General features: G+C 40.2%; 107 protein-coding genes, 6 tRNA genes, 1 other RNA gene, 1 pseudogene and 1 riboswitch (2 of these 116 cut by a window edge). Of the genes and pseudogenes, 57 read left to right on the plus strand and 58 right to left on the minus strand.

Going from position 1 to position 115343, the window contains the following annotated elements; all coding sequences use genetic code 11:
• Positions 1–85, minus strand: the 5' end (the start) of a protein-coding gene (gene mtgA, locus E0D95_RS06865; protein WP_130803189.1) for a monofunctional biosynthetic peptidoglycan transglycosylase. It extends 590 nt beyond the left edge of the window; only the first 85 of its 675 coding nucleotides appear in the window; the start codon lies at positions 83–85; the stop codon falls past the left edge of the window.
• An 80-nt stretch (positions 86–165) separates the two neighbouring features.
• Here mtgA and E0D95_RS06870 point away from each other — a divergent pair, with 80 nt between their 5' ends.
• Positions 166–978, plus strand: a complete 813-nt coding sequence (locus E0D95_RS06870; RefSeq protein ID WP_130803190.1) for a rhomboid family intramembrane serine protease — start codon at positions 166–168, stop codon at positions 976–978.
• 31 nt (positions 979–1009) lie between these two features.
• Here the strand turns inward: E0D95_RS06870 and E0D95_RS06875 are convergent, their stop codons facing one another.
• Positions 1010–3475: an ABC transporter permease gene (locus tag E0D95_RS06875; RefSeq protein WP_130803191.1), complete on the minus strand. Its 2466-nt coding sequence runs from the start codon at positions 3473–3475 to the stop codon at positions 1010–1012.
• The gene (locus tag E0D95_RS06880) at positions 3472–4194 is read right to left on the minus strand and encodes an ABC transporter ATP-binding protein (protein WP_130803192.1); all 723 of its coding nucleotides are present in this window, start codon (positions 4192–4194) and stop codon (positions 3472–3474) included. The genes E0D95_RS06875 and E0D95_RS06880 overlap by 4 nt, the downstream gene beginning before the upstream one ends.
• Before the next feature lie 105 nt (positions 4195–4299).
• Here E0D95_RS06880 and E0D95_RS06885 point away from each other — a divergent pair, with 105 nt between their 5' ends.
• Positions 4300–4875, plus strand: coding sequence for an arylesterase (locus E0D95_RS06885; RefSeq protein ID WP_431830757.1), 576 nt, complete (start codon positions 4300–4302; stop codon positions 4873–4875).
• 38 nt (positions 4876–4913) lie between these two features.
• Here E0D95_RS06885 and E0D95_RS06890 read toward each other — a convergent pair whose 3' ends face one another.
• On the minus strand, positions 4914–5528 hold the full coding sequence (locus tag E0D95_RS06890) for a carbonic anhydrase (protein ID WP_130803194.1): 615 nt from the start codon (positions 5526–5528) through the stop codon (positions 4914–4916).
• 370 nt (positions 5529–5898) lie between these two features.
• On the opposite strand from E0D95_RS06890, the gene E0D95_RS06895 reads away from it, so the two are divergent.
• Positions 5899–6885, plus strand: a complete 987-nt coding sequence (locus tag E0D95_RS06895; RefSeq protein ID WP_431830744.1) for an alpha/beta fold hydrolase — start codon at positions 5899–5901, stop codon at positions 6883–6885.
• A gap of 27 nt (positions 6886–6912) precedes the next feature.
• Positions 6913–7908, plus strand: coding sequence for a hypothetical protein (locus E0D95_RS06900; protein ID WP_130803196.1), 996 nt, complete (start codon positions 6913–6915; stop codon positions 7906–7908).
• Between the two features lie 54 nt (positions 7909–7962).
• Here the strand turns inward: E0D95_RS06900 and E0D95_RS06905 are convergent, their stop codons facing one another.
• From E0D95_RS06905 to nfuA, 3 genes are all read right to left on the minus strand, one after another.
• Positions 7963–10032 (minus strand): TonB-dependent receptor domain-containing protein, encoded by a 2070-nt coding sequence (locus tag E0D95_RS06905; protein ID WP_130803197.1) that lies wholly within the window; start codon positions 10030–10032, stop codon positions 7963–7965.
• A gap of 189 nt (positions 10033–10221) precedes the next feature.
• A complete protein-coding gene (locus E0D95_RS06910; RefSeq protein ID WP_130803198.1) occupies positions 10222–12366 on the minus strand; it encodes a TonB-dependent receptor domain-containing protein in 2145 nt (714 codons plus the stop codon).
• 177 nt (positions 12367–12543) lie between these two features.
• Complete coding sequence (nfuA, locus tag E0D95_RS06915) at positions 12544–13182, minus strand: Fe-S biogenesis protein NfuA (protein WP_130803199.1); 639 nt, start codon at positions 13180–13182, stop codon at positions 12544–12546.
• A gap of 160 nt (positions 13183–13342) precedes the next feature.
• Between nfuA and E0D95_RS06920 the strand changes: the two genes are divergently transcribed.
• The 3 genes from E0D95_RS06920 (at position 13343) to E0D95_RS06930 (ending at position 16312) form a co-directional block, all read left to right on the plus strand.
• The gene (locus E0D95_RS06920) at positions 13343–13960 is read left to right on the plus strand and encodes a rhomboid family intramembrane serine protease (RefSeq protein WP_130803200.1); all 618 of its coding nucleotides are present in this window, start codon (positions 13343–13345) and stop codon (positions 13958–13960) included.
• Positions 13961–14265: 305 nt separating this feature from the next.
• Positions 14266–15798, plus strand: a complete 1533-nt coding sequence (locus tag E0D95_RS06925) for a hypothetical protein (RefSeq protein ID WP_130803201.1) — start codon at positions 14266–14268, stop codon at positions 15796–15798.
• A gap of 145 nt (positions 15799–15943) precedes the next feature.
• A complete protein-coding gene (locus E0D95_RS06930) occupies positions 15944–16312 on the plus strand; it encodes a DUF1090 family protein (protein ID WP_130803202.1) in 369 nt (122 codons plus the stop codon).
• Positions 16313–16399: 87 nt separating this feature from the next.
• Here E0D95_RS06930 and E0D95_RS06935 read toward each other — a convergent pair whose 3' ends face one another.
• Positions 16400–18031 carry an inorganic phosphate transporter gene (locus tag E0D95_RS06935; RefSeq protein WP_130803203.1) on the minus strand — a complete coding sequence of 544 codons (1632 nt, stop codon included), beginning with the start codon at positions 18029–18031 and terminating at the stop codon, positions 16400–16402.
• 434 nt (positions 18032–18465) lie between these two features.
• On the opposite strand from E0D95_RS06935, the gene metH reads away from it, so the two are divergent.
• A complete protein-coding gene (metH, locus tag E0D95_RS06940; protein ID WP_130803204.1) occupies positions 18466–22152 on the plus strand; it encodes a methionine synthase in 3687 nt (1228 codons plus the stop codon).
• A gap of 99 nt (positions 22153–22251) precedes the next feature.
• Here the strand turns inward: metH and E0D95_RS06945 are convergent, their stop codons facing one another.
• The 5 genes and pseudogenes from E0D95_RS06945 to E0D95_RS15675 form a co-directional block, all read right to left on the minus strand.
• A complete protein-coding gene (locus E0D95_RS06945; RefSeq protein ID WP_130803205.1) occupies positions 22252–24387 on the minus strand; it encodes a YecA family protein in 2136 nt (711 codons plus the stop codon).
• A gap of 133 nt (positions 24388–24520) precedes the next feature.
• A pseudogene (locus tag E0D95_RS06950) lies at positions 24521–24765 on the minus strand (endonuclease domain-containing protein); the annotation flags it as partial.
• A 98-nt stretch (positions 24766–24863) separates the two neighbouring features.
• The gene (locus E0D95_RS06955; protein WP_130803206.1) at positions 24864–25157 is read right to left on the minus strand and encodes a cold shock domain-containing protein; all 294 of its coding nucleotides are present in this window, start codon (positions 25155–25157) and stop codon (positions 24864–24866) included.
• A gap of 421 nt (positions 25158–25578) precedes the next feature.
• Positions 25579–25689: a hypothetical protein gene (locus E0D95_RS15830; RefSeq protein ID WP_228258838.1), complete on the minus strand. Its 111-nt coding sequence runs from the start codon at positions 25687–25689 to the stop codon at positions 25579–25581.
• A 29-nt stretch (positions 25690–25718) separates the two neighbouring features.
• Positions 25719–25877 (minus strand): hypothetical protein, encoded by a 159-nt coding sequence (locus tag E0D95_RS15675; protein ID WP_165443236.1) that lies wholly within the window; start codon positions 25875–25877, stop codon positions 25719–25721.
• 262 nt (positions 25878–26139) lie between these two features.
• On the opposite strand from E0D95_RS15675, the gene E0D95_RS06960 reads away from it, so the two are divergent.
• On the plus strand, positions 26140–27555 hold the full coding sequence (locus tag E0D95_RS06960) for an aminotransferase-like domain-containing protein (protein ID WP_130803207.1): 1416 nt from the start codon (positions 26140–26142) through the stop codon (positions 27553–27555).
• 34 nt (positions 27556–27589) lie between these two features.
• Here E0D95_RS06960 and E0D95_RS06965 read toward each other — a convergent pair whose 3' ends face one another.
• From E0D95_RS06965 to E0D95_RS06975, 3 genes are all read right to left on the minus strand, one after another.
• Positions 27590–29134 (minus strand): DHA2 family efflux MFS transporter permease subunit, encoded by a 1545-nt coding sequence (locus E0D95_RS06965; RefSeq protein WP_130803208.1) that lies wholly within the window; start codon positions 29132–29134, stop codon positions 27590–27592.
• Between the two features lie 3 nt (positions 29135–29137).
• Complete coding sequence (locus tag E0D95_RS06970) at positions 29138–30292, minus strand: HlyD family secretion protein (protein ID WP_130803209.1); 1155 nt, start codon at positions 30290–30292, stop codon at positions 29138–29140.
• A gap of 275 nt (positions 30293–30567) precedes the next feature.
• On the minus strand, positions 30568–31065 hold the full coding sequence (locus E0D95_RS06975; protein WP_130803210.1) for a thioesterase family protein: 498 nt from the start codon (positions 31063–31065) through the stop codon (positions 30568–30570).
• Positions 31066–31175: 110 nt separating this feature from the next.
• On the opposite strand from E0D95_RS06975, the gene hemB reads away from it, so the two are divergent.
• Entirely contained in the window at positions 31176–32189 is a 1014-nt protein-coding gene (gene hemB / locus E0D95_RS06980; RefSeq protein WP_130803211.1) for a porphobilinogen synthase, read from the plus strand.
• 26 nt (positions 32190–32215) lie between these two features.
• Positions 32216–33352 (plus strand): glycine oxidase ThiO, encoded by a 1137-nt coding sequence (thiO, locus tag E0D95_RS06985; RefSeq protein ID WP_130803212.1) that lies wholly within the window; start codon positions 32216–32218, stop codon positions 33350–33352.
• Between the two features lie 31 nt (positions 33353–33383).
• On the opposite strand, the gene E0D95_RS06990 is transcribed toward thiO, so the two are convergent.
• A complete protein-coding gene (locus tag E0D95_RS06990) occupies positions 33384–33827 on the minus strand; it encodes an ABZJ_00895 family protein (protein ID WP_130803213.1) in 444 nt (147 codons plus the stop codon).
• Positions 33828–34186: 359 nt separating this feature from the next.
• Here E0D95_RS06990 and E0D95_RS07000 point away from each other — a divergent pair, with 359 nt between their 5' ends.
• On the plus strand, positions 34187–34762 hold the full coding sequence (locus tag E0D95_RS07000; RefSeq protein ID WP_130803214.1) for a hypothetical protein: 576 nt from the start codon (positions 34187–34189) through the stop codon (positions 34760–34762).
• A gap of 61 nt (positions 34763–34823) precedes the next feature.
• On the opposite strand, the gene E0D95_RS07005 is transcribed toward E0D95_RS07000, so the two are convergent.
• Positions 34824–35297, minus strand: a complete 474-nt coding sequence (locus E0D95_RS07005) for an OsmC family protein (RefSeq protein WP_130803215.1) — start codon at positions 35295–35297, stop codon at positions 34824–34826.
• A 124-nt stretch (positions 35298–35421) separates the two neighbouring features.
• Between E0D95_RS07005 and E0D95_RS07010 the strand changes: the two genes are divergently transcribed.
• The 3 genes from E0D95_RS07010 (at position 35422) to E0D95_RS07020 (ending at position 41292) form a co-directional block, all read left to right on the plus strand.
• Complete coding sequence (locus tag E0D95_RS07010) at positions 35422–36675, plus strand: exonuclease SbcCD subunit D (protein ID WP_130803216.1); 1254 nt, start codon at positions 35422–35424, stop codon at positions 36673–36675.
• 9 nt (positions 36676–36684) lie between these two features.
• Positions 36685–40281: an AAA family ATPase gene (locus E0D95_RS07015; protein WP_130803217.1), complete on the plus strand. Its 3597-nt coding sequence runs from the start codon at positions 36685–36687 to the stop codon at positions 40279–40281.
• Positions 40282–40485: 204 nt separating this feature from the next.
• On the plus strand, positions 40486–41292 hold the full coding sequence (locus tag E0D95_RS07020) for a transglutaminase-like domain-containing protein (RefSeq protein ID WP_130803218.1): 807 nt from the start codon (positions 40486–40488) through the stop codon (positions 41290–41292).
• Between the two features lie 100 nt (positions 41293–41392).
• On the opposite strand, the gene E0D95_RS07025 is transcribed toward E0D95_RS07020, so the two are convergent.
• Both E0D95_RS07025 and E0D95_RS07030 read right to left on the minus strand, forming a co-directional pair.
• Positions 41393–42238, minus strand: coding sequence for an undecaprenyl-diphosphate phosphatase (locus tag E0D95_RS07025; protein ID WP_130803219.1), 846 nt, complete (start codon positions 42236–42238; stop codon positions 41393–41395).
• A gap of 151 nt (positions 42239–42389) precedes the next feature.
• Positions 42390–43076 (minus strand): YggS family pyridoxal phosphate-dependent enzyme, encoded by a 687-nt coding sequence (locus E0D95_RS07030; RefSeq protein WP_130803220.1) that lies wholly within the window; start codon positions 43074–43076, stop codon positions 42390–42392.
• Between the two features lie 123 nt (positions 43077–43199).
• On the opposite strand from E0D95_RS07030, the gene E0D95_RS07035 reads away from it, so the two are divergent.
• Both E0D95_RS07035 and E0D95_RS07040 read left to right on the plus strand, forming a co-directional pair.
• Entirely contained in the window at positions 43200–44237 is a 1038-nt protein-coding gene (locus E0D95_RS07035; protein ID WP_130803221.1) for a type IV pilus twitching motility protein PilT, read from the plus strand.
• A gap of 27 nt (positions 44238–44264) precedes the next feature.
• Complete coding sequence (locus tag E0D95_RS07040; protein WP_130803222.1) at positions 44265–45383, plus strand: PilT/PilU family type 4a pilus ATPase; 1119 nt, start codon at positions 44265–44267, stop codon at positions 45381–45383.
• A gap of 219 nt (positions 45384–45602) precedes the next feature.
• On the opposite strand, the gene E0D95_RS07045 is transcribed toward E0D95_RS07040, so the two are convergent.
• Positions 45603–46826 carry an MFS transporter gene (locus E0D95_RS07045; protein WP_130803223.1) on the minus strand — a complete coding sequence of 408 codons (1224 nt, stop codon included), beginning with the start codon at positions 46824–46826 and terminating at the stop codon, positions 45603–45605.
• Positions 46827–46929: 103 nt separating this feature from the next.
• Here E0D95_RS07045 and E0D95_RS07050 point away from each other — a divergent pair, with 103 nt between their 5' ends.
• Entirely contained in the window at positions 46930–47691 is a 762-nt protein-coding gene (locus E0D95_RS07050) for an AraC family transcriptional regulator (protein ID WP_130803224.1), read from the plus strand.
• A 1-nt stretch (position 47692) separates the two neighbouring features.
• Here E0D95_RS07050 and E0D95_RS07055 read toward each other — a convergent pair whose 3' ends face one another.
• The 3 genes from E0D95_RS07055 to E0D95_RS07065 all read right to left on the minus strand — a co-directional run bounded on the left by E0D95_RS07055 (position 47693) and on the right by E0D95_RS07065 (position 50569).
• Positions 47693–48964, minus strand: a complete 1272-nt coding sequence (locus E0D95_RS07055) for a glutaminase (RefSeq protein ID WP_130803225.1) — start codon at positions 48962–48964, stop codon at positions 47693–47695.
• Between the two features lie 159 nt (positions 48965–49123).
• Complete coding sequence (gene def / locus E0D95_RS07060) at positions 49124–49606, minus strand: peptide deformylase (protein WP_130803226.1); 483 nt, start codon at positions 49604–49606, stop codon at positions 49124–49126.
• 114 nt (positions 49607–49720) lie between these two features.
• The gene (locus tag E0D95_RS07065; protein ID WP_130804853.1) at positions 49721–50569 is read right to left on the minus strand and encodes a Cof-type HAD-IIB family hydrolase; all 849 of its coding nucleotides are present in this window, start codon (positions 50567–50569) and stop codon (positions 49721–49723) included.
• Between the two features lie 234 nt (positions 50570–50803).
• Between E0D95_RS07065 and E0D95_RS15835 the strand changes: the two genes are divergently transcribed.
• The gene (locus E0D95_RS15835; protein WP_130803227.1) at positions 50804–51007 is read left to right on the plus strand and encodes an amino acid transport protein; all 204 of its coding nucleotides are present in this window, start codon (positions 50804–50806) and stop codon (positions 51005–51007) included.
• A 189-nt stretch (positions 51008–51196) separates the two neighbouring features.
• Positions 51197–52480, plus strand: coding sequence for an MFS transporter (locus E0D95_RS07075; RefSeq protein ID WP_130803228.1), 1284 nt, complete (start codon positions 51197–51199; stop codon positions 52478–52480).
• A 146-nt stretch (positions 52481–52626) separates the two neighbouring features.
• On the opposite strand, the gene E0D95_RS07080 is transcribed toward E0D95_RS07075, so the two are convergent.
• From E0D95_RS07080 to E0D95_RS07130, 10 genes are all read right to left on the minus strand, one after another.
• Entirely contained in the window at positions 52627–53226 is a 600-nt protein-coding gene (locus tag E0D95_RS07080; protein WP_130803229.1) for an alpha/beta hydrolase, read from the minus strand.
• Positions 53227–53284: 58 nt separating this feature from the next.
• Positions 53285–53569: a hypothetical protein gene (locus tag E0D95_RS07085; RefSeq protein WP_130803230.1), complete on the minus strand. Its 285-nt coding sequence runs from the start codon at positions 53567–53569 to the stop codon at positions 53285–53287.
• Positions 53566–54144: a nicotinamide riboside transporter PnuC gene (pnuC, locus tag E0D95_RS07090; protein WP_130803231.1), complete on the minus strand. Its 579-nt coding sequence runs from the start codon at positions 54142–54144 to the stop codon at positions 53566–53568. Before pnuC ends, E0D95_RS07085 begins: the two co-directional genes overlap by 4 nt.
• Before the next feature lie 117 nt (positions 54145–54261).
• Positions 54262–55395 (minus strand): acyltransferase family protein, encoded by a 1134-nt coding sequence (locus E0D95_RS07095; protein ID WP_130803232.1) that lies wholly within the window; start codon positions 55393–55395, stop codon positions 54262–54264.
• A 226-nt stretch (positions 55396–55621) separates the two neighbouring features.
• Entirely contained in the window at positions 55622–56035 is a 414-nt protein-coding gene (gene pgaD, locus E0D95_RS07100; RefSeq protein WP_130803233.1) for a poly-beta-1,6-N-acetyl-D-glucosamine biosynthesis protein PgaD, read from the minus strand.
• Between the two features lie 27 nt (positions 56036–56062).
• The gene (pgaC, locus tag E0D95_RS07105) at positions 56063–57325 is read right to left on the minus strand and encodes a poly-beta-1,6-N-acetyl-D-glucosamine synthase (protein WP_130803234.1); all 1263 of its coding nucleotides are present in this window, start codon (positions 57323–57325) and stop codon (positions 56063–56065) included.
• A gap of 12 nt (positions 57326–57337) precedes the next feature.
• The gene (gene pgaB, locus E0D95_RS07110; RefSeq protein WP_130803235.1) at positions 57338–59413 is read right to left on the minus strand and encodes a poly-beta-1,6-N-acetyl-D-glucosamine N-deacetylase PgaB; all 2076 of its coding nucleotides are present in this window, start codon (positions 59411–59413) and stop codon (positions 57338–57340) included.
• 394 nt (positions 59414–59807) lie between these two features.
• Positions 59808–60200, minus strand: a complete 393-nt coding sequence (locus E0D95_RS07120; protein WP_130804854.1) for a hypothetical protein — start codon at positions 60198–60200, stop codon at positions 59808–59810.
• Between the two features lie 390 nt (positions 60201–60590).
• Positions 60591–60932: an FKBP-type peptidyl-prolyl cis-trans isomerase gene (locus E0D95_RS07125; protein WP_130803236.1), complete on the minus strand. Its 342-nt coding sequence runs from the start codon at positions 60930–60932 to the stop codon at positions 60591–60593.
• Positions 60933–60967: 35 nt separating this feature from the next.
• On the minus strand, positions 60968–61501 hold the full coding sequence (locus E0D95_RS07130) for a YaeQ family protein (protein WP_130803237.1): 534 nt from the start codon (positions 61499–61501) through the stop codon (positions 60968–60970).
• A 209-nt stretch (positions 61502–61710) separates the two neighbouring features.
• Between E0D95_RS07130 and dctA the strand changes: the two genes are divergently transcribed.
• A complete protein-coding gene (dctA, locus tag E0D95_RS07135) occupies positions 61711–62970 on the plus strand; it encodes a C4-dicarboxylate transporter DctA (protein ID WP_130803238.1) in 1260 nt (419 codons plus the stop codon).
• A gap of 63 nt (positions 62971–63033) precedes the next feature.
• Here dctA and E0D95_RS07140 read toward each other — a convergent pair whose 3' ends face one another.
• A complete protein-coding gene (locus E0D95_RS07140; protein ID WP_130803239.1) occupies positions 63034–64032 on the minus strand; it encodes a CobW family GTP-binding protein in 999 nt (332 codons plus the stop codon).
• 501 nt (positions 64033–64533) lie between these two features.
• Here E0D95_RS07140 and E0D95_RS07145 point away from each other — a divergent pair.
• Complete coding sequence (locus E0D95_RS07145; protein WP_130803240.1) at positions 64534–64767, plus strand: hypothetical protein; 234 nt, start codon at positions 64534–64536, stop codon at positions 64765–64767.
• 173 nt (positions 64768–64940) lie between these two features.
• Here E0D95_RS07145 and E0D95_RS07150 read toward each other — a convergent pair whose 3' ends face one another.
• The gene (locus E0D95_RS07150) at positions 64941–65405 is read right to left on the minus strand and encodes a type IV secretion protein Rhs (protein WP_130803241.1); all 465 of its coding nucleotides are present in this window, start codon (positions 65403–65405) and stop codon (positions 64941–64943) included.
• A 266-nt stretch (positions 65406–65671) separates the two neighbouring features.
• Between E0D95_RS07150 and E0D95_RS07155 the strand changes: the two genes are divergently transcribed.
• The gene (locus E0D95_RS07155; protein WP_130803242.1) at positions 65672–67300 is read left to right on the plus strand and encodes an NAD+ synthase; all 1629 of its coding nucleotides are present in this window, start codon (positions 65672–65674) and stop codon (positions 67298–67300) included.
• A 7-nt stretch (positions 67301–67307) separates the two neighbouring features.
• Positions 67308–68363 carry a hypothetical protein gene (locus E0D95_RS07160; RefSeq protein ID WP_431830758.1) on the plus strand — a complete coding sequence of 352 codons (1056 nt, stop codon included), beginning with the start codon at positions 67308–67310 and terminating at the stop codon, positions 68361–68363.
• A 45-nt stretch (positions 68364–68408) separates the two neighbouring features.
• On the opposite strand, the gene E0D95_RS07165 is transcribed toward E0D95_RS07160, so the two are convergent.
• From E0D95_RS07165 to coaD, 6 genes are all read right to left on the minus strand, one after another.
• Positions 68409–69593 carry a porin gene (locus E0D95_RS07165; protein ID WP_130803244.1) on the minus strand — a complete coding sequence of 395 codons (1185 nt, stop codon included), beginning with the start codon at positions 69591–69593 and terminating at the stop codon, positions 68409–68411.
• Positions 69594–69744: 151 nt separating this feature from the next.
• Positions 69745–69821, minus strand: a tRNA-Met gene (locus E0D95_RS07170).
• Between the two features lie 228 nt (positions 69822–70049).
• Positions 70050–70126: transfer RNA gene (locus tag E0D95_RS07175), tRNA-Met, on the minus strand.
• Between the two features lie 62 nt (positions 70127–70188).
• An RNA gene (gene rnpB, locus E0D95_RS07180) (RNase P RNA component class A) lies at positions 70189–70544 on the minus strand.
• A 27-nt stretch (positions 70545–70571) separates the two neighbouring features.
• Entirely contained in the window at positions 70572–70835 is a 264-nt protein-coding gene (locus tag E0D95_RS07185; RefSeq protein WP_130803245.1) for a YfhL family 4Fe-4S dicluster ferredoxin, read from the minus strand.
• Position 70836: 1 nt separating this feature from the next.
• Positions 70837–71328 (minus strand): pantetheine-phosphate adenylyltransferase, encoded by a 492-nt coding sequence (gene coaD, locus E0D95_RS07190; protein ID WP_130803246.1) that lies wholly within the window; start codon positions 71326–71328, stop codon positions 70837–70839.
• Positions 71329–71486: 158 nt separating this feature from the next.
• Between coaD and smpB the strand changes: the two genes are divergently transcribed.
• Positions 71487–71963 carry an SsrA-binding protein SmpB gene (smpB, locus tag E0D95_RS07195; RefSeq protein WP_130803247.1) on the plus strand — a complete coding sequence of 159 codons (477 nt, stop codon included), beginning with the start codon at positions 71487–71489 and terminating at the stop codon, positions 71961–71963.
• A 48-nt stretch (positions 71964–72011) separates the two neighbouring features.
• Here smpB and E0D95_RS07200 read toward each other — a convergent pair whose 3' ends face one another.
• From E0D95_RS07200 to rluD, 3 genes are read right to left on the minus strand one after another with little or no spacing between them, the layout of a single operon-like run.
• On the minus strand, positions 72012–72563 hold the full coding sequence (locus E0D95_RS07200) for a flavodoxin family protein (protein WP_130803248.1): 552 nt from the start codon (positions 72561–72563) through the stop codon (positions 72012–72014).
• 40 nt (positions 72564–72603) lie between these two features.
• Positions 72604–73344, minus strand: a complete 741-nt coding sequence (gene pgeF / locus E0D95_RS07205) for a peptidoglycan editing factor PgeF (protein ID WP_130803249.1) — start codon at positions 73342–73344, stop codon at positions 72604–72606.
• 15 nt (positions 73345–73359) lie between these two features.
• On the minus strand, positions 73360–74412 hold the full coding sequence (gene rluD, locus E0D95_RS07210) for a 23S rRNA pseudouridine(1911/1915/1917) synthase RluD (protein ID WP_130803250.1): 1053 nt from the start codon (positions 74410–74412) through the stop codon (positions 73360–73362).
• A gap of 72 nt (positions 74413–74484) precedes the next feature.
• Here rluD and E0D95_RS07215 point away from each other — a divergent pair, with 72 nt between their 5' ends.
• Entirely contained in the window at positions 74485–75546 is a 1062-nt protein-coding gene (locus E0D95_RS07215) for an outer membrane protein assembly factor BamD (protein ID WP_130803251.1), read from the plus strand.
• Positions 75547–75699: 153 nt separating this feature from the next.
• Entirely contained in the window at positions 75700–77592 is a 1893-nt protein-coding gene (locus tag E0D95_RS07220) for a DNA primase (RefSeq protein WP_130803252.1), read from the plus strand.
• 5 nt (positions 77593–77597) lie between these two features.
• Here E0D95_RS07220 and hemA read toward each other — a convergent pair whose 3' ends face one another.
• Positions 77598–78881 carry a glutamyl-tRNA reductase gene (hemA, locus tag E0D95_RS07225; protein ID WP_130803253.1) on the minus strand — a complete coding sequence of 428 codons (1284 nt, stop codon included), beginning with the start codon at positions 78879–78881 and terminating at the stop codon, positions 77598–77600.
• 99 nt (positions 78882–78980) lie between these two features.
• Here hemA and E0D95_RS07230 point away from each other — a divergent pair, with 99 nt between their 5' ends.
• From E0D95_RS07230 to ribB, 12 genes are all read left to right on the plus strand, one after another.
• Complete coding sequence (locus E0D95_RS07230) at positions 78981–80684, plus strand: tetratricopeptide repeat protein (protein ID WP_130804855.1); 1704 nt, start codon at positions 78981–78983, stop codon at positions 80682–80684.
• A gap of 3 nt (positions 80685–80687) precedes the next feature.
• Complete coding sequence (gene lolB / locus E0D95_RS07235) at positions 80688–81266, plus strand: lipoprotein insertase outer membrane protein LolB (protein ID WP_130803254.1); 579 nt, start codon at positions 80688–80690, stop codon at positions 81264–81266.
• A 14-nt stretch (positions 81267–81280) separates the two neighbouring features.
• The gene (ispE, locus tag E0D95_RS07240; protein WP_130803255.1) at positions 81281–82108 is read left to right on the plus strand and encodes a 4-(cytidine 5'-diphospho)-2-C-methyl-D-erythritol kinase; all 828 of its coding nucleotides are present in this window, start codon (positions 81281–81283) and stop codon (positions 82106–82108) included.
• A 4-nt stretch (positions 82109–82112) separates the two neighbouring features.
• Positions 82113–82187, plus strand: a tRNA-Gln gene (locus E0D95_RS07245).
• 23 nt (positions 82188–82210) lie between these two features.
• Positions 82211–82285: transfer RNA gene (locus E0D95_RS07250), tRNA-Gln, on the plus strand.
• Between the two features lie 16 nt (positions 82286–82301).
• Positions 82302–82376: transfer RNA gene (locus tag E0D95_RS07255), tRNA-Gln, on the plus strand.
• A gap of 92 nt (positions 82377–82468) precedes the next feature.
• Positions 82469–82543, plus strand: a tRNA-Gln gene (locus E0D95_RS07260).
• 156 nt (positions 82544–82699) lie between these two features.
• Positions 82700–83653, plus strand: a complete 954-nt coding sequence (locus E0D95_RS07265) for a ribose-phosphate pyrophosphokinase (protein ID WP_130803256.1) — start codon at positions 82700–82702, stop codon at positions 83651–83653.
• Positions 83654–83752: 99 nt separating this feature from the next.
• On the plus strand, positions 83753–84049 hold the full coding sequence (gene rplY, locus E0D95_RS07270) for a 50S ribosomal protein L25 (RefSeq protein WP_130803257.1): 297 nt from the start codon (positions 83753–83755) through the stop codon (positions 84047–84049).
• 20 nt (positions 84050–84069) lie between these two features.
• Positions 84070–84651 (plus strand): aminoacyl-tRNA hydrolase, encoded by a 582-nt coding sequence (pth, locus tag E0D95_RS07275; protein ID WP_130803258.1) that lies wholly within the window; start codon positions 84070–84072, stop codon positions 84649–84651.
• Positions 84652–84787: 136 nt separating this feature from the next.
• Entirely contained in the window at positions 84788–85168 is a 381-nt protein-coding gene (gene panD / locus E0D95_RS07280) for an aspartate 1-decarboxylase (RefSeq protein WP_130803259.1), read from the plus strand.
• A 127-nt stretch (positions 85169–85295) separates the two neighbouring features.
• A riboswitch (FMN riboswitch) is annotated at positions 85296–85437 on the plus strand.
• A 92-nt stretch (positions 85438–85529) separates the two neighbouring features.
• The gene (gene ribB / locus E0D95_RS07285; RefSeq protein WP_130803260.1) at positions 85530–86189 is read left to right on the plus strand and encodes a 3,4-dihydroxy-2-butanone-4-phosphate synthase; all 660 of its coding nucleotides are present in this window, start codon (positions 85530–85532) and stop codon (positions 86187–86189) included.
• 58 nt (positions 86190–86247) lie between these two features.
• Here ribB and E0D95_RS07290 read toward each other — a convergent pair whose 3' ends face one another.
• Positions 86248–86778, minus strand: a complete 531-nt coding sequence (locus E0D95_RS07290; RefSeq protein ID WP_130803261.1) for an HPP family protein — start codon at positions 86776–86778, stop codon at positions 86248–86250.
• 89 nt (positions 86779–86867) lie between these two features.
• On the opposite strand from E0D95_RS07290, the gene E0D95_RS07295 reads away from it, so the two are divergent.
• Positions 86868–87413 carry a TetR/AcrR family transcriptional regulator gene (locus E0D95_RS07295; RefSeq protein ID WP_130803262.1) on the plus strand — a complete coding sequence of 182 codons (546 nt, stop codon included), beginning with the start codon at positions 86868–86870 and terminating at the stop codon, positions 87411–87413.
• An 11-nt stretch (positions 87414–87424) separates the two neighbouring features.
• Here E0D95_RS07295 and E0D95_RS07300 read toward each other — a convergent pair whose 3' ends face one another.
• Complete coding sequence (locus E0D95_RS07300; protein WP_130803263.1) at positions 87425–87910, minus strand: DUF1289 domain-containing protein; 486 nt, start codon at positions 87908–87910, stop codon at positions 87425–87427.
• Positions 87911–88222: 312 nt separating this feature from the next.
• On the opposite strand from E0D95_RS07300, the gene E0D95_RS07305 reads away from it, so the two are divergent.
• The 3 genes from E0D95_RS07305 (at position 88223) to tmpT (ending at position 90680) form a co-directional block, all read left to right on the plus strand.
• Complete coding sequence (locus tag E0D95_RS07305) at positions 88223–89155, plus strand: oxygen-dependent tRNA uridine(34) hydroxylase TrhO (protein ID WP_130803264.1); 933 nt, start codon at positions 88223–88225, stop codon at positions 89153–89155.
• A 210-nt stretch (positions 89156–89365) separates the two neighbouring features.
• On the plus strand, positions 89366–89971 hold the full coding sequence (locus E0D95_RS07310) for a DedA family protein (RefSeq protein WP_130803265.1): 606 nt from the start codon (positions 89366–89368) through the stop codon (positions 89969–89971).
• A gap of 46 nt (positions 89972–90017) precedes the next feature.
• Complete coding sequence (gene tmpT, locus E0D95_RS07315) at positions 90018–90680, plus strand: thiopurine S-methyltransferase (protein WP_130803266.1); 663 nt, start codon at positions 90018–90020, stop codon at positions 90678–90680.
• Between the two features lie 144 nt (positions 90681–90824).
• On the opposite strand, the gene E0D95_RS07320 is transcribed toward tmpT, so the two are convergent.
• Together E0D95_RS07320 and E0D95_RS07325 are read right to left on the minus strand one after the other, a co-directional pair.
• A complete protein-coding gene (locus E0D95_RS07320; RefSeq protein ID WP_130803267.1) occupies positions 90825–91349 on the minus strand; it encodes a YecA/YgfB family protein in 525 nt (174 codons plus the stop codon).
• A gap of 68 nt (positions 91350–91417) precedes the next feature.
• Positions 91418–91627: a PA3496 family putative envelope integrity protein gene (locus E0D95_RS07325; RefSeq protein ID WP_130803268.1), complete on the minus strand. Its 210-nt coding sequence runs from the start codon at positions 91625–91627 to the stop codon at positions 91418–91420.
• A 365-nt stretch (positions 91628–91992) separates the two neighbouring features.
• Between E0D95_RS07325 and rpoD the strand changes: the two genes are divergently transcribed.
• The 6 genes from rpoD to E0D95_RS07355 all read left to right on the plus strand — a co-directional run bounded on the left by rpoD (position 91993) and on the right by E0D95_RS07355 (position 98476).
• The gene (gene rpoD / locus E0D95_RS07330) at positions 91993–93879 is read left to right on the plus strand and encodes an RNA polymerase sigma factor RpoD (protein WP_130803269.1); all 1887 of its coding nucleotides are present in this window, start codon (positions 91993–91995) and stop codon (positions 93877–93879) included.
• Between the two features lie 106 nt (positions 93880–93985).
• On the plus strand, positions 93986–94273 hold the full coding sequence (locus tag E0D95_RS07335) for a YbeD family protein (RefSeq protein ID WP_130803270.1): 288 nt from the start codon (positions 93986–93988) through the stop codon (positions 94271–94273).
• Between the two features lie 80 nt (positions 94274–94353).
• Entirely contained in the window at positions 94354–95013 is a 660-nt protein-coding gene (gene lipB, locus E0D95_RS07340) for a lipoyl(octanoyl) transferase LipB (protein ID WP_130803271.1), read from the plus strand.
• A gap of 77 nt (positions 95014–95090) precedes the next feature.
• Complete coding sequence (locus E0D95_RS07345; RefSeq protein WP_130803272.1) at positions 95091–95624, plus strand: hypothetical protein; 534 nt, start codon at positions 95091–95093, stop codon at positions 95622–95624.
• A 1-nt stretch (position 95625) separates the two neighbouring features.
• Positions 95626–96810, plus strand: coding sequence for an iron-containing alcohol dehydrogenase (locus E0D95_RS07350; RefSeq protein ID WP_130803273.1), 1185 nt, complete (start codon positions 95626–95628; stop codon positions 96808–96810).
• Positions 96811–97078: 268 nt separating this feature from the next.
• On the plus strand, positions 97079–98476 hold the full coding sequence (locus tag E0D95_RS07355) for an APC family permease (RefSeq protein WP_130803274.1): 1398 nt from the start codon (positions 97079–97081) through the stop codon (positions 98474–98476).
• A 64-nt stretch (positions 98477–98540) separates the two neighbouring features.
• Here the strand turns inward: E0D95_RS07355 and E0D95_RS07360 are convergent, their stop codons facing one another.
• Positions 98541–99101 (minus strand): flavodoxin family protein, encoded by a 561-nt coding sequence (locus E0D95_RS07360; RefSeq protein ID WP_130803275.1) that lies wholly within the window; start codon positions 99099–99101, stop codon positions 98541–98543.
• A 131-nt stretch (positions 99102–99232) separates the two neighbouring features.
• On the opposite strand from E0D95_RS07360, the gene E0D95_RS07365 reads away from it, so the two are divergent.
• Together E0D95_RS07365 and E0D95_RS07370 are read left to right on the plus strand one after the other, a co-directional pair.
• Positions 99233–99613 (plus strand): winged helix-turn-helix transcriptional regulator, encoded by a 381-nt coding sequence (locus E0D95_RS07365; RefSeq protein WP_130803276.1) that lies wholly within the window; start codon positions 99233–99235, stop codon positions 99611–99613.
• 18 nt (positions 99614–99631) lie between these two features.
• Positions 99632–100015, plus strand: a complete 384-nt coding sequence (locus E0D95_RS07370) for a VOC family protein (protein WP_130803277.1) — start codon at positions 99632–99634, stop codon at positions 100013–100015.
• Between the two features lie 20 nt (positions 100016–100035).
• Here E0D95_RS07370 and E0D95_RS07375 read toward each other — a convergent pair whose 3' ends face one another.
• The 5 genes from E0D95_RS07375 to lolA all read right to left on the minus strand — a co-directional run bounded on the left by E0D95_RS07375 (position 100036) and on the right by lolA (position 105144).
• Complete coding sequence (locus tag E0D95_RS07375) at positions 100036–100518, minus strand: tRNA (cytidine(34)-2'-O)-methyltransferase (protein ID WP_130803278.1); 483 nt, start codon at positions 100516–100518, stop codon at positions 100036–100038.
• A gap of 132 nt (positions 100519–100650) precedes the next feature.
• Positions 100651–102033, minus strand: a complete 1383-nt coding sequence (gene cysG, locus E0D95_RS07380; protein ID WP_130803279.1) for a siroheme synthase CysG — start codon at positions 102031–102033, stop codon at positions 100651–100653.
• Between the two features lie 69 nt (positions 102034–102102).
• Complete coding sequence (serS, locus tag E0D95_RS07385; RefSeq protein ID WP_130803280.1) at positions 102103–103374, minus strand: serine--tRNA ligase; 1272 nt, start codon at positions 103372–103374, stop codon at positions 102103–102105.
• Positions 103375–103504: 130 nt separating this feature from the next.
• Entirely contained in the window at positions 103505–104287 is a 783-nt protein-coding gene (locus E0D95_RS07390) for an RsiV family protein (protein WP_130803281.1), read from the minus strand.
• Between the two features lie 161 nt (positions 104288–104448).
• Entirely contained in the window at positions 104449–105144 is a 696-nt protein-coding gene (gene lolA / locus E0D95_RS07395) for an outer membrane lipoprotein periplasmic chaperone LolA (RefSeq protein WP_130803282.1), read from the minus strand.
• A 292-nt stretch (positions 105145–105436) separates the two neighbouring features.
• Between lolA and E0D95_RS07400 the strand changes: the two genes are divergently transcribed.
• Positions 105437–106321 (plus strand): pirin family protein, encoded by an 885-nt coding sequence (locus E0D95_RS07400; RefSeq protein ID WP_130803283.1) that lies wholly within the window; start codon positions 105437–105439, stop codon positions 106319–106321.
• A 64-nt stretch (positions 106322–106385) separates the two neighbouring features.
• Here E0D95_RS07400 and rpmA read toward each other — a convergent pair whose 3' ends face one another.
• A complete protein-coding gene (gene rpmA / locus E0D95_RS07405) occupies positions 106386–106643 on the minus strand; it encodes a 50S ribosomal protein L27 (protein WP_004929519.1) in 258 nt (85 codons plus the stop codon).
• Positions 106644–106661: 18 nt separating this feature from the next.
• Complete coding sequence (rplU, locus tag E0D95_RS07410; protein ID WP_004674966.1) at positions 106662–106973, minus strand: 50S ribosomal protein L21; 312 nt, start codon at positions 106971–106973, stop codon at positions 106662–106664.
• Between the two features lie 441 nt (positions 106974–107414).
• Between rplU and sdsA the strand changes: the two genes are divergently transcribed.
• The 5 genes from sdsA to adeJ form a co-directional block, all read left to right on the plus strand.
• Positions 107415–108392, plus strand: a complete 978-nt coding sequence (gene sdsA / locus E0D95_RS07415) for an All-trans-nonaprenyl-diphosphate synthase (RefSeq protein ID WP_130803284.1) — start codon at positions 107415–107417, stop codon at positions 108390–108392.
• Positions 108393–108417: 25 nt separating this feature from the next.
• Positions 108418–110469, plus strand: a complete 2052-nt coding sequence (locus E0D95_RS07420) for a site-specific recombinase (RefSeq protein WP_130803285.1) — start codon at positions 108418–108420, stop codon at positions 110467–110469.
• Positions 110470–110658: 189 nt separating this feature from the next.
• The gene (locus tag E0D95_RS07425; protein ID WP_130804856.1) at positions 110659–111297 is read left to right on the plus strand and encodes a phosphatase PAP2 family protein; all 639 of its coding nucleotides are present in this window, start codon (positions 110659–110661) and stop codon (positions 111295–111297) included.
• A complete protein-coding gene (locus tag E0D95_RS07430) occupies positions 111294–112556 on the plus strand; it encodes an AdeA/AdeI family multidrug efflux RND transporter periplasmic adaptor subunit (protein ID WP_130803286.1) in 1263 nt (420 codons plus the stop codon). The genes E0D95_RS07425 and E0D95_RS07430 overlap by 4 nt, the downstream gene beginning before the upstream one ends.
• A gap of 12 nt (positions 112557–112568) precedes the next feature.
• Positions 112569–115343, plus strand: partial view of a multidrug efflux RND transporter permease subunit AdeJ gene (gene adeJ, locus E0D95_RS07435; RefSeq protein ID WP_130803287.1) — the 5' portion only. 405 nt of this gene lie beyond the right edge of the window; only the first 2775 of its 3180 coding nucleotides appear in the window; its start codon is at positions 112569–112571; its stop codon lies off the right edge, out of view.

Below are 115343 nucleotides of genomic sequence, written 5' to 3' on the forward strand. Positions count from 1 at the left end.
AAGCCAGACTACAAAAAATCCATAATTGCACCAGAAGAATAAAACTGACAAGAATTAAAACAGCCCGAACAATAAATTTCTTCATGCCAGTAGGGTTCTCCAGAAATCAGCATATTTCATGTTAAGCTTAGGACACGCATTATTGATATATAACAAAAGCATATCATGTCTGAATATAGTCCTCCGCAAATAAATCGTAAACTTGAAGTTAATCGCTGGTGGGTCACGGCGGTTTTGATTGCCATCAATGTCGGGTTATATTGCTGGCAAGTGCTTTCGGGGGTCGATGCCACCCGTTCGACGACCGCCGATGCAATACATTGGGGCGCAGATTTTTCGCCTCTCACTTTTTTAGAACAACCCGAGCGCTTATTTACCAGTATGTTCTTTCATTTTGGACTGGTACATCTGATGCTCAATATGTGGGCACTGTATATTTTTGGCAGCGTTGCCGAACAAATGCTGGGACGTTTTTATTTTATTGGCTTGTACCTATTGGCAGGTCTGATGGGAAGTTTGCTCAGTAGTTATATCACTATTCGTGATAGCTATGCCTTGCTGCAAAACTTCGACGTATCGTTGATGCCACACGTTGGGGCAGGTGCATCTGGAGCGGTAATGGGACTGGGAGCTGCTTTAACCCTACTCGCCTTATGCCCGTCATTGCCTCATCAACGTTTTATACTAGATAAAAAATCTCTCGTCATGGTCATGGCCATTAACCTTGCTTTTGGTTTTATTGCCACAGGGATTAATAATGCCGCGCATATCGGTGGCATGATGATGGGAGCCTTACTGGCACTGATCTGGTATATCAGTCAAAAAATGAATATGGCGACTATAGGTGCAATCATTGGACTGATGATTGGTACGACTCTTTGTTTTGGCTTTTACCAATATTGTGTCAGTTTAATTCCCCCGATTGAACCACTTTGGCAGGAAATTTTGGCACAAATGAAAAGCCAGCTTGGGATTTAGCTGGCTAAGGTCATTGAAATGCATGTAAGCACTATGATTGATTGATTTCACGTAAACTTTGTAAGGGCGGTATATCAGTCAAATAACTGAGTCGATAGCGTCCAATTAACGCGCAAATCAGCATCATGATCAGCGGTAAAATCAACCAGATTTCAGGGTGCCATTGCAATGCAATATTCATTTTATAACTCGCAATCGCACTTATGATTTCGGCAAAGACACAAGACACGATGCCAGACAGCAAACCAATCAAACCCACTTCAAGGGTTAACATTTGCTTCAACTTTACTTTAGATAAACCGAAAGAGCGCATCAATGCGACTTCACGTTTACGTTCATCCATCAGCAGATTTAAGCAGGCGATCAATACCAATACACCTGAAACACCGACCAGTATGGCCAGCAAGCTAATAATTTGCACCAATACTTTTACCAGTCTTTTGATCTCATTTAGAATTAAACTGACATCAATAAACACGGTATTGGAGAACTGCTGAATCATGGCAACCAGTTGGGTTTTGTCCTGAGCTGGAACATAGAAACTACCCAAATAGCTTCCTGCATTTTCATCCATAGTATGCGGTGAAAAAATAAAGAAGAAATTGGGGCTAAAACTCTCCCACTCTACACTTCTTAAATTCACCACCCGTGCCGAAAGTAAACCTTCAGGTAATTGGAAGGTCAGTTTATCACCCACTTGAATATTCAGTTCTTGTGCAAGTTTTGATTCAACCGAAACCTGATTGACCTGATTAAATAACGGCTGTCCTTGGGTAATAACATTATCTGTAGGCAAACTTTCCGCTTGGGTCAAATTAAGTTCCCGCCGTAATGAATTATTTTGTTGAACTAATTCAACAGCAAAAGGTTGATCATTTTTAGCAACCAAGCGTCCGCGAATATTAGGATAGAGCGGCGTACTGTTCCAACCCTGTTGTTTAAGTTGTCGCTGAAACTCTGGCATTTCAAACGGAGGTAAACCATAAACAAACTGATTCGGCGTTCCTTCAGGTAATTGTTGTTGCCAGCGTTCCAGCAAATCGGTTCGAAGCACTGCGAGTACAGCAATCAAACTCAGTCCCAATGCCAAAGCCGTAATTTGCAATGCGGTATGCGCTGGCGCCCGAACATAAGCCGAGAAGCGATTTTTCAGTTTTTTAAAGAATGTGAGCAAACTCCAAACCACACCATATAAAACAGCACTAAACAGAATAATGGCTGCCAACATGAGGCCACTGAGCTGAACATTTTCACTGAGCACCATACTAAAAATGCCCAAACTGATCACACCCGACAAAAACATCAGGGCAAATGATTGTTTGGAACGCATTTCTTGACGAATGACTCGAACAGGTGGTGTATTCAATAGTGTCCATATACTCGGCAGAATAAACCCACTCATCACCACCAAGCTGGTAAAAATTGCAATCGGTAATGGACCCATTAAAAACGCTGAAACTGAAAATTCTAGTTCAAGCTGGGGCATCAGTTGCAACATTAACTCCAATAAACCAAAACCCAGAATGACGCCCAAGATTGAACCCATCACGATTGAAATCAGACTCACCACGCCCAACAAACCTAAATAAGCCCAGATAATTTGAAACTTACTGGCACCTAGACATCGAATCAGCGCGATATGATCCTGATTTTGTTGCACATAACGCTGACTGGTTAAGGCAATCGCAATGCCACACAATAATATTGTTAAGATATTGGCTAACTGTAAAAAAGTATCCAGATTTTCAATCGGTTTCATTAACCGTGTATTGCCCTGAGCAGCATTGCGTAATCTCAAACTAGACTCTGGATCAGCTTGTGATTCATCTTTCACATGATGTTGTCGTTTAAAGCTTTGCTCATAGTGCTGGATCTGCTCAGGTGATCCTGCCATCAGTAACCGATATTCGATACGACTACCCACTTGAATTGCATTGGTTTGAGCAACGTCAGACTGGCGAATCATCACTGTTGGAGAAAAGCCAGAAAAACCCAGTTCCTGATTCGAATCATGTGCAATCACACCTGCGACTTTAAACGCTCCATCTGCAATGAAAACCTGATCACCTAATTTGACCTGTAATAAATCCATCGCGCGGCGGCTTAACCAAATTTCTTTCGCATTCAAATGACTGGCAACAGGTTCAATCTCTAACTTGCCACGCAAAGGAAAATTTGCATCAATCGCTTTAACATTGACCATGACAAATTGATCTTGTGTACGTGCCATTGAACTAAACACGGTCACTTGGGATTGTTGAAACCGTTGCTGAGTAGCTTGTTGTTTCCACTTTGCAGCAATGGGCTCATTGTCCGACAAGACCAAATCAGCAGCAAGCATTTCTGCGGCTTGCAAGTTCACGGCATTTTGAATTTGATCATTACTAAATTTCAGTGCCGTCGTGGCACTAATTGCCAGTGATAAAGCAATTATTAATAAATATAAACCACCTGTACGAAAACTTTGCAAAAATAAAGGCTTAAACAAGGTACTCATGTTTTCGCCTCCACTTGAGTCTCCACCTGACCCGATGAAACTTCCGAGAGTTCTCCATCCACCAACAGAAAATGACGCTGACATTTTTCCGCCAGTTTTGGATCATGGGTCACTAAAATCAATGTGGTGCCTAACTCACGATTCAATTCAAACAGTAAAGTTTCAATTTCATCTGCGGTTTGTCCATCCAAATTGCCAGTTGGTTCATCGGCAAAAATAATTTTGGGCGAAGCAATTAAAGCACGTGCAATGGCGACACGTTGCTGCTCACCACCCGATAACACTTTGGGGGTTTGCTCTGCCTGACGTTGTAAACCTACTCTTTTGAGCCAATACAATGCCTGTTGCTCTGCTTGTTTATAATCAAAATTTTTCTGTAAGCGGAGTGGCAACATCACATTCTCTAAGGCACTCAAATGTGGTAACAGTTGAAAAGATTGAAATACAAAGCCGATATTTTCCAGACGAACTTGAGCCCGCGCCTCTTCATTCAATTGATGTGCAGCTTGCCCACAAATCCAGACCTCTCCCGAACTCGGTTGATCCAGCGTCGCCAATATACCTAAAAGTGTGGATTTACCCGAACCAGAACGTCCTGTAATTGCCACTTGCTCACCTGCAAAAATATCGAGCTGAATATGATTAAGAATCGTTAAAGCTTTGTTATTTAATTGAATCGTTTGTGTGAGTTGCTGTGCAGAAATGATAGCTTGTGGCATGATGGCAAAGATCCTGTCTGATTCAATTATTGAGCAATTTTTAATATGCAAATTTTAAGTCGGTTGTTCAAATCAAAAACTGTAAAAAATTCAGTGCTCAGTGTGATGGCATGTTTGCCCTTGACTGTTTCAGCAAAAACTATTTTGGTGGTCGGAGATAGTTTAAGCGCGGGCTATGGTATAAACCCTGAACAAGGCTGGGTACAGTTATTACAAAAACGCCTTGACCAACAGTATCCGAAACAACACAAAGTGGTCAATGCAAGTGTCAGTGGTGAAACTACCAGTGGTGCTTTGGCCCGACTGCCGAAGTTGCTACAAAGTTATAAACCTGAGATTGTGGTGATTGAACTGGGTGGTAATGATGCTTTACGGGGTCAACCACCGCAAATGATTCAAAAAAATCTGGCGCAATTGGTACAGCAAAGCCAAAAAAGCAAAGCCAAAGTTTTATTATTTGGGATGAAAATTCCGCCTAACTACGGCACTGCCTATAGTCAGGCTTTTGAAAATAATTATAAAGTCGTGAGTCAGCAATACAAAGTCAAATTATTACCGTTCTTTATGCAAGGTATCGCTGGGCATAAAAATCTGATGCAAAATGATCAGATTCATCCCAATGCCAAAGCACAATCTATCTTGTTAGAAAACGCTTATCCTTATATTAAAGGCGCGTTATAAGGCGCCTTTAATCCAATTGAAATGCATGTGATTGCAACTTAGAAGTCGTAAAAGCTGACTTCACCTGTTTCTAAAGAATACTCTGCTCCCACCACAATCATTTTACCTTTGGCAATCAGGCTTTCTAATACAGCAGAACCGTGACGTAACTGATTCACTGAAGCAAAGACATTGGAACGAACAGCATGCATACATAATTTTGCATGATCATGTTTTAAATCGGTTTGTAGCAAAATTTCTACCGAAGGACGTACCCGATTCACGATCGACATTAAGTTCGCTGAAGGTGGATGATCTGGATTCATTAACGTATCGACGGTTGCTTGAATCGCGCCGCAGTGACTATGTCCGAGCACCACCACGACCGCACAATCATAGCGTTCAGCAGCGAATTCAACACTGCCCACTTGTGAAGGTGCGACAATATTTCCTGCAACGCGAATGACAAATAAATCACCTAAGCCCTGATCAAATACTTGCTCGGCAGGTACACGTGAATCTGAACACCCCAAAACAATTGCAAAAGGATTTTGGTCTTTCGCCATTTCAGCCCGTTCCTGATGAGAAAGCAACTTTCGATCTGCTGTTTCACCTTTTACAAATCTCTGATTTCCTGCTTTTAAACGGTCAAGTGCTTCTTGGGCGGTTAGCATGTGTTTTGCCATCAAATAAAAGTTCAAAATAGTTTAATAAGCTCATGCCTGAAAGTCACTGACAAAAACTAAACTCTCACAATGTTTCTTACTTTTGCATTATTTTTAAACAATTTAGAGTAATGAGTTGTTGTTTATAAATTTATTTACATTTTATTCTCATCATAATACGACCTAATTAACGTTTTTTGGGTCTGAGCCAATGATCAAATTGACTATAATTCTGCTATATTTTTTCAAGCAGCAAATGACGAATATTTTGTCTTTATTTCATAATACAGAGACTTAAAATGACGTCAGCAACTTTCAAGGATGAAGTTTAATGACTTTCCTCTGCCCTTACCTACGCTCTTTCACTATATTGATTGGCATGATTGCATTATATGTAGTGAGTATGGGAGGAAGCATTCAAAACGCCCAAGCCTCAGATGATGTATTTAATTTACAGCATTTACTACAACAAGAACGTGCATGGGCGGGACTAAAAACCAAAACCTTGAAAGTCGGTGACATTACGTGGACTTATAGCGAAGGTGGGCAAGCCAACAAACCGACTATTTTATTGATCCATGGCTTGGCAGGCAGTAGAGATAACTGGAATCAAATTGCCAGTGCGTTAACTGCAGACTACCATGTGATTATCCCTGATTTGCCGATGGCGGGTGATACCGTTGTCCCAAAAGATTTTGATTTATCCGTTCCAAATGTCACTGAAAAACTCCGACGTTTTACCGAAGCTGCACATTTATCTGATCAGATTAATATTGTCGGTCATTCAGTCGGTGGTGCGATTGCCATGTTGTATGCATCGCAATATGCTTTTGATACACAAAGTTTGTTTTTAATCAGTAGTGCGGGTGTTTACCATTCAGCGAATACCGTATATTTAAAAGATCCCAATTATCTTAAGCAACTGATTGTGTCAAAAAAAGGCGATTTGAATTATGTGCTTAATCAAGTCATGTATCGCCAGCCCTTTTTATCCAGTGACTTTAAAAATGCGCAAGAACAAATTTTGATGAGTCATGCTCAGGAAACCAGTAAAATTGTGGATCAGTTGGCTGCGTTAAAACGATTATATACACCTGATACATTTTCAATTTTAACTCGTTCAATTGAAGCTCCCACGCTGATTTTATGGGGTGCACAAGATAAAATTATTAATGTTGAAGCTGCATTTGAACTCAAAAAAACGATCAAACATGCCGAAGCTCCTATAATTTTAAATCGTGTCGGGCACATGCCTTTACTTGAAGCAGATCAATTGGTCATTCAGGCTTATTTACCCTTTTTAGAAAAAACCCGACATCAAAAAAATCCATTGACTGATCCACTTGTGTCTTTAGGCACACGTTAAAAGTCACATATTCAATTTAGGCACATTATGACCCAGTCTATTATCGAGCAACTCATTGAAGCGCATCTTGATTTTTTAGATCAGACTTTCTCAGCGAGTGACACTATTCAAGTTGAATTTTCAGAGTTTTATCATTGGTTTAGAAAACAGCAATTAAAAGATCTGTGGTCATATGAGCAAGTGTATAACCTGATTCAAACCCAGATTTTAGATACTGCCGCGAGTCCGTTCTTAATCGAACAAATTGCTGAACATATCCGTTTTGCTCTCATTCACCCTAATAACGACAGCACTACGATTGAAGAGATTATTCCAGTCAGCACCATTGATCATATTGCACAATACATTGCCAGTAAAAGTGAACATCGTCATGCCTTAATTAAGCGTATTACTAATAATCCGGCATTTTCTACGATGGTGACTCAACTTATCCAGCATTCGATTCAGGATTATATGGATAACTCTCTGATGAATAAAAAAGTGCCGGGCGTTGGACGTTTTATGAAAATGGGAAAATCGGTACTGGAGTCTGTGACCGATTCAAATCTGGACGATACCATCGCGAATTATCTTCAAAAGAATATTATTAAACTCAGTCAATTGAGCGAAACAGTGCTTAATCAACATTTTAATGATGAAAAACTGTATCAATTTCAAGCCAGCTTATGGCATAAAATTAAAAAACTGCCTGTCAGTGCAGTACGTCATTATGTTGAAGTCAACGATTTACCCAAAACAGTTGGGTTAGGTCATGAGATTTGGGAACATATCCGCCAGACCGATTATTTAAAACAACAAGTTCATGATGGTGTTTACGCATGGTATGCACGTAATCAGGAACGTTCTTTTGATTTATTACTTCGTGATTTAAATATTAATGAAGAGTTAATTCAGAATGAGTTGAATGATTTGTTAACACCGATTATTCAGCATATAGTGCATTCAGGTCAGTTACGTCAACGTGCGCGTTATTATTTAGAAAAATTCTATTATTCTGAGCGGGTTAAAAATATTTTGAACTAATTGAAAAAGCCGCTAATGCGGCTTTTTCTTATATGCTTAAAATTTCTTTTGTAGTTAGAAATTCGCTACAAAACTGATGCCATAACGTCGACCATCAAGTAATTGATCACCATCCGCGTTTTCTGCTTTTTCATTCAGTAAGTTATAAACGCCAAATTTACCTTTTAAATTTTGTGTAAATTGATAGTTAAAACCTACATCTAAAAACTCATAACCGGGATTCGGATTAGACATGGAAGTACGGCTTAAATATGCAGAAGTTTCACTACGATAATGTAAACGTGACCAAATATTTAAAGCATCGTTAATATCATAGTCAACCGTTATATTAAACATGTGTTCAGGCATTTCATTTAAAGGGCGACCTTTAAATTCTCCCGATTTAATCTCTGTATCCGTAAACGTATAGTTTGCACTTACAGTCATATATTCATTTATATCTGACTCGACTGTGGCTTCAATCCCTTTAAGTTCTGCTTTGTCAACGTTAATACGGTCACTAATAAAATAGAACGGTGTTGGACCTTCAGCACATTTCCATGCTGAAACATTATTACGATTGGTTGTAGAGCCATCTGTATCTGTTTCACAGGTACGAACTTCTGTAATCTTGTCTTTAAATTGTGTGATATATCCTGTCAAAGAAGCACGAAGATAATCATTTTTCCAATTGATCCCTAATTCAGAAGAAATACTGCTTTCTGGATCAAGCTCTGGATTGGCACGAATAATACCACGCCCGGTAGGCGTTGGAGAGCCGCTACCACCTGTTACACTGTAAAATCCATCAGTAGCTGAACGAATATCAGGTTGCTTATAACCTGTTGAAACACCGCCTTTTACGTTTAGATTATCATTAAAACTATATACACCATACAAACGTGGTGAGACATTCCCTTTGTAGTTTTCATCATAATCATAACGTAGCCCACCAGTCAGATTAAAACGATCAGTCATACTCCATGTGTCTTCAAGAAATACAGCAGCAGACCAACGTGTTAATTCACTAAAAGTCGGAATATTTGGATTTCGATTCGTGGCTTTGTCGTTCAATGACTCATCTTTATAGTAAGCACCAAATGATAAAATATGATTCGCCAGACTCCAATTCCATTGGTTATTGAATGTCCAAGTTTCCAGCTCAATTCCTTTGGTGTCTAATGTGGTATTTTCACGGTCTGGATTTCTGGAGTTTTCATATTGTAAATAGGTACTACTGTCTAAGTTGTCCGTATAACGACCTGTGTGGGTAATCGAATAAACATCACGGTAGTTACGTGAATATGAATCTGCTGCATTTGCAACAGGCTCTACCGTTTTTCCAACTGTGGATTCACTTTCTTGTTTAACGAAATTTGCATCCACAGCAAGGTCATGATCATCATTAATTAAATAGGTCAACCGGGTATTTAAACTTTCACGTTTATTACTACGAAAACCACCAACATATTGATCTTCATCACGATCTTGTTTATTCACATTTAACTGTAAACCAAGTTTATTTGGAATAAGTGGTCCAGCTATATAAATTGAACCATTTTTAATATCGCCTGCATCACCTTGATCCTGAATGACAGTACCTAATTCAACTGTACCCGTCCATTCATCACTGACTTTTTTGGTAATAATATTGATTACACCACCCATTGCATCTGTACCATAAAGAGTAGATGCTGGACCACGAATAATTTCAATGCGTTCAATCGCTGCAATTGGCGGCAGAATATTTTTTTCAAAACCATTATCGTCGCCATTTGGGTTTACATCTTTAGAATATTGACGTTTGCCATTCACAAGAAACAATGTGTAATTTGAAGACATACCCCGAATACTGACAGTTTGTGCAGAACCCGAGCCAGAAATGACTACCCCAGGGGTATTTCTCAGAACGTCTGTAATGTCGTTATATTCACGCTTATTCAGTTCTTCACGACTAATCACGGTCATGGATGCAGGGGCTTTCGATACGTCCTGCTCATAGCCTGTCGCGGTTACCACGATTGTTTCAAGTTTGGTTGCTTCAGTTGAAGCTGTAGTTGTAGAAACTGTTTGATCTGTTTCAGTATTCGCTACAGTCCCCATGCTTGCCAAAATAGATGCTGCTAAAAGTGAACGCCGAATCATTCCCCACCCCTTATATGATTTCTTAAAAACTTAAAATAAGCTTAAAACTTGCAGGCATTCTATCAGCTAATCAGTAAATTTCAATATAAATGAGAACTATTATTATTAATTTTTTAATTAAGAAATGCATTATTTAGATTTATTAACAAAAAAAGACGCATTGAGCGTCTTTTAAATGTTTATTTTATTCTAAAATCGATATGTCATGCCCACAAATGCAGATTGTCCTTCCAGATAATAATTGGATGTACTGCGTGCAAGCTTTTTATTTAAGAGGTTATTGATTCCTGCACGAATAGTAATGTCATCATTGACATCATAATTTGTTGCCAGTCCAAACACAGTATGTGCTTTTTGCAATGTAGTGTCTTGAGTTACATTGGTAGTATATTGCTTACCCACATACTCTGCCAATAAATTTACAGACCAAGCATCATTTACCAGATAATCCAAAGAAGATGTTGCGGTTAATTCAGGTGTATTAATTAAAGCTGCACCTGTATCCAAATTTTTTGCTTCAAAAAAGTAAGTTGCACTATTGGTCCATTTCAGTTGATCTGTTACAGGAATGGCTGCACTAAACTCTAAACCTTCAGTTCTGGCTTTTTGAACATTTTGTAATTGTGTCCACCAAACATTATTAAATCGACCTAAAGCCGCATATTCAATTTTATTTTCAAAATCAGTATAGAAGTAGGTTAAATTGATATCTGTACCAAAGCCAGTATAGTTCACCCCAATTTCATAATTTGTACTTTCTTCAGGTTTTAAATCAGCATTACCCGCCATATAACAACCACCAGAAACATAGCCCATTGAAGTTAAAGAAGTACAACCATTGCCACCTGAACGGGTTGCAGCACCTGCGGTACTTTCTTTAATGGTGGGTGCTCTAAATCCACTAGCGACTCCACCTTTAATGGTCCAGTCTTCAGTCGGTAAATACACCAAATAAGCACGTGGACTATTATGATCACCAAATTTCTCATCATGATCATAACGATTACCTAAGGTTAACTTAAATTTTTCATTCAAATCTAAAGTATCTTCTATAAAAATAGCCCATGTTTTGCCTTCAAGTTTAGAAGTACCTGCATAATCAGCACCATCATAACTTGGCACCACATTTCCATTTGCATCTTTAATAGGTGTTCCAATCGTATCTGTATTATTAAGTTCTGAACGACGCCATTGTCCTCCCACTGTCAACTTATTAGGTACAACCAACTGAAAAGGAATATTGACCTGACCTTCAGCAATCGTCTCATTGGATTTGGCGGTTAAACCATCTCCAGATTGATCATAATCATTATAATAAGCAGAAAGCTTTGAGGTAATATCGTTTACCCATTTGCCATCCCATGAAGCAACATAACCTTGTTTTTCTAATTTACTTGCACCCCAACTCTGCTCAGTATTTTGCCCCGTAACAGCCTCAGTCGCGCCATTTAATGTTGTTACACCTTCTGCTTTTAAATTTTTCTCTACGCCATAGGTTGCTTCAAGAGAAAGATCATGTTGATCATTAATTCTAATATTAAGTTGTGAGCCAAAGTTATTATTTATATAACCCGTTGAACCTTCTGTATTATTTAAATTGGCATCACCGCCTCGAGGTGGAGTGATGATCGTATAACCTTTGTCTGATTCACGGCGAATCTGACTGGCATTTAAACGTAATCCTACATGATCTGCCAATGGCCCACTAACGACTGCTCCAGTTTGAAAGGTACGGCCTTTATCTCCAGATGTAGTCGGTTGTGTATAGTTATAAGTTGTACTTCCCGTCCAGTGATCCTGAATCTTTTTGGTAATAATGTTAATAACACCGCCCATCGCATCTGAACCGTAAAGCGATGACATTGGACCACGAACCACTTCAATTCGCTCAATCATATCAGGGGTGATCCAGTTTAAATCTTGTCGTCCTAAGTCTGGTCGATAATTCGTATCACGTGATGAACCAATACGTTTTCCATCAATCAGGATAAGGGTGTAGTTATCTGGCAAACCACGTAATTTTATTTTTGAACCATCCCCATTTGTGCTTAATCCTCCTGTAACACCGGGTACGCGCTTGAGTACATCCGCTAAAGTTGAAACAGGACGTTTTTCAATATCTTCGGATGTAATAATTGAAATCGATGCAGGTGCTTCCTTGAGATCAACTGCCTGACCACTGGCCGTCAACACAATTTTTTCTAGCTTGGTTGAATCTGTCACTGATGCATTTTGTTCAGTACTGACAATTTCTTCATTTGCGGCATGTGCCATAGAAAGCATGGTTGCTGCAACCGCAGCAGAGAGAATGTTACGTAATATAGGTTGAGACATGTTCATCCCCTATTTTTAAGAAATATTAAAAGAAGCTTAAAAAAACGATAGCATTGTAACAATATACATATAAAAAACAATACTAATGATAATAATTATCATTATTTTCTTCTATTTGTTTTAAAATTATTCCAAAAAAAAGCCTCTATAAAGAGGCTTGATAGATCAATATTTGAATTATTTAAAATACGCGCCTTCTGCCTGAGTATGGTCTGTCTGATCCACAACACGTTGTAATTCAGGAATATTTTCACGTAAAGTGGTTTCAACACCTTGTTTCAAAGTGACATCAATTGCTGAACAACCTTGACAACCACCACCGAATTTTAACACTGCAGTCAGGCCATGCTCAGGATCATCCCGAACTTCAACCAAAGCACAGTTTCCGCCATGTCCAGCTAAACCCGGATTAATTTCAGACTGAAGAATATAAGTAATGCGTTCTTCTATCGATGCATCTGGTCCGACACGTGGCACCTTGGAATTTGGCGCACGAAAAGTCAATTGACCGCCAAAACGGTCTTTATTGTAATCAATCACAGCATCCAGTAAATATGGAATGGAGGGTTGATCGATATAGGCAGGAAATTCTGGATAATCCTGTTTGTAATCAGTGGCTACCACTTCATCTGGTGCACTGTATGCCATGCAACACTCAGCACGTGGTGTACCCGGATGTTCAACAAAGATACGCACACCTATTCCCGGCGTATTTTGTTTGTCCAGAAGATCACTTAAATACTCTTGTGCAGATGGTGTAATCAAAAGGTTTGGAATTTCTTCTGCAACTAAAGTGCTCGTGTTCTCAGTCGACATAATCATCATCCTCAAGCTGAAGGGCTTATTTTAACTGAAGATGCGGCAGAATTAAAAAAAATCAACCAAAATTGTCGGATTTATTCGCACTAAAATGTGTCTTCCTTTGTTTTTAATGGCATTATGACGTTTAATTTGAATATTGTTGATTATTTTGCCTATGTTGCATTTACCCTTTAGTCATACGATTATCCTGATTGCGATTACCGTCATTGTCTCTTTACTTGCTTTTTCTAATCAGACGCTCATGAATCGTCTGATTTTCTGGCCACCAGCCATGCAGCGAGGTCAATATGATCGGTTTATCACCCATGGTTTTGTTCATGCTGATGGTACGCATTTACTGTTTAACATGATCACCTTATTCTTTTTTGGTAGTGTCATCGAAAGTTTCTACCGTCAATATTTTTATGATCTTGGTTTTGTCTTGTTTTATCTGGGTGGGCTTATTTTTGCTATTTTGCCGAGTTATCTCAAACATAAAAATGATACTCGATGGGCAAGTCTCGGAGCATCTGGTGCGGTTTCAGCTGTTTTATTTGCTTATATTTTATTTGAACCTTGGAAATTAATTTTTGTGTTTTTTATTCCAGTGCCTGCCATCATTTTTGCAGTGTTATATGTCGGCTATAGTATTTGGTCAGGTAAACGGGGCAATAGTAATATTAATCATAGTGCACATTTGTGGGGGGCTGCCTACGGTATTGTGATGACGCTTATTCTTGAACCAAGTTTAATTGCGCACTTCTTCAGTAAGTTGACTCAATTGCCGTTCTAATTCAGCTTATGGTTTTGCTTAAAGCTCTTCGGAGCTTTTTTTATGCCTGATATTTAACTCGAGATTACAGATAGCTTCATTATATTCTTTATCAATTTCAATATTAGTCTTGATAATGAGATCAGATAAATCTGTAAACCCATTTCATAAAGATCATGTTCTTCTATTCATTTTTTCGATTGACGATCACTCTCCAAATTTAACGCTTTCTTGCAATTTTGGTAGTTAATGCCACTCTGCAAAGCAAGTTGGCATAGATAATGTTTACATCTGTATATTAATTTCTTTAAAAATGAGGTTGTGGCATGTCCAGTTCGATTGAAGGTTTACAGTTTCCCGTTAATCCTGCAACTCAAAAGCCGAGTACGTCACAGACTGGGAAAGCAATTATTTCAGAAGCATTATCACTGGTTGATCATAAGATTTCTCAACAAGCATCCAAGGAAAAGGACTGGCGCAAAAATTATCCAGTTTACTTTAAAGCTTTGGTCGAACATGGTATCGCCACAACAAGCAATCCCATTCATATTGCCAAACAAGGTCTACATAAAGCGCATCATAGCTTTGAGTTTTACCGAAATGGTGAACAATATTTACTAAAAGATGTGATTCAGGTCCCTGATATCGCTGAATTTAATACTGTAATTTTAAAAGGTGAAAGTCAGGATCACCCAGAATGGTATGTGCCTTATCATGGTAAAAATTTAAAAGGACAAGCTTTACTAGATCAAATTCAAGACTGGGAACAACGCGGCATCATAGAACCTAGTCATGCACAAGCATTAAGAGCAGCGCAAGCACATCCTGAATGGTTTGATTTATCTGACCGCACCATGGTGTTATTTGGTGCAGCATCCGAAGCTGGGCCGCTACCATGGCTGGCAAAATGGAAAGCCAATATTGTGGCGGTAGACTTACCCAATGCCAATGTCTGGAACAAAATTTTAACCCTGATTCAGCAAGGGAACGCAACCCTGATTGCACCTAGTCTCGAAAGTATTAACGAAACCACGCCATCTTATGAACTAAAAAACAAACTAGGAGCCAATTTGCTCACACAGCTACCCGAAATTGCAGAATGGCTGATCAAATTTGAGCAAAGTCTGGATTTAGCCGCCATTGCTTATCTGGATGGTGAAAAACACGTTCGCGTTTCAATGGCAATGGATACAATCATGCGTTTGGTGAGTGAACGTAAGCCCAATACCAGTCTGATGTTTATGTGTACGCCTACCGATGTCTACGCTGTTCCCAAAGAAGTGGTTGAAGCCGCCCATGAGAAATTTCTGGAACGTTCAAAGTTACAAAAACTCATGACCAAAGGCATTTCAGGTTTATCGTTCAAACATTTTTTTAAAGCGAGCGAACAACGTTTAATTCATTCCGATAATGGCAAGCAATATGGAATTGCCGATTGTCTGGTTATAGAACAAGGACCAAATTATGCTTTAGCCAAACGTGTTCAACAATGGCGTGCAACTTTGGCTCGTCATCAAGGCCAAAAAGTCAGTATTAACATTGCTCCGTCAACCACCACGCATTCTGTGACGAAAAATCCGTTATTAAAAGCAGCCTTTAACGGTGCAGATTTGTTTGATGTTGAATCCTTTAGTCCTGAAACGACCAATGCAATTATGGCAGCGCTGTGGGTACATGATTTAAGAAACGATTTATCGGTTGCCAACCCTGAAACCGAGCTTGAACATCCTTTAGAGCTAATGATGGAAGGTGCAAATCATGGCGGATTATGGCGAGTTGCTTATCTTGCCCGTAGTGCCTTGCCATTTGCAGCACTATATGGCTTAGTTCGAGACAAAATTCCTTTGAAAAAAGGATAAAAAATATGGCTTGAAACGCCAAGATCGATCAATAAAGACTTGTTAAATTAATTTTGAATAGAAAGTGACCGTTCATATGACCGTTTGGCATCGTGCAGTCACTTTACTTTCCAGGATTTATTTTGTTTAAAACAGTCTGATTATTATGAACACTCTCAAAAAGACAGTGGTCGTTTTGGCAACTATTGCCAGTCTTATCTCTCCCTGCTATGCCGCATCGACATGTGCTCACAAGAAGCAGGAGCTACAATCTCAACTGAGCTACGCTGAAAAATATGCGAGTCGTTATCGCGTTGCAGGTTTAAAACATGCCATTCAAAACGTTGATCGTTATTGTCGTGACGATGATTCATCCCAAATAATGTTGCAGCTTAAAACAGAGCAAAAAATTGAAAAATTAAAAACGGATCTGGCAGGTGTTGAACGACAACAAGATCAGGAGAAAATCATCAAGAAACAAAGAGAGCTGAATCAGGTCATATATGAACTCAAACAGATTCAAATCAATAGTTGATATGCTTTTATGACCTAGAGTGAATCAGAAACAGCTCATAAAAAAGGTCACCGTGGTGACCTTTTTTTCTCATTTTACTTTTAGCATTTAGCCAACAAATTGCAGGAATAACCAGTATAGACTGCCAGATAAACAAATCGTGGCTGGTAAAGTAAAGATCCAAGCCGACAAAATCGTTTTTACAGTATTAAAGTTTAGACCAGATTTGTTGGCCACCATAGTACCCGCAACTGCACTGTTTAAAACGTGTGTTGTTGAGACTGGCATCCCTAAGCCATCGGCCGCAGCAATGGTACTCATGGCGACTAATTCAGCAGACATCCCCTGACCATAGGTCATATGGTGTTTACCAATACGTTCACCCACTGTGACGACAATACGTTTCCAGCCTACCATCGTGCCTAGACCCAATGCCAATGCCACCGCGACTTTCACCCATGTTGGAATGTATTGCAAGAACGAATCAAGATTATCACGATAATCCTTGAGCACTTTCTTTTGATCGTCTGCCATAACAGGTAAAGCTTCAGCTTTGTCCAGACGTTTAAAGCTACTAGTACTTAGGTACATATCATTACGAATATCACCAATAGCTTCTTCTGGAATATCTTTTAAACTGTTATAGCTCCCTACCCGTTGTCCCAAATGATCCGTCAAACTGGCTAAAGCAGGAATTACTTCTGGTGTCTGCTCTTTGGTCTGAATATATTTGGTTAAAATAAGGCGTGCTTTTTCATCTTCAAGTTCAACATGATTGGCATATAACAACTGTGAAGTCTGACCAGACAATTGTTGAAAAGTTTGAAGCTGTTGGGTATCGAGACTTTTATTTAAGGAATACGCCATAGGAACCAAACCAATCAATACGAGCATGATCAAACCCATGCCCTTTTGACCATCATTTGAACCGTGCGCAAAACTCACCCCCGTACAGGTAAAAATCAGGATGGCACGAATCAGTGGCGGTGGTGGTTTATTCCCTTCAGGTGGTTGGAATAACTCCAGTTGGCGTTTAAATATTTTTTTAACTAAAACAAAAAGTATCGCAGCAAAAGCAAAACCAATTAAAGGTGAAAACAATAAAGCCTTACCAACTTTAATCACCTGATCCATATCAATGCCGCTGGTACTGCCTGTGGCGGCATTGAGTAAATGATTCATGATACCCACACCCAAAATCGAACCGATTAAAGTGTGTGAACTCGACGCTGGAATTCCTAAAAACCACGTTCCCAAATTCCAGATAATTGCAGCAATCAACAGTGCGAATACCATGGCAAAGCCTGCACCACTGCTGACATTCATAATCAGTTCAACAGGCAGTAAGGCAATAATACCGTAGGCAACTGCACCACTGGCAACCATCACCCCCAGAAAATTACAAAAACCCGCCCACATCACAGCCACAGGTGCAGGCAAAGCATTGGTATAAATAACGGTTGCCACGGCATTTGCCGTATCATGGAAACCGTTGACAAACTCAAAGCCCAACGCAATAAACAGCGCGGTCGCCAATAAAATAATAGAATATAAACTTAAAGCTGGAACATGCGCTAAATCCGCATTCACCTGAAACGCAATATAGATCAGCGTTGCAATAATAACCGTAAGAAACACCGGCATAAAAAACTTCGGTGTTGGTACATGTACATTCGTCGATTGAATATGCCCGTTTTCGACATGTGTTGAATCCGAAACGGGAGGAAGATTTGAATTCATGTAGACGGTTCAAGAGGATCGTGAAAATCCCCATATTCTTAAATTAAATTATGACAATTATATGACAAATGAGGGTCTAATGAAGTCATTTTTTAACCATTTGACTCCAATTATTGCGAAAACCTCTATGCGGTTTCGCTATTTTTAGTAATTAATACCCATAAATACAACTACTTATATTAAAAAAATCTTTATTACAATGGATTGATGTATTTTAGAGCAATAATGATGAAATATGACAAGCTGTAATATTTATTCCTCAGTCTATTCGTAATTTGACATTCTGTAAGATCAATATTGCATTTTGATGAAATTCCCCCACTTATAAATCACGGTCATATGCCTTAAAGCTTTCGATAAGCTCAACGAAAGCCATATGTATTGTGGTCGTTTCTGTTACAATAACGCGTTTTTTAATTCATCAGGGGTTTTCCATGTCCACGCTTGCCACCCTTAAAGCCCTTCTTGCTCAACGTATTCTCATTATTGATGGTGCGATGGGAACGATGATTCAACGTCACAAACTTGAAGAAGAAGATTATCGTGGTGAACGTTTTGCAGACTGGGCATCCGACCTTAAAGGAAATAACGATTTACTGGTTCTGACTCAACCGCAGATTATTCAGGGTATTCATGAAGCCTATCTTGAAGCTGGTGCAGATATTATTGAAACCAATAGTTTCAATGGTACACGGGTTTCCATGTCAGATTATCATATGGAAGATCTGGTTCCCGAAATTAACCGTGAGGCAGCGCGTTTAGCCAAACTAGCCTGTGAAAAATACTCGACCCCAGACAAGCCTCGTTTTGTTGCAGGCGTACTTGGGCCAACGTCACGGACTTGTTCAATCTCACCGAATGTGAATGACCCTGCGTTTCGTAATATTACTTTTGATGAGTTAAAAGAAAACTATATTGAAGCTGCCCATGCACTGATTGAAGGTGGTGCAGACATTCTTCTGATTGAAACGGTATTTGATACCTTAAACTGTAAAGCCGCGATCTTTGCCGTTAAAGAAGTCTTTAAGCAAATTGGTCATGAACTGCCGTTGATGATTTCAGGCACCATTACCGATGCCTCAGGTCGTACTTTAACAGGTCAAACTGCTGAAGCTTTCTGGAATTCGGTGCGTCATGGTGACTTGCTTTCAATTGGCTTTAACTGTGCGTTGGGTGCAGATGCCATGCGTCCGCACGTCAAAACCATTTCTGACGTGGCAGATACTTTTGTTTCAGCGCATCCAAACGCAGGTTTACCGAATGCCTTTGGTGAATATGATGAAACACCAGAACAAACCGCCGCATTTTTAAAAGAATTTGCCGAAAGTGGCTTAATCAATATCACAGGCGGTTGTTGCGGTACAACGCCAGATCACATCCGTGCCATTGCCAATGCAGTCAAAGACATTCAGCCGCGTCAAGTGCCTGAAACCCGTCCTGCTTGCCGTTTAAGTGGTTTAGAACCCTTTAATATTTATGATGATTCATTGTTTGTGAATGTCGGTGAACGTACCAACGTCACAGGCTCAAAAAAGTTTTTGCGTTTAATACGTGAAGAAAACTTTGCCGAAGCACTGGATGTGGCACAACAACAGGTTGAAGCTGGCGCACAAATTATTGATATCAATATGGATGAAGGCATGCTCGATTCGCAAAATGCGATGGTGCATTTTTTGAATCTAGTGGCATCTGAACCTGATATTTCCAAAGTGCCAATTATGATTGACTCATCCAAATGGGAGATCATTGAAGCAGGGTTAAAATGTGTACAAGGCAAACCTGTGGTCAACTCGATTTCTTTAAAAGAAGGTTATGACGAGTTTGTCGAAAAAGCACGCTTATGCCGTCAATATGGTGCTGCAATTATCGTGATGGCTTTTGATGAAGCAGGTCAGGCTGATACCGCTGCACGTAAGCGTGAAATCTGTAAACGCTCTTATGATGTTTTAGTCAATGACGTTGGCTTTCCTGCTGAAGACATTATTTTTGATCCGAACGTGTTTGCCGTGGCAACAGGGATCGAAGAACACAACAACTATGGCGTCGACTTTATTGAAGCGACAGGATGGATTAAACAAAACTTGCCACATGCCATGATTTCAGGCGGTGTATCCAACGTCTCATTCTCGTTCCGTGGTAATGAGCCTGTGCGTGAAGCCATTCATTCAGTATTTCTCTATCATGCCATTAAGCAAGGCATGACCATGGGGATTGTCAATGCGGGTCAAATGGCCATTTATGACGATATTCCCAAAGAACTCAAAGATGCGGTTGAAGATGTGGTTCTGAATCAAAATCAGGGCGAATCAGGACAGGTTGCAACTGAAAAATTGCTTGAAGTCGCAGAAAAATTCCGTGGTCAAGGCGGTGTAACCAAAGAAGCCGAAAATCTGGAATGGCGCGATCAGTCCGTTGAGAAACGTCTGGAATACGCACTGGTTAAAGGAATTACCACCTTTATTAATGAAGATACTGAAGAAGCCCGTCTCAAAGCCAAACGTCCTTTGGATGTGATTGAAGGTCCACTCATGGATGGCATGAACGTGGTCGGTGACTTGTTCGGTTCAGGTAAAATGTTCCTGCCACAAGTGGTTAAATCTGCGCGAGTCATGAAACAAGCCGTGGCATGGTTAAATCCTTACATTGAAGCAGAAAAAGGCGAAAGTGAGTCCAAAGGTCGTGTGCTCATGGCAACCGTAAAAGGTGACGTGCATGATATTGGTAAAAATATCGTGGGTGTAGTCTTGGGTTGTAATGGCTATGATATTGTCGATTTGGGTGTGATGGTACCTGCTGAAAAAATCCTGCAAACAGCGATTGATGAAAAATGTGACATTATCGGCTTGTCTGGATTGATTACACCAAGTCTGGACGAAATGGTGTTTGTTGCGAAAGAAATGCAGCGTAAAGGCTTTAATATTCCTTTATTGATTGGCGGCGCAACGACATCGAAAGCACATACAGCCGTTAAAATTGATCCGCAATATTCAAATGATGCGGTGATTTATGTTGCCGATGCTTCCCGTGCGGTCGGTGTTGCAACCACTCTACTTTCTAAAGAAATGCGTGGGGCGTTTATTGAAGAACATCGTGCTGAATATGCCAAAATTCGTGAACGTCTAGCCAATAAGCAACCGAAAGCTGCCAAGCTGAACTATAAAGAAGCTGTGGAAAATGGTTTTAAAATTGATTGGGATGCCTACATTCCTCCTCAGCCAAAAATGATCGGTCAAAAAGTCATAACACATTATCCACTCGAAAAACTCGTGCCTTATTTTGACTGGACACCATTCTTTATTTCATGGAGTTTGGCAGGCAAATTTCCAAAAATTTTACAAGATGACGTCGTGGGTGAAGCAGCAACAGATTTGTATAATCAAGCGCAAGCCATGCTCAAAGACATTATTGAAAATGATCGCTTTGACGCACGTGCTGTATTTGCACTTCATCCTGCCAAACGTACAGGTGATGACACTGTTTCTGTTTATGATGATCAAGGTAAGGTCACACACCGCTTTGAACATTTACGCCAGCAATCTGACAAAGTCACAGGCAAAGCCAATTTGTCACTGGCTGATTTTATTAGCAGTTCAGAACAGCATACTGATTATCTGGGTGGTTTTACGGTATCAATTTTTGGTGCGGAAGAACTGGCGAATGAATATAAAGCCAAAGGTGATGATTATTCTGCGATTTTGGTGCAATCATTGGGTGACCGTTTTGCTGAAGCCTTTGCCGAACATTTACATGAGCTAATTCGTAAAGAATATTGGGGTTATCAACCAGATGAAAATCTGGATAATGAAGCCTTAATTAAAGAAAAGTATGTGGGAATTCGCCCTGCACCGGGTTATCCTGCCTGCCCTGAACATTCAGAGAAAGCAGTTTTGTTCGACTGGTTAGCTTCGACTGATCAAATCGGTACTTATCTGACTTCAAGTTTTGCAATGTGGCCGCCGTCAAGTGTCAGCGGTTTTTACTATAGCTTGCCACAAAGTGAATATTTTAATGTCGGTAAAATTTCGCAAGATCAGTTGGATGATTATGCCAAGCGTAAAGGCTGGACGCTGGATGAAGCAAAGCGTTGGTTAGCGCCGAATCTGGATGATTCGATTGGTTAATTGAATCCCCCTAAATCCCGCTTTGCCAAAGGGGGACTTGCACGTAATCTAATAAATTACGTGACAGCTCCTCCCTTTTCAAAGGGAGGTTGGGAGAGGTTATACTAAACAACATTTCTTATATTTATTACCTGAGCCACAAGGACATTTTTCATTTCTTCCAATTTTTGTACTAATTTTAACTTTTCTAGATAAATCATAATTATATTTATCAGACAAAACCACCTGAAAATCTTCTAACAATTCATCATGTATCCAATTGTCACTTAAAACTATCAAATCTTTGATACTCGGTTCTTTATTATGATTTGGTTGTATAACTAGACCAAACCATAAGTTCGATTTTTCTTTATATTTTCTTAATTTTGAGTGAGTTAAAATTTTATTTCTTGCCTCATCTATTGCCAAATTATTAGTGTGTATAGTTAGACCAACAATGACTTCTTCATCCAACTTGAAGGTTAAATCATGCTCCTGTCCCGTATTGAAAGTGTTCTTAACATTGAGAACAATTAATTCATCAATTTGCTTTACATATATTTCACTTAACTTTAATAAATAAAATCCTAATTTAATAGCATAATAATTATCTAGTTCTAATATATTTTCTATAATTTTATATACTTGTGTTCCTTTTAATTTAGTTAAAATTCCAATAGGTGTATCAAGACCCGCGACCCCTAATCTTCTAACAGCCATTGCGACATCTATTCCATGAGTAAAATTTTCCTCAATATGCATCAGATCAAATTCCTTATCAAAATAAAGATTTTGGCTTAAGTGATATCCTAACGCACTCAATTCCTGCTGAACTATTAATTTTTTAAAGTAACTTCCTCTACGCTCTAAATAACTCAAAAAATAAAGTGGATTATTTAACAATTCGGTAAGAACATCAAAGAAAAAAATATCAGTTATTAATGGCTCATGGATATTTTCATCTCTCTGATATTTAATAAATTGATGAGCTTGGATAGATAAACTTGAATAATGCTCTGCAACTATACATACAGGGAATATTTCTTTTATATTTCTATTTATATGAATCTCATTACCAGAAGAATCCATTAACTTATAATCTGAGTTAGTTATAGATTTCGAACAGATCAAAGCTTGATCATAAGAATCTTGAATTGCCAACTTAAAATCTTTTTGTAAAGAAATTTCATTTCCTTGCTTTGATAATAATGTCAGTTTTTTCGATTTAGCTTGTAGAATTATTGCATAGTTTGAAAAAACAACTAAAACATCGATTTCTGATATTTTATCCTTTCCACTATATATATTTATATTTTTATATACATTATTTCTACCAAAAATTCTTAATAAAAATGATTCAGCTATATTTTCTGTAAAATCACCTCTATTCTTGTTAGCTATTGAACAATATTTTTTATCAGCATTCATCCAATAAAAAGGAGATTCATAGAAAGATTCGTACAATGAATACATGTGAGCGATAAAATAGACCTCATGTTCAAGCCCAATAATTGGTGTTGCTACTAAGATGTTAAAATCATCTATTTTTGATATTTCACTCGCATCATCTTTAGGTCGAAGAAAAGCTTGGATAAAAGCTTCTACACTCTTAAAATTTAACGTTGAATTAAGATTTATTAACTCATCAACAGTAAATGAAAAGTTCTCAATAGTTCTTAAATTTTTGTCAGAATCTAAAATACCGATACTTCTTTTTAGGTCTAAAAGATTATCAATCGTTTCAATGATTTCTAATCCTTCAGAGATAGCAAACCCTTTATTTTGTTTAAACCAATCATTATCATTTATAAATTTTAAATATATAAGTTCTTTATATTGAAAATAATAAGCTGATTCCGCCCCGTAGAAAATTGCTTCTCGCCATACCTCTGGCTCTTGAAAAAAACCTCTTTCATCTTTAAATTTTTCCATATTTTGAAAAATTTTTTTAAATATATTGTTATTTATTGATTGATGTATTTCATTAAGAATTATTTTTGTCTCTTCAATATATGCTGCTATTTCCTCCAAGTTTAGCTGAGTTTCATCAATATGATTACCTAGCAAAAGTAATAATAAATTTTGCTCATTTCTAATTAAATTATCTCTACTGTTAGCTTTAGCTACATCACTTTTACGGAGCTTTTCTTCATAAACGATAAAAAAGCTTTTCAATGTATACAAAGCTAATGCATGTATATATCCTGGCTTTTTACATAATTCTGACAACTTTTTTATTAGCTCTTTTTCACTCATTTTTGCACAAAACTCCGATTAACTATTTTTATAAAAAATATATTATTAAAAATCAATAATATTTTTATTTTAAGATTATTTAATGTAAAAAATTACTAAATTAATTCTACCATAATATCAATAGCCTAAACTAATTTAAAGCATACTCACGATTTCGATCAGCCTGCATTCCTTCTTCGGTATAATGTTGCCCACCATCACATTCAATGACCAAATTTGCTGCGAAAAAATAGAATTCAAAAGTGATTTCTGACGATAGAACTGTAGATCTAAAATCTGTTTACGCCGTAATCTTGACCAAAGCAATTGTTTTGCATTAGTCATGTTACTTCGTAAATCACGAGATGAATGTTTTAAATTTTTATTATAAAGTTTCAATCATTAATTCAACTTTATCCAAAACTTTTGCTCGTATTTTTCCAATATTTAGACAATTTCAAAATTATCTAGTTGTCATATTTTCTGATTGAATCCATCTACTTCCTAAAACCATCTAGTAATGCATTAGTAATCGACTTATTCGCTTCCACCGCTCTTGATTTTTTCGCTTTGGCAGACTGATCAATGACTCTTTCAATTTTTACAGCTTTATATTTACCGTTATTTTCAACCACCATAAATTTTACTCGCTCATTTCGTTTAGGCTCACCACCTTCAAGCGGAAAATCAGAAATATGAAAGAAAATATCCTGCTCTAAGCCGCCAATAAATCCGAATCCTTTTTTGGCATCGTATTGTTTGATTTTTCCCTGATAGACTTCAGATTTCATAGACATTTCTCATAGTGCTATAGCCGATGCCTCCACGTGCCCTGAATATTTGGGAAAAGTAGTATTGCTCGACTGCTTGGCTGTGATTGATAAAATCGGCACTTTTCTGAGTTGAGCTTTTGCCATCTGGCTGTTTTCAACTGCCCAAGTGCCTGTGCTTATTATATCTTAGCACAAAGCGGATATGTTGAACGTTGATAAGATTTGCTACATTCTACTAGAAATTGCCATAAAATCTAAACGCTGGGAAATACATCAATTAATCGTTTAGTGAACATCTCATTTGAAGCATTTGCTTAACTCGCCCCCTGCTTACTATATTATGTTTAAATATTAAAAGTTCATATAAAAGATGAAGTCTGAAAATAGCATGAATTCGATGCAATTGAGTATTGATCACCTCGATTTTAAATACGACTTTTTAAAGTAAATATTCCCAGATCACATAACCTATGCCAAAGCCCAAGAGTGCATAGAGCGTAATAATTAAAAATACAAAACTGGCTGTGTTATGTTGTTTTAAACTTTTCATTTCATTTAACTTATGTTGTAACTTTAGACTTAATGTTGTAGTTGACTCTCAACCTGTTTGCGTTGCTGAGATGGCATGTACTCAGGCTCATGACTGACTGCCAGATAGAATAATCCTAAAAATAAGCCACCCAATAACAGACTCATCATGACCGTTAATAGTGGAAATTTTGAGTGACTTTTTTGCATCTTCATAGCTCCTAAGCCTGTTTATCACCAAATAAACGCCGCTTTGAAAAGTATCAGCTCAAGCGAATAGTTTCTATTTTGATCAAATTCGAGAAGAATAAAAGATACAGATAAGCATTAAAAAACTATAACAGATAGAGTTTAATTACTTTTATCAGGTGTAAAAATTAATTTTTCTGTAAATTTTCTAGCTTCTGTTATAGTAAAAATTCAAATGCTACTTAACCTTTTACTGTTCTTTAGATCATATTTTTTGCTCAATATGTATAAATCCAAAAAACTGGCACAACAACTCAGACAACACATTGAAAATGGCAAGTGGTCTCTGCATAGCAAGCTTCCATCTCTACGTGAGCAAGCTCAAAATTCAGGCTTGAGTCTAATGACGGTGATGAATGCTTACCAAGAGCTTGAAGCTCAAGGACTGATTTATTCGAAAGAAAAATCAGGCTATTTCGTGGCTCAATCTGCATCTGGACAAAACTCTCAGGCTTCAGCACTTCTTTCTCATCACACTAAAATTGAAATAAACTCCGTGGTCTTTAAATATTTGAAATCCATTCAAACACAGGATGTGATTCCATTTGGTTCAGCCTTTCCAGATCCAGAATTATTATCACCAGCCAAACTGTTACAAATACTCAGTCAGATGGCGCGTCACCGAAAAAATTATGATCAATACTCGAATCTGCCACCGGGAAATGCTGCTTTACGCCAAGTCATTGCGCAACGCTATCAAATACAAGGCATTGCAGCCCATGCAGACGATATTGTCATTAGCTCTGGTGGATTGGATGCCTTAAATTTATCTTTGCAAGCCCTGACCCAACCCGGAGATTACATCCTATTACAGCAAAATACCTTTTATGGCGCATGGCAGGCTGCTGAACGCTTAGGACTCAAGGTGATCACCATAGCAGAACATCCTCAGTATGGTTTTGATTTAAACGCCTTTGAACATCTCCTGCAACAATACCCCATCAAGGTCTGTTGGTTCATGTTAAATGCCCAAAATCCTGTTGGCTTTACGGTAAGGTTTGAGATCAAAGCTAAAATTGCCGAGCTATTACACCAGTATCAAGTCTGTTTAATTGAAGATGATGTTTATGAAGAACTTTATTATGGTGCAAACAAACCTGTCCCAATGAAATATTTTGATCAGGATAATTTGATTTTACATTGTTCATCTTTTTCAAAAACATTAGGTGCAGGTTTTCGGGTGGGTTGGGTACATGCAGGAAAATATTCTGAACATATCCAACATTTACAACTCATGAGCACTATTTCAAGTCATACACTCATTCAAAATGCGTTGGTTGAATTTGTATCCAGTCATCATTATGAAAAACATTTACGGCAAATACGGCGACGCTTACAGAAAAATAAACGACTATTTGCCGATTATTTAAAGCAGTATTTGAGTTGTTGCTGTGAGATTTACGATGATGCCAATGGATATTTTCTTTGGATTAAACTTCCGATTCATATCAACAGTTTTGATTTGTACCAACAGCTCATGATGTATCAAATTAGCGTTGCTCCAAGTTCTCTGTTCAATTTATTTGATACAAAACAACATCATATTCGTATTAATTGTTCTTTTGAATGGAGCCAAACTGTAGAAAAGGCTTTGGACATCGTGGTTCAATGCATTCAAAATTTTAAAGCTGAACGCTAAATTCAGCTTTAAATTTTGGTGTTACTTAAAAGAATTAATGCGGTGCAGGCCCTTGCAAGTTACGCGTTGGTTTTGGACTAAGCCAAATGATCAACCCCGCAAAAACAAATACCATCGCAAATAATAAAAAGACATGATTTGCTGACATGGTAATCGCTTCTTTATCAACCAAACTGGAAATAACACCGAGTGCACTGTCTGCGCTAAAACCATTTTGGGCAAGGAGATTCTGAGTGTCCTGTGGGTGTAAATTCGATACCATCTCACTGCGTGCGACTTTGGCATGATCATCCCAAATGGTCACGGCAATAGATGCACCTATTGCCCCAGCCATAGTTCTTAAAAAGTTCATCAATCCTGCGGCGGATGCAATTTCCTGCGGCAACACTGAAGCCAATGCAATATTTGATAAAGGAATAAAGAAAAATGGCACAGCAAAACCTTGCAAAATCTGTGGCCATGCCAATGCCATAAAGTCTGAATCGGTAATCCAGAATGCTCGCATAAACGTCACCACACCTAACAACAATAGCCCAAAACTTGCTAAAGCCCGTGGATCATGTTTAGTCGCCAATTTCGCAACAATCGGTGACATGGTTAAGCTACCAAAGCCCATGGTTGCGGTTAAATAACCTGCCCATGTGGCGGTGTAACCAAGATTCATCTGTAACCATTGTGGTATCAGAACGATACTGCCAAAGAATGCACCAAAACCAAAAGACAAAGCCAATACTGAAACTGTAAACCCTCGATGCCTAAAGATCCAGAGATTGACCACTGGCTGTTTATCAGTCATTTCCCAAATCAGGAATACAATAAAACCTAATACCGCAATTAAAGCCAATATGATGATGCTGGTATTGTTAAACCAGTCACGTTCATGCCCCAAGTCCAACATCAGTTGCAATGCGCCAATCCATAGCACCAATAAAAACAGGCCCACGCTATCAATTCTTAGGCGAATCGTGTCTGTTTCGGCAACCGAAAGTAGTCGCACGGCTGCCATCACACAAATAATACCCACAGGAATATTGATAAAGAAAATCCAGTGCCAAGATAAATTATCACTGATTAATCCACCCAAGATTGGCCCTAAAATTGGACCCAATACAGTGGTCATTGCCCACAGCCCCATGGCTTGAGAATGTTTTTCTTGTGGAAAAATACGCATCAACAAAGTTTGGCTCAGTGGCATCAAAGGCCCACCAGACAACCCCTGTCCAATACGGCACAGCACCAGCATTTCAAGACTGGTCGAGAGTCCACATAAAAATGAGAACACGGTGAAACCAATCAGTCCCATCACAAAGACAAGCACGGTTCCAAAACGACTAGCCAACCAACCGGTCAATGGAACACAAATCGCTTCAGCAACCGCGTAGGAGGTAACCACCCATGTACCTTGTGAAGAAGAAACCGCCAGATTACCTGTGATATGCGGCACCGATACATTGGCAATAGTGGTATCCAGTACCACCATAAAATTGGATAATGCAATGACAAAGGCGGCGAGCAACAAGCGTCCACCGCTGAGTTCTGCAAATGGTGTAGCAGCTTTTGCTTGGCTTTGGGCAGTCATGAATTATTTCTTCGCAGAAAGATCGACTTTGGCTTCCATTGACAGCCCCACGCGTAATGGATGCTCTGCCAATTCTTTCGGATCAAGTTGGATCCGTACAGGTAAACGCTGTACCACCTTAATCCAGTTACCTGTTGCGTTTTGTGCTGGAATTAAGGCAAAAGCAGCACCTGTTCCGCCTGAAAAACCAACGACTTTGCCATGATATTCGACATCATCACCATACAAATCTGAGGTCAGTGTGGCACTTTGCCCAACACGGACTTTGGCTAATTGACTTTCCTTAAAGTTGGCATCTACGTAGAGCTGAGAAATCGGAACAATACTCATCATGACTGTACCCGGAGCAACCCGTTGACCAACCTGAATATTACGACGGGCGACCACACCATCGACGGGTGCACGAATCACCGTACGCTCCAAATCAAGCTGAGCCTGCTGCACTTTGGCTTGTGCCACTAATACATCTGGAAGGGTATTTTCATCAGTGCCTTTAATTAAGGCATCGTTAGCCGCCAAATTACTCATGGCTGCTTTACGATTAGATGTCGCCTGAGACAAACCCGCTTGCGCCACGTTTAAATTGGCTTGCGCGGTATGTAATGCACTTTGAGCAGAGGTCAGTTCCTCTTTAGAAATCGCACCTGTTGCTGCCAATGAAGCTCGGCGGTCATAATCCTGCTTGGCTTTATCGACATCCGTTTGCGCTTTGGCAACTTGTGCTTTGGCACTATTGATTTCATCATCCCGTACCACAACTTGGGAATTTAATGAACTACTATTGGCTGAACTTTGTTGATATTGGCGTTTGGCTTTTGCTAACTCAGCTTGAGCCTGTGCCAAAGCAATGGTGGCATCTCGATGGTCAATTTCAACCAGAACTTCGCCCTGTTTAACTTGCGCTGTATCACTCACCCATACTTTGGCGACCTGACCATTGACCATAGAAGTAATCTGGGCATTTTCTGCACCGACATAGGCGTTGTCGGTACTGATCGAATTGTTAAAAAATACAGCCCAAATCGCGTATAAAATTGCAGCAATAATGACGATTAAAGCAAAATAGCCCAATAATTTTTTACGTTTGCTTTTCATTGTGTCATCAGAAGTTGATGCTGTCTGCTCTGTGTCCTGCACATGATCTTGAGCATTTGTCATCGCATATTCCTAATTTTTCAGTTGAGATGGTCAGGGTTTTTCAAATTCGATCGATCAGTCTAGGTTCTAAATCTGAACTTAATCTTAAAAATAAAAACTTTGACAATGTTAATTTTCAAACATGCAAAGAATATCTAAAAATAATCGTATGCTGATAATAAAAACATAACTTGGCAGTTCAATTTTTCTTTTTTTGATATTTATAAAATTGTATAAATTTTTATTTTTCCAATAAAAAATATCAGAAGCATCACATAGATGCTTCTGTTGATCAATTAATAAGCATATGAAGCTGTTGCAACTGCAATGATTTTTTCTTCATTGTTGGTCATGGTCATGCGCATCGTACAGCCTTTGCGCCCTAAACGCAGTGTTTCGGCCTTGGCAATAAAATATTCACCACGTCCCGGCGCAATATAATCCACTCGCATATCAACTGTTGCTAAACGGGAAACTTTTTTAATGGTTTCAGCCATATTTTCAGGTTCAGTTCGTTTATACAACTCTCCCATCGCCACAATACCACCAATACTATCCAGCACTGTTGCGGCAACACCACCATGTAAAATTTGAAAGGCGACATTCCCAATCAAATTGGGTTGCATGTCAATATAAGCCTCTATTTCGTCATCGATTACACGCATGGTCATACCACTGTGTCTAAAAAAAGGTGAGCTGTTAAATGCTTGACACAACTGATTCAGAATCACGGTAATATCAATCTTTGAGCCTAATTGAATATGCCCAGTCCATGTTTTTTTAGGTTCAGTCATAAATTCCCTGATCATCCACACATCTAAATTAAAGCCAATTGTGTTTGTACAAATGCCCTATTATGGGTCTACAATACTGCACTAGTTTAATACTGAACATTGAGATTGTTATGACTTATACGTTCAATCGTCCTGCATTTCCTGCGACTCGCATGCGTCGAATCCGTAAAAATGATCAACTTCGCGCCATGGTGAGTGAAACTCAACTGACGGCGCAGCATCTCATTTATCCAGTATTTGTACTTCCGGGGCAAAATCAACGTCAAGATATTGCAAGTATGCCCAATATTCAGCGTTTATCGGCAGATTTACTCGTCAAAAAAGCGGAACAACTTTTAGAATTAGGCGTGTCCAAGCTTGCGCTATTTCCAGTCACACCGCAACAAGACAAAAGTTTGACTGCCGAAGCAGCTTGGCGTGAAGACGGTTTGGTACAGGAAACTTGCCGTTTGCTTAAGAAAGAATTACCAGAAATGGTCCTGATTACTGATGGCGCTTTAGATCCTTATACTACACATGGTCAGGATGGCATCATTGATGATACAGGTTATGTTCTGAATGATGAAACGGTTGAATGTCTGGTTAAACAAGCGTTAAGTCATGCCGAAGCAGGCGCCGACGTAGTTGCACCAAGCGATATGATGGATGGACGTATCGCCGCTATTCGTCAGGCATTTGAACAGAACGGCTTTATTTATACCAACATTATGGCGTATTCAGCCAAATACGCGTCTAGCTTTTATGGGCCATTCCGTGATGCGGTCGGTTCTGCCAGCAATTTAAAAGGTGGCAATAAATATAACTACCAGATGGATATCGGTAATCGCGCCGAAGCGTTGCATGAAATTGCGCTGGATTTACAAGAAGGCGCAGATATGGTGATTGTCAAACCGGGTATGCCTTATCTGGACATTGTGCGTGAAGTCAAAGACACCTTTGGCGTTCCAACCTTTTTGTATCAGGTCAGCGGCGAATATGCCATGCTGGCAGGCGCAATTCAAAATGGCTGGCTGTCTGACAGTGTGATTTTAGAATCACTTTTATGTTGCCGCCGCGCGGGAGCAGATGGAATCTGGACTTATTTTGCTGAAGAAGCTGCCCTTAAATTGAAAGACATGAAATAAAACTCAAAAACAAATCAGAGATGAGCATGCATATTGCCATTATTGGCGCTGGAATAAGTGGTTTACTCACCGCACTTGAACTGGTTGAACAAGGTTGTCAGGTTTCAATTTTTGATCAACAGCAGGCTGGACAGGCTGCGTCATGGGCTGGTGGCGGTATCCTCTCGCCCATGTATCCGTGGCGTTATCCCCACGCGGTCAATACGCTGGCACAATATGGCAAAAGCATGTATCAGACATGGAATCAAAAATTACGGCCAATTACAGGTATTGATTTTGAAATTCATGACACAGGCATGCTGATTTTTGATGAGGACGATTTCGATATTGGTCTAAATTACGCCGCACGTTATCAAGAGCCGATGCAACAAGCAGACTATCTTGAAAGAGATGCTTTAGAACAAGTCAATCCATGGATTAATCCCAAGTTTCAACATGCAATTTATTTCTCACAATTGTCCAATGTTCGTAATCCAAGACTTTTACAATCGCTCATCTATTATTTAAAGCAACATCCTTCTGTAAAATTTTTTGAACAGATCCAAATCAGCCAATTTCAGATTCAGCATCAACAAGTTGTCTACGCGATTGATCAACAGGGCAATAAAATCCACGCGGATCAATTTGTGATTGCGACTGGCGCATGGAGCCAGCATTGGGCAAAACAATTGAAGCTGGACATTCCGGTACAGCCTGTCCAAGGGCAAATGCTGCTGTTTAAAGCCCCTGCACATTGGTTACCCACCATGTGTATGAATCAAGTGATGTATCTCATTCCACGTCAAGATGGACATATTGTCTGTGGTTCAAGCATGGCACATTGTGGTTTTAACACAACGCCAGATGCCAAAACCAAACAGAATATTTTGGATGCCTGTCTGGAAATGGTGCCTGAACTGGCACAATTTCCAATTGTAAAACAATGGGCAGGACTGCGACCAAGCTCTCCAACAGGAGTTCCATATATTGGTGCTGTGCCAGAGATGCGTAATCTTTGGCTAAATGTCGGACATTTTCGTAACGGCTTATGTATGGGACCTGCTTCTGCACAGTTGCTACGTCAACTTATGCTGAAACAGCCAGCCTTTACTAACCCGTTGCCCTACTCTCCTGAACATTTAATGCGTGAGCAAGGCAAAAGTGGTTCAATCTCATTGGTTTAAGAATGGGATATTCTTTATTTCATTGAAAAAATTAGAACATCTTTTCCGCCATACGCTGCGCCTGTTTGCCATAAAACCAATAAGTGATTAAATAGAGCGGAATCGCAAGCAATAAAATCATAATTACGACAATACTGATAAATTCAGGCTGTTGCAGGTAGAGTAAAAAATTCTGAAAAACCTCAGGGTCTTTACGTGAAAATATAAACAGCCCAATTAAAACACCGAGTAAGTTATATCCCCAAAAAATCAGGCTAAAACCCAAGGTCAGTTTTTTACGTTCTGGCTGAGTTGGCGCACGTTTTTCATGTTTTAAAAATCGAAATAACACCACGATGATCGCGACTAGATACGGTATAGCCGTGACAATTCCTCCAAATTGGGAAGGTAACACCGCAGCGATCACGCCCATGAGCAATGTCATGACAAAGCAAATGCCAAAGAACCATAAATAATATCGACGTAAATGGGTCATATTCATCACAAATTGTGCAGTCAAAAAAATATTTTAAGTTTTTTTCATTTTTTTTGCATTTCCTTGTCAACCTTTTCAGTATGAGCTTCGTTATATAGGGTACAAGGTCAGCAGCAACCGATCAGCATTTGCACGGCATCCGCAAATTTTCGGTGACCTTTCATTATGACATATCCTTTAGAGTATGTTTTGTTAGCAGCCAGACATCATTCTAAAGTTTTTGACCGACGATTTATCATCACTCGAATCGTCGGTCTTTATTTTTTTCAGCTGCATTTTTCTTTATCTATTCTCATGTTTTATATAAATTGAATAAAGAACAAAGAACCGATTAAATTCACTTTGAAAGGGTTAATTAAGTGTCTATAAAAATTAAACTTTTAACCATTCCTTTTTTGCTTTTTCTAACCGCTTGCGTAGGTAATATGAATCCAACAGGAGGAAACTCCACGCCAAATTATCCGTTTTTTATTACGACTCAAACGCAAGTTGTAAAAAAAATTACTGTTCCAGCAGGGACAAAGTTGGTTTATCAGGAACAGCACTTTAAAGAAGGCAAACAAGATCATGCTCTGTCTGAAAAAAAGCTGACTGCGATTGAATTTCCAAAGGATCAACCCTTAGTTTGGGCAGGCGTTCCTATTTCCTCCATCAATCAGTTTTTTAATTCAGAAATGCGAGGTTATAGCATTTATGCCGATTTTAAACGATTGCCAGATATTCGAAAAAATAGATTTACTCAACTTTGGCAGTCATGTGATGACAGTTTAGGCATTACTATCAAAAACACAGAGGATTGGTCATTTAATAAAGAAAATATTACAGATGTTGAAAGTTGTAGTGTGAATTATCAACGATATTTTAAAAATGATCCGAAGCAGCAACGTTTTTTGGACCAATTATATCAAGCGTTAAATCAAGTGAATGAAAGCTAAAAATATCGAATTAAAATCTACAACAATATGTGTTCTTTACCCACCCTATTGAAGTGAAGAATCATTTTTCAAGTTCAAACGATGCTTCACAAAAAATTGGAAAATTCACAGAGTTGGCAATCATACATGCATGATGTGCCTGCTCATGCAATTGATTCGCCAGATCAAGATTCGCACCTGCTGTTAAGACAATATGCGGTTTCAAAATGACTTGTGTAATGTGTCCTCGTTTTTCGGGATGAGCATCATCCATCCATCCACATGCATGATCAACATAATCGACTACACAAATCTGATTCATTGCACATAGATGCAAATACCATAATTTATGACAAGCGGATGCTGCTGCGACAATTAAATCTTCAGGATTCCATCGTTCAGGATGACCTCGATATGCTGGATCGGCTGAACCAGAAATAACAGGTTTATTCTCACTTTCAATGACAAAATCCCGTTGATAGGATTGATAGGTTTTCGTGCCTTCGCCCGTATTTCCAATCCAGCGAATTTTTACATCATATTGATGAATCGTCATTTTTTACTCTTTAATCAAAATTCGTCTAAAAATATCATCGCGCGGTTGATTTTTGATGCGTTCTGAATTGTAGTTTGATTTATGTTACCTTATCCTCTCATTAAAAACAGGAATACCATCACCGATGACCGTGCGCTTTTTTCATACCTCCGACTGGCATCTGGGACAGTTTTTTTATAACCATTCCCGCCACTACGAGCATGAACAATTTCTGACATGGTTACTCGAACAAATCAAAAATAAACAACCACATGCCCTGCTGATTGCAGGTGATATTTTCGATGTGATTAATCCGAGTTCACAAGCGCAAAAACAGCTTTATCAATTTCTTGCCGATGCTCACCAACTTGCTCCACATATGCAAACCCTAATGATTGCAGGCAATCATGATTCAGGCTATCGCATCGAACAAGTTGAGCCACTTTTAGAAAAATACAACGCTAAAACTGTGGGTGTAGTGCGCTGGAATGAGGACAAAACCCTCAACCTCGATCGCTTAATTTTGCCCATTTATGATGAACAAAAGCAAATTGTGGCATGGTGTATTGCCCTGCCTTTTTTACGTTCGGCTGAAATTACAGGATTTAATGAACACACCAGTAGTAGTCAAAGTGCCATTGCCTATTTGCATCAGCAATTGATTGCAGAAGCCAAACGACGTCAAACTGAACATCAGGCAATTATCTTAATGTCACATGCCCATATGCAAGGCGGTGAAACTTCGGATTCAGAACGTCCAATTATCATTGGCAATGAAGAAGCATTATCGACGAGCTTGTTTGAAGATGGCATAGACTATGTGGCACTCGGACATTTACATAAGCCGCAAAAAGTGGGGCAAGCTCATATTCGTTATAGTGGCTCACCTATTCCACTTTCATTTAGTGAAATTAATTATAAACATCAAGTGCTTGAGGTCACAATTGACCCCAGTTTAAAACATGATTCAAATTTTCAATATGAAGTTTTAGAAATTCCACGTCGTGTACAATTGCATAAAATTCGTGGTGAACTGAATGAAGTCATGCAAAGATTAAGGTCACTTCCTAGCGAAGTGATTGAGAGTATTGATCAACGTGAATATGTTGATATTGAGTATCATACGCTTACGCCACCACAGCCGAATTTAAGACAGCAGTTTGAGGATGCGCTGCCACCAGATCGTTATCGTCTGGTACGGATTTCCCGTCAATATTTGTCCACCGAAGATGACACCAACCATCAACGACAGATCAATCTACAACCCCCAACACCTGAAAATTTATTTCAAAAGATTTGGGAGAACAAAGGCTATAGCCAAGATGAGGACGTGCAAAAAGACTTTATGAGTTTAGTCGCTCAAGCCCAGCAACAACTTGAAGATCAACATAAGAGTTAAAGGATTCGCGTGAAAATTTTATCCATTCGACTCAAAAATCTGGCATCACTCGCAGGTGAACATTTTATTGATTTTGAAAGTGAACCACTTGCCAGTGCGGGTCTGATTGCGATTGTCGGGAAAACGGGTGCGGGTAAATCCACAATTTTGGATGCGATGTGTCTGGCTTTGTTTAATAAAATTCCAAGACTCAAAGACAGCGACGGTAAACTTTTAGATGTAGATGGCTCGGAGCTTTTAACCAATTCGCCACTCACCGTTCTACGACGTGGTAGCGCACACGGTTTTGCCGAATTGTGTTTTGTTGCACAAGACCAAAAACATTATTCAGTCCGTTGGGAAATTAAACGCGCCCGTGAAAATGCCAATGGTAAATTACAAAGTGTACAGCGTTATTTAAAATGCCTGACTGATAGCGTGATCATTGCAGATAAAAGCAAAGCTGTTGAAACCCATATTCAACAGATCACTCAACTGAGTTTTGAGCAATTCACGCGAGCCGTGCTGTTAGCACAATCTGAAGTAACAGCGTTCTTAAAAGCCCGTGATCATGAGCGTGGCGAACTGCTTGAATATCTGACCAATTCTGCAATTTTTGCCAAGATTGGGCAGTTGGCTTTTGAAAAAACCCGTGACATGACTCAGCAGCGTAAACAACTGGAGAATATGTTAGGGCATATTGAGTTGCTTTCAGAACAAGAATGGGCTGAACTTCAGCTTCAATTTGATAGCGCACTACAACTGCAACAAAAACTTGAAACTGAAAAATCCAAGCTACAGCATTTACAACAATGGTTTGAAAGTCAGCAAAAGTTTGAAAATGACATTGTATTTAAACAGCAACAGTATGATGCACAAGTTAAAATACACAATAGCTTAGATAAAGACCGTCAGTTATTCAGCCAACTAAATATTTTTTCTGAGATCAGACCACATGTCTTTCAACAGCAACAACTACTCAAACAGCAGCAACAACTTGAACCGCAAATTTCAGAACAGCAACAACTCTTTTCAAGCTTAAACGTACAGTTTGAGCAGGAGAAAACGCGCTATCATCAAGCTGAAAATGCTTTGCAACAGTTTCAGCATTTTGAACAACAACATCAAACAGAACTGAATCAGGTTCGTCAATATGTTCAGGAACGCGACTATATTGCAGAACAATATAAAAAAACACACAGTCGTTTAAAACAACTTGAACTGGCTAAGCAACCTTTATTGCACCAACAGCAACAATTTGAACAGCAGTTGCAACAACGGACTGAGAAACAGCAACAAACGACAGTCCAATTGGATCAAAGCCACCAATTTATGCCGCTTGACTCAGGTTTAAAAGCACATATTCAACAACTCAATCAATTTATTCTGCAATATCAAAAAATTGAACAACAGATGGGTGATATCCATCAGGCACATATCCAGTTGCAGCATCATCAAGACACATTAAAGAAATTGATTGAGCAGTTTGGTGCAACTGAGCAGATCGATGTCAAAGTTGAACAACGACAACTGCAACGGGAACAACAACTGAATCGGCTGAATCAATTTGAAAGTATTCAGCAAAAGCTCAATGCTTATTTTGAATTAAAGCAGGAACTACATCAGTTTCAATCTGATTTTGAACAATCCACGCCAACACATCAGCACATCAAGCAGCAAACACACGATATTGAACAAACTTATCAACGCTCAAAGTCACAACGTGAACAGCTTCAGCACATGTTACAACAACAACGTTTGTTGCATGCTGAAAATATTGAACACTTACGTGCTGAGCTTAAACATGGTGAAGCTTGTCTGGTGTGTGGCAGTACCGAACATCCTTATCGAAATGAGGAAGGTCTGGTTTCGAAAGCCTTATATGAGTTACAACAGCAACAGGAACAGCAAGCCATTCAACAAGAACAGCAACACTTTAATGAATGGCAAAACGTACAGCAGCAATTGACCCAGTTACAAGCGCATCTAAACCAGTTAAAGGTCAGTATGACTCGTGCTCAGGAAAAATTTCAACAGCAACATCAGGTCTTGATGCAGTCTTTGCAACAGGTCAATATTGAGTTGGATTTTTCACTTGAACAGCCTGAATTAACAGCTCAATTAAAGCTTCATTTACAAAAAAATCAAAGCATTAAACAACAGATCGAACATGAAATTCAACGCTTACAACAGGCACAAAAGCAGCAACAAAGCTTACAACAGAATATTCAGAATACCCAACATCAACTGCATACCATTCAGCAGTTACAGCAGCAAGTTCAGCATATTGTGCAATGTCTGGATGCACATGAACAACAACAATGGTCTCAGCACACGCTGAAGATCGCTGCAAAAATGCTGAACACTTTACAGCATCGCGCTCAGCAACTCGAACAAAAAGACAGCTTACAAAAGCAAGTGGATCAAATTCATCAACAGCTTGATGTATTAAATACAGAACTATTACATCAGCATAAACAGCACATTGAGCTGAAACAACAGCTGGATGCTATTGAGCAACAAGGCAAACAAAATAGTGAACATGCCAATCGTTTAGTTGAACAAATGACAGCTCAAGTTGAACTCAAAGCCAATGAATGGTTGGCACAACATGATCAAAAACGCCAACAGTTACAACAGCATTATCAACAATTGAAACATGATTTTGAACAGGCACGGCATAACTTTGAACAGCAAAAAAATCAGCTGGATCAACTTCACGCACAATATAAACATAATCAAAGCACATTAACTCAATGTCAGACTGATATTGAACAATGGCTAAAGCAGCATCCTGATTTTTCTCAATCACAACTTTCCAGTTTGATGTTGGTTTCAACACAACAGGAACAACAGCTGCGTTTAGGCTTACAACAAGCAGAACGTCAACTCAATAAAGCGCATTCAGCACTTAAAACGCTTCAGGAGCAACTGACTGAACATTTACAGTCGCAACCTGAGATGGATCATGAACAGCTTAAAACACAGCTTCACAATGTACTGAACCAATTACAAACCAATGGTGAACAGCGAGATCGGTACAAAGTTAAAATCGAGTTACACCAGCAAAATCTTGCTAAACAGCAACAATTTGCTGATCAGATTCAACAGGTCCAACAACAGGAACATCGCTGGAATAAAATTTCGAGCCTGATTGGCGATGCCAAAGGCAAAGAATTTCGGGATTTGGCGCAGCAATACAATCTGGATATTTTATTGGAATATGCCAATCAACAACTTGCCATGCTTTCGCAACGTTATACCTTAAAACGCTTAGAGCATTCACTGAGCCTTGCCATTATCGATCATGATATGGATGGTGAAATCCGTTCCGTTGCCTCACTTTCTGGTGGAGAATCTTTCCTGACTGCCCTTGCCATTTCACTGGCAATTGCCAATATGGCATCCGGATCAATGAAAATTGAATCGCTCTTTATTGATGAAGGCTTTGGTACATTAGATGCCTCCTCTTTGCACATGGTGATGAATGCACTGGATCAACTACAAAGTCAGGGACGTAAAGTTGTGTTGATCTCGCATATTCAAGACATGCATGAACGTATTCCGGTACAGATACAAGTACAGCCGATTGGTTCGGGTTCAAGTCGCATTGAAGTGGTAGGATAGGACTCAATTTTTAATCAGTTACTGCAAACTTCGCGGTTACCTTTATCATACTATTTGTATCGGAATGCTTGATTTAAAAAAATGAGGAAACTGTTAGCTTGAAGTCATTCAGAGTCACAACAAAATGATCAGAACAAAAAATAAATGAAATGGTCAATTTTTTATGATGAAGAAAAATTTATCTTTTTTCATGAGCTTAAAACCATGTCCCATATCTTTAAAATTGATTGTCAACTCAATTATCGCGTAAAAAAAACAACTGAATTTATGTTTCAACTTGAAGCTTCAGAGCATGCTTGGCAAACGCTTACTAGCGAATCATTTCATGTAAAACCTGATTTACCATATGAGCAATATCAAAGAGATAATGGGCTTAACAGATTAATAAGACTGAGTGTTCCCGAAGGTGATTTAACCGTTCGATATTGTGCAGAAGTTGAAACGCAGATTCCTGAACGCAATACGAATTTACAGGAAAGCGAGATAAAGGACTTACCATCTGACACTTTGTTTTTTCTCGCCCCGAGTCGTTTTTGTGAATCTGATTTAATCGGTACGATGGTCAATCATACTTTTGCAGATTTACCTAAAGGTTATGCTCGCGTACAAGCCATTTGTGACTGGATTTACGACAACATCGTTTATGAATCAGGGTCTTCAGACAGTACCACCACAGCACGTGATATTTTAGTCAATCGCGCTGGAGTATGTCGTGATTTTGCGCATTTAGGCATTGCAATTTGCCGTGCACTGAATATCCCTGCCCGTTTTGTGTTTGGCTATATGCCATTTTACGAAGCCAATCCAGATTTTCATGCAATCTTTGAAGTCTATCTGGAAAATCAGTGGGTACTTTTCGATGCAACACGCATGGGGCCAATTGATCAATTTGTACGTATTGGAACTGGACTCGATGCCAAAGATGTTCCATTTGCAACGGTTTATGGGGAGATTGAACTCATTTCAATGAGTCCTGTGATTAAGCGAGTACCACAAAAAAGTGTGGCTTAGATTGCAAACTGAACGATTAGTCTAAATAGAATTTTCATGGGAAAATATGGATAGTCGATTTACAAATATTTTCCCATTTAATCTTTCATCTTCGGTAGAGCTAGGCTAAAAGCAACACCACACCTGAAAATACCAAACAATAAATCCCAAACAAATACCAGCGACCATGTTCGAGCCATGCAGATAGCCATTTCAATGCAAGCAGCCCTGTTAAAAAGCTAAACAACATTCCAAATAAACTGGGCAAAAGTAGACTACCTAAAGCCAAGTGAGAGGCCCCTGCACTTGCATGTTGTGCATGAACCAAACGCAACAACTCTTTTATAATAACAGCTGGTGTCAAAACCACGGCCAATGCAAAGCTAAATTCTTCTGCTTTTTGACGAGAAATACCCAAAAATAACCCTGTTGAAATGGTCGCACCAGAACGGGAAAAACCACGGAATGGCAAACATAATGCTTGTACAGCGCCGATTATCATGGCACTCGGTAAACGAATATCTGCTTGCTGCCCACGATCAAGACGTGAAGAGAAAATAATTAAAATTCCTGATGCAGCCAAAGCCGTTGCCATAAGTTTGGAATTACTAAATAAATGTTCAATCTCAAAGTTACTGGCTCCACCAAAAAAAACATGTTTAATCAAGGATTGAAGTAATAACCCTAACACACCAGTGATCACAGTCGCTAGCAACACATAAAAGCAACGTCGTTTAAAATCCTGCCCGTTTGAAAAATAGGTTTTTTTCCATGACTGCCAAAAATACACAATCACGGCAAACATGGTTCCCGTATGTAACATCACTAATAAAAACGTCATGTCAGGTGCAGATGGGTCAAATCCCATAATTTTTTCTGCCAAAATCACATGCGCAGAACTGGAAACAGGCAACAGTTCAGCTAGCCCCTGTATCACAGCCAAAATAAAGATATGTAAAAGGTTCAATTTATATTCTCGTAAAAGCCTGTGATGCTTATATACTGACGAGCCATTAAAACTAGATTAAAAAGCTCAATCGAATTAAACAAACACAACGCTCATCATCCGAATAGATGAATTTATTCCTTAGAAAGTTGTCTTACTTCATTTTTAAATTTTATTTTGAATAATCCCGTGCTCCAAACAGAGCCGTGCCAATGCGTACAATGGTTGCACCAGCAGCGATTGCCGCTTCTAAATCACCAGACATTCCCATACTTAAAGTATCCCAATCTTGAGGTCGGGCATGTTGTGTTTTAACTTCATCAAACAGTTGCTTGGCATCTGTGAAAGCCTGTAGATGATCTGGTGCAGGAATCACCATAAGTCCACGTAAACGAATACGCGCTAATTGACTAATTTGTGCGACTAATTCTGCTACTTCATGTGGCTCACAGCCATCTTTAGAATCCTGAGCATCTATATTGACTTGAATGCATATATTTAGTGGAACTTGCGTGTCTAAGCGTTGGTTTGATAGCCGCTCGGCAATTACCAGACGATCAACCCCATGGACCCAATCAAATTTTTCTGCCAGATGTTTGGTTTTATTACGTTGTACATGTCCGATAAAATGCCATTCAATGTCCAGATCTTTTAATGCCTCCATTTTATCCAGTGCTTCCTGTAAATAGTTTTCACCGAAACAATGTTGTCCTAACTGATACATCTCACGTAACGACTGATGTGGATGTGTTTTGGAGACAGCCAATAAATGCACAGTAGCAGGGTCACGCTCTACGCTTTGGCATGCGTTTTCGATATGTTGAATGACCTGATTTCGCGCTTGTTGAAACTGATTCATTGACAGGGTTCTCATTTCAGTTATTTTTTTTGCTTAACCAGACTTGGAAGTGTTGGTAAGCGGTTCGGAAACGCTTATTATTCTACAAAATAACGATACATACTCATTATATTAGGGGAAATCATGGATATTACAGAGTTACTCGCTTTTTCGGTTAAAAACGGTGCATCGGACTTACATCTTTCAGCAGGAATGCCACCGATGATTCGGGTCGATGGTGAAGTTCGTCGTATTAATTTACCGGCACTCGAACACAAAGAAGTGCATCGTCTGGTTTACGACATTATGAATGATAAACAGCGCCGTGACTTTGAAGAACAACTAGAAACAGACTTTTCCTTTGAAGTGCCAAACATTGCGCGGTTTCGTGTCAATGCATTTAATCAAAACCGTGGCGCAGGCGCAGTATTTCGTACCATTCCGTCCAAAGTACTGACCATGGATGACTTGGGTTTAGGACAAATCTTCAAAGATATCTGTGAATATCCACGTGGGATTGTTTTGGTGACAGGCCCAACAGGTTCGGGTAAATCTACCACCCTCGCCGCCATGCTGGATTATATTAATGACAATCGTTATGACCACATTTTAACCGTTGAAGATCCGATTGAATTTGTACACCAATCCAAAAAATGCCTGATTAACCAGCGTGAAGTGCATCGTGATACTCACGGCTTTAATGAAGCACTGCGTTCAGCACTGCGTGAAGATCCAGATATTATCCTTGTCGGTGAGATGCGTGACCTTGAAACCATTCGTTTGGCTTTGACTGCCGCAGAAACAGGTCACTTGGTGTTTGGCACCCTGCATACTACTTCAGCCGCAAAAACCATTGACCGTGTTATTGACGTGTTTCCTGCCGAAGAAAAAGATATGGTTCGCGCCATGTTATCTGAATCATTGCAAGCCGTTATTTCTCAAACCTTATTAAAGAAAAATGGGGGTGGACGTGTTGCAGCACATGAAATTATGATTGGAATTCCCGCCATTCGTAATTTAATTCGTGAAAATAAAGTCGCGCAAATGTACTCAGCCATTCAAACCGGTGCTAACTATGGCATGACCACACTGGATCAAAGCCTCAAAACATTGGTTTCAAAAGGCATGATTAGTCCACAAACAGCACGTACCGTTGCTAAATCACCAGAATCCTTCCTATAAACCAAAACAATAAAAGGATCATACAATATGGATTTTAATGACCTTCTCAATCTGATGATTGAACAAAAAGCTTCAGACCTGTTTGTCACCGCAGGTGTTGAGCCTTCCATGAAAATTAATGGTCAAATTGTCCCTGTTTCCAAGACCAAGCTTGGTGCTGAAGTGGTTGGACAGCTTATTCAATCTATTATGTCTGATAAGCAACGCAAAGAATTTAGCGAAACACGTGAATGTAACTTTGCCATCATGAATCGCGATAAAACCGCGCGGTTTCGTGTCAGCGCCTTTCAGCAACGTGATATGCCAGGAATGGTACTCCGTCGTATCGAAACCATTATTCCTACAATGGATGAATTACGCTTACCGCCAATTCTTAAAGATTTGGCCATGACCAAACGTGGCATTATTATCTTTGTGGGGGCAACAGGCACGGGTAAATCGACTTCGCTGGCATCGATGATTGGTTATCGAAATCAGAACTCCAAAGGTCATATCATTACGGTTGAAGATCCTATTGAGTTTATTCATGAACACGCTGGCTGTATCGTTACACAACGTGAAGTCGGTATTGATACCGATTCTTTTGAAATCGCATTGAAAAATACACTACGACAAGCCCCTGATGTGATTTTGATTGGTGAGATTCGTTCACGTGAAGTCATGGACTACGCCATTGCTTTTGCTGAAACGGGACATCTGGTCTTAGCGACATTACACGCCAACAACGCCAACCAAGCATTGGATCGTATTATTCATTTCTTTGAAAGTGATCGTCATAACCAACTATATATGGACTTATCACTTAATTTAAAAGCCATGGTGGCTCAGCAATTGATCCCAACGCCAGATGGTCATTCACGTCGTGCTGCCATTGAAATTCTGATTAATACCCCTCTACTTGCTGACTACATTCGTAAAGGTGAAATTCATGAAATTAAAGATTTGATGAAACGCTCACGCGAACTGGGAATGCAAACTTTCGATCAAGCGTTATTTGATCTTTATAAGGCTGGTGAAATTAGTTATAAGGAAGCCTTGAAACATGCTGACTCACCAAATGATCTACGTCTAAGTATCAAACTTTCCGAAGAAGGTGCAGAGCAACTGCTCAATGCCAGTCGTAACATTACTTTCGATGGTCAGTAACATATTGATTTTTAAAATTTCTCTTGTTTTTCATCCACTATAATTTTTAAAGTAGGAAAGCAAAAGCCGCACTTCCATCATGATCTGATGCTTGTGCGGCTTTCATTTCGGGGATGACTGCATTCAGCCTAAGCTCTGTCATTCATTGACGATAAACTAAGGTCAAAATTTATATCGCTTTGCGCCTTATAGCAAAATTAAATGAGTGTTGCATACCAATTAAGCGGTTCTGGTTTTGGGTAAAAAGAAGGTCACCAACCCCAACAGCGGCAAAAAAGCACATAATTTAAATACCCATTCAATACCATGAGTGTCCGCCAGATAACCTAAACCTGCTGCTGCAATACCACTCACACCAAACATCAAACCAAACATTAAACCTGCAATCATTCCCACTCGACCTGGAACTGCTTCCTGAGCATAAACCACCATTGCTGCAAATGCAGAAGATAAAACCACCCCGACAATAATAGACAATACTGTTGTCCAGAATAAATTGGCATAAGGCAGAATCAATGCGAACGGTGCCATCCCTACAAACGAAACCCAAATGACGGCTTTGCGTCCGATCTTGTCCCCAATTGGTCCGCCTGCAAAAGTTCCTACTGCCACCGCAGCCAAAAATACAAATAAATGTAATTGCGCACTTTGTAGACTCAACTGAAACTTTTGAATTAAATAGAACGTAAAATAATTACTAATACTGGCAATGTAGGTAAATTTAGCAAACATTAATAATGAGATGGTCGAAAGTGCAATGATTAACTGGCGACCATGCAATTTAGCCTGTCCAATCACGACTTTTGAAGCAAGTTGCTGTTTACTGTGTCTGATGGTCCAGCGACTAACACCGGTTAAAATCCAAATCGCCAAGAGTGCAAACAGTACCAACCCAACCACGGCATATTGTCCAAACGGAACAATCAATAACGCCGCTAACAAGGGACCTATCGCTGTTCCTGTATTTCCCCCGACCTGAAAGGTGGACTGTGCTGTACCAAAACGCCCACCTGATGCCATACGTGCAACACGCGAGGCTTCAGGATGAAAAGTTGAGGAGCCAACACCAATTAAAGCTGAAGCAATTAATAGCATGCTAAAACTAGGAGAGAATGCCAAAAGGACGATGCCAATTAATGTCACTCCCATGCCCATTGGGAGTAAATAAGGTTTGGGATGTTTATCTGTATACAGTCCAATCCAAGGTTGCAACAATGAAGCTGTGATTTGATACACCAGTGAAATGAGTCCAACCTGAGTAAAACTGAGTGCAAAATTATCTTTAAGCATTGGATAAATTGCAGGCAGTATCGCCTGTATCAGGTCATTTAGTAAATGTGCAATGGCTACAGCACCCACAACTTTGAGGATAAAGCCCTGTGGTTGAATATATGCCGTAGAATTCTCCTGTACATTATCTTTCAATGGCATTGAAGACGTCATTTCAAGAAACTCCAATCATGGTGGTGTAAATGTCAGCATTGTAATCTGTCTCAAATGCAGCTATCTTCCAATAATTATCGTATAAGTGACAAAATAGAAAATCATGGACGAAAGTTTAAAACCCACAGAGCTGATCATTGGGTTGTCATCAGAACATGGTTATAAAGAAATCACATATGCCCATTCGCATTTAAGAGCGCAATTACTTTATGCCTCTAAAGGCACCATTCAGGTATTTACCGAGCATCAAGTCTGGATCATTCCCCCGAGGTGTGCATTATGGATTCCACCTCGAATTGAACATAGCGTCATAGCTTTAAGTCAGGTGAAATTAAACACAGCATTAATTGAAGAAAATGCTGCTCAGCGCATGGGAGAACATTGCTTTTTGATTCGTGTCAGTCCCTTATTACATGAATTACTCATTCGTTTTAATGAATTAGACCAACTTAAACAAACTGGTTTAAGCATTTCCCAAAAGTTGTTAGCTGCGCTGCATCTGATTATTTTTGATGAAATCCAGCGCTCACATTCTTTGGCTATTCAAATCCCCTGGCCCAAAGATCCCCGCTTAGTTCGAATCTGTGAAATGCTATTCGCCTTTCCCAATCAATTAAAAGATTTAAATACATGGGCAGATGAAATTGGGACCAGCTCACGAACACTCATGCGTATGTTTCAACGTGAAACAGGTATGTCTTATCGAGCTTGGATTCAACAAATGCACATTGCACTCGCCTTAGCTAAGATCGCAGAGGGGCAATCGATCAACCAGATTTCTGATGCCTTGGGCTATACCAATGCCAGCGCCTTTAGTGCCATGTTTAAACGGCATTTAGGTAAAACACCGCAGCAGTTTCGATAAATTAATGCTGTTGTTCTAATAATTCATCCAGATTTTCAAATACATGTAAAACACGGTCTTTATAGGTTCTACTATGGTCCAGACGGCGTTCAGGATCGACCAGAAGTAGAGTATGTCCATCATCAATCAAACGATCAATCCCTTCTAAAAACATACGCTTGCCTACATCCTGAATCAGTGAAATTTTACTCAGATCAATCACTATTTTGCTATGTCCTTCAGGCTCATTTTGCAAAATACGCAACAGCATTTCTGCTTCGGTAAACTTTAAAACCCCACGCAATACATATACGCTGATCGAATCATCCACTCCTGTCAGATAATGGCTTTGTACAATCGTCTGTGCTGATGGTGCGGCTTCCATCAAATGTAAGCCCATATCACGGGATAAACGCTCCATGATATCAATACCACGCACACTATTCCCATGTTCATCCAGCTTTGGCGAAAAAACTGCAATACCGACCTGACCCGGTAATACACCTAAAATTCCACCTGCCACCCCACTTTTTGCTGGAATGCCAACGGTGGTCAACCAATCTCCCGCTGCATCATACATACCGCAGCTCATCATGACGCTCAGTACCTGTCGCACGACTTCTCGATTTAATAACCGTTTACCGGTTTTGGGATCAACTCCTCCATTGGCAAGGACACTTCCCATACGGACCAAATCTTTGACTGTGACCCGAATTGAACATTGGCGAATATAGCCATTTACGATATGGACTGGATCTGTTTCCAAAATACCAACTGTACGCAACATATAACCAATCGAGAGGTTACGATATGCCGTCTTTATTTCAGAGGCATAAACCTGTTCGTCAAAATGCAGCTCTCGTCCTGCCAACTCACTCATAAATGCACGTAATATTTCAGCACTTGATTGCGAACCATCGGTAGGTATTAAAGAATGCGTGGTGATCGCACCTGAGTTAATCATGGGATTTTTCGGACGATTTTCCTTGTCCAGTGAAATCTGATTAAAAGCCTCACCCGAAGGTTCTACACCGACTTTATTTAATACCGTCTCTATTCCAAGATGTTGCAGCACATAGGCATAAGTAAACGGCTTGGACATAGATTGAATCGTAAATTCAACCTCATCATCACCCACTGAATAAATTTCACCATCCACTGTCGAGATTGCCAAGGCCAATTGGTTCGGATTGGCTTGCGCAAGTTCTGGAATATAATCAGCAAGCTGACCTATATGATGATCATCGCAATCATCAAGAACATGCGCTAAATAATCAGGAACGGGGGTTCGCATAAAGGTTGCCTTTGTTATCAGATTCAATCATTGAGCCAAACGCATTGAGCTTGGTTCGATCAGTTTTTATCGTACATGCACCTGATAATATTAAATTTATAGTTTTGTAATTTTAGGGTGAATAAGTTAAATGTTCCTCAACCTCTCATTGATTCAGACCTAAACCATGCGTTCGGTAAACAACACGCCATCTAAATGGTCAACCTCATGTTGTACAATTCTGGCTGGAAAACCTTGATAATAAGTTTCGAACCATTCTCCCTGTAAAGATTGATAGCGTACTTTAACGGCGTTGGCACGCTCAACTTCACCGCGCTGGTCAGGCACACTCAAACAGCCTTCTTCACCCAAACAGGTTTCAAATGAATATTCAATAATTTCAGGATTCACCATCACCACTGCCTCCATTTCTGGAGCATCTGGGTAACGGGGATTAGGTCGAGAACCCACCACAATCATTCTTTTTGATATATAAACCTGCGGTGCGGCAATCCCAACACCATTACGTTCCAACATAGTATTGTGCAACGCGGTCGCCAGTTGCATCAGCCATTCTGTATTAAATTCAGCGTTACTTACTTCGACAGCTTTTAAGGTTAAAATCTGCTCACCATGTTGAGCGACTGGTAAAATGGTACTCATTTTGCTGCATCCGACTCACAATCAAAACTTATTGTGCAACTGAATATTCTCACTCACAAGCTGAAAATAAAAATCAATGACACAAATCATAATTATATAAAATGACTTGGCATATTAGAGATTTTCTCGCATCAAGCGATTTTTATTTGGAGTAAATGCCTGCGCGTTGAGGAGCAAATCAATCACGTCCAACACCCCTTGTTGTTCATTACTTTTTGCTAAATAACCAGCAACCTGTTTCAGTTCAGGAACAGCGTTACTCATGGCAAAACCATAACCGGCCTTTTGTACCATTTCAATGTCATTAAAATTATCCCCGATTGCAAGGACCTCATGATCCTGAATGTTCCATTTACACTGTAAAAATTGTAAGCCATAGGCTTTGTGTTTCTCTGGAAGTATGAGATCAATAAATCCAAAACCACTAGAGACCAGTTTGACCCAATGTTGTTGAACATAATCTCGATGTTTTAAGCCAGATAAAATGTCTGTATCTTGCACGCTAGTTGTGAGCGTCACTTTACAAATTTGATCATCGACTTGAACAAGATCATCCACCATTTTTAATCGTTTAAAGTAAATCTGAAGTTTCTGAAGTGTTTGTTCTGGCATATTTTTTTCGATATAAGCACAGTCTTTTGCACATAAAATCAATTTTTTTGCATTATCCTGTTTTAAATCAATCAGTATTGTTTGTAACCGTTCAGGGCTAAAAAAGTCAAAATTTAAAATCTGCTGCTGATCCACCACATAAGCCCCATTTTCCGCGACAAATGCCAGCTCATGTGCAATTTCAGGAAAATAGCTGGTTAAGGTATATAACGGATTGCCACTAGCCGCGACAAAATGAATACCCCGTTGTTTTAACTGGTTATATTGTTGTAAAAATCGTGCGCGATTGTATTTCTTCTCTGAATTTAAAAATGTTCCATCCATATCAACTGCAATCAGTTTGACTGGCATCATGACCTCATCTCTTAAGCTTTTCAATCTTTGTCAGGGACATGCTAGCAGTTCATCAAGATTTTATGAATCGGCAAAGCTATCTTTTGAATTATCTATTTATCGTTTGAATTACGCATTTATTTTTTGAGGAATGTGATTTAAGCCAAATGATCAATTCTACTCAATGATTTAATCTTTGCTTCAGTATGGACTTCTACACTCCATGGTATAAATACACATAGATTGATGAAAATGAACACCACGCAATTATTACTTGGCCTCATATTCAGCTGTATTGGCTTAGGCTATTTTTTATATGGCAAAAAACAAAAAGTTATTGTGCCTTTAATCTGTGGTTTAGTGCTTATGATTTTTCCGTATTTCGTTGAAAATATCACCTTACTCAGTGTGATAGGTGTTTTAGTTTCCATCCTTCCCTACTTTATTCGTTTATGATCCGTTTTATAAAGACACGCCGATCTTTCTCATCAATGTCGTCATGCTTAGACCCATGCAAAATAGCATTACATCTGTTTAGTTTTTATTTTTCTAATCAAGCTGCTTCGATCATTTTAATTGACTTACTTTTAATTTAAATTTCCAGTAATATCGGGCGAATCATTTTATTTTTGAATCTTTTACAGCATGGATGCTACTGCACAACTTTCTTTTCAGGATAAACGTACCCTTGCCCTTTCGTCACTAGGTGGTGCACTGGAATTTTATGATTTTGTCATTTATGTATTTTATGCCAAGATCATTTCAGATTTGTTTTTTCCCAATAGTTTAAGTCCATTTTGGGCAATGCTGAACACCTATGGCATCTTTGCAGCTGGTTATTTTTTCCGTCCTTTGGGCGGTGTGGTCATGGCTCATTTTGGTGATTTAGTTGGACGTAAAAAACTATTTTCACTATCAATTTTACTCATGTCTCTACCTACTTTAATGATCGGGATATTACCGACATTTGAGTCAATTGGTTATCTTGCACCTGTACTTTTATTATTTATGCGCATTATCCAAGGCATTGCAATTGGTGGCGAAATTCCTGCGGCATGGACATTTGTTTCGGAACATGTACCAGAGCAGCGTATTGGCCTCGCCAATGGTTTATTAACCGCGGGACTATCTTTAGGCATTTTACTGGGTGCACTGATGTCTTTGTGGATTTCACTCCAGTTTAATGAAACTGAAATTCACCAATGGGCATGGCGAATTGCATTTATTGCAGGAGGGATTTTTGGATTATTTGCCTTGTATTTGCGTAGTTATCTAAAAGAAACCCCTGTATTTAAAGCCATGCAAGCGCGTAAAGCGTTATCCAAAGAGCTACCGGTAAAACAAGTTTTAAAGCAACATAAGACGGCGGTTGCGATTGGCATGTTATTTACGTGGTTTTTGACGGCTTGCGTGGTGGTGATCATTTTGGCAATGCCGAATCTTCTCACGAGCACTTTTGGTTATGACCGTGCGACTGCATTTAAAATGCAAAGTGCTGCCATTATCATGCAAATGCTCGGCTGTATTTTGGCTGGGGCACTCGCTGATCGTTTTGGCTGTGGCAAAGTGATGATGGCTGGCGCAACTATGCTTGCAATTGTTGCGGCAATTTTTTATCAGAGCTTGGGACATGCCAGTCAGCATATAATTTTTATAGAGTATATGCTGCTCGGTTTATGTTCAGGAACAGTCGGCATGGTGTCATGCAGCATGGTGAAAATGTTCCCTGCACCCATTCGATTTTCTGGCATTTCATTTTCTTATAATGTCTCTTATGCCATTGTCGGTGGTTTAACTCTGCCCTTCATTCAAATTTTAAGTCAGTATAGTCAGATCGGTGCAATGTATTACATCTTTGCTCTCGCTATTATGGCATGTATCACGGCGATGATATTTAAAAGTAAATTTGAATCATCGCCTAACAGTTAAATTGAATTATTACGTTGGTTAAAGCTCGTGATTTGTTACGCTGTTGTTTGTTACTCTGTTCTAACTTCTGATCATTGATACATTTTGCACAAACAGCTTGAAACAGCCTATATCACCATTGGTAAAAAACACGAGCTTGTCCCACGTTATAGAGATTTTAAAAACTCAAGACCTCGCTTGACTTCAATCTCATTCACTGAGTGCCCAAGTCCTTTATAGGTTTCCAGTTCGACATTAAACCCCGCTTCACGTAAGGATTTAAAGGCGTCCTGACTTTCATAGACTGGAATGACTTCATCCGCTTCACCATGCATCAGACTAATTTTGGCAGACTGGTTGGCATTGGTTTCAATGGGAGATGCCAGACGACCCGAAAAGCCAATCACACCTGCAATTGGCCAACGACCTGAAGCAACGGCATCCAAAGACATGATTGTTCCTTGTGAAAAACCACAGAATACAACCTGCTCAATTTTATCTTTAAAATCTTGTTCATCCAAAATTCGCAGTACAGTTTGATCAAAATACTCACGCGCCTGTTGAATACGCTCGAAACGATTTTCTTCAGTAATTCCCGTCAGACTAAACCATTCAAAAACTTCGTGACTTTGCATAAATGGAAAAGGCGCATTTGGAGATGAAATACTTAAACCCTCAATCTGGCGCTGCCAATATTGCGCAATTGGCAATAGATCACGACCGTTACTGCCTACACCATGAAACATAATGACAAGTTTATCGCTCATCTGTTTTACCTTTATCATCTAACTCAATCTATCTTAATCGGCAATTGACTTAAATGTTTCATACATTCATATCAATCTTGTAATGTCCTTGCTTGATTTCGATGCTTAACCTTTTTGTTTTGTAATGGCTTGGATATTCAATTGAAATATAAAATTCATCTGCGCCGTCATCTAGCCCAGAAATAACCCAACTGGTGCCTTGTGGAAAATCATGTAACCACTGTGCCTTATACACATCGGACACCGAATCAAAATCCAGATAATCTTGTGGAGATTGGCAAATTTTCTGCGCCAGCTCATCAAAACATTGCTGTTTGTATTGTTCCAGATTCAGGATCTTCATGTTGTCAACTGGGTATTTTGCTTCACTTTAACTTGTTGCCATTGCCACCAGCCAAAGGCTGCCATCACCACAAAAGCAGCATATAAGCCCGCTGTCAGATATAAATCTTTATAAATAAACATCGCCACATACACAATATCGACAAAAACCCAGAGTATCCAAGTCGCGATATGTTTACGACTGGTCCAATAAGTGGCGAGCAAACTAAACGCTGCCAATTGCGAATCGAGCATCGGCACAGCAGCATCGGTAAAGTGTTTTAAAGTTAATCCAAAAATGACTCCGCCCACTGCGGCAATCGCCATTTGTATGATCACCAATTTAATGCCAATTGGTTCAATACGAATATCATGGTCTATCTGCTTGCCTTTAAGCCAATGATAAAATCCGTAAAAGTTCACAATCATAAAGAAAAATTGCAGAATGGTTTCACCATATAATTTAAAGGTGAAAAATAAATAGGCATATAAAACAAAGGCCAGAAAATTAAACCACCAGCACCACATATTACGTTTAATGGTTAAGGCCACACCAATGATGCTAATGATCACTGCAACAATCTCAAGTGGAGACATGTTTTGTACATCAAAAAATGGAAAAGACTATTATGAAATGTTTCTGACGTTAGGCAAATGATTTCTATTCACTTAGACCATGATTTATTTGAAAAACCTACGTGATCAAACATTAAACTATTTAAGTGCCCAATCAGATAAACGATTACTTAAATGAATGGCGAAAGTATCCACATAGCGGCTATACAGGTCAGCAATGAAAATCAAGGCGATAAAAAACACCATAATTGAGCCAATGACAGAGATGTTATAGCCCCACCCCCATGCAAGAAAATAGTTAAATACAGGCAGACAAACACAGTACATCAGCAACAAATGCAACAAATAAATTGAAAAAGATAATTTCCCCAAATACACACAAATACGATTATCCAGCAGTTGCGACAACCTTGGATTCATTAAAATACTATAAACAATCAAAATACCTGAAAGAAAATTGCAGTAGTCATACGTCTTATCGCCCATCAGTGAATGCAACCCTGCATAGGCTGCACTGGTGTTATGAGCTCCAGCGAGATAAAGTCCAACCAATAAAATCATGATTGCGAAGGCAGAAGAACGAGTGATTCGCCCATACATAAAAATCAGGGAGCCAATTAAAAAGCACAACAACCCCAGAAAAAGTTCCTGATTTTTAAAGAAAATAGCCGTGGTCGGGAATAATAAAACCAAGGGTAAAAACAGGCGTTTATCCAGACTATAGATATACAATAATCCGAACAGTAAAAATGAACCGATTAATTCAACCTGCATCGTCCAGAGCACCCAGTTGATGCTCGATTCAGCAAATAAAAATGAACCAATCGTACCTTCATAGATTGCGCGTGAAAAACTCACGTCTTGTGTCGCCAAGACTTTTAGCCAATATTGTACCTGCGAGCTATCAATGTCACTAAATTGCAAAGCTGCCCACAGTAAAATACACGAACCCAAAGCAGGAATGGCAAGACGTGGATAGCGTTTTATCATCATGGATTGCAGCTTTGACTGCATATTTTTGCTTTTACAAATCACGTAAGACAAGATAAAACCACTGAGCACAAAAAAAACATACACGGCGGCTGTACCTGAATACCAAAAGGCAAACGGTGAATGATGAATAAAATATACTAATGAATTGTTTGCGACATCATGCTGGTCAAAATGATGTAAATATGGATAAAAACTTAAACTTAAATGTGAAAACACCACCGCCAGACACGCCAGTCCACGAATGCTTTCCACCGCATTGAGTTTGCTAAATTTATCCATATTGGAACATCTTCATTTTAAAGCATACCTTCCACAACAACACCCTGTTCTAAGCGATTTGGCAGTGAATGTGATCGCATTGATCTCAAAGTATAATCGCTACTTTGCCTCACACTCGTCTTTAACATTGCCTAAACACTAAGAAATCCCTATTCTTTTACAACAATATAAATGCCAGCTTGCGAACAAGCTGGCATTTATATTTTGTTATTTATCGAATGAAAAATTAATCAATGTGAGTAATACGACCAGTGTCGTCATGATGCACTACACTGATTTTTTGCGCGCGACCTTGATGAATCTCAGTCTCATCCAACTCAAAATAACGGGCATAATCTGTCACGTCTTTTTCACTCAGTCGTTTCACACTTTTTGCAGGAACGTAGTTGCTCCACAGTAAGAGTGCCACTGCACAAGCCACCAGTGAACTCACACCATGCTCAATGCCAAGACTAAAAGCACTGAATAACTGATGAATCAGATGGTTTTTTTCAAGCTCAATCAAAGCCCAAACCAAAATAAATGGACGCCATAGCAATAGCCATGCTCCCCACATCATCATGGTTGAAGTATTTGATACATAGCGTCTGTGCCATGGCAACTGATGGCGCACGTCGATAATCAAATTATTTGATTTCATGGAAATCTCTCATAAAACATTTAACATCTACATGCGCATGCCACGGTCAGGACTGACCCAGCGTGCGCGTTTTTCGTCACCACGTAACAGGACTTTAGGAAAGGCGACGATCGTTGCGCTAATGGTAATTAACCAAAATACGAACGGATACCAAATCATCCAGTAGTAGTTTTTACCTAAATTAGGTTCATAACGACTGTCCATCCATTTGCTCATCGCAAACTGAAGCAGACAGGTCGCGCCTAATAATATTCCGCTGCCATACGGTAAAAATGGCGAGCTGATTCCAGACAACTCTCCAAGCGGTAGTACAAAATGTACCAACCAGAGAATTGCCATAATAAGCATTAAATATGACCACACTAAGGTCAGACATAACTCAAACATCAGTGGCCATAAAAAATTCAGTTTTGGCTTGAGGAACACATCCAGATTTTTGATTAAAACCTGTGCGCCACCCATTGCCCAACGTAAACGCTGCTTCCATAACCCTTTTAAAGTTTCTGGCATTAAAATCCAGACCAAGGCATTCGGTTCAAAACGAATATCCCAACCCGCACGTTGTAATTTCCAGGTTATGTCGATGTCTTCGGTTAACATGTTGGGTGACCAGTAACCGACTTCATGCACAGCACTTTTACGAAAAGCGGTAATGACGCCAGATACGGTAAATAAACGACCAAAGCTGCGTTGTGCGCGCTTGATCATCCCCACAATGGAAGAAAACTCGCCCACCTGAATTCGTCCTAACAAGGTAGAACGAGTACGAATACGTGGATTACCCGTCACTGCTGCAACGGTTCGATCTTGCAAGAAATGACGAATCATCCATTTCGCAGCATGGGGATCCAGCAATGCATCACCATCGATCCCGATTAGAAACTCAGCTTGGGTTAACAAACTGCCTGCCTGTAAAGCGACGGCTTTGCCCTGATTCTGAGCCAGATGAACGACGCGTAATTTATCATATTGCGTTGCCAATTTGTCTAAAACTTCAGCAGTATTGTCCGAGCTACCGTCATTAATCGCAATCACTTCAAAGTTAGGATAGTCCAGTCCCAAAGCATGACTAATGGTTTCCTCAGCATTATCCCCTTCATTAAAACAGGGAATCAACACCGCAACCATTGGATATACGTCTAATTCCGCTGGTTGCTGATATGGAGGATCCTTGCGCTCTTTCCAATAAAAGATAAGCGCACCCATCATCCACAAATACGACATAAACAGCGGATAATAAAACACAAAGTTTAAAGCCGCTTGCCATAAATGATGTAAGGTTGTTGACATGGTCAATTCCTGCTACGGGACTAACTTTGAAGGTTTAGTCGCAAATACATCACGCAACATTTCGGTATCAGGATGATCTTTAAATGGATCATCTGGATAGTAACCCACATGCATCGCTCCTTGACTGTACAAAGAGCGAATCGTGTCGACAAGCTCCTGCGACGGCACTGGTTGATTCGTGCGCCAATTGGTGGCTTGTAGCTCAAATACGGTTTTCTTGATTCCGTTCGGATATTGTTTTACACGTTTCACAATATCCTGATAGAACTTGGTCGGATTCTCTGCCTGCTCCATGTAAGGCATGGCCATAATGGCAGTAAAATCGTAACGTTTTAATGACTGCTCAAGAGACTGTGAATACCAGTTCTCTGCATAAGGAGATAAAGCAACCTGCGCATACATATTGCGGGCGGTCATTAAATAAGGCTGATAATAACGCACGTCAGAAGCAAGCTTCATGGCAAAGTTATCAATCGTTTTGATTTTAAAATCGGTCCACTTCGATAACAGCGCATCATTATTACGAATTTTTTCCAGATCAGTCGGCAAGCCTGCCTTAGCATAAGCTTTTAATGCCTCTGGACTGGCATCTTCGTAATCAGACAAAGTGGTATCATCGTGGAAAAGTATACCATCAAACGTCGAAGATTTGGCTAAATCTGTGTAAATTCCTTCAATCACTTTACGTGCTTCTGGCGAATAAGGACTTAAACGAATATAGCCCATATTCAAATGATCGCTATTTTTCGGCTGCTGAGTCACGACCAGTTTCTTCGCGGCAGGATTACTTTTTGGTAATTCCCATGCCATGAGTGGCATCCATGCATAGACGCGATTGACATTGGTGCGTGTGGAAATTTGCCACGCGACACGATTGAACAAATCGGCGCGCATAGGCACATAACGATTTGGAAAATACACCATGTCCGCAGAACCATTGGCATCAGGATCTGAAAAAGCTTGCAAATAAACTGTATTTACGCCAGAGGCACGAATCCGATCCAGCACATGACCCAAATTACGTTCTGTCTGGGCTGGATCTGGGTCATAGATATAGTCCAGATCGATATGCATGATTTTTTGAGGACGGTTATTATCGGTCATATTCATCTGACGCGTTAAAATATCCTGCGCCAGATCATCTGTACTCTCGCCACGGGTGACCAATATACGGCTTAAATGTCCTAAAGATTTAGTCACATGATCTGGACCATCATCTAGCGTTACGGTAATTGGCATACCCAGTTTTTTCGCAATTCGCACGGTTTCCATGTTATAGCGACCATATGGCCATACCATGACACGTGGTGCACGAATACCATGCGCCTTAAAGGTATCAATATTTTTCTTTAAGTCATCACTAATCCGCTTTTCATACGCACGATCCGACTCATAGGTTTTAGTTTTAGCATCATAAATACGTGTAGTAGCAGCAGGCTCTGAATTACCCTGTGGATTCCCCATCACTCCATGATGCAAATCATAACTATGGCTTCCGATTTCAATGAAACCACTGTCCTGCATTTCTTTAATTTCTTTCCATGTCAGCAATTTATCGCGATTTAATTTTTCATCGCCAAATTGCACAATTTTACCGGGTTTAACTTCTAACCATTTACCCACCACTGCCAACACGGCTGGTATTTTTCGTGCTTTTAAAATCGGGTAGGCATAGTCATAAAAGGACTGGTAGCCATCATCAATAGTCAATAACACGGGTTTAGGCGGTAACTTGATTTTACCTTCATTGGCTTTAATCAATTGATCAACACTAATAAAGTGATAACCATTTTTAATCAACCAATCCAGATGCATTTCAAAACGTTTTGGTGTCACTGCATAATCTGGAATAATCGCTTCTTTAGATGTAATCTCGTGATAACCAATCAGCGTTAATGTTGAAACATCTATTTGAGGTTCTTCTTCTGGTGCTTCACCGGTATGTGGATCTGTCACAACTGGAATCTCCGCTGCTTGAGGCAGGTCAGCAGGCATTACTGATTCAGCTTGGGCATGACTGATTCCAATTGAACTGAACAATAATGAAATGCTCAACGTTAAAGTTTGCAAGGGAAAGCGTGCTGGCATAGAAATATCATCTTTAAATTCGGGTTATGTCTGAAAAGTGTCTATTTCATTCAAAACAGAGATCATCTATTTTAGATAATTCTGTCCATTAGACTCAAATCTTTCAGGCTTTTAACAGCGTCAGTTATACTAGTCAATTCTGAAAAAAATCTTAAAAATTTTTGTAGGTTTTTCTTAACTTTACAGTCATATTTCAATTTTTTTAAATTTATAATTTAGCGTTTTAAGCACTTGTTTTTGTATAAAAAACGCCCCATAAAAGCGTGATGGAATAGGCATTTTAGAATCAAAAAAAGATGACAAAAAGTCATCTTCTGAATAAATAAATCACAATAAAGCTAAAACAATCAACTTAATTTTTCAAAAATAAACCGAGTTTAACTACAATCAGTATTTAATATTCAATGGCCGTAAAATTCGGATGTTCCGCCATCTGCTCTAAATAATAACGCTCTTTCTGATATAAATATTTATATAATCGGTTAATCCACTGACCACGTCGAAAAATCTTAATTTTTTTTGTGGTTCCATCATAATCCAATAACACAATTTTCGCGTCTTGTTGGAACAAGGTAATACGATAGCTGGTATTTTGTTGTAAGTTAAAAGAAGTGACTTCTTTAATAATTTCAACTTTGTATTCGCCATCCAGCCAATAATGACGATCGAAGTTAATTTTTTCTTGAACCCATAAAGGCTTAACGTCTTCCTCTGTGGTGTCCAGCATAAAAAAGTGATCTAATTCTTTTAAAAGCTCAGTAACAGTTAAATCTGAATAGTCATTCATCATGATCATCTCGAATATTATTGCTTTTATATCAAATAACCTTAAATCAAACAGCACAGAAGAGTTCTACTACTCAACACTATTTTAATAAAACTCTGCCTTGGATTTATTTTACAACATAGAAAGCCAAATCGATCGCAAGAATTGTTATACAATTTTTACATAATTATTTTATAAAATGAGTTCATTCGTAGAATGCATAGATGCTTTTCACTAAATATGCATTCCAATATAGTTTACTGACTAGACAGATTAGTTTACTTTTCAATATTTCACTCATATTTTTACTCGTATATTTAGCGTAAAAACATTAATTTCTTTCATCTTTTTTTAAATTGTTTTTTATTTCTCTCTAAAAGAAAAATAAAAAACAACCTGAAAACAAATCTTTTATTGATCTCTGGTTTTAACATCAAATAATTCAATTTCAAAAATCAGATTTGAATTTGCTGGAATAATTTTACCCATTTTACGTTCGCCGTAAGCGAGATGTGCAGGAACAATCAGTTTACGCTTGCCACCGACTTTCATTCCCATAATGCCCTGATCCCAACCTTTAATGACCCGACCTGTTCCAATCACTGTTTCAAAATAATTGCCACGATCTAGCGAAGAATCAAATTTGGTGCCATCTTCCAGCCAACCTGTGTAGTGCGTGGTAATCAAAGCCCCTTTTACCGCCTCTTTACCCTCACCTATTTTTAAATCAATAATCTCTAATTCTGTTGTCATCGCTTGCTCCATAAAAAAATAATGAAAGGATCACCTTAACCTTGTAAAAGTGTCCATTGAATTTCAACCTGTGCTTGATCACCCAGTAATGTCCATTCACCATCCATCACATTAAGTTGTAATTGCATGGTACGCTGACACAGTTGTTGCAATTGCGCTGAACTCTCTGCTGACAATTGCCACACTTGCACATTTTCCAGGGTCTTAATTTTAGCATTACGTTTCCACCAGTCATCGACCTGTGTGCCATACGCAATCACCACAACTTGCTTACAACGCGCCGCAGCTTTTTTGACTTTATCCTCAGAAGGCAGACCGACTTCAATCCATTGCTCTAGCTGACCCGTCAAATCTTTTTTCCACAGTGCTGGTTCATCACTTTCAAATAAATCTTTGGTAAATTCCAGTTGTTCGTCTGCATAGCGGGCAAATGCCACAATACGAACCATTAAACGTTCTAAAGTCTCAGAAGGATGCAATGCCAGTGTAAGTTGATAATCAGCATATTGGTGCTGATCCATATCAGCAATATTCAAATCCGCTTTATAAATTGTTGCCTTAAGCGCCATAACAAAACCATCTATTTTTGATGGGCGCTAGCATACCCGATTTTGAATATGACATAGAAGTCATCTGCTTGTTGTCTTTATTCATACACGTGCTATTGCTTAGAGCGTGCTCATTGCACCTTATCCGCTTAAATTTATCTTTTTCTGCTTCAAACTGGCGAGTTTCTTGCAATATATGGGCGATTTCACAGTAACGAAGAAGCGGCATTATGTGGCTAAAAATTAAATCCAGTCTTTTCCTGCAAGTCATTATTGCACTGATTCTAGGCATCATCCTCGGTTTAAGTTTTCATGATTTTTCCTTAAATTTAAAGCCTTTAGGGGACGGCTTTATTTCCCTGATTAAAATGCTGATTGCTCCGATTGTGTTTTGTGTGGTGGTTCTTGGTATTTATGGGGCAAGTGACATTAAAAAGATGGGCAAAGTAGGTGCAAAAACGATTCTTTATTTTGAAGTAGTCACCACTATTGCACTCATATTGGGCATCGCGGTCGCTTATGTATTTAAACCGGGCGTCGGTATGAATATTGATATCACCACCCTCGATAGCAAGGATCTGAGTACCTACACGGAACGTGCGCATGCCATCAGTTCAGGCTCAGATTTTATCTTGCATATCATTCCTAAAACCTTGTTTGGGGCTTTTAGTGATGGAGATATTCTTCAAGTTTTACTGATTGCAATCTTGTTTGGGGTAAGCTCATTACTGATACCCAAACAATTTTCAACAATAGTGTGTCAGGGACTTGAAGCTTTCTCTGAAGTTTTATTTAAGATGATGGGCTTAATTATCCGACTTGCTCCACTAGGGGTACTCGGTTCAGTCGCCTATACCACAGCCAAGTTTGGCTTAGATTCTCTGATGCAATTGGGTTATCTGGTGATTTTGTTTTATCTCACCTGTATCGTCTTTGTGATTGTGATTTTGGGTTCAATACTTAAAATCGCAGGTTTAAATATTTTCAAATTTTTAAACTATTTTAAAGATGAACTTTCAATTGTTTTAGGGACAGCTTCTTCAGATTCAGTCTTGCCTCAAATTATGAAAAAACTCCGGGCACTGGGCATTAAAGACTCAACGGTGGGTTTGGTAATTCCTACAGGCTATTCGTTTAACCTAGATGGCTTTTCTATTTATTTAACGTTGGGGGTAATTTTTATCGCGCAGGCATGCAATATTGATTTGTCCATGCATGACCTGATCGCCATTTTACTGGTGTCACTGGTGACCTCAAAAGGTGCACATGGAATTCCAGGCTCGGCATTGGTCATTTTGGCAGCGACTTTATCCGTCATTCCAAGTCTTCCAGCCATTGGACTGGTGTTACTGCTTTCTGTTGACTGGTTTATTGGAATCGTGCGTGCTTGTACCAACCTGATCGGTAACTGTGTTGCGACTGTAGTGATCGCGCATTGGGAAAAAGATATTGATCATGTACAAGCGAAAGCAGTGCTTGATCAAAAGTAATCCCAAACTAAAACCAATCAGATAAAAAAGTAATAAGAAAAAAACGGTCAGCTAGAAACTACATTAGGTTTCTAGCCTACATGCCAATAAATCGGTTTCCAGTTTTAGCCAGTTATGTTCATGCTGGCTAATCATCTCAATGCGATTATCAATATTTTCCTCACCCGATTTATAATTGAATTGCTCAGGATTGCAATTAAAATACATCCAGCCTTGATGGGTATGAAAAATAGCCTTGAGACGCAGCCAGTCTTTTTGAGCACATAACACGTCCAGCAACTGATCAAAATCAAATACCCAGCGACGGGGAAATTTCCAGCCTGCAACCAGATAACCTTGCGCATGCTCGACATAATGATATGGCAGTTGTTTGATTTCGGTTACCGCTTCCTGAATGGACTGCTGTCTTTGTTGAATTAACAAAGGTTGAATTTTACGTTCTATTGTACGATGTGGCTGATCAATCTGCTTTAAATCCAGCTCACCATGCGCTGTTTTCAACCATTGTTGTTGATATACCGCATATTCCTGTTGCAGTTGCTCAAGAGCCAGATCATCTTCAAATGTCATAATATCTGTATGAGAAATCACGATGATTTCAGCCGCTTTGATTTGATCTTCATATAAATTGTGTTTGACCCAAGCACGATCATGCAAACGGCTTCCGTCCACCACAGTGACCAACGCTCGCATATCTAGACTACTCTGCCAGTGCGGCTCAGTCAGTTGCTCCATCAATTGAGCAGGATGCCCCAAACCTGTGGGTTCTATAAATAGTCGATTGGGTTGAGCATCTGTCAGTAATCGAGCCAACGCAATATGAAGTGGCAATTGACTACTACAGCACATGCACCCCCCCAACAGCTCTTTTATTTCAAAACCCTGCTGCTGTGGTAATAATTGCTGATCGATACCAATTTGACCAAATTCATTCATCAGGATCGCCCAAACTTCATGCTCAGGTTTTTGTTGCAATAAATGCTGTAAAAGTGTGGTTTTGCCCGCACCTAAAAAACCTGACAGAATATGGGTTGGAACAATTTTAGATTGGATAATTTTCACGTAAGCTCAACCAGACAATGTAGTAATTAAACGCAGCAGTATTGAACATGTGTAGCTCAACAATTATGAGCTATCTTATCAACATTCTAAAAGTTCAGATTTATTTCGAATAGCTAAATTAAAATAATTATGTGATTAAACTCACACTCATAATCTACAAAAACATTATATTATAGTTTCATAAAAGGAATATCCAATTTTGAATGTGTGGTTGAATTTAAGGGTTTGTAAAATTAAGTAAATTAGCTGCTTTAATTTTGAACGGATTGAAATAAATACATACATTTTAAAGAACATTAAATTGTGTGATTTTTACAATAAAAACACATTCAAAGCCAAATTGTAACTTCAATGTAAATTTTCAGGTTAAGCATTGTGTCTAAGGTTGCTGGCAGTCAACTGAGCTCTTAGCATGAATATCAAGCGAAATGACTCGAATTCATTTTTGGGTGTTTAAATTTCAGCTTGTAATTTATTTAAATTAAATAAAGGATGCCTCCAATGAAACTTGTTAAAATTTTACTTGCTTCAACTTTTGCTTTAGCGACTGCTTCGACATTTGCGGCTAAAGCGGATTCTGCACAGGAACAGGATAAAGTTGTTGTATCTACTCAAGAGTCACCAGCGACTACAACTTCTTCACCTGAATCTGCTGCGGGTCAACCAACTTCAGCACAACCGGGTTCTGAAAATGCTGCTGAAGCTCAAGGTCAGCCTGCACAACCTGCTCAATAATGTGCTGAATCTCTCCACAAAACAGCATTTATTTTGATTTAAATTTCCCAGTTTAAATCACGGCTTGAGGGGTTGAACCATTGCTGCGGTTCAGCCCCTTAACTGTTTTTTAACGCTATCAGTTTTAAATCATCTCAATATAAAATTGATCTCACTATAAAACGTTGTTTTGATCAGGTCGCATTCGATCGAAATGGAATACAGGCAGCTAAATCGTCACAACGTTGTCCCGTTTGTCGCTTGATAAAATAATCCTGAACCATTTGCGCCTGTTGCTCAATTCCATATTGAAAGAACTGCTTGCCTTGCTCCAGCACATAGCGATATTTTCGATCAAAAATACCCTGACGAATCAGTTTAACGCCCTGTTGAAACTGCCAGACATGTACAAGTTCATGAATAAACCATGATTGCAATTGAATCGATTGCTGTGCAAAATCTTCATGCCAATTGGCTGGATTAAAATAAATGTTGCCATTCGGGCTGATCGCAAAATGTTGAATGACCCAGCGATGCGCAATAATCTGTACCCGATCAAGTTCAATAGCACGACCGAATACACTTGTAGCCAGATGTTTTTCAGCCTGTGTTAACTTACGTTTTCGCACGATTAAATATTGCTTGAGACCGTATATCATGTTCTTACTGAAAAAATCTTAAATTTACTCATATAATGTTATGATAAATTGCATAAAAAATGTCAATTTGTACGTATTCCATAATAATATGCAAAAACTTGTCATTTTTTACGCCGAAAAACATTGTATTGGTATATATTATCCAGCTTGCGCTTTAACGTATTACGTTTAAATTTAGTTTTTACCTCATACACAGAGTTGAATAAAAATAATGATAAATCAACATGTTGTGTATATCTGCATATATAATCTAGGATTAGGTTTGGATGAAAAGTTTTAAAATTGCCCTTGCCCAATTTTCACCGCATATTGGCAATATAGACTCAAACGCTCAAAAAATGATTGAGCAAGCACTTGAAGCAAAAAAACAAAATGCTGATTTAATTATATTTCCCGAACTTTCAGTGATCGGCTATCCTGCTGAAGACCTTTTATTACGTCCAGCTCTTGCCAAACGTACACAAAAGGCATTTGAAAAGCTTGCTGAAGTTAAAGATATCGTGATGGTGTTTGGTTTTGTGCATCAAACTCAAGAAGGTCAACGTTATAACTCGGCTGCCGTCATGAAAGATGGGCAAGTGCTTGGGATTTATAATAAGCATAATTTGCCAAACTATAGTGTATTTGACGAAAAACGCTATTTTAATGAAGGTCATCAGCATCTTGTTTTTGAATATCTGGGACATAAGTTCGGAGTATTGATTTGTGAGGATATCTGGTCACTCAATACCGTTAAACAAGTGGCTCAGCTCAATGTCGATAGTATTCTGGTTTTAAATGCATCCCCTTATGAAGTAGGAAAACCACAGCATCGTGTGCAAACTCTGACTGAATTATCCAAGCAATTTAATGTCAATCTGATCTATGTTAATCAGGTCGGTGGTCATGATGATCTGATTTTTGATGGCAGTAGTTTTATTGTGAACCATGACAGTTCACTTGCCTTAAAAGCCCCTAGCTTTAAAGAAGCACTTTACTTCACAGATTTTAATCCTGAATACAAAAAATTTAATATTACAGATCCATCTCCAAATCTGGATGCCATTGCGGAAATTTATCAGGGTCTGGTCATGGCGACTCGTGACTATGTGCAACGCTCAGGTTTTCCGGGTGTAATTTTGGGACTTTCTGGCGGTATTGATTCTGCGTTAACGCTGGCAATAGCAGTCGATGCATTAGGTCCTGATAAAGTTCAGGCGGTGATGATGCCATATACCTATACCGCTCAAATTAGTGTTGAAGATGCTTCTGAACAAGCTCGCCGTATGGGAATTACCTTTGGTATTGCTGAAATACACAATGTTGTGAATAGCTTTATGCAAACCCTGTATCCATTTTTTGGAAACAGCCCTGCCGATGCCACTGAAGAGAACTTGCAGGCGCGCGCGCGCGGTACATTGTTAATGGGTTTATCCAATAAATTTGGAAATCTCGTACTTTCGACAGGGAATAAATCTGAACTGGCAGTCGGCTACTGTACACTATATGGTGATATGGTCGGTGGATTTTCAGTTTTGAAAGATGTGTATAAAACCATCGTATTTGAACTTGCTAAATATCGTAATAGCCTGAGCGATACACCTGTGATTCCTGAACGTGTCATTACGCGTCCACCGTCCGCGGAACTGCGCCCAGATCAAAAAGATCAGGACTCATTACCTGCTTATGATATTCTGGATGCAATTTTGTACGCCTATATTGAAGAAGATCAAAGTCAGGCTGATATTATTGCCAAAGGTTTTGATCAGGCTGTAGTAGAAAAAGTGATTCGTTTGGTCGATCGAAACGAATATAAACGCCGTCAAGGCGCAATTGGACCGCGTATTAGCTCACGTGCCTTTAGTCGTGAACGTCGCTACCCGATTGTAAATGGTTGGAGACCAGATGACGCATAAGGATCAAATTGTCAGGGATCAGACAACATCAGCTCATGAACAACTTGCTCAGGCACTTCTGCTTGAGCAAGTCCGTTATTTTAAAGTGCAGCTTTCTACTAAAAACTCGCCTGAATATCTACAACACGTAACTCATCTTATTTTTAATACGTCACAACATCTGACTTTAGGTCAGGTGGTTACACTGGATCAATTGCAAGCGGTAGTCAAACGCTATGCACTGGAAATGCAATTAGGTGCAGGCCTACTCGAATTTATTGGTGAAATTTCCCAACAAATTTATCTCTACATGCTTAAATCTACGGCGACCCTGAATGATTTGGTTTCCGATCATCAATTTGAAATCTGGCTGTCCAAAATTTTAGAGCTGGATCATATTCGGGTCTATCTAAATAATTTTTTAAAAAATAGTCCAGCCATTGGGCAACTGTGTCATTTTGTGGCGACCACTGTTTTACAAAATAAACTTCCTGTTCTATTTGGCGCTTCATCTGCATTAAGCGTTCAAAACCATTCAAAAAGCACCTCTGAATGGAAACGTAAATTATTGCGCTTTTCGAGCATGCAACAGCAAAAAATTGAACAAAAACTGGAAGATTATTTGGCAGATTTCATTCAACAGCAACTGGCCGAATTAAGCATTCTTTCCGATGAAGATTTAGAAATTTTGGTACGTGATATTTGGGATGATGTTAAAGACAAAGCGATTTATCAATATATTTCTCAGCTAGAACCAATTGACATTGAAGAATTTTTTGTCCTGATATATGAATACTGGAAAGAATTGCGTCAATCATCCTTAATGCAAAACGTGATTTTACACGGCGTAGACGTGTTTTATCGATTTTATCAAAATGAAAGCTTGCAAGATTTGCTCTTCGGGATTGGCCTCACTGAGCAAGATATTCAAACCGAAGCGTTACGTTTTTATCCCAAGGCGATACAGGCATTAGATGAACAAAATCTGCTTGAGCCTCTCATTTATAATCTGCTCAAACCTTTTTATGTTCGCAATGAAACTTTGAATGTCATTGCTGAACATTTGAATCATCCAAAGTCTTAAAGTCTAAACCACCTCACCTGCTTAGGTGGTTTTAAACCCCATTTTTTAGAAATAATATCCGACAGCCAAATAAAACATGTTGTCCCAGCCGTTGTGCTCGGCATTTCCTTGTGCCAGACTTTGAGCATCGCCACCATTCATGGGGTCATTACGGCTCATAATATATTCAGCTTGTACCCCAATGGCTTTGTAGTTAAATGCAACGCCGCCAATCAACCGTTCTGAATCTTTCGCAGTCGCGCTGTCTTTGAAAAAGCGACTATGCGACAGATAAGGTTTGATATTTTCCAGATGAAAATAAGGCTGCTCAAACGTATAGTTAATTTCATTGACCACATAGCGGCCTTTGTTTGCCAATTGATAATTGGTATCAAATGCTCCTAAGGTTGAACTATCTGGAAAAATAATATCCTGATTTTTTATTTTTTGTTCACCATATAAACTCAGCCATTGCCATTGCGCGTACTGAGTCGTCGCAAAAATATTCCATGTGTTACGATGGCCTTGTCGCTGCGTCACTTTATTTTCAAGATCAGAATACCAAAACGATGTCCCAAGCTCAGTTGCCAATTTATGACTTGCATCAAATTGGAATGTCTTGGTCAAGCGTGCAATCCACATATTCTTTTCTTTAAGATGCGTTCCAGCAGTTAAATCATCCGCCTCAACAAAGTTAGCACTATAACGACTGGCGTCTTTGGACGTACCGGTATAATTCCCACCATCACGCGGGTAAAATCCTAAACTGGCATGATAATCGTCGTGATTGATTTGGTATTGCACACCCAAATTCGAGATATCTTCAAAACCAACAGTATTCATCAGTGTTTCGTAATAACTACTGCCCCAAAACTCACCCAATCCAAAATCAATCGGCTGTAATCCCACACGCAAACGTTGTTCGTCATTCAGTTGATAACCCATCCATGCGTGACGTAAAAAAACCGCATCACACAGTCGGTCATATTGATAACAGCGCGCATCTACCGAAGCCAACCAGTTGCGATTTTCATAATCCAGCACCAGACGAATATCCGCTAAACGCCAATCATTATTTTGTCCTTCATTGGCAGGTTGCTGATAATTTTTAGTTAAATAACGGGTTCGAATGGCCCCCGACAAGGTTAACTGACCGATATCTGCCTGAGGATCTCCCCAGCTTAAATCAGCAGCCCATACACTTGAGCTAAAAAGAACACTGGTTGTAAGTAATAATATTGACTTATTCATGTCATAACGTCCTAAAAATGAGGTAATGAAAATGCATAAGTTCGTTTTTAATTAGAAAACTAAAAAATGTTGAACTTGATTGTAGCCATTCGAGATAAACGAAAAATGTAAATAAAAAAAAAGATCACGTAAGGTACATGATCTTTAAAAATGGTGGCTATGACGGGACTTGAACCTGTGACCCCCGCATTATGAGTGCGGTGCTCTAACCAACTGAGCTACATAGCCATAAACTGTGTGCGCATTATCTATAGAACCATGATAAGCGTCAACACCTTTATTCACCATCTGTTCAGCAAATACTCAAATTCTTTTAAATATCGAGATTTGCTTACGATTTAACCCATAAAATCATACCTAATCTGCTTACTTTCCATTAAAGCAAAAATGTGTAGGCATACCTAAGACTGCAAATTTGACATAAAAAAAGACCATGCAGGAGCATGGTCTATTAAATGGTGGCTATGACGGGACTTGAACCTGTGACCCCAGCATTATGAGTGCTGTGCTCTAACCAACTGAGCTACATAGCCGAAAACTGTGCGCGCATTATCTAAAGTTATCCTAGATACGTCAAGCAAATTTTTCAAAAAATTGGTGAAGTGGACCTGTAAGCCGGGTTCTGTCGAGGACGATCATTCCTCTAGGCGTACAATCACTCATACGCTCAAGCGACCTACCCGAATCCAGTACGGGCCGTACCTCAGGATTCCTATTTGGTCTTGCTTCTGGTGGGGTTTACCATGCCGTGAACTGTTACCAGACACGCGGTGCGCTCTTACCACACCCTTTCACCCTTACCTCACGAATGAGGCGGTCTACTCTCTGCTGCACTTTCCGTCGGCTTTCACCGCCCAGGCGTTACCTGGCACCCTGCCCTATGAAGCCCGGACTTTCCTCCCCTGCTTTAGTCACGAAGACCTCCACAGCAGCGACCGTCCAGTCCACTTCTGGAGCGCATAGTAGCAAAGATTTGACCTAATTGCTCGTGCTTTTTTGATCAATTAATTTTTGATACTTTTGCAGCAACTCATCATGTGTTTCGACATGAGCAGGGTCTTTGGGAATGCAATCGACAGGACAAAATAACTGACATTGCGGTTCATCGAAATGTCCCACACATTCAGTACATAAGTCTGGATGAATCTCGTAAATCACATCGCCCATAAAAATGGCTTCATTGGGGCAAACTGGTTCACAGACATCACAGTTGATGCATTCTTCAGTAATAATTAATGACACATTACCAACCTTGTTGATGTTTGCGCTCAAAGGCATCGACAACGGCCTGTGGCACAAACTTGGCGACATCGCCTCTTAAACGTGCAATTTCACGAACCAGAGTCGATGAAATAAAAGAATATTGTTCCGATGGTGTTAAAAACACTGCTTCAAAATGTGAATCAAGCTGACGGTTCATATTGGCCAATTGAAACTCATATTCAAAGTCAGATACTGCACGTAAACCACGTAATACCGCAGTGGCATTTTGTTCACGGAAAAAATTGACCAAAAGTCCATCGAATCCAACAAACTCAACGTTAGATAAATGGCTTAGGGAGGCTTTGGCTAAAGCCACACGTTCTTCTAAACTAAAGACTGGGTTCTTATGGTGTCCAATCGCAATGGCAACCACGACTTCATCAAACATTCGCGAGGCTCGAGTGACCAAATCAATATGTCCATTAGTGATAGGGTCAAATGTTCCCGGATAGATAACACGTGTTTTAGTCATCCAGTTGTACTCTAGTTTATTTTCTGAGGGATATATTCTAGCAAATCTTGATTTCTTAGCGAAGACGTCCCATCAATAAGCCAACGGATTAAAATGAAAAAACTTCACCTCAGTCGCTGTTTCAGGCACAATAGGCTCAACTTTGGAATTTTAAGATTATGGCGAAAGCAGTAGTAGTTAAAAAAAATAACGGCGGCACCATCGCACAAAACAAACGTGCGCGTCACGATTATTTTATTGAAGAAAAATTTGAAGCAGGTATGGCTTTACAAGGTTGGGAAGTCAAATCCCTGCGTGCTGGGCGTATGACATTATCTGAAAGTTATATTATTTTTAAAAATAGCGAAGCTTATTTGTTTGGTGCACAGATTCAACCTTTGCTTTCTGCCTCAACCCATGTTGTTGCGGAATCGACACGTACCCGTAAATTATTGTTGTCGCGTAGACAAATCGAACAACTGATGGGCGCAGTCAATCAAAAGGGTTATTCTTGCGTACCTTTAGCCTGTTACTGGAAAGGTCATTTGGTCAAACTGGAAATTGCGTTGGTTAAAGGTAAACAGTTGCATGATAAACGTGCTACAGAAAAAGACCGCGACTGGCAGAGAGATAAGGCACGGTTGATGCACAAATAAAACATACAAAAAAAGTCTCAAAATTGAGACTTTTTACTTTAAAAGTGCTTAATGCAAACGATATAACAGTTCAGCCAAATATTTCCCAAACTTTCTCGCCGTTTCCAGATCCCCTTCGGGTGGTGTAATTTCAACGCTGGCATTGTCCGACTGGGTCATCAAGCCTAAAAAACTCGACATTCGATTGATATCAAGTGAACTCCGACCTGTTGGCATAAACGGCAAACCAGCCCAGATCATGCCATGCTGCATCGCAAATAGATTAATTTGTTGCAATACTGCGAGTTTATCGCCACTCAAGCCACCTCCGTTGGTAAAGCCAGCAGCAAGTTTGCCTTGCCATGTTCTTGCCAACCAACGCTTGGAAGAATCTTCCATAAACTGCTTCAAAGCAGAAGTTAAACTGCCCATATAAGTCGGACAACCCATGACAATTGCATCAGCCTGATCCAATACCTCCCATTGCGGAGCAGCTACAGATATCAGATGTACTTCTGCACCTGCTTGTTCAGCACCTTGAGCGATGTATTGGGCAACTTTGGCAGTATGTCCATACGGACTATGATAAACAATGCAAAGCGATTTTTTGGGCAGTGTCATAAATAAATTAAACTGATAGTACTTCGAAAGTTTACCACTTTTATCGGATAAAAACGAATGTCGCCATGCGTCCCGTTTTGGCATTACGCCGATAAGAATAGTATTCGTGTTGCTGGCGGTAAGAACATTGATCGCCGCCCAGTATCAGTTCTACACCCTGTTGTTCCAAGATATAAGCGGCAATCGCATAAAGGTCTGCATAAAACTTATCATCCTGTTTGCCTTGTTCAAATGCCAACGCCAGTGCAGGATATTTCACACAAAAAGCATCTTTGACATCTAGACCCACTTCAAAACACGGCTGACTAATTGCAGCACCTAACCATGCCCATGTTGCACCACTTTGCATGGCTTCAATGGTATTTTCAATTATTCCACCCGCCAGACCACGCCAGCCTGCATGTAAATTGGCAACCTCAGTCCCTTCCCGATTGCCCAAAACCACAGGCAAACAATCGGCGGTCATCATCATGAGCGCATGACCTTGGGTTTGAGTAACTAAACCATCACCCATTAAAGCATCAAAAGTGATCTGCTGGTTCACCGTATGACAAATAGTGCTATGGGTTTGCGTCATCCATGTGATTTTATCCACCCCATATTCTGCAAACGCATTTAACAACATCATTCGATGTTGCTGAACGCGCCTAGGATCGTCATTGACATGCAAAGCCAGATTAAATCCAGCCAGTTCAGGATGCTCACTCGCTAACGCTTGTGCATGCTGAATGGTGGTCTGTCCCACATAAACACCTTGCGGTAAACCTTGCACAAAATTCATGAACCAATCCTTATTTTAATAAGCAGCATTGTCCTGACGTAAGACTTCAACCAAATAATTAAAATCGTCTGGCCACGCTGCTTCAAACATCATCTCTTCACGAGTACGTGGATGCACCAATCCCAATTTAGAAGCATGCAGTGCCTGACGTTTAAATGCACGTAAAGTAATATTTAAACGCTCGCTTGCGCCTGCTGGCACACGAACTCGATTCATATACACAGAATCGCCCACCAGTCCATGACCGATATAGCTAAAATGTACACGAATCTGATGGGTTCGTCCTGTTTCAAGCTGTGCCTGTACGCGAGTAAAGTTTTGGAAGCGTTCTTTGACATTATAATGCGTTACCGCATCCCGTCCGCCCGGAAGAATCGCCATTTTAATACGATCAACTGGATGACGTTTAATCGGTTCATCAATCGTGCCACCCGCCACAATATTGCCATACACAATTAAATCATAAATTCGATAAACCGATTTATCCGCCAGTTGTTTACTTAACGAAAACTGGGCCTCCAGATTTTTGGCAACCACCAATAAACCACTGGTGTCTTTGTCAATTCGATGCACCAGACCTGCCCGCGCCAGTTCTGCCGATTTTGGATAATGATAGAGCAAAGCATTGACCAGTGTTCCCGAGCTATTGCCTGCACCAGGATGTACCACCATGCCCACAGGTTTATTAATCACTAAAATATCATCGTCTTCATAAACAATATCAAGTGGGATATTTTCTGGTTGGCTGGTGGTCTGAGCTTCAAGCTCAACATTTAAGGTCAGTAATTCGTTACCTTCACAACGGTATTTTGGCTTAACGATGTTACCATTCACCAACAAATGACCGTCTTTCATCCATTGCTTGAGGCGTTCTCTGGAAAAGTCACTCCAGACAGTGGCCGCAACCTGATCAATGCGTTGCCCTAAATATGTTTCATCAAGCTGTTCTTGCAACGATAAACGTGTTGCAGTTGAGTCAGAATTATGATTATCTGCATCCTCAGAATCTTCGAGTAGATTGAAGTCTGTTTCTGAGAGATTGGAATTAGAAGATTGTGCTGAAGTCATTTGCTCAAAGTGATAAAAGTGGTTTAATAGCGCAATTGTAGCTCATTGCCCGTATATAACAGAGGAGTTTTTATGTCGCTACCAAATTATAAGATTACCATGCTTGCCCTTTCTCTTGGCGTAGCGACTGCAATGGTGGGTTGTAGCAGTAATCCAAAAAAAGAAGTAGTCGATACTGGGCCTAAGTCAAGTGAACTCGTGTATATTGAAAAAGCAGAAAAGTCACTCGATCGTAAGCAATATTCAGATGCGGCAAAATCTTTAGAAGCGATTGATACTTATTATCCTACAGGTCAATATGCACAACAAGCGCAACTTGAGCTTCTTTACGTTAAATTCCAACAAAAAGATTATGAAGGTGCCATTGCACTGGCTGAACGTTTTATTCGCTTAAATCCACAACATCGAAATGTCGATTATGCCTACTATGTACGCGGCGTATCCAACATGGAACTCAATTACGATAGCTTGTTGCGTTATACCTCATTGCAACAGTCGCATCGTGATGTCAGTTATTTAAAACTGGCTTATCAAAACTTTGTTGATTTTATTCGTCGCTTTCCTAGCAGTGAATACGCAGTCGATGCAGCACAGCGCATGAAATACATTCAGCAAGAGCTGTCCGAAAACGAAATTAATGTGGCGCGTTTTAATTTAAAACGTAAAGCTTGGCTTGCAGCAGCAGAACGTGCGCAATGGGTGGTTGAACATTACCCGCAAACTCCACAGGTTCCAGAAGCATTGGCAACTCTCGCTTATGCCTATGATCAAGTCGGTGATAAAGCCACCTCACAACAATATACAGATGTTTTAAAACTCAACTACCCAGAGTTAGTCAAATCCAATGGCAAGGTTGATTTACGTGCTGCGCGCCATGAAGGAAGCTGGTGGAACCGTGCGACTTTAGGCATTTTAGGTCGTAGTGCAAAAACATCTGGTGTTGAAACGACAGCATCGGACAATACCACTGAGCAACGCAGTCTGACCAATCGTTTAAGCTTTGGTTTACTAGATAAACCTGCTCAACCAGTTGCACCAGTGGCAGCACCACCGACCCAACAATTTGTTCCACGTACCAGCGTTGTACCAGAAACAGTTGCCCCTGAAAGCAATGAAGATGATGCTGCCAACTAAAATTTGATGGCTGCACAGTAAGGCAAGTTTAAAGAACTTGCCTTTTTTCATTTTTATTGCATTGAAATCACTTGCATATGACTGCATCATGTAAAGTCATCTTAAGCACAACAATATTATTTTCACCCCTGATCCGACACGGTATTTTTGATTATGGCGATTCCTCAACACACGATTGATCAAATTCTGGATCGTACTGATCTGGTCGAACTGATTGGTCAACGGGTCAAGCTGAAAAAAACCGGACGAAGCTATTCGGGCTGTTGCCCGTTCCATCAGGAAAAAACACCATCTTTTCATGTGTATCGTGACAAAGGCTATTACCACTGTTTTGGCTGTCAGGCCAATGGCAATGCCATTCGCTTTTTGATGGACATTGATAGCCGTAATTTTATTGATGTCATGAAAGAACTTTCCAGCAAAGCAGGAATCGAATTACCTCAAGATAACTTTGACCATAAAAAACTCTCTTACAAACGTACACCACAAAAAATTGAACCCAAAGCGATTTCAGCACCTGAAATTGCATCCCCCTACGTCACACAACAAGATCCAGATCAAGCTTTTGCCGATGCATCCAATATTGAGATGCCCAACTATTTTGATGATCCTTTTGCCCAGTTTGATGTTTCGTTTTCAGCATTTGAAGAAATACCGCAAGAGGGAAATTTATACGACCTACTGGAAAATGTTGCCCAGTTTTATGAACGGCAACTTCCACACAGTAAAAAAGCACAGGCCTATTTTAAACAACGTGGACTCAGCGCTGACACGATTCAATTTTGGCGTTTAGGTTATGCACCTGAAGATTGGCAACATTTGGAAAAAGCCTTTCCACAGGACATTGATGGTCTTAAAAAAGTCGGCTTAATTCGTTCAAGCGATAACGGACGAGATTTTGATTTACTGCGTGAGCGCGTGATTTTTCCGATTCGTGATGCAAAAGGTCGGGTGGTCGGTTTTGGTGGTCGGGCGCTAAATGATGACATTAAACCCAAATATATTAACTCACCAGATTCAGATATTTTTCATAAGAATCAGTTGCTTTATGGGCTTTATGAAGGGCGAAAACTCAAAGCCCATGACTGGTTGATGGTCGAAGGCTACATGGATGTGATTGCCTTACAACAATATGGCGTCTATGGCGCAGTGGCAACACTCGGAACCGCCAGTAATGCAGATCATCTGAATACTTTATTTAAACAAAATCCAAGAATTACCATTGCCTTTGATGGTGATGCCGCAGGGCAAAAAGCAGCCAGACGAACACTGGAAATTGCACTACCCCTCTTAAATGATGGTCGTGAACTCAAGTTTTTTGTGCTGCCCAATGAACATGATCCAGATTCATTGATTCGTCGTGAAGGTCTGGAAAGTTTTAATCGGTTACTGGATCAAGCACCGTTATTGTCCGATTTTGTTTTTGCCCATTTAACAGGACAACACGATATTTCCAGTCCAGAAGGTAAAAGTCTGGTCATGGGTGAGCTCAAGGAGCTTACCGAGCTACTTCCTAAACATGGCTCATATCGTTATTTGCTCACCCAATCATTTCGGGAAAAACTAGGTTTAGGACGTAAATGGACACCGCAAATCAGTCACGATGCCTCTTTGTCATTTAATATCCAAACCAAAGATGAAGATTTTGCCATCGCCATTTTGATGCACCATCCTTATTTATATATCCATTTTGAAGCTTTACGTGCTGTGATTGATGCCAATGAATTGCTCAGCAAAATTCTAGCGATTCTGGATCGTGTTTTTGATGAATTACCTGATGATCAGGAATTGGCAACCTATTATGTTTTGGGTGCATGTAGTGCTTATTGCCATGAAATTGCAGATATCATGCAAAGAACCAATATTGAAAGCCTGACACAAGCCCCTGAAATTGCAGACAAACTCGCGAAAGAATACTCACTGGGTTTGCAGGAAAAATACTTACGTCAAAAACTTAAAGCACCCATTTCTCTTTTGGAATCACGCAATTTGCGTCAACAGCTCAATGAATTAACCAAACAAATTGGCTTAAGATTGTTATCTTAAACTGATTATTTTTTGGGTTTGCGCTCATTGGCAAAAACCTCTGCCAATTGGTTTTGCATCCATTCAAAATAATCAGGACTTTCATTTTGTGCGGCTTCACGCAGTAAAATTGAAGTCGGATGTAGCATTTTCTGGGTTAAGCGATGTGCAAAGTTTTTTAGTACATCTTCAGGGTGCTTGCCTGTTTTTAAAGCCTCAAGTGCTCGCTCTAACTCTAGCTGAGTTTGCGCTTCACTTTGTTCTCTATAGGCATGAATGGTACTCCCCGCTTGCTGGATTTTTTGCTGGGTCACCAGTTGCGTTGCCAACTGATTGACCATGACTTCCGCCTCAACAGCAGCCTGTCGACGTTGTGCCAGATTTTCATCTATAACGCTTTGTAGGTCATCCACCCCATACAAATAAACGCCATCCAGACTTTCAACTTTGGGATCGATATCACGGGGTACAGCCAAATCCACCATTAACATCTGTTTGTAGCGTCGTTTTTTTAAAGCTGCACGCACATCTTTATAATGAATGACTTGATGTAAACTGCCCGTACAACTCGATACCACATCTGCCCGATGTAAATGGTCTGCCAACTGATTAAATTCAATAATCTCGACATCCACTTGCTGCGCAATTTCCTGCGACAAATGTTCAGCACGTTCACGACTACGATTACAAATAATCATTTTCGCAACGCCCATTTCAGCCAGATGCTTGGCCACCAAGCTATTCATTTCGCCTGCTGCCACCACCATCACGGTCAACTGTTCAGGATGGCTAAACACCTGCAAAGCCAACTGCGCAACTGAATAGCCCATCGAAACCGCATGGCTACCTACTGCTGTTTCAGTACGAACCCGTTTCGCAGCATAAAAAGCGTATTCAAAAATTCGGTTTAAATCTGGGGAAATCGTCTGTGCTTCTTTAGACAGATTCAGCGCACTTTTGACCTGCCCTAAAATCTGCGGCTCTCCCAGCATCAGCGAATCAAGCCCACTCGCGACCCGCATCAAATGTGTAACTGCTTGCGCGTTTTCGTAACGATAAACATGATGAAGTAATTGTTTTACTTCAATATCATTTGATTGGGCAAGCCAGTCGAGCACCTGATCGGCATGATCAGCAATCGCATACACTTCAGTACGATTACAGGTTGAGACCACCACCATATCATTTAAAGACTGGTGATGACGTTGCTCGGCAAGTAAGACACTTAATCGCTCTGCATTAAAAGCGATTTGTTCTCTTAACTCTACGGAAGCTGTTTGATGGTTGACACCCAATGCAAAGAAGGACATATCAGATCATCAATTCGCTAAATTTATGCTATTGTGCATTAAAGGTGTCATAAAAAGCATACTAGATTATGAAAAAATGGATTACTAACATTGCGTCAAATGAATTGCCGATTTAACGGTACGTCGCTTAGACAATATTCTACCACATTCTTACTGTTAGGGAGCATGGCATCAGCTGTACATGTACGGGCGATGGCTGATTTTCATCCAGCACCACTCAATAGTGAAGCACTTAAACAAAGCATGATTGCCGAGTTTGCACTGGCTTATGATGATATCCCAACGGCTATTCATAATTACACTGTCTTGGCTATAAAAAGCAATTCACCCGAAGTAAAACAGCGTGCGCTGGATATTGCACTTGAATATAACGACACAAAAGCTGCTCTGGACATAGCTACACATTGGGTGGCACAAGAACCTGAAGATGTTCCTGCCCTATTCTATTTGGCGCATATCGCACTCAAAGCGCATGAATATAAACTGGCTGCCAATACGCTGGACAAAATTTTAAATATTGATCCCAATGCTGATTTAGAACAAATTGTCGCAGGCATTTCCCCAGAATCCCCTACGGATCGTGCCGACTTACTGCATATTTTAAATATCAGCAAGGAAAAAAATAATCCCTCTGTGCTTGCACTTATTGCAGGTCTGGAAGCCCAAAATGGCGATTTGGATCAAGCACTTGTGACCATTAATCGGGCATTACGCAAACGCCCCAAAGTCACAGGATTTATTTTAATGAAAGCCAATTTATTGACTGGACTGGGTGACCTAGAAGGCGCACAGCAATGGTATGCGAAATCCAGTCGGCGGCACAAAGATAATCTGGAAGTTCGTTTGGCAGAAGCCCGATTTCTGGTCAAAAATAATCAGCCAGAATTAGCACTGGAAAAACTAAAAAGTATTATCAAAGACTGGCCAGATGCCGAAGAAGCTAAATTTATTGCAGGTTTAACCAGTATTGACCTTAAACAATATGATAAAGCTGAACAATATCTGGTCGACCTACGTTATTCAGCCAAATATCAAAATGATGCGTATTATTATTTGGCTGTAAATGCAGAACGCAAACAACATTTTGAAACTGCCAAAGCCTATTATCGTTTGGTTGATGGCAGCCTCTATGTGGTTTCAAGGCGTAATATGGTTGCGATTTTTGAAAGCCAGAAAAACCTGAATGACGCATTACGCTTTTTAACTCAGGAACGAGTCAACTATCCGCAACATGCCAGTTTTTTATATCAGGCGCAGGCAGAAATTTTGAGAAAAATGGGCAATAAAAAGGCCGCCATTCGTCTGCTGGATGAAGCAGTTAAAAATATTCCAGATGATCCTGAACTGCTATATGCTGAAGTTTTAATGCTTGATCCTAATATTGATCGAAATAAATTGGATCGCGCGCTGAAGCAACTGTTACAAATCGAACCGAATAGTCCTACTTATTTAAATGCCTATGCTTATACCTTAGCGTTGCAAAATCGGCGACTAGGCGAAGCCAGAGAATATGCTGAATTGGCACTTGAATATGCACCTGAACAAGCGTCGATTCTGGATACCCTCGGTTATATCGCTTTTTTACAAAATGATTTCCCTGCGGCAGCTGACGCATTGGGGAAAGCGTATCACTTAAGTCACAATGTCAATATTGGGATTCGTTTCGCCAAAGCCTTATATATGCAAGGTGATCTGGATAAATACAGTCAGGTGTTACAGCAGCTCAAACAAAAACATGCAAATGATCCACAATTACAACAACTTGATGGATTAATCTTACCGATAAGTACCAAAAAGAGTTAGTTTATGAATAAATTTTCCCAAGCATGTTTGGCTGTATGTAGCTCCAGTGTCCTATTTTTAACTGGTTGTCAGCATTTTAGCCAACCACAAATGCCGAAGCACACACAGCCTGAAAGTGAAAACCAATTTAATTTACAAGGCAAGATTGGAGTAAGAACTCCCCAACAATCAGGTAGCGCATTTTTTAGCTGGGCACAACAACAACAAAATTTTGATATCGAATTGACTGGTATTTTGGGTATGGGGAAAACCCAGATTCAGGGACAAAATGGTAAAGTCACACTAAATAGCGCAAAAACAGGGCTGATCACCGCAGCCACACCAGAAGAATTACTGGAACGAGCAACAGGATGGCAAGCCCCAATTACCCATATTATCAGTTGGGTACAAGCCCGACCAGCCACCACACAAGCTCAAGTGTCTCAAGACACAAATGGTCGAATTAACCATATTCAAGAAGATGGCTGGAATGTTGATCTGAGCTATGATGCGGAACAAAAACTACCGAATAAACTTATTTTAAAGCAGACACTTGAAGATAACAAAGAAAACCGTATTACAATGGTTATTCAAAATCGTTAGACCAAGTGAAGATGATGATTCGGGTTCCCTCTCCAGCTAAACTCAATTTGTTTTTGCATATCACAGGCCGCCGCGCAGATGGCTATCATGAATTGCAAACCATTTTCGAGTTGATTGATTTATATGACTGGATGAGTTTCGAAGTGCAATCTGGCATGGATCTCCACATTGCAGGATTGGAGCAAGTCGATTTAAAGCACAATCTGATTTATCGTGCAGCAGAGTTAATCAAACCCTACGCCACACAATCGTGTGGTCTAAAAGTTCACATCGAAAAAAATATTCCCATGGGCGCAGGATTAGGCGGTGGTTCATCTAATGCTGCCACCACCCTGATCGTGCTTAATCAACTGTGGCAATGTCAGTTAAATATTCAACAATTGGCCGAGCTTGGATTACAGTTAGGAGCGGATGTTCCCGTGTTTGTACATGGTCAAAATGCATGGGCAGAAGGTGTTGGTGAACGTTTATCATTCATAGACTTAGAACAAAAACAATACATTATTTTAAAACCTGACTGTTTTATCAGCACTCAACAGTTATTTTCACAAAAAACATTGACAAGAGATTCCAAGCCCACTACATTTTGCGCCTATCAGTTAAAGCCATTTAACTTTGGAAATAACTTTGAGCCAGTCGCAAGAAGTTTATATCCAGAAGTAAATGAAGCAATGCAATATTTAGATCAATTTGGTCAGGCAAAGCTTACAGGAACAGGTGCTTGTGTTTTTACTGAAGTCAATGCTGAAATGAACATTGCTGAAATTGTTGCAAACTCACCATGTAAAGCTTATGTGGTTCATAGTTTAAAACAATCTCCACTGTGTGATTTTCAACTTTGAAGATAGGGGCGTCGCCAAGTGGTAAGGCACCGGGTTTTGATCTCGGCATCCGTTGGTTCGAATCCAGCCGCCCCTGCCAATCACATCTGAGATTTCTGTATTAGGGGCGTCGCCAAGTGGTAAGGCACCGGGTTTTGATCTCGGCATCCGTTGGTTCGAATCCAGCCGCCCCTGCCATTACAGATTTCGAATTAGGGGCGTCGCCAAGTGGTAAGGCACCGGGTTTTGATCTCGGCATCCGTTGGTTCGAATCCAGCCGCCCCTGCCATGAATATCCTTTTGTCAGACCAATCGTTTGTTCTGTTTTTTGTTGAATTTTCTTGACATAAACAGCTAAAACCATTAAAGTTCTGCCGCATTAGGGGCGTCGCCAAGTGGTAAGGCACCGGGTTTTGATCTCGGCATCCGTTGGTTCGAATCCAGCCGCCCCTGCCATATAACAGATTGTCTTTTAAACTACCCGTTGGAAAAATTAACCCTTTTTCCTTTGCGCTCGGATCAAGCATGGCTTAATCCTATTGGAACAATCACCGATTTTCCTCTTGCGCTCGGGTGAAGCGTTGCTTCACGTAATCCTCGCTCAGGTGCTTCATGCCCAATCTTGTCGTTTTTAGTGGAACTGCTCATCCACAATTTGCTCAAAAAGTTGTTAGCCACTTGCATATCCCATTGGGAGCTGCTGCTGTAGGTAAATTTTCTGATGGTGAAATTACTGTCGAAATTACTGAAAATGTGCGTGGTAAAGACGTTTTTATTGTTCAGCCGACCTGTGCACCGACCAATGATAACCTGATGGAAATTCTGGTTATGGCAGATGCTTTACGTCGCGCAAGTGCAGGACGTATTACGGCGGTCATTCCTTATTTTGGTTATGCACGTCAAGACCGTCGTCCTCGTTCAACCCGTGTTCCAATTACTGCAAAAGTCGTCGCAGATATGCTGACCACTGTAGGTATTGACCGAGTTGTCATGATCGACTTGCATGCTGACCAGATTCAGGGCTTCTTCGATATTCCAGTTGATAACATTTACGGTACGCCTGCACTACTGGCTGACTTACGTCAACAACAGCACCATAACCTGATGGTGGTTTCACCAGATGTAGGCGGTGTGGTTCGTGCGCGTGCTGTAGCCAAACAAATGGGCGATATTGATCTTGCAATTATCGACAAGCGTCGTCAAAAAGCCAATGAGTCTCAAGTCATGCATTTGATTGGTGATGTGAAAGACCGCGATTGCGTGATTGTCGATGATATGGTCGATACCGCTGGTACCTTGTGCAAAGCCGCTGATGCACTTAAACAGTTTGGTGCGCGTCGTGTCGTTGCCTATGCAACTCACCCTGTACTTTCAGGTAAAGCCATTGAAAATCTGACCAATTCTGTCATTGATGAGTTAGTGGTGACAGATACTATTCCACTTTCTGTCGATGCGCAAAATCTGGGTAAAATTCGTCAAGTTTCTGTTGCAGGAATGGTCGCTGAAACAATTCGTCGTATTAATAACGAAGAATCTATTAGCGCAATGTTCGATAGTTATCTATAATAACGCGCAGATTTTTTCAAACCCTGGCTTTGGCTGGGGTTTTCTATCACTAAACTGGTCGCAAGTTTAGTTTATTTAAACCTTAATGAGGATTTACTCATGGCAAATTTCGTATTAAACGCTCAAGCGCGTGCTGAAGACAAGCAAGGGAAAGGTGCGAGCCGCCGCCTTCGTCGTGAAGCATTGGTTCCAGCAATCATCTATGGTGGTGACGCAGAGCCTGTTACTGTAACTTTAGAACTTCGTGAAGTTGTAAAAGCATTAGAAAACAATGCATTCTTTGAAGAAGTTGTTGAAATCAAAATTGGTGACAAAGTTGAAAACGTTAAAATCCAAGCGTTACAACGTCATCCTGCTAAAAACACACCAATGCACGCAGATTTTAAACGCGCATAATTGGTGTTGAGCGTAAATTAGTGTCAAATATTTCGCTAATTGTTGGTTTGGGCAATCCGGGTGCCGAATATGCCCAACCCCGCCATAATGCAGGCTTCTGGTTTGTAGAACAGCTTGCAGATCAATATGGCATTACTCTTAAAAAAGACCCTAAATTTAACGGTTATACAGGCCGTGGCAATATAGAAGGACACGATGTTCGTCTACTCATTCCTACAACCTTTATGAACCGATCCGGTCAAAGTGTCGTTCCCTTTGCCAAGTTTTATCAGATTTCACCCGAATCAATTTTGATTGCACATGACGAACTGGATATGGAGCCAGGAGTGATACGCCTTAAAACAGGGGGTGGTCACGGTGGTCATAACGGTTTACGCGATATTGTGCCGCATATCGGTTCAAATTTTCATCGTTTACGTATTGGAATTGGTCATCCGGGTTCAAAAGATCGTGTTTCTGGTCATGTACTGGGCAAAGCACCTCAAAATGAACAACAACTAATGGACGATGCAATTCATCATGCCTTAACCAAAGTCAAATTATTGGTAGAAGGTCAAATTTCTCAGGCAATGAATCAAATCAATGCCTACAAACCCAATTAATCTGATTTGTTGAACATTGTTGCTTGCCATCAGCTTTTTTTAAGAGCAAAATGCGCATTCAAATGCCGACTCAAAAAGTCAGACAACGTTTCAACCATAAGATCATACGCTTAGGTCAACTCAGGAGACGCTAACCATGCTATCTCGTTTATTAAAATGCAAAATACATCGTGCAGTGGTGACACATGCCGAACTTCATTATGAAGGTTCTTGTGCAATTGACGGCGTATTAATGGATTTGGCAGGGATTCGTGAATATGAAGAAATCCATGTCTGGAACGTGACTAACGGCAAACGTTTTAGCACTTATGCCATTCGTGGTGAAGAACATTCAGGTATCATTTCAGTGAATGGTGGTGCAGCGCATCAAGCCGATGTGGGTGATCTGGTGATTATTGCGACCTTCGGTGATTTTACCGAAGCTGAAGCAAATGCACACAAACCACGTCTGGTGTATGCAAATCCAGATAATACGGTCAATCACACCGCAAACTGCATACCAGTTCAAGTTGCTTAAATTTAAAAATATTGAAAAGCCCGCATTTAATTTGCGGGCTTTTTTTATGCTGAATTAGACTAAGCTTTGCACCGAATGTTCTATAAAAAATATCATCTTTTAGTGGAAAAAGACTATAATACTGGCACATCGCTTCAGGGCGGGGTGCAATTCCCCACCGGCGGTAAGCTCTCAAGAGTAAGCCCGCGAGCCTTTGACTGAACTCAGTTAATCGCAGATTTGGTGCAAATCCAAAGCCGACGGTATAGTCCGGATGAAAGAAGACGACGTTCAGCAATAGACCAATGCTGGTCTATTGTGACGACCCTATTTCTGCATCAGTCCTGAAATGTTTAACCGTAACTTTACGAGAGCATTTCATATGTCTAGTTTAATTCAAGCTGAGATTTTCTTTTCAGCCCTTTCCCCTGCCGAACAACGGATTCAACAAGCACTAGACGATATTCGTCAAGGCAAACCTGTGATTGTCATGGATGATTTTGACCGCGAAAATGAAGCGGATTTGATCGTGGCTGCCGAGACTTTAAATGTGGAAACCATGGCACGAATGATTCGTGATGGTTCAGGCATTGTTTGTTTTTGCTTAACCGAAGATCTGGCAGATCACTTAGAATTACCACCGATGGTACAAAATAACTCGAGTCAGTTCCACACTGCTTTTACCGTAACCATTGAAGCTGCTCAAGGCGTTACTACGGGTGTTTCTGCACAAGATCGGGTCACCACCATTCATACTGCAATTAAGGAAGGTGCTGTTGCCAGTGACCTCAACCGTCCCGGTCATGTGTTCCCCTTACGAGCACGTGATGGAGGTGTTCTAACTCGACGCGGTCATACTGAAGCCACCATTGATCTTGCACGTTTAGCAGGTTTAAAACCTTCTGGCGTGTTATGTGAATTGACTAATCCTGATGGAACTATGGCAGCAGGCATTCAAGTTCTAGCTTATGCGCAGACGCATCATTTAACCGTCATTACGATTGAAGAACTGGTTCAATATCGACTTCAACATCATGTTTAAATATTAATGTCAAACTAGCAATGTTAAAAATATCCCGAACTTCATAGATTCGGGATTTTTATTTACTTCGTAAAAAGCCCAAGCCATACAATGGCCACTTGTGTTGATTCGCAATATTGTTAACCAGCCATGCACTTGCGACCAGAACCACAGCACCAGTTAGCACAGGAAAAAGTAAAAAGCTCCAAGAATAATCAATATGTTGAGCAGTCAGTAAAATCACCAGTGGATTTGCACCCGCAGGTGGATGTACACAGCGTAACAACTGCATCACCGCGATTGCACAGCCCACTGCCAATGCAATACTCAGAATATGAGTGCCAAAAAGTTTTAAAAACAACAATCCAACCAATGCTGAAACCAAATGTCCCAGAATAATGTTACGTGGCTGAGCCAAAGGTGATTGTGATACCGCATAAAGCAGCACACAAGTCGCTCCAAATGGTGCCATAATCCATAAATGCCCTGACCATTGCCCCAAAAAAAGTAACGCTGCAATACTCAATGTTCCCCCAATTAAACTTCGAAGCATCTCTACATAATGCGGTCGAGGAGCTAATTTTTCTTTGCCCATAAACATTGAAAACATAGATAAATACCTTGATTGATTTTGCAGTGGCTACAAGTTAGACTTAAAATAGTACAAATCTGTACTATTTTAATCAAGAGTCAAATTTCATGTCCAAAGCAGCAGATAAGATTTTAATGACCGCAGAACTATTATTTAATCGTGACAGTTTTAGTGCTGTCGGTGTGGATTTGATTCGGGATGAATCAGGCTGCTCGAAAACTACGATGTATCACTATTTTAAAAATAAACAGCAACTGGTAGTGCAAGTGCTACAGCAACGTGATCAAAGATTTAGACAAAGTTTACAACGCTTTGTGGGCGAAGCTCAGGATTTAGAGGCGATTGACAAAATTTATGATTGGCACATCGACTGGTTTCAGCAAAATCATTTTAAAGGTTGCCTATTTGTTCGGGCTGTTGCCGAATCAACTCAAGCACATGAGCTGCATCGCGTCTCTAAAGCGCATAAACAATGGATATATCAGTTCATTGCCACTAAAGTGCAGAATTTTCAACAATCTGAGGCTATTGTAGAACTGGTATACAACTTTATTGAAAGTTTGATCAGTCGTTATTTAGTTGAAGGTTTTGATGTACAACATGCTGAAATGACAAAAAAACTGATGTACTTACTCATCCAGAAATTACAGTGAGCATATTAGATTTAATGTTCTTCAACCATTTGCATTAAATGGCTACGCATGCCGTCTGCACGTAACCATGCGAAATCATAGCTGGCTTGCGCCAAAGACAGAATCCGTCGCTCAAACTCTTGCCATAACGGTTTAACTTGATCGCTTTGAATGGCAAGTCCACTTTCTTCAGCCAAATGTTTATTTTTCTCACACAACTTTAGCGCATGGTAGAGCTTACGCCCAGTGCTTGCATGTTCAAGCAATCTGATTCGCTTGGATTGTAAAAATTGCATGATCATGAATAAATTGGCATGCGGTAACATGGGGATTAAAATTTGATCCAGTTGCGAGTCAAGTCGTTTCCAGATTGCCAATTGCTGCTCTTGGGTAAACGTATTCCAGCGAATAATTTCATGATTAAAACGACGACAGCCACGACACACGTTATCACCAAACGTTGTCGAGCAACGACCGGCACAAGGGGTAATGGTGGGAATACGACGTTCGTCACTCAATGGTTTTTCCTCAAACATTCAATCTTAAATGAGCATTGGCTATACTATATCTTGTATGCATAAAAATTTTAACCACAATACTTGGTATTTTGGATAGAAATACGACAATTATTTCATCAAAATGTGCGGTGATCATCGCGATCCGATTGTTCTGTTATGATTTTTTAAACAAATTCGCTCTAAAGCATTTATAAGTTCTACTTTTTCATTTCACAAAATAAACCCTATAAACTGTAATGCTTTCTCGCCTAATCTACATTTTCAGGATAAAATATGTGCCTGAATTTTTCTCTTATACTTTTGGAGTTTTCCATGAACGCTACTGTAGAACAGCTTGCACCTGTAGAACAGCCAGCGACCACTGATTGGGTTGTTGCCGCACTATATCAATTTAAGGAAGTGAATGATGCTGCTGATTTACAGCAACGACTTCTGGATTTAGTCAAAACCATCAATCTGTGTGGAACTCTGATTGTGGCTAGCGAAGGGATTAATGGAACAGTTGCCGGTGACCGTCAAGCGATTGATTGCATTCATCAGTTCTTGCTGAATGAAGGCTTTCATGCGATGGAATATAAAGAATCGCAAAGCTCGGAAAAACCGTTCCGTAAAATGAAAATTAAACTTAAAAAAGAAATCGTGACACTTGGCGTAGACGTTAAGCCACGTGATTTGGTCGGTCACTATCTAGACCCTAAACAATGGAATGAACTGATCGCTCGAGATGATGTGATTTTAATTGATACCCGTAATGATTACGAATATAAAGCAGGTACTTTTAAAGGCGCAATTGACCCAAAAACTGAAACGTTCCGCGAATTTCCAGAATACGTGAAACAAAATCTGGAACAGCATAAAGATAAAAAAATCGCGATGTTTTGTACTGGCGGCATTCGCTGTGAAAAATCAACGTCACTTTTACTCCAAGAAGGTTTTAACGAGGTTTATCATCTCAAAGGCGGTATTTTAAAGTATTTGGAAGAAACACCCGCCGAAGAAAGCCTTTGGGAAGGTGAATGCTTTGTATTTGATGGTCGTACTGCGGTTACACACGGCGTTGAAGAGGGTCAAAACATTAAATGTCATGCCTGTGGCTGGCCACTTACTCCAGAAGAATCAGCACAACCGAGTTATGAACATGGGGTGTCGTGTGTGTACTGTATTGATAAAACTTCTGAAAAGCAAAAAGAAGGTTTTCGTATGCGCCAATCCCAAATCGCTGCGGCTAAACGTAAACGTTTATAACCCGAATTAGAAATACAAAACTATTTTTAAAGCCGAGAAAGTCTAACACCTTCTCGGCTTTGTTCATTGAACACTTAAAATGATTCTATTGAAAATGATATTCTTCAAAAAATCATGACGATGCTTGATACTCAATGCTCGCTTACATAATAAATATTTAAAAACAGCAACTTAATCGATAAAATTATTTTATTTGTCATTGAACAGCATATGGACAATTGGGTCATCCAAATTATAGAACGCTTAGGCTATCTCGGCATTGCCTTCTTAATGTTTATGGATAATGTGTTTCCCCCTATTCCCTCAGAAGTGATTATGCCGAGTGCAGGCTATACTGCATCTCGCGGACAATTACAGATTATCGGCGTCATTATTGCTGGAAGTATCGGTTCAATTTTGGCGGCTACACTGTTATATGGAGTTGGACGTAAAATCCCCAGAGAACTGATGTTTAAATGGGTTGATCGCTATGGGAAATACTTGTTTATTCAATCACGAGATTTACAAAAAGCACTGGATTGGTTTGAGCAATATGGGCACCGTATCGTCTTCTTTGGACGTATGATTCCTGCGGTACGTTCTCTCATTAGTATTCCTGCGGGCATGAGTCATATGCCATTTGGAAAATTTATGTTGTATAGCAGTTTGGGAACCATCATCTGGACCACTTTTTTAGCTTGTGTTGGGTTTTATTTTGGTGAAAATCAACAGCTCATGTTTGCAATTATGCATCGCGTGGGTTATGTCATTTTGGCATTGGCCATGATTGTGTGTGTTTGGTGGCTGTACCGGAAGTTTTATAAATCGAAAAGCTAGTATCAATTTAAAAACAGCTATTTTAGCTTTAACCGTTGAGAATCATATGCAACACGAATTTTGGCACCAACGTTGGCAGGAAAATCGAATTGGCTTTCATCAGTTTAGACCAACGCCGCTCATGCTTGAACATTTTGCACAGCTAAAACTACATCAAAATGCACGTATTTTTGTACCACTCAGTGGTAAAACACTGGATATTAGCTGGTTAATACAGCAGGGTTTTCGAGTGGCTGCTATCGAACTCAGCCAAATTGCAGTTGTGGCATTAATTCAACAATTGGCTGAAGATTTTAATTTCGACTTTAGGATGTCAGAACAAAATCGTCTCATTCATTATGCACACCCACAAGTTGATCTTTTCGTGGGAGATATTTTCGATCTGAGCCCAGCACAATTGGGACAAGTCGATGCAATTTATGATCGGGCGGCACTGATTGCCCTACCCAAACCAATGCGTCATCGCTATGCACAGCATTTGACACAATTGACGCATCAGGCACCACAGTTTTTAATTAGCTACGAATATGAGCAAAATAGTTTTGAAGGACCGCCTTTTTCAGTTGAGCCTTTGGAAATTCAACAGCTTTACGCTGAGCATTATCAAATTCAACTGTTAAAACAGCAATCAGTAGATGCACAGCAAAACAAGGGACAAAATCCACAAAGTAAAGTCTGGTTGCTTCAACCCAAGAAGCAAAGACTTTAATCCCTAAACAAAAAAACACCTCCATTTGAGGTGTTTTTTATACAGTCTTTTTTGATCTATCTCAGCCGCGATTAAAGCCGAATCAAGCTACAGTACGGTTGAGCCACGGTGATATAACAACCCAAGACAACACTTCAGCTATTGTTAATTAGGAGTATGATACATCAAATAGATTTCATTCAAATTATCTGGAATTTCTTCTGCAAGTTCATCCATCAATTGACCATTACGGCGAAATGATTCCATTTGCGGATCTTCTTCATCAATGCCACTAAATACCATAATCGGCAAAGTTAAATCGACCAATTGTTCTTCATATTCTGGGCTAAACCATGCATCTTCGTTTAAGAACATGGCATCGACAAACCCCACGCTCCAGTCACCTAAACTTGAATCAACATCCGCTTCTTCAATTTCAAAAGGAAATTCTATTCCTTCTTCATTCGCCAAATTCTGACGAATCGACTCTAACCATAATTTAATCTGCTGAATCATTTCAGCAGGCACTTTCTTTTGATGGTTATCAAATAATTCATCTAACCAGCGGTCAAACTGAGGACCTACTGCAATTGCACATAAAAAACCATGAGTCGCAGCAAAATCTAAACCATATTCGTTTTGGTCACCGTCTAGATAATCACTTAATAGATCTAAATTTAAGGTACTCATTGTTTATCCAGCGTGTTAAAAATTAGTGCATAGCATAACATTTTCAGTGATACATGCGGCGATTGATTTTATTCGTCTTCGTCATCCAGATCATCGTCATCAAAGTCATAATCCAGATCTTTGAGTTCACGTTCTAAGCGGCGCTGCGCCAAAAGGTCATCAATTAAACGACGTTTTTCCAATGATTCTTTGGCACTGATTTTGCCTGATGCTTCATCAAAACTAACATCATCATCATCACTGTAGCTATCATCTAATTCAAAATCTGTAGAAGACACTAAAACTACCTCATAATGAAAAAATGTGAATAGGTCTAGCCGCTATTTATCGTGGTTAAAGAAGCATGTCAAGTTTTATTTATTTTTTTAGCACGGAATAGATTATTTTTCCTTTTTTATTACAAAACAAATTGTATATTGATCAAACTATTGATAAGTTTAATCGCTTGAGTCTTGCGTTTATAATAATGTGGAGATTAAAAACTTGAAAAAGAGCAAGCCTACCCCAATATCAAAAAAACAGTTGTGAAATCAAATATTTTTTTAACACACATATAAGTGACCAAATCGGAAAACATTTACAGCGAATTGTGCTATCATGCACGGTTTTTTACTGCCACAGATTCAACGAAGAGTAAGCAAAGATGAGCGATATGCATTCCCCTACTTCTCAGGTAGCGGCTCTGATTAGCCGAGGCAAAGAGCAAGGTTACTTAACCTACGCTGAGGTTAACGATCATCTCCCAGACTCAATCACAGAAAGTGAACAGATTGAAGACATTATTCAGATGCTTCAAGACGTTGGTATTCCTGTGCATGAACGTGCGCCTGAATCTGATGATACGATGTTTGGTGAATCTACCGAAGCCGCAGACGAAGTTGCTGAAGAAGAAGCCGCAGCAGTATTGGCATCGGTAGAAAGTGAACCCGGTCGTACCACTGACCCTGTGCGCATGTATATGCGTGAAATGGGGACTGTGGAGCTGTTAACACGTGAAGGTGAAATCAGCATTGCAAAACGTATTGAAGAAGGCATCCGCGATGTACTTCATTCAATCGCTTACTGGCCGAATGCCGTTGAAGTTGTATTGCAAGAATATAATGATTTTCTAACCGGCGAACGCCGTCTTGCGGATATTTTGTCAGGCTATCTTGACCCAGAAACCGATGAAGACATTCCAGAAGTGCTTGAAGAAGAAGCCGAACTGGATGAAGACGATGAATCATCATCAAAAACTACCAAAGAGGTTAAACTCGATGATGAAGATGAAGATGAAGAGTCTGAAGGTGATGATGATTCCGAAGGTGAATCAGGTCCAGATCCTGAAGTTGCTAAAGTTCGCTTTGAAGAACTAGAAGCAGCATGGAAGAACACCAAGACTGTTATTGAACAACATGGTCGTAGTAGTGAGCAAGCCAAACAAGCTTTAGAATCTCTCGCGACTGTGTTCATGATGTTCAAATTCACCCCGCGTCTATTTGATATTATTTCAGAAATGATTCGTGGTACACATGAACAAATTCGTGCCAACGAACGTGAAATTATGCGTTATGCAGTGCGTCGTGGTCGTATGGATCGTAATTTATTCCGTACCAGCTTCCCAGGTCAGGAATCTAATCCAGCATGGCTGGATGAACAAATTGCCAAAACACCTGCTGAAACTCGTTCTTATTTAGAAAAAGTTCGTCCTGACGTCTTGGCCTTTCAACAAAAGATTGCGGATATTGAAAAAGAGCTTGATCTGAATGTTCGTGAGATTAAAGACATTTCTAAACGCATGGCAGTAGGTGAAGCGAAAGCTCGCCGTGCCAAGAAAGAAATGGTTGAAGCCAACTTGCGTCTAGTGATCTCAATTGCCAAGAAATATACCAACCGTGGCTTACAGTTCCTTGATTTGATTCAGGAAGGTAACATCGGTTTGATGAAAGCGGTTGATAAATTTGAATATCGTCGTGGTTATAAGTTCTCGACTTATGCAACATGGTGGATTCGTCAGGCGATTACCCGTTCAATTGCGGATCAGGCACGTACCATTCGTATTCCGGTACATATGATTGAAACAATCAACAAAATCAATCGTGTATCACGTCAATTGCTTCAAGAAATGGGACGCGAACCTACTCCTGAAGAATTGGGTGAACGTCTGGAAATGGACGAAGTCAAAGTTCGTAAAGTGCTGAAAATTGCCAAAGAACCAATTTCGATGGAAACGCCAATTGGCGATGATGAAGATTCGCATTTGGGTGACTTCATTGAGGATTCCAACATTACCTCACCAGTCGATGCAGCCACTTCAGAAGGTTTGAAAGAAGCGACTCGTGAAGTGCTGGAAAACTTGACTGAACGTGAAGCCAAAGTCTTAAAAATGCGTTTTGGTATTGATATGCCAACCGATCATACCTTGGAAGAAGTGGGTAAGCAGTTTGATGTTACGCGCGAACGTATTCGTCAGATTGAAGCCAAAGCACTACGAAAATTACGTCATCCTTCACGTTCTGAACACTTGCGTTCATTCCTTGAAAATGACTAATTGAATGGCGCGTGATGCTGCCTTGAAATTTAAGGCATCATCCCCATTTAATACTCAAATACATCAAATGCCTGCATTTTCGCAGGCATTTAATATGGAGAATGTTATGTTAGACCGCACTCCTTCTCGTGAACTACAAGAGCATCTTTGGGTTTTCCCAATGGATTATCCAATTAAATTGATTGGTAATGCTGGGGATGAACTTCGTGTTGCTGTGGTTGATATCTTGCAAAAACATTTTCCAGAATTTGATGGTAACTCACTTAAAGTACAGCCGTCTCGTACTGGAAAATATCATTCGCTCACTGCGCAATTGCGTTTTGAAGAATTAGAACAAGTGCATGCACTTTATGCTGACTTGGCTGCTTGCGAACATATTCGTACGGCACTTTAAAAAAAACACGCCATAAGGCGTGTTTTTTTATCTCAATTCATTTTACTCTGTCTTCATTGTATTTTTTAAGGGCTTGATCTGTGAATGATACGGTTCTCAAACCATCTTTAGTCATACGGCAATATCAAACACTTACACCTTATGCCGAACGTTTTCAGGAAATGAAAAGCCTGACCGAACAACGCGATGAGAATACGCCTGACCAACTCTGGATCTTGCAACACCCTTCTGTTCTGACTCAGGGACAAGCGGGCAAACCTGAACACATTCTATTGGCAAGTGACATTCCTGTTGTTCAATCGGATCGTGGTGGGCAGGTGACATGGCATGGGCCGGGGCAAATGGTGATTTATTTCATGTTCGATTTAAATCGCTTGAAATGGAATGTACGCACCTTGGTATCATTTGCTGAACAACTTATGATTGATTTATTGAATCAATATGGCATTCAAGCCTATGCCAAACCTGATGCACCAGGTGTTTATGTGGCTGAACGCAAGATTGGTTCGCTGGGTTTTAAAATTCGGCGTGGACGTAGCTATCATGGGCTTGCCTTAAATATAGACTGTGCGTTAACAGGTTTTCAAACCATCAATCCCTGTGGTTATGCAGGTCTGGAAATGGTTCGTCTCAGTGATTTGATTCAGGACTATCCAAGCTTTGACCAATTATGTGCAGATGTTGTTCAATACTTTCAGCAAACTGATTATTTTATTGACCTTAGAGTCACCCAGTTATAAATTGCTTTATTTTTTCCACAGAACCATTTAGAGTAATTGCTCTAAAAATCAAATTATAATGTGTAAGGGACGAACGCGTGATTTCGACTAAAACCGTAAAACCCATGTTACAGCTCAACTATGTCAAACTCATGATGGATGTGATTGGGCGCGGCTTAGTAATGGCAAGTCAGGTCGATGAAGAAATACAAAATGAAGTCGCTAAATTTCCAGTTGGCTTTGTGTTATCGATGAATGTCTTTCCAAATGGGCCTGCATTTATTGCCAGAGTAACCGCAGAGAAAAAACTTGAATTGATTTCTGCCGAACAGGCCAAGCCTGATTTAACCATTACTTTTAAACACGTCACTCATGCCTTTATGGTGTTTTCATTTCAGGAAAGCACAGCGCAAGCGTTTGCCAATGACCGCATGATCGCTGATGGTGACGTGTCCGCAGCAATCCGTCTGGTGCGTTGTCTAAATAAAATGGAATCTCTGATTTTACCGAAAGTGGTTGCTTCACTTGCAGTAAAACAATATCCAAATGAACTGAGCTTAAAAGACAAGCTGAGTGAAGCTGCCAATATTTATCTTAAAGTCGCACAGTCATACTTAAAACGGAGTGTCTAAAATGGCTAAACCTTATTACGAATTTTTCTGTCCAGTCAAAGTCATTGCAGGCAGTGCCGCTTTAGAACACATTCCTTTTGAGTTGGCAACATTAGGCTCAAAACGCCCGATGATCATTACCGACAAAGGTGTCCGTGCCAACAAACTCCTTGAACCGATTGAAACTGCTTTTGCAACCACAGACGCAGAAATCGGCTATATTTTTGATGATGTTCCACCAGATTCAAGTCTGGAAACAGTACGCCGTGCTGCGCAAATGTATCGTGACAATAATTGTGATGCAATCATTGCCGTCGGTGGTGGTTCAGTGATTGATACCTCTAAAGCCACAAATATTTTAGTGTCCGAAGGTGGCAACGATTTATTGCAGTATTCGGGGGCGCACAACTTACCTAAACCACTTAAACCTTTTTTTGTGATTCCAACCACGTCGGGAACTGGCTCAGAAGTCACTATGGTTGCCGTAGTCTCAGATACGCAAAGAAACGTGAAACTGGCATTTGCTTCGTATTACCTGATGCCACATGCTGCAATTCTTGATCCGCGTATGACCTTAACTTTGCCTGCTCACCTGACCGCGATGACGGGTATGGATGCTTTAACCCACTGTGTAGAGGCCTATACCTGTTTGGCAGCCAATCCTTTAAGTGATGCTTATGCCAGTGCAGGCATTAAAAAAATCAGTGAAAACCTGTTTAACGTGATTGAAAATCCAACCGATGCACAAGGTCGACTTGAACTCGCCCAAGCCTCTACGATGGCAGGTATCGCATTTTCAAATTCAATGGTTGGTTTGGTCCACTCTTTAGGCCATTCACTAGGTGCAGTGGCTCATCTGCCCCACGGTTTATGCATGAATTTATTCTTGCCTTATGTGCTTGAATATAACAAAGCAGTCAATGGACAAAAAATTGGCGAATTACTGTTGCCTCTTGCAGGTGCAGATATTTATGCGCAAACCCCAGCCGCTTTACGTGCAGATAAAGCAATTGCAACCATTTTAGCGATGCGTGACCGTTTATTTAGTTTGACCAAACTACCACGTACTTTACGTGAAACAGGGAAAGTGACTGAAGCGCAACTGGATGAGATTGCAGAGAAAGCTCTGAATGATGGTTCTATTATTTACAATCCGAAAGAAGCGACTTTTGAAGATTTAAAAGCAATTTTACAAAAAGCGTGGTAAATCAAAAATATTTTTTGATGTTTTTTTAATGAAAAGCCTGAATTATCAATAAGTTCAGGCTTTTTTATTTTTAGGTGAATTTTCATTCATCATTTTGTAGAGCAAACTGGCAAAAAATTTGCTAAAAATTCCATAAAGTTACTGACAAAAGCCATCAATTTAGGATAGATTGGCGCACTTTACTTTTTCATATAGGGGGGATCGTTCGTCTCAAACGATCCTTAACAAACATGACTGATCCTTGATCAACGATTATGAGGATACGCCGTTGACAACTCACACTGGGACTCAACCTGCGGCTAAATTGCAAAAGACGCTAGGACTCTGGCACATCATTATCATTGGTTTGGCATACATCCAGCCGATGACATTGTTTGACACTTTTGGTCTTGTATCAGAAGAAAGTCACCACCATGTACCCACTTCATACATCGTTGCACTCATTGCAATTTTGTTAACCTCCATCAGTTATGGGCACATGATCCGTCGCTATCCATCGTCTGGATCTGCCTATACCTATGCACAAAAATCGATTCATCCTAATGTCGGCTTTATGGTCGGCTGGTCATCATGGCTTGACTATCTGCTTTCACCCATGGTGAATATTATTCTCGCTGTGATCTACCTTCAGGCATTATTCCCCTCGGTCAATCATTGGATTTGGGTGATTGTACTGACGGCGTTTATGACAGGTGTGAATCTACGTGGTGCAAAATTTGTTGCTAATTTTAACAGTTGGATCGTTTTGGTTCAGTTGATTGTAATTGCTGCATTCACTTATCTGGTTTATCAGAAATTACAGATGGGCTTGAATGTAGAAGGACCTATTACCGCTGAAACACGTTATCAATTGTGGAGTTTGCAACCGTTCTGGAATGAGCTCACCTCACTTGGCGCAATTGTCACAGGTGCTACGCTACTGTGTTTCTCCTTTACTGGGTTCGATTCTTTGAGTTCATTGGCTGAAGAAACCAAAGATACTGAGAAAACGCTCCCGAAAGCGATTTTTCTGACGGCATTATTTGCAGGTATTATTTTTATTATTAGTACTTACTTTATGCAAATCTATTTCCCGGGTGACCCAAAAACTTACTTCAAAGATATTGCTGCCACGCAGCCTGATATTTTATTGCTGGTGGGTGGTTCGTTATTCCAGTCTTATGTATTGGCGTTCGCTATCGTTACGGTTATGGCGTCTGGTATTTCTGCCCATGCAGGGGTATCACGTTTAATGTATGTGATGGGACGTGACGGTATCATTAACAAGAAAATTTTTGGTCATATCAGTCCAAAAAGTTACACGCCGTCTTATAACATTATCATTGTCGGTGTTGTAGCGTTGGCTGCTGGTTTTATGGATTTAGATATTATTATTTCCATGATTAGTTTTGGCGCGCTGACTGCGTTTACCTTTGTAAATCTGTCTGTGATTTCACGCTATGCACTACGTGACGGTCGCACCAAAAACTTTAAAGATATTCTCAATTTTGTGATTATTCCATTACTGGGTTTTTTCAGTATTTTTGCGTTGTGGCTAGAAATTGAAGATACAGCGTTAAAATATGGACTTTGGTGGGCCATGTTCGGTATTTTGTATTTGGGCTATAAAACCAAAGGCTTTAAATACTCAGCACCGCAACATAACGAATTTGACGATAAACTTTAATTGCTCAATTCCTATAATAAAGGCGCATTTTTGCGCCTTTATTATTTCTTATTGATGGTTTTAGTTAGTCTTTCGCATAAAATCGATTGGTAATGGTTTGAATGCGCTGCGCATAACTTTTCACTGTTTCAATGTCCCCTTCAGGTATTTCATCTACACTTGCATCGGCAGGAGTTTGAATAAGGGCACCCACTGACCCCCCTAGATTATTAATATCTTGACGTGTTGCTGTTTTGGTATTGGCAGGCAATAGACCTAAGCTGACCCAAATGCCTCCATGTTGAGATGCCAGCGTCTGAAACTGAATCAAGGTCACTTGTTTGTCGCCATTAAGACTCGCACTGTTGGTAAAACCACCAAAAACTTTATCTTGCCAAGCACGTGTAAACCATTTCTTAGACGATGCATCGGCAAATTTCTTAAATTGCCAAGGTGCAGCTGCCATATAGGTTGGTGCAGCAAAAACAATTGCAGCAGAATCATCCAAGACTTGCCAGTCTTGCTCTGTAATGTCACCTTGAGGGTTAATTTCGATCAAATTTGCATTAATTTGTGCTGCAAAATGTTCAGCCAAGACTTTGGTGTGACCATAACCCGAAAAATAAACGAGAGAAATATTCGCCATTAGAAATACTCAATTTGCATGAAGATGAGTTAATGATATACTTTAGAAACTAGGTGTCAATTAGTTACCTTTAAGTAACCCTTCGATTTTCTGTTTAAAATTTACAGAAAATAATATTTTGAGGAAAAGTCATGAATTCAGCATTGCCTTATAACGTTTATAGTCAGTACTGCCCTGCCCGACTTTTTTTTGAAAAAATTGCAGATAAATGGGTACTGCTGATTTTGAATGTCTTAGAAGAACAGCCCATTCATTTCAATTTACTCAAGAAAAAAATTGAAGGAATTTCCCCTAAAGTTTTATCGCAGAAACTAAAAATATTGGAACGTGATGGCTTTATTCTGCGTCAGGTACAAAATACTGCACCGATTCGAGTCGAATATCGTTTAACCGATTTAGGTCGCGATGTCTCAAAAACTGCGTTACAACTTAAAGGATGGGCGGAAACGCATATTGAGGCTGTGCTCAAAGCGCAGCAGCTTTATGATTCTTCGCAGAACGTCAGCATATAAATTAAAAAGAGAAAAAACATGACACCACAACCGTTAATTGCAGTACAAGATGTCGAATTGAGTAGCCAATGGTATCAATATGTTTTAGCACTCAAAAGTGGGCATGGGGGTACTGAGTACGAACAACTGTTGAACGAACATGGAGAAATGGTTCTACAACTGCATCAATGGCAAGCACATCATCACCCTTACATGGGGGATTCTAGCCAACTCAAAGGCAATGGCATGCTTCTTTGGTTTGAAACCCCACATTTTGATGTTGTAGTAAAGCGTTTGCATCAGCATCAGGTCGAAATTTTGGAACAGCCTAAAGTCAATACCAATGCCAATCATCGCGAAGTTTGGTTTAAAGACCCAGATGGCTATGTAGTGGTGGTAGCAAGCCAATATGGAGATCTTTAATTCCTTTTAATCAAGGAAAATTAAGATGAAAGTGCTTGAAAGCCCTGCTGTCGCCATGCTTCATAAACAATGACTGCGGTTGCGTTGGATAGATTCAAACTTCTGGAATTTTCTGCCATCGGTAAACGAATCCAGTTTTGCTGTGGAAACATCAAGCGCACTGATTCTGGCAAACCACGGGTTTCAGGTCCCATCAGCAAGGCAACAGGACGATTCAAATTGACTGTATGCGGGGTTGCACTGCCTTTAGTCGTTAATGGAAAAACTTCAGATTCCGTAATGCCTTGTGATTTTAAAGATTCAAGGCATTGCTCAATATTGTCCCAGATTTTCATTCGTGCATATTCATGATAATCCAAACCCGCACGTTTGAGCTTTTTATCATCCAGTTCAAAGCCTAAAGGCTTGACCAAATGTAGCTGAGCACCCGTATTGGCACATAAACGAATGATATTTCCTGTATTGGCAGGAATTTCAGGCTCAAACAAAACAACATGGATCAACTTAAATACTCACTACTAACGACTATGATTCAGGCACAGCCTTCGCCTTGCGCTCGGGCAGAACGACGTTCTGCTTATCCTCTTTACTCAGGCACAGCCTTCGCCTTGCGCTCGGGCAGAACGGTGTTCTGCTTATCCTCGCTCATTCCATTTTAACTGTTCACGTAAATTCACTACTTCACCAATAATGGTCAAAGTCGGTGCATGGATATGATATTCAGCAACTTTAGATGCAATATCCGACAACGTGCCGACCACCACTTTTTGTTCAGGGGTCGTGCCCTTAGAAATTAAAGCAACAGGCATATCAGGACGCTGACCATGTACAATTAATTGCTGACAAATATGCTCAAGCCCCACCAAGCCCATATAGAGAACAAGGGTCTGATTCTCATACACCAGTTCATTCCAAGGGAGTTCAGGTGAACCTTCTTTTAAATGTCCCGTCAAAAACCGTACACTTTGTGCATAATCACGATGGGTCAATGGAATACCTGCATAGGCCGCGCAGCCTGATGCAGCAGTAATACCAGGAACGACCTGAAATGAGACACCTGAAGCGAATAACTCCTGAATTTCTTCACCACCACGCCCAAAGATAAATGGATCGCCACCTTTTAAGCGACAGACTCGTTTACCTGATTGCGCATATTCAACCAATAAGGCATTAATGCCCTCTTGGGGTACACTGTGGTTTGATCGAGCTTTGCCGACATATACTTTTTCTGCATCACGCCGGCACAGCTCTAAAATCGGCGGGGACACCAAACGGTCATAAATGACTACATCGGCTTGTTGCATTAAACGCAGAGCTTTTAAGGTCAACAACTCTGGATCACCCGGCCCTGCACCGACCAAATAAACTTCCCCTTTGGGCGCAGTCCACTCGGAAAGTGCCTGTGCCATCATTTGATTGGCGATTTCCAGATTGCCATGAAATACTTGTTCTTTGAGCGGACTAAGATACAGTTCTTCCCAAAAAACTCGGCGTTCATCTGGATTGCTAATTTGTGCTTTGACTCGACTACGCCATTCACCAGAAAATTCAGCCAGCTTGCCCATACCATGAGGCACTAGCATTTCAATCTGAGTACGAAGCTGACGCGAAAGTACAGGAGATGCACCATTAGAAGCAACTGAAATCAACAACGGTGAACGATCAATAATTGCAGGCATCATAAAACGACAATTCGGAATATCATCGACACTGTTGACTAACAGGTTTCGACGTTCCGCTTGTTCAAAGACACGTTGATTGACCGCAGCATTATTGGTTGCTGCAATCACTAAACGATAAGCGTGATCGAGATCAGTATCTGCAAATTCTTTTAAATAAAACGCGCCTTGACTTTGTTCAACCAAGGTTTTGAGTTGATCTTCAATCACAGGTGCGATGACATCCAGAATCGCACCTGCTTTGACCAGAAGGATTGCTTTTCGATAAGCAATATGTCCCCCACCCACGATCAGGCAGCGTTGCTGTTGCAACTTCAGTGAAATTGGAAGAATTTCCACAGCCGACCTCTACATCAACGTTTTGGGTGGGTTAAAGCAAAAATCATGCACAACTTAATACCGATATGTTTAATCGATATAGGTTGCACCGCCCATATAAGGACGCAAGACTTCTGGGATTTCAATCGAACCATCGGCACGTTGATAGTTTTCCATCACCGCTAATAAAGTACGACCCACGGCTAAACCTGAACCATTCAAGGTATGTACCAATTCGGTTTTCTTTTGGTCAGCACGATAACGCGCCATCATACGACGTGCTTGAAAGTCGCCCATATTTGAGCAGCTTGAAATTTCACGGTAGGTATTTTGACTTGGTACCCAGACTTCTAAATCATAAGTTTTGGTTGAACCAAAACCCATGTCGCCACCGCAAAGTAGAATTTTACGGTATGGTAAACCAAGTGCCTGTAAGATACCTTCGGCATGGCCTGTTAGCTCTTCCAAGGTCTGCATTGAATTTTCAGGCTTGACGATTTGCACCATCTCCACTTTATCGAACTGATGCTGACGAATTAAACCACGCGTATCACGTCCATAAGACCCTGCTTCACTACGGAAACACGGGGTATGTGCTGCATATTTGAGTGGCAAACGATCAGCATCAATAATTTCATCACGGACAAAGTTAGTGACAGGCACTTCAGCCGTTGGAATTAAGTAATATTCTTTTTCGCCTTGGAGTTTAAATAAATCTTCTTCAAACTTAGGCAGTTGACCTGTACCACGTAGTGAATCGGCATTCACCAAGTAAGGAACATAAGCTTCGGTGTAACCATTTTTTAACGTGTGGGTATCGAGCATGAATTGCGTCAAAGCACGTTGCAAGCGAGCCAAAGGTCCTTTTAATACGCTAAAGCGAGAACCTGTGAGTTTAGTGGCCGTTTCAAACTCAAGACCGCCCATCCATTCGCCTAGATCCGTGTGATCTTTAATTTCAAAATCAAACTGACGCGGTGTACCCCATTTTAAAATTTCCACATTGTCATTTTCATCTTTACCTTCTGGTACAGATTCATCTGGCAAGTTCGGAATGCTTAACGCTTTTTCTTCAATTTCGGCTTGTAGTTCAGCCAAAGCCACTTCTGCTGCCTTGATTTCATCACCAATGGCTTGCATACGCGCCATGATCTCAGAAGCATCACCACCTGCTTTTTTAATCTGACCTACCTGTTTGGCACCCGAATTACGTTCTGCCTGTAAACTTTCAGTTTTGGATTGCAATTCTTTACGACGCGCTTCTAAAGACGCCCATTCAGCAGCATCAAGTTGTACGCCACGTTTTGCCAAAGCCTGATTTACAGCTTCAATATTGGTTCTAAGTAATTTTGGGTCGATCATAGTCAATCATAAGTTGAAGAGAAAAAACTGCCTATAGTGTAAGTGCTTCACAGCAAAAAATATAGTCACCGTGTAGTGACTATATTTATAAATCATTTATAAATCCTGATTTTTCATTTGCAGCGATTTATTACTCTTTAGGGAATATGGGCTGGCTCGGTAAATATTCAGGTTTTATTACATCTGTTGCCTGATCATAAGGTAAGGTCAACTCACTTAAACCTTCTGCATAAGAAGCCAGTTCATACAATGGATAAACAAACACGATCCCTTCATTGCCATAATAGAAGTTATCGCTGAGCTGGAATTTATCTTTGCTAATATTATGTTCTTCTAACCAACTTTGGTTAAAGCTGTACAAACGTTCACGCACAGTATTATCGCTCCCTTCTTTGAGCAAATCTGCGACGCTGACTCGTTTTTTCTTGCTCAAATCAAAAACTACATATTCTTCATGATGCATGCCGTGTGCTGCGCCTGCCGAATAGGTATAGCTATAGAGCTGAAATGAGGCCAAATTATAATTTTGTCCCAAATAGCGTACAAAAATGGTACTTTCACCCTCTTGCGGCATGCCTTCAGGGAGTTTAACTTGCTGATCCTGAATATGATCAAACGCATTAGGATCAGTTTTTTTAATTCGATTGAGAAAATACTCATTGATCCACGGCTGATTGGTTTCTACGGTTTGAAAGTTATATGTTGTACAACCATCTTCCAGACACAGTTTATTTTTTGGTAATTTGACGGGTACAACTTTGGACTGAATCACCGGAATACTAACTTTTTCGACTTTGGTTTGTGTCGATGTTTCCTGCTTACTCTCTGTTTTAGGTTGACAACCTACGGTTAAACATACAGCCCCTAAAAATGGCAAAATCAATAATGTTTTTTTAAAGTGTTGTGCAGACATTGCCGCCCCTTGTGATCGTGTTCAATGTACATTTTGATCTACTATACAAAGCTCTATTTCTACTGAACATTGAAAAAATGTATCTATCTGGTCATCCCATAAAAGTGCACCGCTCAAAATGAGCGGTGCACTGAAACCATGTTCAAAAGCTTGTTTAACAATTATTGGTCAATAATATCGGTGCCTTTTGGGGGCGTGAAATTAAAAGTTGAAGCTGGAATAGAAGGGTTTAACTTGACGTTATTAAAACGTACAGACGTGGTTTGCCCTAATGAATCCTGCAAAATCATCAAACTTGGTGCTTTATTTGCGCCAAAACTAATGGTCAGACTTTGAAATGCACTTTCTTTGTCTTTTGGATATAAGGTGTAATAGGTTTTAGTGCGATCAGGCTGAGTCACACGATATGACTGCATAATCTGGTTGGTATTGCCTGATAATAATAAAGCAGGCGTATTGGCAACTTGATCATCCAGACTCTGGCGAACTGCTTGCTGTAAATCAGGGTCATAAATCCAGACTGTTTTACCCGTGGTGGCTATAGTTTGTTTTGATGGTGAAGTGGTTTCCCAGAAGAATTTACCCGGACGCTCCACTTTCATCACACCAGTAAAGGTCTGATTCATATGTTGCGCGGTTAAGCCTTTACTTTTAGGCGCACGAGTAGTATTCGTCGCTTTCGTAGTTTGCTCAAAATTCGCCGATAAACTTTGCATACCACTCAATTGCTTTACAAGGTTTGAGGTTGCTTGCTGTTCCGAAGCTGGCGTGACTGCAAAAGCACTTGCACTTATAACAGGTGCAATTACACTTGCAGTTAAGGTCAATGCATATGCCACTTTTTTTACGGAATTCATAAAATAAAACCTCTAATCAGTTTTTACTATTATGCAGATATCTTACTGTTTTTAAAAACTAAAATTGTGGAGAAACACAGGGCTTTTGTGTAATTAATGTCTCTAAGCACAATGTTATGTACAAAAAACACAGCATTATGAAGAAAATAATAAGACAAAGATACTTAAATTCAGAGTTAACTTCACCGCTAACTAACTGAAATTAAAATACAGTGTTCTATTCTACCGACTCACCTACTTTGAATAAAAACCGTATGCTAGACATACCAATAGATAAAAATGGAGTTCACATATGAAAAGCCTCGCCTTTATTCATCGCAATGATACCCGTTTTTCAGTCGGTGACTTTTATCCCGTGCTTTCAGTGTTTTCTTATAATGAACTGGGCAATACCACCTCTCCGTTTTTGTTGCTAGATCATCTTGGGCCTGGCGTGTTAACTCCGTCAAATAAACGTCGCGGTGTGAATGAACATCCACATCGAGGATTTGAAACTGTGACTTTTATGTTTGAAGGTGAACTTGAACATCGTGACTCATCTGGCGGTGGCGGTATTATTGAAAAAGGCGATGTGCAATGGATGACCGCCGCCTCTGGGGTCATGCATCGCGAACAATTCAGTCCAGCGTTTCGAGAGCGTGGCGGGGCTTTTGAAATGGTGCAACTGTGGGTCAATTTACCTGCCAAAGATAAAATGACTGAGCCGCGTTATCAAAGTTTAAAAAATCAAGAGATTCCTAGAGTGGCCCTTGAACATACGGCTGGGACTATTCGAGTCATTGCAGGTCAATATCAACACATACACGGTCCTGCACTCACCTACACCCCGATAACTGTTTTGGATATTGCTTTAAGTCAGGAGCACAGCCTGATTTTGCCTGCGCAACAAGGTGAAACCACCCTGCTGTATTTACGTGATGGACGGATACAGTTTACAGAGCAGGATGATTTACTCGAAGAACAAGCCTTAGCCGTGATGTCGAGTCATGGCGAAAATGTAGAAATCACGGCAATACGTGACAGCAAATTACTTTTATTGTCAGGACAACCTTTAGGTGAGCCGATCAATGGTCATGGACCGTTTGTCATGAACAATTATGATGAAATTCTACAAGCCTATGATGACATTAAACATCATCGTTTCATACGAACCAAAGCAAAAGAGTTGAATACATAGTGCAGTTTTATGACTTTAAAGCATAAAAAAGCCCGCAAAATGCGGGCTTTTGAACTATTAAAACTTATACAGATTCAACAGTTACATAGCGACGGCCAAATTGACCTTTCACTTCAAACTTTACTACTCCGTCAGCAGTAGCAAATAAAGTATGGTCACGACCCATACCTACGTTTGCACCAGCGTGGAACTCAGTACCACGTTGACGAACGATGATGTTACCAGCAGTTACTGATTGACCACCGTAAATTTTAACACCTAACATTTTAGGATTCGAATCACGACCGTTTTTAGTCGATCCACCAGCTTTTTTAGAAGCCATGTCTATTACTCCTCGTGATTAGCCTGCAATACCCGTAATTTTCAACTCGGTAAACCATTGACGGTGACCTTGTTGTTTACGGTAGTGTTTACGACGACGCATTTTGATAATGCGAATTTTGTCGTGACGACCATGACCAACCACTTCTGCAGTGACTTTTGCGCCAGCAACAACTGGAGCACCGATTTGAATGCTATCACCATTTACAACCATTAATACATCATCAAATGTAATAGTCGCGCCAGTTTCAGCTTTCAATAATTCAACTTTAAGGGTTTCACCCTCAACCACACGGTGCTGTTTACCACCGCTTTGGATTACTGCGTACATGAACGTACTCCACCAAGCCCGTGTCGTCGTGTCGATAAAGGGATATATCGATCTTAAAACGAACGCCACTGGGATGTATAAGGCGAGAGATTTTAAGGGATATCTTGTCAAACGACAAGCATTTTGATGCAAAAATATCCAGTCTTCAATAAAAAATGGGCACTATTCGACTGATCCTTTGTTAGATGCTTGATCAGCCTAGTATTTCGTTTGAATATGTGTAAAATCGCAAATAAGGTTTAAAAACAAATTGCTACTATAAAACCACTCAAAATATGGAGTTTCTCCCTAAACTTGGCTAAACAGCACTGAACATGAATAATCTGATACAACATTTTCGCTGTAGACAAAGAAAACATGTTTTGCATTCATTTTGAGTTGAAGATTTTATAGCGTATCCATTGAATACATCACCCATAGTTTGACGAGGTTTCCTTTCGCATGGCCATCGACTTTAAGCAAGACATTCTCGCGCCTGTAGCCAACGACTTTGCTGTGATGGACACATTTATTAATGAAGGGATTACCTCCAAAGTCGCACTAGTGATGGCAGTGAGTAAACATGTGGTGGAAGCAGGCGGCAAACGTATGCGTCCTATTATGTGTCTACTTGCAGGTCAGGCTTGCGGTACTGAAGATTTGCAACATCATCGTAAACTGGCAGCCATTATTGAAATGCTCCATACCGCCACACTGGTACATGATGATGTCGTGGATGAATCTGGTTTACGTCGTGGACGTCCTACAGCAAATGCCACATGGAACAATCAAACCGCAGTTCTGGTCGGTGATTTTCTGATTTCACGTGCTTTTGATTTGTTGGTCGATTTAAACGATATGGTTTTGCTGAAAGACTTTTCGACAGGGACTTGCGAAATTGCCGAAGGTGAAGTGCTACAACTTCAATCACAACATGATCCAGACACCACTGAAGCAACTTATTTAAATATTATTCACGGGAAAACCTCCCGCCTGTTTGAATTGGCAACCGAAGGCGCTGCAATTTTATCGAACACGCCTCAATATCGCGAAGCATTACGACATTTTGCGGGTCATTTTGGCAATGCCTTTCAAATTATTGATGATATTTTAGACTACACTTCAGATGCCGATACTTTGGGGAAAAATATTGGTGATGATTTAATGGAAGGTAAACCGACCCTGCCATTGATCGCAGCGTTACAAAAAACCTCTGGTGATGAACACGCGATTATTCGTAAAAGTATTTCAACGGGTGGTATTTCTCAGTTAGATCAAGTCATTAAAATTGTGCAAGAGTCTGGTGCACTTGATTATTGCCGACAGCGCGCAGAGGAAGAAACCTGTGCGGCACTCGCTGCTTTAAATCAACTGCCTGAAAGTGACGCTCGTCAGGCATTGATCAATTTGACTGTCATGGCCTTAGACCGAATCCAATAATTATTTTTTCAGAATTATTTTGCCTATGCATATCAATTTATCCGATCTTTATACACGCATGCAGCAGCAACTTGCAGACCGCCAAGTTGCGCTCGACGAACATCTCATCATTGAACTGATTAATCGAATTCGTCCAAGCGATACTAAAAATCAGGACGAAATTGAAAAGAAATTTGATGCCTTTATTCATTCGTTATTACTTAATCCAGATGCAGCCAATACTTTACAAAGCTTTTTATTACGCCTTGTAAATCAATATAAACAAACCAGCTTATATGCCGACAGTGGCATTTTGTCTTTGGATGGTTTTTGGAATCAGTTGGTAAAGCGGTTGGGGGCTCATTTTTTGCCCCTGATTCAGGATGAGCATGATCTCAGCACACTCATTGGACAGGTTTTTCATCAGCGTAGTGATAAATACTGGTTAAATGCGATTGATGAAAAACGCTGGTCGACCTTGTTTGAGTTAATGGGTCAAAGTAATAGTAATATTGATGAAAAACGTGCCATTTACGATGAAATGATCAAGGCGATTACGGTTTTGTCGTATCGGATCAGTGGTATTGGTTTATATCCTGAATTTATTAATGCTCAACCTGAACTCACTGAATATGCCTCGCCTTTTTTGGTGCAAAATCGTGAAGTCATCGATTTTATAGAAAAATACAAAAAACAAAGCTATACCGGACATGAAGTAGCAGTGCTGGAGCCACCAGATGCCTCGCAAGCTTTTGTCATGTTTGAGCAATGCCGTGAAGTGGTGTTTAAAATACGACGTGCCACCAAACGGATTGGTGTTAGTCTCAGCTTAACCTATTTACTTTCTTTGCTTGAACAGTGTCTGGATCGAATTGAGCTACTCCTTAATATCATCGTCGGTCAGAAAAACATTCGTGACCGTGCCATTGCGGAGTTTTTAGAAGATATTACGGCTGCACATTATAGCGAACAAAGCGTACGCTCCCTACTCAGCACCAATAGCGAATTAATTGCATTACAAGTCACTGAAAATGCCAGTCGTACCGGTGAACATTATGTTAGTACCGACAAAGATGGCTTCTTACAAATGTATAAAGCGGCGGCTGGTGCTGGCGCAATTATCGCGGTTATGGCAACCCTGAAAATTTTGGCAGCTCGCCTAACCTTAGCACCGATGATGCATGCCTTTTTGTACAGCATGAACTATTCACTCGGTTTTGTGTTAATTCATGTGCTGCATTTTACTGTCGCAACCAAACAGCCCGCCATGACCGCTGCGGCATTGGCAGCAACTGTCCATCATCGTAAAGGCTCAAAAACCGCACAAATTGCAGAATTGGCGGCTTTAATTATTAATATTATTCGTACCCAGTTTATTGCCATTTTAGGCAATATTTCAATCGCGATTCCAACTGCGGCCCTTATTACCTATCTCTGGCAATATTTTCTGGATGAGCCATTATTGACCCATACCAAAGCCTCTGCCCTGTTGCATAGTTTAAATCCATTTACCTCGCTGGCGATTCCACATGCTGCAATTGCGGGAGTATGTTTATTTTTATCAGGTTTGCTGGCTGGTTATTTCGACAATATGGCAGTTTATCGCAAGGTGGGACCACGTTTAAAAGCACACAAATATTTGGCTCACTGGATGGGACAAAATCGCTTAAATAAATTCGCTGATTATGTTGAACGTAATTTAGGTGCACTTTCAGGGAATTTTTTGTTCGGTATCATGCTCGGAAGTATGGGAACCATTGGATTTATTTTAGGTTTGCCACTGGATATTCGCCATATTGCATTTGCTTCTGCGAACTTTATTCAAGGTTTGATGTGCATTAATGGTCCGCCCGATATTGGACTGATTATTGTGTCATTTATGGGTGTACTGCTGATTGGTTTGACCAACTTATTTGTCAGTTTTAGCTTGACGATTATTGTGGCTTTACGTGCACGACGAGTACGTTTTGAACAATGGAAACCTCTGGCAAAGCTGGTGGTGACTCATTTTCTGACTCGCCCAAGTGATTTTTTCTGGCCACCGAAGCAGCCTCTTGAGGTCGATGATGGCACCTCTAAGTCGGGTTCTTCGCATTAACATGGTGCAAGGAATTGATAGAAAATGCCTAAATCTTCACATAAATTTGTTATGTTTATGTGCCAAATGTTAAATATTTAACAAAAAGAAATTAGTATAAAAACCTAGACTTGAAAAAAAGTGTACTGACGAGTACACTTCATGATCGTATTCCAACCGATTCGCTCTTATTTATTAAAGGTTGTTGATATGCCCTACCTAATACTCTGTATTGGTTGCATTTTCTTTTTATTAAGTGTGTTTGGTTTATCTTCCCCTGTTATTGAAAGATTGGATTTATCTTCAGTTCAATTTTTCAATGAACAGCGAACATGGACACTTAATCAAATGACCACTGCACTGGCATATCTAGGTGGCATGCCATTTGTATTATTTTTCAGTACAGTATGGTGTTTCATCTGTGCTTGGTATAAAAAGTATACAACACTGACTTTTATTATATCTGGAGTAGTCGGCAGTATTGCTTTGGGATGGTTACTTAAATGGTGTTTTGACCGACCTAGACCGCCAGAACTTTATCATCTGGTGCATAGCTATGGTGCCTCTTTTCCAAGTGCGCATAGTGTTTATGCGGCTACACTCGCCACTTTAGTTATCTTACTTGCTCAACGTCACACCCATAGATTGTTTTTCATAACGATAGCTTGTTTGTGGCTGCTGATAATGGGACTCTCAAGAGTTTATGCAGGGGTTCATTATCCTACGGATGTGTTAGCAGGTTGGAGTATCGGTTTTATTTGGATCTCACTGCTTTGGTTGTGGAGACAAAGCAAGTTGAACAAGAACAAATTATTTTTAGATAAAGCTCTAAATGAGGTGAAACAATGATGTCTGCAAAGCTTTGGGCTCCAGCCCTTACTGCTTGCACATTAGCAGCAAGTATTGCGCTTGTTGGCTGTAGCAAAGATGATAAAAATGCGCAGCAAGCAGGTGCAGCTCAGCAAATGCCCCCAACTGAGGTCGGTGTGCTTGTTGCACAGCCACAAAGTGTTGAGCAAATGGTTGAGCTTTCTGGTCGAACGACAGCCTATCAAATTTCTGATGTTCGCCCTCAGACTAGCGGTGTGATTCTAAAGCGTTTATTTGCCGAAGGAAGCTACGTGCGTGAAGGTCAGTCACTCTATGAGCTTGACTCAAGAACCAACCGTGCAACGCTTGAAAATGCTAAAGCTGCTGTGTTGCAACAACAAGCCAATCTCAATTCACTTAGAACCAAGATGAATCGTTATCAACAGCTTGTTTCCAGCAACGCTGTGTCCAAACAGGAATACGATGACTTAGTGGGACAGGTCAACGTTGCGCAAGCTCAACTTGCAGCAGCGCAGGCACAAGTGAAAAATGCGGAAGTTGATTTGGGGTATTCAACAATTCGTTCACCAATTTCTGGTCAATCAGGTCGTTCATCTGTTACGGCAGGTGCATTGGTCACTGCAAATCAGGCTGATCCATTAGTCACCATTCAACAGCTTGATCCTATTTATGTCGACATTAACCAGTCCAGTGCTGAATTGTTGCGTTTACGCCAACAGTTAAGTAAAGGAAGTCTGGATAACAGCAATAACACCAAGGTGAAACTTCGCCTTGAAGATGGTTCCATCTACCCAGTTGAAGGACGACTTGCATTTTCTGACGCAAGTGTAAGCCCAGAAACCGGAACAGTGACCCTACGTGCAGTGTTCTCAAATCCAAATCATTTATTGCTGCCGGGTATGTATGCAACTGCACAAATTACTCAAGCGGTTATTCCAAATGCATTCCTTGTTCCACAGCAAGCTGTGACTCGTACCCCTACTGGACAAGCGACTGCAATGCTGGTGAATGACAAGGGTGCAGTAGAAACACGTCAAATTCAAACAGCGGGTGTACAAGGTAAAGACTGGATTGTGACCAGTGGCCTTAAAGCTGGAGATAAAATCATTGTTGATGGTGTTGCGAAAGTCAAAGAAGGTCAAAACGTTTCTGCGAAGCCTTACCAACCTCAGGCTCAGCAAACACCTGCGCAAGCACAAAACCCAAATGCGAATAAGGCACAACCTGCTGATGCAAATCAAGCTAAACCTGAACAAAAAGCTACTTCAAATGCATAAGGGGTAGACTGAATGGCTCAATTTTTTATTCATCGCCCCATTTTTGCGTGGGTGATTGCACTGGTCATTATGTTAGCGGGTATTCTCACGCTCACTAAAATGCCCATTGCACAATATCCGACTATTGCCCCTCCAACGGTCACGATTTCAGCGACTTATCCAGGTGCATCTGCTCAAACTGTTGAAAACACAGTAACGCAGATTATCGAACAACAAATGAATGGTCTGGATGGCTTGCGCTATATCTCATCGAATAGTGCGGGTAACGGTCAGGCTTCCATTCAATTGAACTTTGAACAAGGTGTTGATCCAGACATCGCGCAAGTTCAGGTTCAAAACAAATTACAATCTGCAACTGCACTTTTACCTGAAGATGTACAACGTCAAGGGGTCAAGGTAACCAAATCTGGCGCGAGCTTCTTACAAGTAGTTGCGTTCTATTCACCAGATGGCACCCTCTCAGGTTCAGATATTAAGGACTATGTAAACTCAAATATCTCCGAACCACTTAGCCGTGTTGCTGGTGTGGGTGAAGTTCAGGTATTCGGTGGCTCATATGCGATGCGCATCTGGCTTGACCCTGCAAAACTTACCAGTTATCAACTGACTCCAAATGATGTTGCGACTGCGCTACGAGCACAAAACGCTCAAGTTGCAGTCGGTCAACTCGGTGGTGCGCCAGCGGTAGATGGTCAGGTGCTCAATGCAACAGTAAATGCTCAGAGTTTGTTGCAGACCCCTGAACAATTCCGCGAAATTTTCCTGAAAAATACCGCAGGTGGTGCACAGGTTCTACTTAAAGACGTCGCACGGGTTGAACTTGGATCAGACAACTATCAGTTTGACTCAAAATTCAATGGTAAAGCGGCAGGTGGTGTTGCGATTAAACTTGCAACAGGCTCTAACGCACTTGACACAGCCGAAGCTGTTGAAACACGTCTGGAAGAATTACGTAAAAACTATCCAGCTGGACTAAAAGACCAATTGGCCTTTGATACCACGCCATTTATTAAACTTTCGATTGAAAGTGTCGTACACACGCTGGTTGAGGCGGTAGTTCTGGTATTTATCGTGATGTTCCTGTTCTTACAGAACTGGCGCGCAACGATTATTCCAACTCTGGCTGTGCCTGTGGTCGTGTTGGGTACATTTGCGGTTATTAATATTTTTGGTTTCTCGATCAATACATTAACCATGTTTGCGATGGTACTTGCCATCGGTCTTCTGGTCGATGATGCGATTGTCGTGGTCGAAAACGTTGAACGTGTCATGACTGAAGAACACACTGACCCTGTGACCGCGACAGAACACTCCATGCAGCAGATTTCGGGTGCATTGATAGGTATTACCAGCGTTTTGTCTGCGGTATTCATTCCAATGGCATTCTTTGGTGGAACAACGGGGGTCATTTATCGTCAGTTTTCCATCACGCTAGTCACCGCCATGGTGCTATCGTTAGTGGTTGCGTTGACCTTTACCCCAGCGCTATGTGCGACTTTACTTAAACAGCATGATCCAAATAAAGAGCCAAGCAACAATATTTTTGCGCGTTTCTTTAGATGGTTCAATACCACCTTTGACCGTATGTCTAATGGCTATCAGAACGGTGTGAACCGTATGCTGCATCATAAAATATTCTCTGGAATACTTTATGCAGTAATCGTTGGTGTTCTGGTGCTATTCTTTGTCAAATTACCCTCTTCGTTCTTACCAGAAGAAGATCAGGGTGTGGTCATGACGCTGGTACAATTGCCACCGAATGCAACACTTGATCGGACCGGTAAAGTCATCGACACGATGGCAGATTATTTCCTGAACAAAGAAAAAGATTCGGTTGAGTCTATCTTTACCGTGGCCGGCTTCTCCTTCACCGGGGTAGGTCAAAACGCAGGTTTGGCATTTGTTAAGTTAAAAGACTGGAGTGATCGTACCACCCCTGAAACTCAAATTGGCAATATCATTCAGCGTGGTATGGCACTCAATATGATTGTCAAAGATGCATCATATATTATGCCGCTACAGTTACCTGCTATGCCTGAACTTGGTGTGACTGCCGGATTTAACTTGCAACTTAAAGATGCGAGCGGTCAGGGGCATGACAAGTTAGTCGCTGCGCGTAATGCTGTACTGGGTATGGCTGCTCAGGATAAACGCCTGATGGGTGTACGTCCAAATGGTCAGGAAGACACGCCGCAGTATCAAATTAACATTGATCAGGCGCAAGCCGGAGCAATGGGTGTCAGTATCGCTGACATTAACAGTACCATGAGTATTGCGTGGGGTGGTTCATACATTAATGACTTCGTAGACCGTGGCCGTGTTAAAAAAGTCTATGTTCAGGGTGATGCGGGCAGCCGTATGATGCCTGAGGATCTGAACAAGTGGTATGTTCGCAATAACAAAGGTGAAATGGTTCCATTCTCAGCCTTTGCCACAGGCGAATGGACCTATGGTTCACCGCGTCTTGAACGTTATAATGGTGTTTCATCCATGAACATTCAGGGTACCCCTGCCACAGGTGTCAGCTCTGGTGATGCCATGAAAGCAATGGAAGAAATTGTAGGTAAATTACCTTCTATGGGACTTCAGGGCTTTGATTATGAGTGGACAGGTTTATCACTTGAAGAACGTGACTCTGGTGCTCAAGCTCCATTCTTGTATGCACTGTCGTTATTGATCGTATTCTTGTGTTTAGCCGCGTTGTATGAGAGCTGGTCTATTCCATTTTCAGTGTTATTGGTTGTACCATTAGGTGTGGTAGGTGCGATCTTGCTGACCTATTTAGGT

This window comes from Acinetobacter ihumii, assembly GCF_900625095.1.
GTDB lineage: Bacteria > Pseudomonadota > Gammaproteobacteria > Pseudomonadales > Moraxellaceae > Acinetobacter > Acinetobacter ihumii.

Excerpts from the sequence above, each read along its gene's own strand:
- E0D95_RS07120 (WP_130804854.1), bottom strand. The coding sequence starts at position 60,200 with ATGAATGACTATTCAGATTTAACTGTTACTGAGCTTTTAAAAGAATTA.
- E0D95_RS07365 (WP_130803276.1), top strand. The coding sequence starts at position 99,233 with ATGAATTCAGCATTGCCTTATAACGTTTATAGTCAGTACTGCCCTGCC.
- E0D95_RS07050 (WP_130803224.1), top strand. The coding sequence starts at position 46,930 with ATGGACGAAAGTTTAAAACCCACAGAGCTGATCATTGGGTTGTCATCA.
- E0D95_RS07350 (WP_130803273.1), top strand. The coding sequence starts at position 95,626 with ATGGCTAAACCTTATTACGAATTTTTCTGTCCAGTCAAAGTCATTGCA.
- E0D95_RS06900 (WP_130803196.1), top strand. The coding sequence starts at position 6,913 with ATGACCCAGTCTATTATCGAGCAACTCATTGAAGCGCATCTTGATTTT.
- E0D95_RS07305 (WP_130803264.1), top strand. The coding sequence starts at position 88,223 with ATGAACGCTACTGTAGAACAGCTTGCACCTGTAGAACAGCCAGCGACC.
- E0D95_RS07055 (WP_130803225.1), bottom strand. The coding sequence starts at position 48,964 with ATGCGAACCCCCGTTCCTGATTATTTAGCGCATGTTCTTGATGATTGC.
- E0D95_RS07010 (WP_130803216.1), top strand. The coding sequence starts at position 35,422 with ATGACCGTGCGCTTTTTTCATACCTCCGACTGGCATCTGGGACAGTTT.
- lolA (WP_130803282.1), bottom strand. The coding sequence starts at position 105,144 with ATGAATTCCGTAAAAAAAGTGGCATATGCATTGACCTTAACTGCAAGT.
- E0D95_RS07125 (WP_130803236.1), bottom strand. The coding sequence starts at position 60,932 with ATGACAACAGAATTAGAGATTATTGATTTAAAAATAGGTGAGGGTAAA.
- E0D95_RS06930 (WP_130803202.1), top strand. The coding sequence starts at position 15,944 with ATGAACACTCTCAAAAAGACAGTGGTCGTTTTGGCAACTATTGCCAGT.
- ribB (WP_130803260.1), top strand. The coding sequence starts at position 85,530 with ATGTCTAGTTTAATTCAAGCTGAGATTTTCTTTTCAGCCCTTTCCCCT.
- serS (WP_130803280.1), bottom strand. The coding sequence starts at position 103,374 with ATGATCGACCCAAAATTACTTAGAACCAATATTGAAGCTGTAAATCAG.
- pgeF (WP_130803249.1), bottom strand. The coding sequence starts at position 73,344 with ATGAATTTTGTGCAAGGTTTACCGCAAGGTGTTTATGTGGGACAGACC.
- E0D95_RS07130 (WP_130803237.1), bottom strand. The coding sequence starts at position 61,501 with ATGGCGCTTAAGGCAACAATTTATAAAGCGGATTTGAATATTGCTGAT.
- coaD (WP_130803246.1), bottom strand. The coding sequence starts at position 71,328 with ATGACTAAAACACGTGTTATCTATCCGGGAACATTTGACCCTATCACT.
- E0D95_RS07320 (WP_130803267.1), bottom strand. The coding sequence starts at position 91,349 with ATGAGTACCTTAAATTTAGATCTATTAAGTGATTATCTAGACGGTGAC.
- hemA (WP_130803253.1), bottom strand. The coding sequence starts at position 78,881 with ATGTCCTTCTTTGCATTGGGTGTCAACCATCAAACAGCTTCCGTAGAG.
- E0D95_RS06970 (WP_130803209.1), bottom strand. The coding sequence starts at position 30,292 with ATGACAAATGCTCAAGATCATGTGCAGGACACAGAGCAGACAGCATCA.
- ispE (WP_130803255.1), top strand. The coding sequence starts at position 81,281 with ATGATTCGGGTTCCCTCTCCAGCTAAACTCAATTTGTTTTTGCATATC.
- E0D95_RS07335 (WP_130803270.1), top strand. The coding sequence starts at position 93,986 with ATGTTAGACCGCACTCCTTCTCGTGAACTACAAGAGCATCTTTGGGTT.
- E0D95_RS06905 (WP_130803197.1), bottom strand. The coding sequence starts at position 10,032 with ATGATTCGGCGTTCACTTTTAGCAGCATCTATTTTGGCAAGCATGGGG.
- metH (WP_130803204.1), top strand. The coding sequence starts at position 18,466 with ATGTCCACGCTTGCCACCCTTAAAGCCCTTCTTGCTCAACGTATTCTC.
- E0D95_RS06910 (WP_130803198.1), bottom strand. The coding sequence starts at position 12,366 with ATGTCTCAACCTATATTACGTAACATTCTCTCTGCTGCGGTTGCAGCA.
- panD (WP_130803259.1), top strand. The coding sequence starts at position 84,788 with ATGCTATCTCGTTTATTAAAATGCAAAATACATCGTGCAGTGGTGACA.
- E0D95_RS15675 (WP_165443236.1), bottom strand. The coding sequence starts at position 25,877 with ATGCAAAAAAGTCACTCAAAATTTCCACTATTAACGGTCATGATGAGT.
- rluD (WP_130803250.1), bottom strand. The coding sequence starts at position 74,412 with ATGACTTCAGCACAATCTTCTAATTCCAATCTCTCAGAAACAGACTTC.
- E0D95_RS07230 (WP_130804855.1), top strand. The coding sequence starts at position 78,981 with ATGAATTGCCGATTTAACGGTACGTCGCTTAGACAATATTCTACCACA.
- E0D95_RS07080 (WP_130803229.1), bottom strand. The coding sequence starts at position 53,226 with ATGAGCGATAAACTTGTCATTATGTTTCATGGTGTAGGCAGTAACGGT.
- E0D95_RS06960 (WP_130803207.1), top strand. The coding sequence starts at position 26,140 with ATGTATAAATCCAAAAAACTGGCACAACAACTCAGACAACACATTGAA.
- E0D95_RS07005 (WP_130803215.1), bottom strand. The coding sequence starts at position 35,297 with ATGACGATTCATCAATATGATGTAAAAATTCGCTGGATTGGAAATACG.
- E0D95_RS06945 (WP_130803205.1), bottom strand. The coding sequence starts at position 24,387 with ATGAGTGAAAAAGAGCTAATAAAAAAGTTGTCAGAATTATGTAAAAAG.
- E0D95_RS07265 (WP_130803256.1), top strand. The coding sequence starts at position 82,700 with ATGCCCAATCTTGTCGTTTTTAGTGGAACTGCTCATCCACAATTTGCT.
- thiO (WP_130803212.1), top strand. The coding sequence starts at position 32,216 with ATGCATATTGCCATTATTGGCGCTGGAATAAGTGGTTTACTCACCGCA.
- E0D95_RS06935 (WP_130803203.1), bottom strand. The coding sequence starts at position 18,031 with ATGAATTCAAATCTTCCTCCCGTTTCGGATTCAACACATGTCGAAAAC.
- E0D95_RS07075 (WP_130803228.1), top strand. The coding sequence starts at position 51,197 with ATGGATGCTACTGCACAACTTTCTTTTCAGGATAAACGTACCCTTGCC.
- E0D95_RS07045 (WP_130803223.1), bottom strand. The coding sequence starts at position 46,826 with ATGACGTCTTCAATGCCATTGAAAGATAATGTACAGGAGAATTCTACG.
- E0D95_RS07155 (WP_130803242.1), top strand. The coding sequence starts at position 65,672 with ATGAAAAGTTTTAAAATTGCCCTTGCCCAATTTTCACCGCATATTGGC.
- E0D95_RS07290 (WP_130803261.1), bottom strand. The coding sequence starts at position 86,778 with ATGTTTTCAATGTTTATGGGCAAAGAAAAATTAGCTCCTCGACCGCAT.
- E0D95_RS07295 (WP_130803262.1), top strand. The coding sequence starts at position 86,868 with ATGTCCAAAGCAGCAGATAAGATTTTAATGACCGCAGAACTATTATTT.
- lolB (WP_130803254.1), top strand. The coding sequence starts at position 80,688 with ATGAATAAATTTTCCCAAGCATGTTTGGCTGTATGTAGCTCCAGTGTC.
- E0D95_RS06895 (WP_431830744.1), top strand. The coding sequence starts at position 5,899 with ATGATTGCATTATATGTAGTGAGTATGGGAGGAAGCATTCAAAACGCC.
- E0D95_RS07430 (WP_130803286.1), top strand. The coding sequence starts at position 111,294 with ATGATGTCTGCAAAGCTTTGGGCTCCAGCCCTTACTGCTTGCACATTA.
- E0D95_RS07390 (WP_130803281.1), bottom strand. The coding sequence starts at position 104,287 with ATGTCTGCACAACACTTTAAAAAAACATTATTGATTTTGCCATTTTTA.
- E0D95_RS15835 (WP_130803227.1), top strand. The coding sequence starts at position 50,804 with ATGAACACCACGCAATTATTACTTGGCCTCATATTCAGCTGTATTGGC.
- E0D95_RS06875 (WP_130803191.1), bottom strand. The coding sequence starts at position 3,475 with ATGAGTACCTTGTTTAAGCCTTTATTTTTGCAAAGTTTTCGTACAGGT.
- E0D95_RS07200 (WP_130803248.1), bottom strand. The coding sequence starts at position 72,563 with ATGACACTGCCCAAAAAATCGCTTTGCATTGTTTATCATAGTCCGTAT.
- pnuC (WP_130803231.1), bottom strand. The coding sequence starts at position 54,144 with ATGTCTCCACTTGAGATTGTTGCAGTGATCATTAGCATCATTGGTGTG.
- E0D95_RS15830 (WP_228258838.1), bottom strand. The coding sequence starts at position 25,689 with ATGAAAAGTTTAAAACAACATAACACAGCCAGTTTTGTATTTTTAATT.
- E0D95_RS06990 (WP_130803213.1), bottom strand. The coding sequence starts at position 33,827 with ATGACCCATTTACGTCGATATTATTTATGGTTCTTTGGCATTTGCTTT.
- E0D95_RS06890 (WP_130803194.1), bottom strand. The coding sequence starts at position 5,528 with ATGCTAACCGCCCAAGAAGCACTTGACCGTTTAAAAGCAGGAAATCAG.
- E0D95_RS07360 (WP_130803275.1), bottom strand. The coding sequence starts at position 99,101 with ATGGCGAATATTTCTCTCGTTTATTTTTCGGGTTATGGTCACACCAAA.
- E0D95_RS07215 (WP_130803251.1), top strand. The coding sequence starts at position 74,485 with ATGTCGCTACCAAATTATAAGATTACCATGCTTGCCCTTTCTCTTGGC.
- E0D95_RS07400 (WP_130803283.1), top strand. The coding sequence starts at position 105,437 with ATGAAAAGCCTCGCCTTTATTCATCGCAATGATACCCGTTTTTCAGTC.
- E0D95_RS06885 (WP_431830757.1), top strand. The coding sequence starts at position 4,300 with ATGGCATGTTTGCCCTTGACTGTTTCAGCAAAAACTATTTTGGTGGTC.
- tmpT (WP_130803266.1), top strand. The coding sequence starts at position 90,018 with ATGCAACACGAATTTTGGCACCAACGTTGGCAGGAAAATCGAATTGGC.
- E0D95_RS07020 (WP_130803218.1), top strand. The coding sequence starts at position 40,486 with ATGTCCCATATCTTTAAAATTGATTGTCAACTCAATTATCGCGTAAAA.
- rpoD (WP_130803269.1), top strand. The coding sequence starts at position 91,993 with ATGAGCGATATGCATTCCCCTACTTCTCAGGTAGCGGCTCTGATTAGC.
- E0D95_RS07085 (WP_130803230.1), bottom strand. The coding sequence starts at position 53,569 with ATGAAGATCCTGAATCTGGAACAATACAAACAGCAATGTTTTGATGAG.
- E0D95_RS07035 (WP_130803221.1), top strand. The coding sequence starts at position 43,200 with ATGGATATTACAGAGTTACTCGCTTTTTCGGTTAAAAACGGTGCATCG.
- dctA (WP_130803238.1), top strand. The coding sequence starts at position 61,711 with ATGTGGCTAAAAATTAAATCCAGTCTTTTCCTGCAAGTCATTATTGCA.
- E0D95_RS07040 (WP_130803222.1), top strand. The coding sequence starts at position 44,265 with ATGGATTTTAATGACCTTCTCAATCTGATGATTGAACAAAAAGCTTCA.
- rplU (WP_004674966.1), bottom strand. The coding sequence starts at position 106,973 with ATGTACGCAGTAATCCAAAGCGGTGGTAAACAGCACCGTGTGGTTGAG.
- pgaC (WP_130803234.1), bottom strand. The coding sequence starts at position 57,325 with ATGTCAACAACCTTACATCATTTATGGCAAGCGGCTTTAAACTTTGTG.
- smpB (WP_130803247.1), top strand. The coding sequence starts at position 71,487 with ATGGCGAAAGCAGTAGTAGTTAAAAAAAATAACGGCGGCACCATCGCA.
- hemB (WP_130803211.1), top strand. The coding sequence starts at position 31,176 with ATGACTTATACGTTCAATCGTCCTGCATTTCCTGCGACTCGCATGCGT.
- E0D95_RS06955 (WP_130803206.1), bottom strand. The coding sequence starts at position 25,157 with ATGAAATCTGAAGTCTATCAGGGAAAAATCAAACAATACGATGCCAAA.
- nfuA (WP_130803199.1), bottom strand. The coding sequence starts at position 13,182 with ATGTCGACTGAGAACACGAGCACTTTAGTTGCAGAAGAAATTCCAAAC.
- sdsA (WP_130803284.1), top strand. The coding sequence starts at position 107,415 with ATGGCCATCGACTTTAAGCAAGACATTCTCGCGCCTGTAGCCAACGAC.
- rplY (WP_130803257.1), top strand. The coding sequence starts at position 83,753 with ATGGCAAATTTCGTATTAAACGCTCAAGCGCGTGCTGAAGACAAGCAA.
- E0D95_RS06870 (WP_130803190.1), top strand. The coding sequence starts at position 166 with ATGTCTGAATATAGTCCTCCGCAAATAAATCGTAAACTTGAAGTTAAT.
- E0D95_RS07165 (WP_130803244.1), bottom strand. The coding sequence starts at position 69,593 with ATGAATAAGTCAATATTATTACTTACAACCAGTGTTCTTTTTAGCTCA.
- E0D95_RS07095 (WP_130803232.1), bottom strand. The coding sequence starts at position 55,395 with ATGGATAAATTTAGCAAACTCAATGCGGTGGAAAGCATTCGTGGACTG.
- E0D95_RS07145 (WP_130803240.1), top strand. The coding sequence starts at position 64,534 with ATGAAACTTGTTAAAATTTTACTTGCTTCAACTTTTGCTTTAGCGACT.
- E0D95_RS07370 (WP_130803277.1), top strand. The coding sequence starts at position 99,632 with ATGACACCACAACCGTTAATTGCAGTACAAGATGTCGAATTGAGTAGC.
- E0D95_RS07425 (WP_130804856.1), top strand. The coding sequence starts at position 110,659 with ATGCCCTACCTAATACTCTGTATTGGTTGCATTTTCTTTTTATTAAGT.
- E0D95_RS07220 (WP_130803252.1), top strand. The coding sequence starts at position 75,700 with ATGGCGATTCCTCAACACACGATTGATCAAATTCTGGATCGTACTGAT.
- E0D95_RS06925 (WP_130803201.1), top strand. The coding sequence starts at position 14,266 with ATGTCCAGTTCGATTGAAGGTTTACAGTTTCCCGTTAATCCTGCAACT.
- def (WP_130803226.1), bottom strand. The coding sequence starts at position 49,606 with ATGAGTACCATTTTACCAGTCGCTCAACATGGTGAGCAGATTTTAACC.
- E0D95_RS07310 (WP_130803265.1), top strand. The coding sequence starts at position 89,366 with ATGGACAATTGGGTCATCCAAATTATAGAACGCTTAGGCTATCTCGGC.
- E0D95_RS07150 (WP_130803241.1), bottom strand. The coding sequence starts at position 65,405 with ATGATATACGGTCTCAAGCAATATTTAATCGTGCGAAAACGTAAGTTA.
- rpmA (WP_004929519.1), bottom strand. The coding sequence starts at position 106,643 with ATGGCTTCTAAAAAAGCTGGTGGATCGACTAAAAACGGTCGTGATTCG.
- E0D95_RS07030 (WP_130803220.1), bottom strand. The coding sequence starts at position 43,076 with ATGAATCAGTTTCAACAAGCGCGAAATCAGGTCATTCAACATATCGAA.
- E0D95_RS07065 (WP_130804853.1), bottom strand. The coding sequence starts at position 50,569 with ATGCCAGTCAAACTGATTGCAGTTGATATGGATGGAACATTTTTAAAT.
- E0D95_RS06920 (WP_130803200.1), top strand. The coding sequence starts at position 13,343 with ATGTTGCATTTACCCTTTAGTCATACGATTATCCTGATTGCGATTACC.
- E0D95_RS07420 (WP_130803285.1), top strand. The coding sequence starts at position 108,418 with ATGCATATCAATTTATCCGATCTTTATACACGCATGCAGCAGCAACTT.
- pgaD (WP_130803233.1), bottom strand. The coding sequence starts at position 56,035 with ATGAAATCAAATAATTTGATTATCGACGTGCGCCATCAGTTGCCATGG.
- E0D95_RS06975 (WP_130803210.1), bottom strand. The coding sequence starts at position 31,065 with ATGACTGAACCTAAAAAAACATGGACTGGGCATATTCAATTAGGCTCA.
- E0D95_RS06965 (WP_130803208.1), bottom strand. The coding sequence starts at position 29,134 with ATGACTGCCCAAAGCCAAGCAAAAGCTGCTACACCATTTGCAGAACTC.
- E0D95_RS06880 (WP_130803192.1), bottom strand. The coding sequence starts at position 4,194 with ATGCCACAAGCTATCATTTCTGCACAGCAACTCACACAAACGATTCAA.
- pgaB (WP_130803235.1), bottom strand. The coding sequence starts at position 59,413 with ATGCCAGCACGCTTTCCCTTGCAAACTTTAACGTTGAGCATTTCATTA.